Origin of the sequence: Pandoraea soli (assembly GCF_902459595.1) — a bacterium.
In the GTDB taxonomy this organism is placed as follows: domain Bacteria; phylum Pseudomonadota; class Gammaproteobacteria; order Burkholderiales; family Burkholderiaceae; genus Pandoraea; species Pandoraea cepalis.
Genome location: NZ_CABPSG010000004.1, coordinates 1 through 113,972 on the forward strand (window position 1 = coordinate 1; position 113,972 = coordinate 113,972).

Below are 113,972 nucleotides of genomic sequence, written 5' to 3' on the forward strand. Positions count from 1 at the left end.
TCAAGGCCATGAAGCCCGGCTCGGTGATCATCGATCTGGCGGCAGGGCGCGGCGCGAACGGCGGCGGCAACTGCCCGTTGTCGGTGGCCGACGAGGTCGTCAAGGTGCATGGCGTGACGATTGCAGGCTACACCAACCTCGCGGGGATGGTAGCTGCCGACGCCTCGGCGCTGTATGCCCGTAACGTGCTCGACTTCCTGAAGCTGGTGATCGACAAGGAAGGCAAGCTCGTCATCGATACCAACGACGACATCGTCAGTGCGTGCCTGATGTGCCGCGATGGTCAAGTGCTGCGTGCGGCATAAGGGGGAGACACGACCATGGAAATGATCAATCACACGGTGATCAATCTGATCATCTTCGTGCTGGCGGTGTACGTCGGCTATCACGTGGTGTGGAACGTCACGCCTGCGCTGCACACGCCGCTCATGGCGGTGACGAACGCGATCTCGGCCATCGTGATCGTGGGCGCAATGCTCGCGGCCGGGCTCACGGAAGGCGCGCTCGGCAAGACGATGGGTGTCGTGGCCGTGGCGCTCGCGGCGGTGAACGTGTTCGGGGGCTTCCTCGTCACGCAGCGCATGCTCGAGATGTTCAAGAAGAAAGACAAGGCCCCGGCAAAGACCGCGGCCAATGACGAAGCCGCAGCCAAGGGAGCGCACTGACATGAGCATGAATCTTGTGACGCTGTTGTATTTGGTCGCGTCGATCTGTTTCATTCAGGCGCTCAAGGGCCTGTCGAATCCGAAGATGGCGCGACGCGGCAATGCGTTCGGCATGATCGGGATGACGATTGCGGCGCTGACGACCGTGGCGCTGATCTTCGAGTTGCGCAAGCTCTCGAACGGCAACTTCTCCGGACTCGGATTGATCCTCGCGGGCCTCGTGGTCGGCGGCGGCATCGGCGCGTTCGTCGCGCGCAAGGTCGAGATGACCAAGATGCCGGAGCTGGTCGCGGCCATGCACTCCCTGATCGGTCTGGCGGCCGTGTGTATTGCGGTGGCGGCGGTCGCGGAACCGGCGGCGTTCGGCATCGTGCCTGCGGGGCAGACGTCGTTGCCGGCCGGCAATCGTATCGAGCTGTTCATCGGCACGTTCGTCGGCGCGATCACGTTCTCGGGGTCGGTCATCGCCTTCGGCAAGCTCTCGGGCAAGTACAAGTTCCGTTTGTTCCAGGGCGCACCGGTGGTCTTCACGGGTCAGCACATGGTGAATCTGGCGCTGGCGATTGCGATGCTCGGCTTTGGCGGTGCGTTCTTCGTCTCGCAGAGCTGGACGCCGTTCGCCATCATGACGGCCATCGCGTTCGTGCTCGGCGTGCTCATCATCATTCCGATTGGCGGCGCGGACATGCCGGTCGTCGTGTCGATGCTGAACTCGTACTCGGGCTGGGCGGCGGCCGGTATCGGCTTCTCGCTGAATAACCCGATGCTCATCATCGCGGGTTCGCTCGTGGGTTCGTCGGGCGCCATCCTGTCGTACATCATGTGCAAGGCCATGAATCGCTCGTTCTTCAACGTGATTCTCGGCGGCTTTGGTGCCCAGGCGGGGGCGGGTGGTGCAGCGGGCGATCAACCGCAGCGCCCGGTGAAGTCGGGTTCGCCTGACGACGCCGCATTCCTGATGAGCAACGCCGAATCGCTGGTGATCGTGCCGGGTTACGGTCTGGCCGTCGCCCGTGCGCAGCACGCCCTGAAGGAGTTGACCGACAAGCTCGTCGAGAAGGGCGTGAGTGTGCGTTACGCGATCCACCCGGTGGCGGGGCGCATGCCGGGGCATATGAACGTGCTGCTCGCGGAAGCCGAAGTGCCGTATGACCAGGTGCTGGAGATGGACGAGATCAACGGCGAATTTGGTCAGACGGACGTGGTGCTGGTGCTCGGCGCGAACGACGTGGTGAACCCGGCCGCGAAGACCGATCCGACGTCGCCGATCGCCGGCATGCCGATTCTCGAGGCGTACAAGGCCAAGACGATCATCGTCAACAAGCGTTCGATGGCGGCGGGTTATGCCGGGCTGGACAACGACCTGTTCTACCTCGACAAGACCATGATGGTCTTCGGCGACGCGAAGAAAGTGGTCGAAGAGATGGTCAAGGCAGCGGCCTGATCGCCGCGACCGTTTGACTTGCGTAATACGGGGCGCGCCGCCGAGTGCGGCGCGCCGGAGCCACTGCGGTGGTTCGTTCGCTTAATTCTCCGCAGGGCAATCGCACATGAACGTATCGCTGAGACAACTGAAGGTTTTCATGGTCGTGGCGCGCAGCAAGAACTTCAGCCGCGCCGGGGCCGAGATCGGCCTGACACAACCGGCCATCAGCCGGTGCATCAATGAACTGGAAGGACAGCTTGGCCTGCGTCTCGTTGACCGCACCACGCGCGAGGTCGCCCTGACCGACGCCGGCGTGACGCTCGCCGCCAGTCTCGACCGTGTGCTCGACGAACTCGAGATCGCCCTGTTGCAGACGCATGGCGCGGAAGCCCGCACGACCGGAAGGGTGCGCATCGGCGCCGCCCCGACCATCTCGGCGACGCTCATGCCGCGTGTGCTGTTGGCGTCGCAGGCGACGTATCCGGATGTTGCGCTCGCCCTCGTCGACCAGATGCAGCGCGCCGTTCTGGACAGCGTGCGCGCGGGCGACGTGGACTTTGGCATCGTGGTTGCGCCGCAGGGCGCGGACGACCTCACGACCGAGCACCTGATGAGCGAGCCGTTCTGTCTGGTGTGCCGCAGCGATCATCCGCTGGCCACGCAGGGGGCCGTGCACTGGTCGGAACTCTCAGGCGAAAACCTGGTGCTGCTCAATCAAAGTTCGGGCAGCCGCCCGCTCATCGATCGCGCGCTCACCACGCAAAAGGTGCAGGGAACGATCACGCAGGAGCTGGGGCATGTGAGCACCATCTTCCGCATGGTGCAGGAGGGGCTGGGGGTGAGCGTGCTGCCGCCGCTCGCGTTGCCGTTGCCGGAGAACTCCACGTTGGCCGTGCGTCCGCTGTTGCCCGCGTTCGAGCGCAACATCGTGCTCGTGCGGCGCAAGAACCGTTCGCTCTCGCCCGTTGCGCATACGGTGTGGGACCTGATTCACCGGGTCGTTCGTGAGCGCAACAAGAGCTTTGCGTTGGCGATGGACCGCCAGAGCGCTGCTTCCACGACGCCTGTCAACTGAATCCCTGATTCGAATCAAAGGCTTGTGTTCTCTCATCAAGGACTTGTCCACAGACTTGAACACAAAATCTGTGGATAAATCGGAGGCGTGTGCGGGCAGTTTGCCTGCGGGGAGCGCCTCCTGATCCCTTCGGTCGAAAACGCCATACCGATCAAGCGCTTGGCAACCGTACCTCATTCGTTGTCCACAACGTTGTGAACAAAAACTGTGGATAAGTCACGACAAGCCTGAAGGGCATACTCGCGGCGCCCCAGGGCGATCGCCCACCATTACTTCAGTGTGACGGCCGCCTCGCCGATCCCGTCGATCGTGCCGCGCAGTACGCCGGCACCGCTGGCGGGAATCATGCCGACGTATGAGCCGCAGGTGACGATGGCGCCCGCGTGCATCGTGATGCCGCGCTTGCCGTTGTGATTCACGAGCCACGTGAGCAAGGTGCGCGGATCGCCCCCCGTGTTGAACCCCGTGTCCGCTGGCGCGATGTTCACCCCATCGAGCGAGAACGTAAGCTTTGGCGTCAGGTAGTCGAGCGACGCATCGTAAGCGCGCCCGCTCCCGATCACGAGCGCACCGTTGTTCTGCAAGTCGGCCAACGTGAACCGACTGTCGAGACCGCTCGTCGCGAAACGGCTGTCGGTGATCTCGATCGTCACGAGCGTTTCGCCGACAAACATGAGCGCCTCACGCTCGTCGTAAATCCCCGGCTTGATATCGCGGGCCAGTCGGAACGCGATCTCCAACTCCAGTCCCGCCCGGAAGAAGTCACCCAACGCCAGCTTGCCGCCCGCGTCGCTCACGACGGAGGCGGGAATCGGCGCGCAATTCGGCAGATCCATCGGGGTTTTCGCCCCCACTTTCCACGCTGCGATCGTCTCGCCGAGCAAATCGAGGGTGCGCAATTGCACGGCGTAGGCGGCGTCGAAGTCCACCGGCAGCAGCGCCGGGGCGGGGGAAGCGATCGGCGTATCGCCGCGACGGGTGTCGGCCAGCAACTGGGCCAGCGATTCGACGGCGGGGGTCTCGAACATCTTGCAAGTCTCCTAGGAAAAAGGCGATGCCTCAGCGGTGCGCCGGAGGCAAGTGGCTCCACATCGTATACAAAATTCAGTCGTCGTTGCGCAGTGCGGTGAACATGACGCCTACTCGGTGAAAACACCACCTAACGTAGTCAAAGTCCTGGGGATCTGCGAGAATCAGACTTCGTAATATTTTGTAATATTTCGCGCGATCTGGCAGCGGTGACGCTTGCCATGGCTTGCGAAAGTGCAGTGCGTGCAGTCGATGACCTTCTTCTCCAAGCGAACGACCTGGCCAAGCCTATGCACTCTGTGACCCTGAACGTCCTGCGTGATCCTGTCATTCATCCGCCGGACGGCGAGACGGCGGCGCCCATCAGCCGGCAGGCGCTGCATCTTGCCGTGATGGACCGCCTGCGCAAGATGATGATCGAAGGCACCCTGCCGCCGGGCGCGCACCTGAACGAGCGCGCCCTGTGTGAGCAACTCGGTGTGTCGCGCACGCCGCTGCGCGAGGCGCTCAAGATGCTGGCCGTCGAGCGGCTGATCGAACTGCTGCCGAATCGCGGCGCGCGTGTCGTGACGTTGTCGGCCAGCGATATCGCCGATGCCTTCGAACTGCTCAGCGGCCTTGAAGCGCTGGCTGGCGAATTGGCTTGCGAGCGCATCACGTCCGCGGAAATCGACGACATCCAGGCGTTGCATAACGAAATGATGACGTGTCACGCGAACGGCGACCTCCCCGGCTATTTCGACTGCAATCAGCGGATTCACGATCGCATCAATGCGGCGGCGCGTAATCCCGCCCTCACGCAAATGTACCAATCGGTCAATCAACGGCTGCAGGCGCTGCGATTCCGCTCCAATCTGCATGCCGGCAAGTGGGAGCAAGCCGTCGACGAGCATGTTGCGATGCTGCGCGCCCTGCATGCGCGCGACGGTGCCGCGCTCGGCCGACTGTTGCGCGGGCATCTGATGGCCAAGTGTGCCACCGTGCTCGCCCATCGACTCGCCGCCGCGTGACGCGCCGGCGCGGCGCAGGCGTCGGAATGCGCTGACGTGCTCACACGTTCACACGTTCATGCGTTCACAGGCTCACGCCGCGCGCCCCAGGCTTACCAATCCTTCGTTGAGCATCGTGGCGACATAGGCGTCGGTCTTGCTGCGCAGGTGCGCTTCCATCAGCGTGCGCAGTCGCCTGCCATCGCGTCGGCGTAGCAGCGCGAGCATTTCCGCATGTTCATCGACGGCCTGACGCCAGCGCTCGGGCGTTGGCGTCAATCTCTCGCGCACATGCCGCAGGCGTGCGTTGAGATTGTGGAAATACTCGGCCAGCGGGCCGTTGTCCGCCATGCGCAGAATGCTAAGGTGAATCTGCTGATTCAGGGCGGAGTAGGCAGCGTGATCGGCGCGGGCGTAAGCCGATTCCATGTCGGCTTGCAGTTGCGTGAGGGCGTCAAGATCGGCCTCCGACGCTTTTTCGCACGCCTGCTCGCCCGAGAGACCTTCGAGGACTGCCATCACGGCGAGCAGATTCACGACTTCGTCGACACTCACACGCGCCACGCTTGCCCGGCGCGTTTCCGAGATTTCCACCAACCCTTCGTTCGCCAGTCGCTTGAGCGCTTCACGCAGCGGCGTGCGCGAGACAGCCAGCGCGTCGCATAGCGCGCGTTCCGAGAGGGGCGCGCCGGGACGAAGCTCGCCGCGCACGATGCGCGCCTTGAGGGCTTCGTAAGCGGCGGCGTTCAGCGAGGCGGACGTGCTCATGCGCAGTGATCGGGAAAATGGAATGCCAATTTTGATGGGGATGTCATCCGTCGTCAATCGATAATGCGCGATTTTCTCACGTTAACCCTGAATTTTACGATTGCTTCTTGCCAATCCCATCTCGAAGATCTTATCGTTTACAAAAAATTGGTATACCAAAAAGAGAGGCTGGCCGACATCGGGTGCGTGCTGGCATTGGAAGGAGGCTATGTGACATCCCCCGTTCTGACCGAGCGAGACGGCGCCATCGCGCGGGTCACGCTCAATCGTCCTGAGAAGCTCAACGCGTTGACCAAGCCGATGTGGCAGGCCTTGGGCGACACGATCCTCACGTTGTCCGAAACGCCCGACGTGCGCTGCATCGTGCTGCGAGGGGCGGGCGAGAAGTCCTTCGCGCCGGGCAACGACATTGCGGAGTTCGAGACCGATCGCGCCAACGTTGAGCAGGCAAGAACGTATGGTGCGCTCATGCACCGTACGCTCGACGCCTTGTCCCGATGCCCTGTGCCGCTCGTCGCGATGATTCACGGCATTTGCGTCGGCGGCGGCATGGAGATCGCGGCGGCCTGCGACGTGCGCATCTGCGGTGAATCGAGCCGTTTCGGTGCGCCGATCAACAAGCTGGGCCTGGTGATGGCACACGCGGAGCTATCGGGCCTGGTCCGTCTGCTCGGTCCCGCGCGGGCGCTCGAGATCTTGCTCGAAGGCCGGATCTTCGATGCGCAGGAGGCGTTGCGCATTGGGCTCGTGACCCGCGTGGTGGCCGACGGCGACGTCACGCGCGAAGCCCTGGCGAGTGCGTCGCGCATCGCGGCCGGCGCGCCGCTGGTGGCGCGCTGGCACAAGCGCTTCGTGCGCGAACTGGCCAGCGGCCAGCCGCTCAGCGCCGCGCAGATCGACGAAGGTTTCGCGTGCTTCGGCACGGCCGATTTTCAGACGGGCTATCGCGCCTTCCTCGCGAAGACGCCGCCCGTGTTCGAGGGGCGGTGACATGACCGATACCGTCAAACAGGCAGGCGGGCCGTTGCAGGGCGTCAGGGTGATCGAACTGTCGCACATCATGTCCGGCCCGGTGTGCGGCATGATGCTGGCCGACATGGGCGCCGACGTCATCAAGGTCGAGAAGATGGACGGCGACGACGCCCGTCGTTTTGCGCCGATCCTTCCGCACGGCGAATCGGCGTCGTTCATGATGCTCAATCGCAACAAGCGTGGCATCGCGCTCAATCTCAAGACGGAGGGCGGCTGCGCGGTGTTGCGCGAGATGCTGGCGAGCGCCGACGTCGTCACCGAAAACTATCGCAAAGGGACGATGGAGAAGCTCGGCCTTGGTTACGAGACCCTGCGCGCAGCCAATCCGGCCCTCATCTATTGCTCGATTTCCGGCTATGGACGCACCGGCCCATACGCCGACAAAGGCGGCTTCGATCTGATCGCGCAAGGGCTCTCAGGCTTGATGAGCGTGACGGGCGAGCCGGGTCAGGCGCCCATCAAGGCGGGCTCGCCGATTGCGGATATCAACGCGGGCATTCTGGCGGCGCTCGGCATCTCGGCGGCGTACGCACATCGACTGCGCACGGGGCAGGGGCAGATCGTCGACACGTCGCTGCTCGAAGCGGGATTCCAGCAGATGTACTGGGCGGCGGCGAACTTCTTCGCGAGCGGCGAGAATCCGCCGAAGCTGGGCTCGGCGAATCCGACGAGCACCCCCTATCAGGCGTTTCGAACGCAAGACGGGTGGATCAACATCGGCGCGGCCAATCAGGCGAACTACGAGCGGCTGCTGCAGGTGCTCGACGCCCCGGAGATCGCCGACGATCCGCGTTTCGCCACCAACGCCGGGCGCACGGCGCACCGTGCCGAACTCGTCGAGCGACTCACGGCGTACCTATTGCGCGATACCACCGAGCGCTGGGTCGAACGGCTCGACGCCGTGGGCTTGCCGGTCGGTCCGGTGTTGTCGATCTCCGAAGCGGTGACGCACCCGCAGATCGTAGCGCGCGAGATGGTGGTGGAAACTGTGCACCCGCTGGACGGCCCGACACGCAGCATCGGTCTGCCGATCCGCTTCTCCGAGACGCCCAAGCGTACGGGTGGCCCCGCGCCCCGGCTTGGCGAACACACGTGCGAGGTGTTGGCCGAGTACGGCTTCGATGCGACGCGGATTCGCGAACTGGTCGCACAGGGGGCGGTGCACGTGCTGGAGGAGCGGCACGCGTGAGCGCATGACGTACGCCGCACGTCGGCGATGCGGATTCTCCGCGTGTTGACGTGCAGCGCAGAACTTCCCTCCCGGTGGCCGGTCGGTTTTAGACTGGCGCATGACAGGCCACCGATCAATCCGACCCGACGCCCAACGTCGACAGGAGGGAGTGCATGACTTCTGGCAGTATCTCCGGCAATCACTACGGCCCGTCATGGGCCCCATGGCCGCGCCTCGACCACGCGCGTAACATAGGGCTTCACTCGCTTGCGTTCCATCGTCTGACGATGGGCGCGTCGTTCCTTCTCCCTTCGCGAGGTGAGCATGCCGGCACGAATTGAAGACTACGCAATGATTGGCGACTGCCGAAGCGCTGCACTCGTCGCGCGCGACGGCTCGATCGACTGGCTCTGCTGGCCGTATTTCGATTCACCCGCGTGTTTCGCGGCGCTGCTTGGCGGCGCGGAGCATGGCCGTTGGAAGCTCGCGCCAGAGGATCCCCACGTGACCTGTACGCGTCGTTATCACGACGACACGCTGATTCTCGAGACCCGCTTCGAGACGGTGGAGGGCTGCGTCGCCGTGATCGATTTCATGCCGTTGCGCGACGGCGCGGCCGATCTTGTGCGGCTGGTCAAGGGCATTCACGGAACGGTGACCATGTCGATGGAGTTGATCCTGCGCTTCGACTACGGGGCGTCGGTGCCGTGGTCGCGTCCGCTCGATGGCGACGATCCCACCGGGCCGGGAATGCGGCTCATCGCGGGACCCGACAAGGTCGTGGTGCGCACCCCCATCGAGATTCAGGATGTGCCGGGCAGTCTGCGCGCGCGCTTCGATGTGAAGGCCGGCGACACCGTGCCGTTCGTGCTCTCGCGCGTGCCATCGCATCACGCGGATCCGCGCGCGATCGACCCGCTTGCCGCACTCGCCGATACCGAGCGTTACTGGCGCACCTGGGCTCACCGCTGCCAGCTCGACGGCCGTTGGGCCGACGCGATTCGTCGCTCGCTCATCGTGCTCAAGGCGCTCACGTTCGTGCCGACGGGCGGTGTGGTGGCCGCGCCGACGACGTCGTTGCCCGAACAGCTCGGCGGCGAGCGCAACTGGGACTATCGCTATTGCTGGTTGCGCGATGCCACGCTCACATTACAGGCGCTCATGCTCGGGGGCTACTACACCGAAGCGAACGACTGGAGCGATTGGCTGGTGCGCGCCGTGGCCGGTGCGCCGTCGCAGGTGCAGATCATGTACGGACTCTCGGGCGAGCGGCGTTTGCCCGAGTGGGAGGTCGATTGGCTGCCCGGTTACGAAGGCGCGAAGCCCGTGCGCGTGGGCAACGGCGCCGTCGGGCAGTTGCAGCTCGACGTGTATGGCGAAGTGATGGACGCGTTGCATCAGGCGCGTCTGGGCGGACTGACACCGGACGAGGCCACCTGGGAGGTCCAGACGAAGCTCGTGGCGCATCTCGAGACGGTGTGGCGCAAGCCGGACGAGGGCATCTGGGAAGTGCGCGGCGGACGTCAGCACTTCACCTACTCGAAGGTCATGGCCTGGGTCGCATTCGATCGGGCGATCAAGTCGGCCGAGCGCTTCGGCTTGCCGGGGCCGATCGATCACTGGCGCGCCTTGTGCAAGGAGATTCATGCGGACGTTTGCGCGCATGGCTTCGACAAGACGCGCAATGCCTTCATGCAGGCCTATGGCTCGTCGGAGATGGACGCGAGCGTGCTGATGATTCCGCTCGTGGGCTTCCTGCCGGCGGACGATCCGCGCGTGATAGGCACCATCGAAGCGGTCGAGCGCGATCTCATGCACGACGGGCTGGTGCAACGCTATCGCACGAGCCGGGTCGACGACGGCCTGCCGGCGGGCGAGGGCGCGTTTCTCGCGTGCAGCTTCTGGATGGTCGATTGCCTGGTGACGATCGGCCGTCAGCGCGATGCCCGTGAACTGTTCGAGCGGTTGCTGTCGTTGCGCAACGACGTCGGCCTGCTGGCCGAGGAGTACGACACGCATCACGCGCGTCAGGTCGGCAACTTCCCGCAGGCGTTTTCGCACATCGCGCTCGTGCACGCGGCCATCCGACTCGAAGCGCTTGCCGACGACGACCGCGCAGATAATTCGGCAGACGAACGAAATACCGATGACGAGGATCGGTTCGAACACGTGGGGTATCGCGCGATCAGAGCTTGAGGTGGTGCGGGCGGGGCAACGTGGTCAGCCTGCCTGAAGCGGGCTAGAATTCTGCTTTCGCTTAATTCTTTTAGGGACGGGGTTGACCGCCGTGTCTCGTCACCACGCCGCATGACGCAAGATAAAACACTCACCGCGCTGCTGTGGATCGTAGCGGCGGGCTTTTTCATGCAGGCGCTCGACACGACCATCGTCAATACGGCGCTGCCGGCGATGGCGGCGAGCCTCGGCGAGAACCCGCTGCGCATGCAGCCTGTGGTGGTCGCTTACTCCCTGACGATGGCCATGTTGACCCCGGCATCGGGTTGGCTGGCCGACCGGTTCGGCACGCGCCGCGTCTACTTCGTCGCCATTCTGTTGTTCGTTCTGGGCTCGATCTGCTGCGCGATGGCGCACACGATGACGCAACTGGTGCTCGCGCGCGTGTTGCAGGGGGCGGGGGGCTCGATGCTCTTGCCGATCGGGCGTCTCGCGGTGCTGCGCACCTTCCCGGCGGGGCAATATCTGGCGGCGCTCGCGTTCGTGTCGATTGCCGGGCAGGTCGGGCCGATGATCGGCCCGGTGCTGGGCGGCTGGCTGGTGCAGGTTGCCTCATGGCATTGGATTTTCCTGATCAACGTGCCGATCGGCATCGTCGGCAGCTTGGCGGTGCGGCGTTACTTGCCGCGTCCCGCGCGCGACGAGGTCATCGATGCCGGCTTCGACTGGGCGGGTTTCGCGCTGCTCTCGATGGCGATGGTGTCGTTCACGCTGGCGCTGGATCACCCGTTCTCCGACAGGGGATGGGGGGTGTCCGTCGGGCTGGCGCTGCTTTGCGTCGTCACGACGCTGGGGTATTGGCCTTATGCCCGGCGTCGCGTCGCGCCGTTGTTCCCGCTCGAACTCTTCGCGACGCGGAGTTTCCGCCTCGGGCTGCTGGGCAATCTCGTCGCGCGGATTGGCAGTAGCGCCGTGCCGTTCCTGTTGCCGCTGCTGCTTCAGGTGGCCATGGGGTATAGCCCGCTCGGGTCGGGGCTGATGATGTTGCCGGTTGCACTGGCGGGCGTGGTGGTCAAGCGTAGGGTCACGCCGCTGGTGGAGCGCTTCGGCTACACGCGTTTTCTGATGGTCAACACGGCGGTGGTCGGCGGTGCGATCGCGAGCTTCGCGTTGTTCGGGCCGGGGTGGCCGATGTGGCTGGGGTTGGGGCAACTGGCGATCTTCGGCGGCGCGAACTCGATGCAGTTCGCCGCGATGAACAGTGTCACGCTGAAGGATCTTGGCACGCGCCGCGCGAGCGCGGGCAATGGCCTGTTCTCGATGGCGCAGATGCTTGCGTTGGGACTGGGCGTGACCATCGGCGGCCAGTTGCTGGCACTGTTCGGTCAATTGGCCGGGCAGGCAGGCGCGGGCGGTATGGGCGGTACGGTGGCGGGGTTTCGACTGACCTTCGTGTGCGTCGGGCTGATTACGCTCGCGTCGGCGATCATTTTCCGCAGCGTGGAAGACCCCGCGACGGGGGGCGCCCAAGACGGCAGCGAGACGCGACCCGCGTCTGCCACCGATCTCAGGCGCTGAGCGCGCGGGTTACCGGTTGACCAGCGCACACTTCGAATCGGCCAACGGGGCAAACGCCTTGTCGGCCGGAATCGTCTCCAGGAGACGGCTGCAACGGCCTTCAGCGCTCGCAGTGCGGCGTGGCGCCTTGCGCGCTGGCGGCAATGGCGTTGCCGATGCCCAATGCCAGCCGGTCGACGAGCCGGCGTTGCGCCGAGACCACTTCATCGATGGCACCCGTGCTACCCGACGCCGTCTCTGTGCCGGCGAAGCGGCAAGTGAGCACGACGTCACCCGGTACCCGGCGAACGCTCCACACGGCGGCGAGTGCTGCCTGCTCGCCCGGCACCGACTCGAAGCGCTGTACCGACGTCGAGACGCGGTACACGGTCAGGCCGTCGGCGCGGGGCAGACCATACACGTCCATCGCGCCGAGATGTTGCGTGAGCTTGCGCGAGATCGTCGACGTCAACTCGGTCTTGAGCGGCGCGGCCCAACGCGATTCCTCCAGAATGTCGACGCGACCGCCGCCGCGCGTGACGACGATCTGCGGCCGGTCGACCTGGTCAGGCACGGCGACCGGCGAGACTTCGACCGCATAGCGCGCCGCCGGTGCGTTGGCGCCACTCGTGGCGGCGCTGCCCGCGGGCGTTCCCGTGTCGTCGGTCAGGGTGTAGAAGCGCGACGGCGGCGATGCACAGCCGGCGAGCACCAGGGTAAGCGCGGCGAGCACGGCGCGGGCCATCGGCGTCGCGCGGCGGCGCGGGCTACGGGTCATGTCGGGCGGGCTCGTCATGGTTGCGGATCCTTGGGTTTGCCGCGCAGCAGCGCCTCGGGATGCTGCTGCAGATAATCGGCCAGCGTGCCCAGCGAGCGCAGGGTCTTCGTCAGTTCCTGCATGGCCTGACGAACATCCTGCTGTACCGGGGCGTCTTCGGAGAGGGTGCGCTCGGCGGCGCCGAAGCTCTTCTTCGCCTCGCTCAGCGTGGCCTTCGCCTCGGGTGCGATCTCGCCGTCGAGCTGGCGGAACAGGCCCTGCGCGCTGTCGAGCGTCTTGTCGAGCTTGCGCAATGACGAATCGAGATTCTGACCAATGCTGTCGAACGGAATCTTGTCGAGCTTGGTCGCGATGTCGGCAATCTGGAGCTGCAACTGGTCGAGCGTGTTGGGCACCGTCGGCATGACGACCACGTTGTCGACTTCCTCGGCGCGGGCGGGCTTGGCGTTCGGGAAGAAGTCGAGCGCCACGTACAACTGGCCCGTCAGCAGATTGCCGGTGCGCAACTGACCGCGCAGACCGCGCGCCACGAGCGAATTCAGAATCTGGCGGCTGGCAAGTTCGTCCGGCGGCAGGTTGTTCTTCGGATCGCGGCGGCGCAGACGGTCCGGATAGACTTCGACCGTCACCGGCATGTTGATCTGCTTGGTCGCCTGGTCGAATTCCACACCGATCGACGTGACTTCACCCAGCGTGATGCCGCGGAAATCCACCGGTGCGCCCACGGCAAGACCGCGCAGCGACTGCTGGAAGCGGAACACGACCGTCATCGGATGCGTGTCAGGCGCCTTCATGGCGGTGGTTTCATCAGGCGCCAGGCGGAATTCCTGCCCCGCCTTGGCCATCACGCCCGCGCCCGACTCGTTCGGTGCCTGGAAGGCGATGCCGCCGATGACCACCGACGCCAGTGATTGCGTATTGACCTGGAAGCCGCTTGAATCGAGCCGCAAGTCGATGCCGCTCGCATGCCAGAAGCGCGTGTTGGAGCCGACATACTGGTCATAGGGGGCCTGAACGAACACGCGCAGCGTGACGCCCTTGCCATCCGGATCGAGCGAGTAGGCTTCGACCTGGCCGACCTGAATGCGGCGGTAATAGATCGGCGAGCCGATGTCGAGCGAGCCGATGTCCGCCGCATGCAGCACGAAGGGCTTGCCCGGCTGGCCGGTGGAGACGACCGGCGGCACTTCCAGTCCCACGAAATGCTCCGACGAATCCTTCGACTTGCCGGCGTCGGCACCGATATAGGCGCCCGAGAGCAGCGTCGACAGACCCGAGACGCTGCCGCCGGCCACGCGCGGTCGGACCACCCACCAACGCGAATCCTTGACCGCGAACCGCTTGGCGTTCTGCGTGAGGTCGACGGTCACGCGCACGTGCGACAGGTCGTCGGACAGCTCGATGTTCTTGACGGTGCCGATATCGACTTCCTTGTACTTGACCTTCGTCTTCCCGGCTTCGAGGCCTTCGGCCGTCTTGAAGTCGATGACGACGCTGGGGCCCCGCTCGATGACCGCCTTGGCGACGAGCGACAGGCCGATCACGGCGGCCACCAGCGGTATCAGCCAGACGAGCGACGGCGCCCAGCGTTTGCGCGGCTCGATGACCGGCGTGGGCAGCTCGCCGGCGCCGGCCGGCGGCGCGGCGTTGGGGGCTTGCGGATCTTTCGGGTCAGTCATGATCGTCCTGTTCGGTATCGTCGTCGCGGATCTGATCCCAGATCAACCGGGGGTCGAACTGCATCGAGGCAAGCATCGTGAGCACGACCACCGCGCCGAACGCCACGATCCCGGGACCGGCCCGGATCACGGCCAGCGACTGAATGTTCACGAGCGCGACCATCAGCGCGACGACGAAGACATCGAGCATCGACCAGCGGCCGATGAACTCGATCATGTGGTAAAGCTTGGTGCGTTGATGCGGGTTCCAACGGGCGCCGCGCTGCGCGGTGAGGCATAGCAGCGACAGCGCAATGAGCTTGAGCATCGGCACGAGAATGCTCGCCGTAAAGACGACGATGGCCAGATCGTACTCGCCGCTGACCCAGAAATAGATCACCCCGCTCATGATCGTGTCGCTGGAATTCCCGAGCAGCGAGCGCGTCTGCATCATGGGCAGGACGTTGGCGGGAATGTACAGGATCGCGGCGGCGATCAGCAAGGCCCAGGTGCGCGTGAGGCTGTCGATCTTGCGTTGATGCAGGACCGCGCCGCAACGCGGGCAGCGCGCTTTCTCGTGTGTATTGACGAAGCGCGAGAGCCGTCCGCATGCGGTGCACGCCACCAGTCCGGCGTCTTTGGCGGTAAGGTATTTCATCGCGGCACCGTGCGCGATGGCGAGGCGTCGGGCGCGTCCGCACCCGGTGTGTGGTCGATCACGAGCCAGAGATTGCGCAGATCATACGACAGCACCATTGCCAGCAACACCGTGAGCGCCCCGAAGGCCCATAACGCGATGCCGGGCAGCACGCTGGCCATGGAGGACAGTTTGACCACCGATACCAGGACGCCGAGCATGAACACTTCGATCATGCCCCAGGGGCGGCAGAACTCGATGGCGCGCATCACGTGGAAGACGGCGTACGGCCGCCGCCCGACCGAAAGCGGGCCGATCAGATGGACCAACGCGAGCAATTGCGACAGGGGCGAGAGCACCGTGGTGGTGAACACCAACAAGGCGACGAGCCACATGCCTTCGCGATACAGCGCCCAGGCGGCGCCGATGAGCGTGGTGCGCGTGTAGATGCCCTGCACCTCGATCTCGACGATGGGAAACGCGTTCGCAATGGCGAACACGATCAGGCAAGTCAGCGTGAGCGCCAGCACGCGTGACAGGCGCAGATCGGGGGCGCGGTAAAGCACCGAGTGACAGCGCACGCAGCGGGCCGCCTCGCGCGGGGGCACGTCGGTGCGACGGTGCAGCGTGTCGCAGTTGGGACATGCCATCAGGTTTGTCACGTCATCTTCAGGGGGCAAGGGGTTCATTCCCGGGGACGGTGACCAAAGTGACGCTCAGAATACCAAATTGTTGAGGAAGTTCCTGCATTGTGCGCTGCGGCGCAACATTCGGCATGGTTTGTGCTAAGTCACGGAAATCCGTGATTCTTTGCTCTATACTCAACGGACTCCCGCAAAGTTTTCGAAAATTTGAGGAGATTTCCCCCATGCTGAATATGTCGAGGCGCCAGTTCCTGAAAGTGAGTGGCGCGACGTTGGCCGGGTCCAGCCTGGCAATGCTCGGGTTCGCGCCCGATGCGGCACTGGCGGAAGTCCGCCAGTTCAAGCTGGCGCGAGCGACGGAAACCCGCAACACCTGTCCCTACTGTTCCGTGGCCTGCGGCCTGCTGATGTACAGCTATGGCGACGGGGCGAAGAATGCGCGGAAGAGCATTTTCCACATTGAAGGCGACCCCGACCATCCGGTCAATCGCGGCACTTTGTGTCCGAAGGGGGCGAGCCTCATCGACTTCATCCACAGCCCGAACCGTCTCACGCACCCGGAGTACCGCAAGCCCGGCTCCGACACGTGGGAGCGGATTTCCTGGGACGATGCGCTCGATCGCATCGCCAAGCTGATGAAGGACGATCGCGACGCCAACTTCGTCGTGAAGACGGACGACGGCCTGACCGTCAACCGCTGGGTAACGACGGGCATGTTGGCGGCGTCGGCGTCGAGCAACGAAGTCGGCTATATCACGCACAAAGTCATCCGCAGTACCGGGATGCTGGGATTCGACAACCAGGCACGTGTCTGACACGGCCCGACGGTGGCAGGTCTTGCCCCGACGTTTGGCCGTGGTGCGATGACGAACCATTGGGTCGACATCAAGAACGCGGATCTAGTCCTTATCATGGGTGGCAATGCTGCCGAGGCGCACCCGTGTGGTTTCAAATGGGTGACCGAGGCGAAGGCGCACAACAATGCGCGCCTGATCGTGGTCGACCCGCGCTTCAACCGTTCGGCATCGGTCGCGGATGTCTACGCCCCGATCCGCTCCGGCACGGATATCGTCTTCCTCGGCGGGTTGATCAACTACCTGCTCGCGAACGACAAGATCCAGCATGAATACGTCAAGAACTACACCGATTTCACGTTCCTCGTGAAAGACGAATTCGCGTTCGAAGACGGCATCTACTCGGGCTACAACGCCGAGAAACGCACTTACGACCGCAGTACCTGGGACTACCAGAAGGGCGCGGACGGGTACGTCCTCACCGATGCGACGCTGCAACACCCACGCACTGTGTTCCAGTTGATGAAGCAGCATTACTCGCGCTACACCATGGACATGGTCGAGCGCGTGTGCGGCACACCGGCCGACAAGGTCGAGCAGGTCTACAAGCTGATTGCCGAGTGTTCCACCCCGACGCGCACGATGACCATCATGTACGCGCTGGGCTGGACACAGCACTCGATCGGCTCGCAGATGATCCGCACGGGCGCGATGGTGCAACTGCTGCTGGGCAATATCGGGGTGGCCGGTGGTGGCATGAACGCGCTGCGCGGTCACTCGAACATCCAGGGACTGACCGATCTCGGGCTGATGACGGACTTGCTGCCGGGCTACATGACGTTGCCCAAACAGGCCGAGCAGACCGCCGAGCAGTACCTGACGGCGCGCACGCAAAAGCCGCTGCGTCCGAACCAGCTCAGCTACTGGCAGAACTACCCGAAGTTCTACGCGAGCCTGATGAAAGCGTGGTGGGGTGACGCGGCCACGGCCGAAAACCACTGGGCCTACGATTACCTGCCCAAGCTCGACAAGCCCTACGACTTGCTGCAGGTGCTAGAGCTGATGAACCAGGGCAAGATGACCGGCTACCTCGCGCAAGGGTTCAACCCGCTCGCGGCGGCACCGGGCAAGTTCAAGTGGGACCAGGCGCTGGCGAAGCTCAAGTTCCTCGTCGTCATGGATCCGCTGGCGACGGAGACATCGGAGTTCTGGCGGAACTTTGGCGAGCACAACAACGTGGATTCGAGCAAGATCCAGACGGAAGTGTTCCGCCTGCCGACGACCTGCTTTGCCGAGGAAGATGGCACGCTGGTCAACTCGGGGCGCTGGCTGCAATGGCACTGGAAGGGGGCCGAGCCGCCGGGCGAAGCGCGCACGGACATCGAGATCATGACGGGGCTGTTCCTGCGTCTGCGGGAGATGTACAAGACGCAGGGGGGTAAATTCCCCGATCCGATCGTCAACTTGTCGTGGCCGTACGCCCAGCCGGAGAGCCCGTCTCCCGAAGAACTTGCCAAGGAGTACAACGGTCGGGCGCTCAAGGACCTCGTCGATCCGAAGGATCCGACCAAGGTCACCCGCAAGGCCGGCGAGCAACTGGCGGGTTTCGCCGAACTGAAGGACGACGGCAGTACGTCGTCGGGCTGCTGGATCTTCGCCGGCGCGTGGACGCAGGCGGGCAACCAGATGGCACGGCGCGACAACAGCGATCCGACCGGCATCGGGCAGACGCTGAACTGGGCGTGGTCGTGGCCGGCGAACCGTCGCATTCTTTACAACCGCGCGTCGTCCGACCTCGCGGGCAAGCCGTTCAATCCGAAGCACAAGCTGGTGTGGTGGAACGGCAAGGCCTGGACCGGGGCGGACGTGCCGGACTTCAAGATCGACGAGGATCCGGCGAGCGGCATGAGCCCGTTCATCATGAACCCCGAGGGTGTGGCGCGCTTCTTCGCGAAGGGGGCCATGGCCGAGGGGCCGTTCCCCGAGCATTACGAGCCGTTCGAGACGCCGCTGGGCTACAACCCGCTGCATCCGAAGCAACCGAAGGCCACGAGCAATCCGGGTGCCCGCGTGTTCCCGGACGATCTGGCCACGATGGGCACGGCCGACAAATTCCCCTATGTGGCGACGACGTATCGTCTGACCGAACACTTCCACTACTGGACCAAGCACGCGCTGCTCAATTCGATCATCCAGCCCGAGCAGTTCGTCGAGATCGGCGAAGCGCTCGCGAAGGAGATCGGCATTGCGTCGGGCGACATGGTCAAGGTCTCGTCCAATCGCGGCTTCATCAAGGCCCGGGCGGTCGTGACCAAGCGCATTCGCGCGCTCAAGGTGGACGGCAAGACGATTCACCATGTGGGCATTCCGATTCACTGGGGCTTCAAGGGACTGACCAAGCCCGGGTTCCTCGCGAATACGCTGACGCCCATCGTGGGCGACGCGAATTCGCAGACACCCGAGTTCAAGTCGTTCCTGGTGAAGGTCGAGAAGGCATAAGGGGGCGCCATGGCATTGCAATCACTGGATATCAAACGGCGCTCGGCCACCACGCTGCCCTCGCCCTCGGTGCGCGAGTCGCACACGGGCGACGTCGCCAAGCTCATTGATACGTCGAAATGCATCGGCTGCAAGGCCTGCCAGACGGCGTGCATGGAGTGGAACGACTTGCGCGACGAGGTCGGCACGAACGTCGGCGTGTACGACAACCCGGCGGACCTGACGGCCGATTCTTGGACGCTCATGCGCTTCACCGAGTACGAGAACCCGAAGGGCGACCTCGAGTGGCTGATCCGCAAGGACGGCTGCATGCATTGCGAAGACCCGGGTTGCCTGAAGGCATGCCCGTCGCCGGGGGCCATCGTGCAATACGCCAACGGCATCGTCGATTTCCATGAAGAGGCGTGCATCGGCTGCGGGTACTGCATCACGGGGTGCCCGTTCAACATCCCGCGCATCTCGCAGAAGGACCACAAGGCGTACAAATGCACTTTGTGTTCCGACCGCGTATCGGTGGGATTGGAGCCGGCGTGCGTGAAGACGTGCCCGACCGGCGCGATCCTGTTCGGCACCAAGGACGCCATGAAAGACCAGGCGGCCGAGCGCATCGAAGACCTGAAGTCGCGGGGTTTCGAGAACGCCGGGCTGTACGATCCGGCGGGGGTCGGCGGCACGCACGTGATGTATGTGCTTCATCACGCCGACAAGCCGTCGCTGTATCACGGTCTGCCGGACAATCCGCGCATCAGCCCGATGGTGACGCTCTGGAAGGGCATCGCCAAGCCGCTGGGCGTGGCCGCCATGGCGCTGACGGCGCTCGCCGGGTTCTTCCACTACATCAAGACCGGTCCGAACGAGACGGCCGAGGACGATGAGGCGGCGGCCCGCCGGTACGATGCGTCCCGCAAGGGTAACGGTCCCGATGGCCAGAAGGGCGTCGCCACGCACGAGGAGATCTGACCATGTCGAACGAACGCAGTGATCGTCAGGCGGGCAAGGACGATCTGATCGAGCGCTACAGCGCCGGGCAGCGCATCAACCACTGGATTGTCGCGGGCACGTTTATCCTGCTCGCGCTCTCGGGGCTGGCGCTGTTCCATCCGTCGATGTTCTGGCTGGCCACCCTGTTCGGTGGTGGATCGTGGACGCGGATTCTGCATCCGTTTGTCGGGCTGGTGATGTTCGTCACCTTCGTGTGCCTCGCCGTGCGGCTTGCGCGCTACAACTGGTTCGAATCGCGCGACACCGAGTGGATGAAGAAGATCGGCGACGTGCTGAACAATCGCGAAGAGAATCTGCCGGAAGTCGGGCGCTACAACGCCGGACAGAAGCTGCTTTTCTACGTGATGGTGTTGTGCATGATCGGGCTGTTGCTCTCCGGCATCGTGATCTGGCGTGCCTACTTCGCGTTCTACTTCCCGATCGGGGTGATTCGTCTGGCTTCTGACGTGCATGCGGTGTGTGCATTCGTATTGATTTGCGGCATCATTACGCACATCTATGCAGCGATCTGGATCAAGGGTTCCGTGCGCGCGATGACGCGCGGTACCGTCACCCGCGGCTGGGCGTGGAAACACCATCGCGCCTGGTACAAGCAACTCAACAAATGAGTCCGGCCCCGGTGGCCGGACGCTCTTACGAGGCCGGCTACCTTGCAACGCATCCTTGAACCCGGACAGATCGAGTCGCTCGATCGCACGGCCATTCCCCGTCTGCGCATGCCGCAACGCGCCGAAATCTTCTCGGCGCGAGCGGCGCGTCTGCGTCAGCTGGCCGACGGCCACCCGCTCGGCGACTATCTGCGTCTCATGGCCTCGCTCGTCGACGCGCAGCAGCGCGTGCTCGACACCTTCCAGGCCGAGCGTCCGACGGCGGAATCGATCGAGCAGGCGCAATTACACTGTATGCCGCTCGTCCCTGCGAGCGGGGGGTACGACGCGGGCCGGTGGCAGCCATTGCTCGCGCGGCTGCTCGATGCCATGTCGGCACTGCCGAACCTGCCGGCGCCGGTGCGCACGGTGCTCGAGCGTGTTCGCGCCGCCAGTCCGGCCGCGCTCGACTCGGCGGCGCAATCGTTGCTCGCCGGGCATGGCAAGGGCGTCGATGCCGCCAGCGCACCGTTCCTGACGGCGGCGCTGCAAGTGCTCTGGACGGGCGTGGCAAGCACGTTCGACGCGGGCGAAGTGCCGATGCTCGACGTCCCCAACGTCTGTCCCATGTGCGGCACGCTGCCGGTGGCGAGCGTAGTTCGCATTGGCGGGGCGCATGAGGGCTATCGTTATCTGGCGTGCGGGCTGTGCTCGACCGAGTGGCATATGGTTCGCGTGAAGTGTACGCATTGCGAAGCGAGCCAGCACGTCGCTTATCACGTGCTCGACAAGACAGGAAATGCGGCGGCATCGGGGGCAGACCTGCAGGCGGCAAATGCCGGAGGGGACGTTGTCAAGGGTGCCGATGGTCGTCCGGCGCTCGACGACGCGGCCAAACGCGTCGCGTCATCCCCGATCCGGGCAGAGTCGTGCGACGACTGTCATAGCTATCGCAAGATCTTCTACCAGGACAAGGATCCTTTCGTGGAGCCGGTTGCCGACGATCTCGCGAGCCTGGCCCTCGACGTTCTGATGGGCGAAGCGGGGTACGCGCGGGCCAACGGCAATCCGTTGCTCTGGCAGAACACCGAAATGGCTTAAGGGATTGCGGGGGTGCGGATGGCCGAGCACGATGTTGAGTTTGCAGGGGCGGCGGATCTCCCGTCGCTCGACCGGCTGCTGGGGATGCCCGACTTTCAGGCAGCGTTGGCCGACTTCGGTCGCACGCAGGTGACCGACGCGTTGCGCGGCGATCTCGACGCGTGCCGCGCGGCGGCGCTTGCGGGCACGCTTACACACGACACGCTGGCCCCGGCCGCCTTCGGGGCACGCGTGACCCGCGCGCTGACCGAGCGCAACCGGGGGACGCTGCGTCCCGTCTTCAATCTCACTGGCACGGTGCTGCATACGAACCTCGGGCGAGCGTTGCTGCCCGAGGTTGCCGTGGAAGCGGTCATGCAGGCGCTCACGGCGCCGGCCAACCTCGAATTCGATCTCGCGACGGGCGGACGCGGCGACCGCGACGACCTCGTCGCGCCTTTGCTGTGCGAGTTGACGGGCGGCGAGGCGGCAACGGTGGTGAACAACAACGCTGCGGCAGTGCTGCTGATGCTGGCGACGCTTGCCAAGCGTCGCGACGTCGTGGTGTCACGCGGTGAGTTGGTGGAAATCGGCGGCGCGTTTCGGATTCCCGACATCATGACGCACGCGGGCGCGAAGCTCGTGGAAGTGGGCACGACCAACCGCACGCATGCGGCCGACTATCGCAATGCCATCGGCGAGACGACGGCATTGCTGATGAAGGTGCATTGCAGCAATTACGCGGTGACGGGCTTCACGAAAAGTGTCGATGTTGCCGAGGTCGTGCAGATTGCCAAGCCGCATGGCGTGCCGGTGGCGGTCGATCTTGGCAGCGGCACGTTGACGCCGCTGGAGCGCTGGGGGTTGCCGCATGAGACCACCGTGCAGGAGACGATTGCCGCGGGGGCCGATCTCGTGACGTTCTCCGGCGACAAGCTGCTGGGCGGCCCGCAAGCGGGCATGATTGTCGGGCGCAAGGATCTCATTGCAAGGATCAAGAAGCATCCACTCAAGCGCGCGCTGCGCGTGGGCAAGCTCACGCTCGCGGCGCTCGAACCGGTGCTGCGACTGTATCGCGATCCCGATCATCTGCCAGAGCGGCTCACCACATTGCGGCTGCTCACGCGAACGCGCGCCGACATGATGGCGCAGGCGCAGCGTCTGGCGCCGGCGCTCGCGCAGTCGTTGGGCGATGCCTATACCGTGAGCGCCGCGCCGATGGTGAGCCAGATCGGCAGCGGCGCGCTACCGGTCGAGCAGCTCCCGAGTTATGGCCTGGCAATCGTGCCGGCCGGTGGCGGCAAACGCGGCAGCGGCCGCGCGCTGGCGGCGCTCGAGGCCGCGTTGCGCGCACTGCCGTACCCGGTAATCGGTCGGATTGCCGATCAGACGCTATGGCTCGATCTGCGATGTCTCGAAGCGGCTGACGAAGCGCGTCTGGCGCTGCAATTCTCGGAGCTGCGCACATGATCGTGGGCACCGCCGGTCACATCGACCACGGCAAAACGAGTCTCGTGCGCGCGTTGACCGGCGTCGACACCGATCGTCTGAAAGAGGAGAAGGCGCGCGGCATTTCCATCGAATTGGGCTACGCCTACACGCCGTTGCCCGACGGCGAGGTGCTCGGCTTCATCGATGTTCCCGGCCATGAAAAGCTGATTCACACGATGGCCGCCGGCGCGGTCGGCATCGATTTCGCGCTGCTCGTGATCGCCGCGGACGACGGCATCATGCCGCAGACGCGCGAGCATCTCGCCATTCTTTCGATGCTGGGGGTGCGGCGTGGCGTAGTCGCGTTGTCGAAGGCGGATCGCGTCGATCCGGCGCGGCTGGCCGCCGTGGCGCGGGAGATTTCGACATGCCTGGCGAACACACCGTTCGCGCAGGCCGATATCGTGCCGGTGTCCGCGACGACGCTGGGCGACGCGGGCGTGGCGGCGCTGCAGGAGCATCTGAGGCAGGCGGCGCAGGCCATGCACGCGTCCGGGAATGCGAAGCGCCGCGACGACGCGCTGTTTCGTCTCGCCGTCGATCGTGTCTTCACGCTGGCAGGCCATGGCACGGTCGTGACCGGCACGGCGTTTGCGGGCATGGTGCGCGTGGGTGACACCCTGAGGGTGATGCCGCAGGGCATGCCGGTGAGGGTGCGCAGCGTGCATGCGCAGAACCGGCCGGTGGACGTGGGCCGTGCCGGGGAGCGCTGTGCGTTGAATCTGGCGGGGGTTGAGCGCGACCAGCTTCGGCGGGGCAACTGGATCGTGGCGGCGGGATTGCCGGGGCCGTCGACACATGTCGATGTCGAACTGCATTGGCTTGAAGGCGGTGCGCCCCTCACGCAATGGTTTCCACTGCATGTGCATCTTGGCACGACGCATGGGCAGGCGCGCACGGTACTGTTGGAGGGGGATGCGCTGGCCCCTGGGAACACGATGCGCGTGCAGTTGGTCTTCGATGCGCCGGTGTGCACGATGCCGGGCGACCGCTTCATCGTGCGCAATCCGCAGGCGACGGCAACGGTCGGGGGCGGGCGGGTGCTCGACCCGGCGGCGCCGGAGCGAAAGCGTCGTTCCGCGTCTCGGTTGGCGTGGCTCGACGCCGTGGCGCGCTCGCTCGATGGTGAAGGATTGGATGCGCTACTCGCGCAGTCCGCGTTTGGACTGACGAGCGCGCAGGTCATTGCACTCACCGGGTTGCCGGCGGGGCAATGGCAGTGGCCGGCGAATGCGGTGGTGCTCGCGGGAGGGGAGGGGGAATCGCTCGCGTTCGCCCCTCAGGCGTGGAACACCGTGCGCACGCGCGTGCTCGATGTGCTGCGCGACTATCACGCGCGCCAGCCGGACGAGCCGGGACTCGATGCTGCACGGCTGGGCCGCATGACGTGGCCGTCGTTGGATGCGTGGCGTTGGCGCGCCTTCGTACAGGCCATGTTGCATGACGGGGGGCTGGCACGCACGGGGGCGTGGTGGCATCTGCCGACGCACCGCGTGGAGATGACGGACGACGAGACGGCGTTGGCCGAGGCGTTGGTGCCACTGGTGGCGAGGGGTCGCTTCGATCCGCCGTGGGTGCGGGATATGGGGCGTGCGCTGAACGTGCCTGAAGAGCGGGTGCGTGCGGTGTTGCGCAAGCTTGCCAGGCAGGGACGGGTGCATCAGATCGTCAAGGACCTGTTTTACGACGACGCGAGTGTCCAGGCGCTCGCCGACATGATCGCCGACGCGAACGGCAAGGTGGAAGCGGGTGTGTTTCGCGACACGACGGGCCTGGGGCGCAAGCGTGCGATCCAGATTCTGGAGTTCTTCGATCGTGCGGGATATACTCGCCGCGTTGGCGATTGGCATGTTCGGCGGCCCGGGGGGGAATGGGGCGCCGCGTAAGGCAGTCTGGACACCGAACTCAGGCCATTCACGCGATGGCCGAGCACGTGCGTGACAATCGATCCAGCAACATTGCGTTGTCCGAAGGAAGGCATCCGTATCCGGTGATGCGGCCGGGCTTCAAACCCGGTTGGGGGCGTCAGCCGCTCCCAGGTCGGTTCGACTCCGGCTGCTTTCCGCCATCAGGCGTTCAGCGATTTTGCCTTCTGGAAATCCACCGTATTTTTGTTCCGCAAAATACCCTCTGTTCCGCAAAACTCACTTCGTGGGCTTCACTTTGTCGCAGCGTCGATTGCGCACGTAGTGCCCGGCCATCACGCGCCAGTTTCAGTCAAGCCGGGCACGGCGCCAATGGCCGGGCCTTAGATGACCCCGGTGAGCGTCATAGGCCTCTCCGCCAGCCGGTCAGTAGGACTTGTACGGCAGAAATTTGCCGGAAAGCACCACGTTGACGCGGTCGCCCTTCGCGTCCGCCTGACGCTGAATGTCCATCGAGAAATCGATGGCACTCATGATGCCGTCGCCGAATTCTTCGTGGATCAGTTCCTTGATGGTCGTGCCGTAGACGTTCACCAGCTCGTACCAGCGGTAGATCAGCGGGTCCGTCGGAACCGCTGTCGGCAGTGAGCCCTTATACGGAACGATTTGCAGCCATGCGATGGCCTCGTCGGAAAGCTCGAAGATCTCACCGACGACGACAGCTTGCTCCTTGCTCAACTGCATTTGACCGAGGCATGCGGCAGTCGTCCACTCCTTGGCCATGCCGACTTTTTCCGCAACATCTGCCCACTTTAGGCCCTTGCGAACCTTCGCCGAGACGATCATCTCGGTAACCTGCGTGCGACTCGAAATCATGTGACTATCCTCAAAAAAACTACCACTGGAAAATTAAGCCGTATTGCCCATGCGGAGCGCACGGCCTTGATCAAGCTCCGTAACGTTGTCCTGAGACAAACCTGGACGAACAATTTGCGTCGTTTGATGCGTGTCACGACCGTGTTCGATATCCTGTTGAATCGTGGCGGAGCGTCTCACCAGAAAATCGATGAGATAGTTTCGAATCCGATAGAACTGCGGATCATGGACAAGCGTCTCTCGCGTTCGCTCCCGTGGCATCGTGTTCACCACAATTTCTGCAAGGCGCGCTCGCGGCCCGTTACTCATCAAGAAGATTCGATCGGCAAGCAATATCGCTTCGTCGACATCGTGCGTGATCATGAAAACGGTCTGATGAGTCGCCAGACAGATGCGCAGAAGTTCATCCTGGATAACCCCACGCGTCAGCGCATCGAGTGCCCCGAACGGCTCGTCCAGCAGAAGCATCTTTGGCGCGACGGAGAACGCACGAGCGATCCCCACTCGCTGGCGCATGCCGCCCGATAGCTCCGATGGCTTTTTGTCGATCGCGCGCGTGAGGCCGACCATATCGAGGAAGCGCATTGCGCACTCGTCGATTTGCTGACGCGTCCAATCCGGATACCGGGAGCGAACGGCGAATTCGACGTTCTGCTTCGCGGTGAGCCAGGGCAGCAACGCATGACCTTGGAACACGACCCCGCGATCGAGGCTTGGGCCTGCAATCTCTCTCCCGCCCATGACGGCACCGCCACCGCTCGCCTGCTCAAGCCCTCCGAGCACGTTCAGGATCGTGCTCTTTCCGCAGCCGGAGTGACCAATTACGCAAATGAACTCGCCACGATCAATCTTGAATGTCACGTCTTCGAAGACCGGCGGTAGATCTGCGCGATAGCGCTTCGAGAGGTTGTCGACCTCAATGAACGCACCGCCGCTCGTGGCGCGATTGTCATTACTCTGCATAGGTCACCTTCTTTTGCAGGCGGGCAAAAAGTTGATCGAGCAGCATCCCAACCACGCCGATAACGAGCACCGCAAACAGGACATTGGTCAGCGAAAGATTGTTCCACTGGTTCCATAGGAAATAGCCGACGCCCGTTCCGCCGACCAACATCTCGGCAGCCACGATGACAAGCCACGCAATCCCCATCGAGATGCGCATGCCGGTGATGATGGTAGGCGCAGCGGCGGGCAAGACAATCTGCACGGCCTTGCGTAACGGCGAGACTTCGAGGGTGCGGGCAACGTTTAGCCATTCACGTCTTACGTTCGCGACACCGAACGCGGTATTGATCAGCATCGGCCATAGCGAGCAGATGAAAATCACGAAGATTGCAGATATAGAGGCGTCCTTGATCGTGTATAGCGCGATTGGCATCCACGCGAGCGGCGAGATCGGCTTGAGCAACTGAATGAATGGATCAAAAGCGCGATAGAGCAGCGGAGACATGCCAATCAAGAAGCCCAAGGGGATCGACACGACGACGGCGAGTAGGTAGCCGCCGGCGACACGCAGAAGGGAATGGCCCAACTGAATGCCGATTCCCTTGTCGTTGGGACCATGATCGTAAAAGGGGTGTGCGAGGTTCTGCGCTGCGACGGAAAAGAACTGTGCGGGTGTGGGGAAGCCGTCGCTCTTCGGCGCCGACGATGGGTCGCCGGGCGTCTGCCCCATCAACTGTGCATACTCTTTTTGCGCCGCTGTCATTGGCGCGTGCTGAGCCTGCTTCCCTGCCGTTGTCGCGAATTGCCAGCAAACGAGAAAAATCGCAACCATGGCGAGTGACACCAGTGCAGCTTGCAATCGAATTGAAGACGTCATCTCATATCCTTTGAATCAGGTCCGCCTGATCGCGAAACTTGCAAGGTATTTGGCCGGGTTGGCAGGGTCGTATTCACGGCCCATCACTGAGAATTTCCGCATCCCGCCCGCCAACGCATCGTGGTCGACTTCTTGCCCCAGTGCCTTCATCTGCGCACTCGCATCCGTAAGCAAGAACACCTTCTTGGCAAGGTCGTCGTAGGAAATTTGCTTCTTGATGTAGCCCCACCGCTGCATTTGCGTGAGCATCCAGGTGGCCATCGAGTACCACGGAAGCGGTTGAAAATCCGTGCGATCTGGCTGATCACGCACATTTCCGAGCCCGTCGGCGTAGTGGCCATTGAGCGCTTGAAGAATGACCGATTCCGGCTGGTTCAGATAGTTTGGCGTCGAGATGGCGCGAGCGATCGCAGGACGGTTCTCTAACTTGTGAGCGCTCGCGGACGCCTTCAGCAACGCACGGTATAACGCCACGAATGTGTTCGGGTTCTGGTCAATGAAGTCCTGCGCTACACCGAACGCACAGCACGGGTGCCCGTCCCAAATGTCGCGCGACAAGATGTGAATGAAACCCACCTGGTCATACACAGCACGTTGATTGAAAGGATCCGGTCCGAGGAATCCATCAATGTTGCCGGCCCTCAGATTGGCGATCATTTCCGCAGGTGGAGTCACGCGGAGCTGAACATCACGGTCGGGGTCAAGTCCATGCTCTGCCAGGTAGTAGCGGAGCAGGAAGTTGTGCATGGAATACTCGAACGGAATGGCGAACTTGAAGCCCTTCCAGTGCTTCGGGTCTCGGTTGTCCTTGTGCTTCAAAGCCAATGTGATTGCCTGGCCGTTGACGTTTTGAATAGCCGCAACGCGCATGGGCTGGGCGGAAGACCCAAGCCCCATGGAAATGGCAAGCGGCATCGGTGCCAGGAAATGCGACGCGTCGAGCGCGTGATTAAGCATCTGATCTCGAACCAGCGCCCAACCGGCCGTCTTGCTAAGCGAGACGTTGAGACCCTGCTCCCGATAAAAGCCCATGGGGTCCGCCATGATCAGCGGTGTGGCGCAGTTGATCGGGATGAAACCTATCTTCAGGTCCTTCTTCTCCAGAGGACGCCTTTCTTCCGCCATGGCCTGAAGGTCGGCCAATGGGAGCACGCTGGCAATGGCGGCACGCGCGGCGTTGATGCCGACCGCACGAAGGAATCGCCGGCGCAGCGCGTCGTGGGGGAACAGCGCCCTGACAGCCGCCATTTCGAGGAAATGGCGCGACTGGACCTCCTCATCCTGCACCGGGCGGTGAGCTACAACGCCGCTGCGTGCATCGTGTTCGTCCTGGCTGGCGTGCATGCCGCATGAGCAGCGCTCCAGCGAGTGGTCTGGGCTATACGGGCGATACGGATTATCATCTTTCATGTTCGACGCACCTGGTTTGATCCGGACTCGGGTTAGCCGCCCTACGGGCAGCAAGGCATTCAAGCGACAAGCCGCTGCTGTGCGAAACCCGCTTCGATGCGGGCAATGACTCGACCATCGAGGCGCTGCTCAATCTGAATCTGACCCGCTCGATCATCGGGAGCACCCCACGTACCATGGGCGCTCGGGACGCCGTGGATAACGATGGGAAATGCCTTCGTTTTCAGGCGAATCAGCGGCGTGCTGTGGACATAACCGGCATGCTCGCGGTTGAGCACGTGATGCGAAAGCGCGCCGGCCTGACGCACGATCGGTTCGATAAATCGGCACGGCACGCCGGCAACGCTGATGCAATCGCCAATCGCGTAAATGTCTTCGATGTTTGTCTGCATCGTGTGCGGATCGATAACGATGCCTCGATCAAACGCAAGCCCGGCCATTTTTGCGAGGCGAGTCTCGGTGACGAGGCCTGTCGCAGCGACGACTTCGTCAACGCAAATTTGCTCGCCGCCTTGCATTTGAATGTTCTTTTGGCCGTTTTTCGCTTTCTCGATCCTCTCGATGCGACGACCCCCCAAGAATCTGACACCTGCATTCTGTAGGCTCGTCAAAAGTCTGTCAGAGACGACCGCTGGAACCAGACTGGCCAACGGGCCGGGGTTCACATCGATCAGCGACACGGCATGACCTGCACGCGCAAAATCCTCCGCGAGTTCGCACCCAATCATCCCGGCACCGACGATCGCAACGGTCTTTTTCGCGCCATCCAGGCGTGCCTGAATCCCCGACCATCCCGCCAAATCATTGACACGCCAACAAAGCGAGGCCGGCATCTGCTCCGGTAGTGCAGGGCGCGCGCCCTGCGCGATCACCAGCTTCGTATAGCGAATTGCGCCTCGCGTGGTACGGACCTGTTTGATGGACGGAGAAATGCCGACGACAAACGTTTCTGTCATCAGACGCACATTGAGGCGCCGCGCTGCATTGACGGCAGACTCCCGAATCAGATCGGCAGGCTTTAGGCTGCGCCCGAGCGCGACGGACAGTTCCGGCTTGAGGTATCGGTCGCCGTTGCATGCGGTCACGAGCGTAATCGGTACAGCGGGGTCGAGCGCACGCAACGCCTCTGCTGCACCCCACCCGGCAATGCCACCGCCCACGACCACGACGCCGAGCTCACGTGACGGCGCAACGACCGCAGCATCGTCCGAGCGTGCAGTGCACTCCAACGGTTGGTAAGGCTCGAAATCCGCCTTGACAACGCCACAGAGCGGACACGCCCAGTCCTCCGGAATGTCCTCAAATCTCGTCCCCGGTTCAAGCCCGCTATCGGGGTCGCCCAATGCCTCGTCGTAAATCAAGCCGCAGGCGCGACAGAGGAATTGCCGCCACGGCAAATTCGTCGGGGTGCTCATTCGGGGATCTCCTCTTTCGACAGGCGAGCCATCTCCCAACGCAGGTGCTTGATGGCAGGCGTTACGATCGCGACGAACTGAGCCTCGCGAATACGGCGTTGCGGCGCGGCGCTCATAAGGTAGCCGCGCGCGCCCTGATGCATAAGCGCAGAATTCGCAGCACGTAGTGCCAGTTGCGCGCCTTGTACGCGTGCGTCCAGTACATGAAGCAGATAGTCTTTGCTGCCGTCGTACGGCGTCTGCGCAAGCTTGGCGACGCGACTCCCCAGTTCGTCGTACTCCGCCTGAAGCTCGGCCGGACCGTCTTCCAGAAATTGGTTGACGTGACCAAGGACTGGCTCGACTTCGCGAATAGAGTCGATACTGCCCTGTGCGATGCCCATGGCCATCCCGGCTTGCAGCAACACAAATACCGCGCGTATCTTCGCAATGAGAGGACGAGCAGGATCTGCGATCATTGCGGCGTCGCCGACAAAGTAGTTGTCGAGGCGCACGCCCCAGGTGCTGGTTCCTTCCATGCCCGAAAATTCCGGGCATTGGCGCAATACGACCTCGGGCGTCAGCTTCAGCAGGAACATAATCTCGTGCGACACCGAGCCATCGTCGCGGAACACGCCTGCCATGGCACCGCAGTAATGTCCCGGCGCGATATGGCTCACCCACGGCAGTGCGCCGCTGACGTGATATCCGCCGGGCACCTTCACTGCGCGTAGCAGCATCTTTTCGATGCCGGCAATGGCTTTCATCGGGTTCGAAAGCGCCGTACCCCCGAAGGTACGCCCCATCGTGTGATCATCGAGCAGTTCGCCAGTCAGCGCAGGATTACCGGATTGCTCCATGTAAAGCCCACAGACGTCGTGTGCCCATGTGAGAAATCCCGTTGACCCACAACGGCGACTCACAGCGCGCATAGCGTCCAGCGCCAGGCCAACCCGACGACCGCCTCGCTCGAGGTGCGCGCCGAATGCGCCTGCGGTGCCGAGCGACCCCAGGATTTCGAGCGGGTAATGACCCTCGTCAATACGATGCGCGGCTTCCGCGAGCGGGCCGTCGGAGATGGCCGTCACGTTTGCCATGACGTGGGAATCGGTCCACGTCGAATCGATCCGGTCGCCAGGAAATTCAACCGCTTTCATGATGCGATACTCCCGTTATTCAGTGTGATGGAGCGTGCTGCGGCTTACTCCGCGAGCGCGATGCTGAACGGGACGGGATTGCGCATGGTGTTTGCAACGGGCGAGAAGTGATTGGCGTGCTTGACGATGTCGTCCAGCGCTTCGCGCGTGGCGTCGCCCTCGATGAGGACCTTCACACGAATTTCCTGGAAGCCCATTTGCGCGGGTTGACGTTCGGCGCCACCAGCACCCCACGCGGCGGTATTGCCGATATCGCCTTCCAGGAAGATTTCGAGACGCGAAAGCTTGACTTGGCGGTAGGTCGCCACCGCCGTAATGCCGACGCTCAGGCAACCGCCCAGCGCCGAGAGCGCGATCTCGCCAGGCGCAGGCACCGTGTTTTCACCAAAAAGATGGACCGGCTCGTCCACGACGACCGGGTTGTGGGTGCCCACATAGCTCCACGAGCGGAACTGCCCCTGCATGACCGTATGGACCTTGTTGCTGCCCTTGCGCTCGGGATTTTCACGGCCGGCGGCGGCAAACTTCAGAAGGCCTTCGCGGTCGATGGGGCGCAGGTAGGTGGTGACGGTTTCGGTACTCAAGGTAATTCTCCTGGTGACAGACGTGGCGTATGAGCCGGATGAAACGATCTGCGAGATCGCACATCCATCAATGCAAAGACCGTGCCAGGGGAAATAAAAATCTATAAGGTGCTGTATTTATTGCATTTTTTATGACAGACCGCGTTATAAGCCGAATCGGTACCCAATCGCAATTTGTTTACAATGTCGACAATTTGTCGAACATTGTCAGTCGCATCTAGCCGCAAATTTTCTGCCAGCGATACGAGAACTGACGAGTCGTCAACCCGAGGAGTTGCGCTGCTCGCGACTTGTTGCCGCCAGCCGAGCGCAACGCCTGACGCAGTTCATCTGCCGAATGTGAGTCGTTCGCCATGTACTGACGCACCCCTTCCGGAATTTGAACCCTCTGCGGCAGGGTCGAACCGGGAGTCTCAAGCAGTGGCGCCGGTTCCGCCGCGGGTAGAAACCGTTCAACATCTTCCGAATGGAGTATTGCCCTGTCGGCGAGCAGCACGACGCGTTCGATAAAATTTGAAAGTTCGCGGATATTGCCAGGCCATTGATGATCCTCGAGCCTTGCGAGCGCATCAGGCGCAAGATTGACGTTGCGCTGGTTCGCCTGGTTTGTACGGCTGAGAAAATGCAATGCCAAAGCGCGAATGTCACCTTTGCGCTCGGCTAAAGATGGCAGACGAATAGGAATAACGTTGAGTCTGTAGTAGAGATCCTGTCTGAACAGGCTGTTCGCAACATCTGTTTCCAGGCTTCTGTTCGTCGCCGCCACAAGCCTGACGTCGACCTTGATTTCACGCGTCCCACCCAGCCGGGTTATCGTTCCCTCCTGCAATGTACGAAGCAGCTTTCCCTGCAACGTGAGAGGCAGCTCACCAATTTCGTCAAGGAAGATCGTCCCCGACGAGGCCTGTTCGAAAAGCCCCTCTCGCACACCGGTCGCACCCGTAAACGCGCCCCGCTCGTAGCCAAACAATTCGGATTCGAAAAGCGTGTCGGGGATTGCTGCACAGTTCACCTTTATGAACGGCTTATCGCGGCGTTGACCCGACAAGTGCAGTGCTCTGGCGAACAGTTCCTTGCCGGTGCCTGAATCGCCGAGCAGCAAGACACTCGCCGATGCGTCCGAGACTCGCTCCAGCTCCGAAATCGCTTTAAGCAGCGCAGGCGAAGTCCCCACGATTCCGTACTTCGCGCTCTCATGCTCAAGCGCGTGCATCAACATCTCGTTCTGCTCTTCGAGTGCGCGAGTCTTTGCCTTCATCATCGAATCAAGATGAAGAAGGTGGCCGGCCAGCGTCGACAAGATCCGCAAAATAGACACGTCGCTTGATAATGCGCGATTGCGGACACGAATTCGATGGCACGCCAGGACGCCGACGCTTCGATCCTCGATTCGGATGGGGAGCGCGATAAACGACACGGGCCCCGGCGGAAGGCGGTCTCGTGTAACCGCCCGCGCAAGAAAGACATCGTCTCGATCGATGTCCTGCACGATCGTCAACTGGCCATGGCGCAGTACATGCCCCGTAATGCCTTCACCGACCTTGTAGCGCCCCCGTTCGATTTCGTCCGGCTTGAGGCCATACGCATATTGGATCCTGCAACTGTCTGTCGCAGCATCGTCCAGAAGCACAATGCGCCCACGGTTCAGCCCGAGGAGCTCGGACATCAGATGGAGCATTTCACGAAGAATGACGTCCGGCGATAGCCCTTTGCCTACGAGGCTCATTATTTGTTGGAGAAGGAGCATCTCCTGCTCTCTCCAGAATGCCGGCGAATCGCTTTCACTATGCTGGGAATTCATCTAGCCACCCGTGGGATAACAGATCCCATCATAAGATCAACCCGGGCATGAAACATATTCGTGGGGCGAATTCGCCAGCGATGTATGCGCACCCATTGTCTTCTTCCAATGCCTAGCTCATCGTCTGATCCTCGAAAATGATGTGAGCGGGTTCTCACTGGGTCAATACATGAACTACCTCCAGGTAGTTCATGTATTTGTCCGCACCCCCAATCGACCTATTGGGCAGCCTCCGCCAACCCAGCCATCAGCACATACTTCACATGAACATACTCTTCGATGCCGTAATAGCCTCCCTCCCGACCATAGCCCGACTGCTTGACCCCGCCAAACGGAACGGAAGCCGTACCCACCGAGCCTGAGTTCAGGATCACCATGCCTGCCTCGATGTCGCGCGAGAGGCGAAATGCCCGCCCGAGATCGCGGGTAAATGCGTAAGCGACCAGACCGTATTCGGTGGCGTTCGCACGCGCAATCACCTCCTTCTCGGAGGCGAATGTGTAAACCGGGAATACCGGGCCGAAGAGTTCCGTCGAGCAGATATCCATGTCGTCGGCGACGTTCGTGAGGATGGTCGGCGCATAAAAGAGACCACCGTTGTCGTGTCGCCGCCCGCCGAGCAACGTTTTCGCACCGCTCTTTTGCGCCTGCTCGACGAGCCGCGACACCTTGTCGAGTGCCGCCAGATTGATCAGCGGCCCCACTACGAAGTCGGGCTGTAATCCCTGGTCGACACGGATTCGCTCGACGGCTTCCTTCAGGCGCTGCACAAAGCGATCGTGAATGCCGGCCTGCACGTAGATGCGGTTCGGCGAGATGCAGACCTGTCCCGAGTTGCGCAGTTTTGCCGCAACGAGCCCTGAAATTGCCTGTTCGATGTCTGCATCATCGAACACGATGAACGGCGCGTTGCCACCGAGTTCCATCGTCAGCTTTTTCAGCGTATCTGCGCTTTTCCGTGCGAGCAGTTGGCCGATTTTCGTCGACCCAGTGAACGAAATCTTCCGGATGCGCGAGTCGCTGGTCATCATGCCGCCGATGGACGCAGGGTCGCCCGTCACCATTTCAAAAACACCCTCGGGAATGCCGGCGCGCCTTGCGTATTCAAGCAACTTATAGGCGGTCAGCGGCGTCTCCTCGGCAGGCTTGATGATGATCGTGCAACCGGCCGCGAGTGCGGTAGCGACCTTGCGTGCAATCATCATGAACGGAAAATTCCAAGGTGTGATCGACGCTACCGGGCCGATCGGCTCCTTGGTGACCAGCACTGCAGCGTCGGCGGCGTGCGATGGAATCGTATCGCCATACACGCGCCTGGCCTCTTCCGCATACCATTCGATAAAGCCCAGACCATAGTCGATTTCGCCGAGCGCTTCGGTCAGGCACTTTCCGTTCTCACGCGAGATCAGTTCGGCAAAGTCCTGCCTGTCTTGCCTGACCAGCTCGAACCATTTGCGCAGCAAGTCGCTGCGCTGCCTGGCCAGCGTCCGGGACCATTGAGGGAAAGCGGCGCAGGTGCGATCGATCGCCTCACGCACCTCCCGCTCAGTATGATGCTTGACGTGACCCACCACGCTGTCGTCCGCGGGATTCCTGACTTCGATCATGAAATATCCTTGAGTCCATGTTGGAAGGGTGATTGTCGTGAGCGGGAAATACGCCCGAAGCAGGCGAAGTGCGCGACGCGCGTCGACCGAAGACGCGCCCTCGGCACGACCGCACGCGACAACCTGGGGAAATGTTATGAGCGCGGGACAAGGCGGAAAACGCGCATTCGTCTGTGATTCTTGCCTGATCCTATGAGTGACTGGTGCTTTTGCCGACTGGATGCGAAACTGCGCTCGTCGACCGCTAAGGTTTGTTTTGTCTCCGCCATGGAATCCTCATCGAAACGTCAGGGGCGCGTGCGCCAACAGATGATCGAGTTGTTGCTCGAGCTCGCACCCAATGAGGGCTATAACCTTTCACCGCTGCCCGATATACGCTTCCTGCGTTCGAATCGGTCGTTGACCAGAACGCCAGTGCTCTATGAGCCGGGCATCGTGATCGTGTGCCAGGGGCGCAAGCGCGGCTTCTGGGGCGATCAGGTCTATCTTTACGATGCTCAGCGCTATCTGGTGGTCTCGGTGCCGTTGCCGTTTTCGATGGAGACCGACGCGAGCGAAGCCGAGCCGTTACTGGCGATCTATTTGCGGCTGGATTTCGGCATTGCCGCCGATTTGCTGCTACAGCTCGAGGAGCACGAAGCGCTGACGCCGACGCCACCTCGCGGCATGGCAACGACCACGCTCGATATACCGCTGGGGCAGAGCGTATTGCGCTTTTTGCAGGCCATGTTGAATCCTCTTGAGGCCCAGATCCTCGGGCCGGCGCTGGTGCGGGAAATCTATTTCCGGGTTTTCTTGGGCGAGCAGGGCGGCTCAATGCGCGCCGCTTTGAGTCGCCAAGGCAATTTCGGCCGCATTTCCCGCGCGATCCGCAAGATTCATACAAATTTTGCGCAACCGTTGACGGTGGAAGAACTCGCCGCCGAAGCGCGCATGAGCGTGCCGACTTTCCATGTGCACTTCAAGGCGGTGACCGACACCTCGCCCCTGCAGTACATCAAGTCCACGCGCTTGCATCAGGCGCGGCTCCTGATGGCGCGGCTCGGCACGACCGCGGCGGCGGCGAGTAGCCAGGTCGGTTATGAAAGTCCGTCTCAATTCAGTCGCGAGTTCAAGCGGCTGTTCGGCGGCAGCCCATTACAGGAAATCGCGCGCATGAAGCGCAATTTCGCGCTGCCCGACGAAGGTGCGCCATCGATTTTTGTATCGTCGCACTAACCCATACTCTCTGGACAACCTTCGAACATGGCCCGCCGCGACTCGCTTCCGCCACTCAATCCCACGCGCGCCTTCGAGGCGACCGGGCGTCTGCTCAGCATTTCGAAGGCGGCCGACGAGTTGGCCGTCACCCCAGCGGCGGTGAGCCGGCAGGTCAGGAGACTCGAGGATTTTCTGAAGGCGCCGCTGTTCGAACGGGTGCGCGGCGGTCTCGTGTTGACCGCGGTGGGCGCGCGTTATCTGTCGGAGTTGATGCCGCTTTTCGCCACGCTGCGCGAAGCGACGGAGGCGATCGTGTCAGGCAGCCAGAGCGACAATGTGCTGCGCATCCGCTCGCCGGCCACGTTCGCGGTGCGCTGGCTGATTCCGCGGCTGGCCAGCTTTCACCGGCTAAATCAAAACATCGATGTGCAATTGACCACGTCGTCGGCGCCACTGAACTTCGCGCTGGAAGACATTGACGCGGGCATTCAACTGGGCGATGGCGACTGGCCCGGCATGAACACGCAGCGCCTGATTCCCAACGAACTGGTGCCGGTGGCTGCGCCCATGCTCACCTTGAGAAAGCCGAGGCAGCTCGAAGGTCAAACACTGCTGCATTCGCTCGCTCGCGCCGACGACTGGGGGCTGTGGCTGGCCGCCGCGGGCGTGTCGAGAATCAACGCGCAGCGCGGCATGCGTTATGAGACATCGCTGCTGGCATACCAGGCGGCGATCGAGGGGCACGGCGTGGCGATCGCACAGAAGGCGCTGGTCGAGAAGGATTTGGCCGACGGCACGCTGGTCATCCCGTTTGGGCCGACACTCGATCGCGGCGCGTACACCTACTATTTCGCATGGCCCTCGGGCAAGCGGCAGACAGCGGCGTTGCGCGCGCTTCGCGAATGGCTTGCCACGGTGGTGCACAGCTAGCGCTGATGGCGGGGCGCATGACTTTACAAAAAGTCAAAAGGTACGGTCGATAAAGTCGTTTGTCCACGCGGATTGCGCTCTCTATCCTGTTCTCAATGGCTGCAAATCGGTGACACGAATGTCATTTGCAGCGCAGAACCGGATAGGAAAAAATGATAAGAGACAGTCTTCGAGGCGTACGCGTGCTGGATTTTTCGCACGTACTGGCCGGGCCGGTTTGTTCCATGATGCTGGCCGATCTCGGTGCGGACGTGGTCAAGATCGAGCCGCCGTTCGGTGAGCTGGGGCGCAAGATCGGGCCGCCATGGATCAACGGCGAGAGCGTCGCCAATCTCAGTGTCAATCGCAACAAGCGCAGTCTGGCGATTGATCTGAAAACCGAGGCTGGCCAGCGAACGATAAGGGAGATGGTTCGACAGGCCGATGTGATTGTCGAGAACTTCCGGCCCGGCGTCATGGCAACGTGGGGTCTGGATTATGCGTCGCTTGAAGCGACTCACGGCAAGCTCGTTTACTGCTCGATCTCCGCGTTTGGACAAACTGGCGCTGCGCGCAGTCGCCCCGCCGTGGACGGCATCATTCAGGCCGCCAGCGGGCTGATGAGCACGCTCGGTGAGCCGGGCTCAGCGCCGTTAAAGGTACCGGTTCCGGTGGCGGACATGGTGGGCGGCTATATGGCCACCATCGCCGTGCTCGCGGCGCTGCACGAGGTCCATGGCGGTGGCGCCGGCCAGTACCTGGACATCAGCTTGTTCACAGCCGCCATTGCGCTGCAACAGGTCGGCTTCACGTCGTTTCTCGCCTCCGATACCAACCCGGAAAAGGTCGGCAGTGCCGCGCCTTATGCGTCTCCCAACGAAGCCTTCCAAACCCGTGACGGCTGGCTGATGATTGCCGCTTATCACCCGCAAAGATGGGTGTCGCTTTGCGAGGCGGTTGACTTGCCGCATCTCGAGTCGGACCCACGTTTTGTCACCAACACGGATCGCGTGCGCAATCGGGCTGCCCTGCGCCGCGCGCTGGGGGAATGCTTTGCGACCCGCACCACATCCGAATGGCTCGAGCTGTTGGCCGCTCGCGACATTCTGTGCGCTCCGGTTTCGACGTACAGCGAGGTGGTGGATTCTCGCGAGTATCGCGAAAGCGGAATCGATTCGAGCGTCGATCATCCGATTGCCGGCAAGGTGCGGCTGCCTGGCTTTGTCTTCGGCAAAAGCGACGATACGCGTGCCGCGGACGTTGCCGCGCCATTAGTCGGGCAGCACTCAATTGAGGTTCTCGCGGAGTACGGTGTTACCCAGGAGGAGATCACCAGGCTGATCAGCCGGGGCGTGATCCAGACCGCCGCTGCGCAAGATGCGCCGGTCTCTCTGTAGGAGGTGGGTGTGACGTGCGCTCCCGTACTTATCGAGAAGCATCGACGGGTCACGTTGCTCAGGCTGGCATCTGACAATCCATGTAATCCGCTCACTGACGCGCTTGGTCGGATCGATGCCGACGACCCAGTGCATGCAACTTTCATCACTGGCTCAGACAAGACATTTGCAGCGGGCGCTGACATTGCGGCGATGTCGGCGCTGACATATGCCGATCCGTTGAGTCGTCGCCTGGGCGACGGTTTGTTATTCGAGCGACGGCTTTTTTCATGCTGGCTTCGCGTTGCACGATCAGAAGGAAGGCATGGCGGCGTTCTTGCAGAAGCGAGCGCCGGAATTTCTCAATAAGTGAGTATCTGTATGAATCGCTACGCAATGAACACCAGACAGGATGTCATGACGACCGACGACGCTCAAAGCGAAGGATTGGTTTTGACCCGCGTCGTCAACGGCGTGATGACAATCACGCTGAATGAGCCGAAAACCGGTAACGCGCTCGATGTGGCGATGACCGAAGCGCTGGCAGACGCCCTGGAGCGGGCGAGCGGGCTCTCGAATGTGCACTGCGTGTTGCTCCGGTCCTCGGGCAAGCATTTCTGCACAGGTGGCAACGTGAAAGATATGGAGGCTGGCGCCGATCTGATGCAAGGCTCTGTCGAGGCGGTCAGGGAGCGCCTCGCGGGTAGCCTGCATCGCATTCCCCGCGCGTTGCATGCGCTGCCGGTGCCATCCATCGCCGCCGTCAATGGTGCCGCAGTGGGCGCGGGATTCGATGTCGCATTGATGTGCGATTTGCGCATTGCCGCGGAAAATGCCCGTTTCTCGGAAAGCTTTCTGCGGCTCGGTTTGGTCTCTGGCATCGGCGGGGCCTGGTTCCTCACTCGGATTGTCGGGGTCGCCAAGACAATGGAGTTGACGCTGACCAGCGAATTCATCGATGCGTTCCAAGCGCTTGATGCCGGCATCGTCTCGCGAGTCGTGGCCGACGACGCATTGGACGCGGAGGCGGAGCGACTGGCTGAAACAATCGCCAGCAGCCCTCCACACGCTTTGCGAATGGCCAAGCAACTGGTTCGCCAATCGGCGGAAACATCGTTGCCGGCAGCCTTGGAGATGGCCGCATCGATGCAGGCCATTCTTCTTTGCGGTGAAGAGCACAAGGCCGCGGTTCGCCGGTTTCTCAAGTGAAGCGTCGGCAGACGACGTGCGCTATGTAATACAAATAAAAATCAATGGAAGGAGACAGTCATGAACACGCATCATCGCCAACCGGCGGCGCTACGGCAAATGTTGAAGATCATCACAACCTCGAGCTTGGGAACGATGCTCGAGTACTACGACTTCTTCGTGTATGTCGCGCTGACGGGCACACTGACGCAATTGTTTCTGCCGTCGCAGGACAGAACCGTCGCTGCGCTCGCGGGCGTCGCGACTTTTGGCATTGCTTACCTCGCGCGACCCATCGGCACGATTATCTTTAGCCCTATGGCGGATCGTATCGGGCGCAAAAAGACCTTTGTCATCACACTTGTGTTGATGGGTGTCGCGACTGTCGGCATCGGTTGTTTGCCGACTTATGGCGCAGTCGGGGTGGCCGCACCCGTCGCGTTGCTGGTGCTGCGCATTACGCAAGGCATTGCGCTCGGTGGGGAGTATGGCTCAGCTGTGGTCTATGTGGTCGAATACGCACCGCAGGACAAGCGCGGCATGTTCACGAGCGTCTTGCAGAGCACGGCCGGGGTCGGCCTGTTGCTCGCCCTGGCGATAGTGTCTGCATTGCGACTGACGCTTGACGCCCACGCATTCGCCACTTGGGGCTGGCGCGTGCCTTTCCTGGTCTCCGCACCGATCGTCGCGATTGCAACGATGATTCGATTGGGCATGAAGGAGACGCCGGTGTTCGTGGAAATGCAGGCAAGCGGGCGTTTGTCGAAAGCGCCCCTGTCCGACACGGTGACCAGCAAATCCTCATGGAAAGCCATTCTGGTTGCGATTTTCGGTGCCCAAGGGGGCACTTCGGTATCGTTGTACACGTCGATTGTCTACATGCTGTACTTTCTGCAGAACGTGCTCAAGGTGGAGCCGACTCACGCCAGTCTTTGCGTGGCGGTCGGCATCATCATCGCGACGCCGATGTTCCCGGTGTTTGGCCGCTTATCCGATCGAATCGGGCGGGCACGGGTGATGTTCATCGGCATACTGCTATGGATGGCCAGCGCATATCCGACCTTTGCTGGGATCCGCACGGGTGTGCTCAACGAGGCCTGGGGTGTGGTCGCGGCACTTATTACGGTACTCGCCGTGTTGACCGCCATGATCATGGCGCCGCTACCCGCATTTATCGCCGAGTGCTTTCCGCCTCAGAGTCGGACAACCGGATTCGGACTCGCGCAGCAACTGGGCAACATCCTGTTCGGTGGATTTTTACCGCTCATCAGCTTGTCGCTGGTAGCGCTGACCGGCAACCAACTGGCAGGAGTGGCCTATTCGATTGCGTCACTGGTGCCCTGTCTTGCGGTTACCTATTTCTGGGGATTCAAACGAGATCGCGCCAATCGCCGGCCGGAATTGATGAACGCGCCGGCACCGGCTGGCAAATAATACGTCCGGCAACACTTTGCCCTCACGTGCTGTCGGTGAACACAGCGATAATCCGCAAATTATCGCTGTGGAGCATGAGCGGTCCAGGCATGTCCGTCGGCATTCATGGAGCAACAAATCTGCTGCATGTGGCGACAGTCCATGACGGGCATGATCGGCAAGTGTGAACTTCACACATCGTCGACGCGTGTCCGATTCGGAGAAGGCGCGGCGCCGATGACGAATCGGTCAACTTTCGATCGCCGCCTTTGGCTTCGTGGTGGATGCGTAAGTCGCCTCACGCCGCCGGCGCAACGCTGACCCCCGTCACACCATGACGTTGCATGGCATCCGCCACGAAACCCTCGCGTTTCATGTCTTCCACGAACGTCGTCAGAAATGCCACAGCCGCCTCGCCGCGCGTGATCGGCATACCCATCGCTTGCTGAATGACCATGAAACGCTCGTCGAGCAGCCGATAGCCCGTCAGCGCGGCCACGTCGTGTTCGAGCTGTTGCTTTACGCCAGCGGCCACTTCACAGCCGGTCTCGATGAACGTCTTGACCACCGTCGGCGACGTGGGCGAGCGCACGATGTCCGCGCGCTTGAGTTCGCGCGTCAGGAACAGGTCATACGCGCTGCCTTTGCCGACGACAACGCGCATGCCCGCCTGATCGACATCGGCGTTGGTCTTCACCGGCGAGGCGTCGCGCACCAGGTAAAAGCCTTCGATGAGCAAGTACGGTGCCGTGAAACCGATCGTCGCGGCGCGGCGCGGATCGATGGCGAAAAAGCCCACGTCGGCCTGCTCGTTCGTCACCGTCTCCACCGATTTGCCGGCGGCATCGACCACGACAAGCGCGAGCTCGACGCCCAACCGCTTTGCCAATTCACCCGCCAAATCGACCGAAATGCCAATGGGCCGGGACTGCCCATCAAGCCCCGCCAGAATCGGATTGCCAAGGTTGATGCAGGCGCGCAGCACGCCAGTCGGCGCAAACGCAGCAAGGAGGGTCGAATCGAGCGTCATGGTCGGGATCGGGAGGTCTGGGGTTCGAGAATATCGGCAATCTTGCCGATGGCGTCGACGGTGTGGCGCAGAGGGGCGCTCGGTACAACGGTACCGGCCGTAAGATTGACTCACGCCAACGCTCAGGCCATCAAGACGCGCCTTCTCACCAGTGTCGCGGCTGCCGATGCGAGGGCATGACGCCTCAGCTTGCCCCGATCTCGCGCCCGCGACGGTGGGTCTCGCCGAGTCGAATGGCCTCGGCGACTACGCTCAGCACTTCGGTTCCGGTGTTCTCCGAGTGCGCCTTGAGCACCTCGCCCAAGTGCGGCCGCCCGGCTTCGCGCAGGGCCGCCATGATCCGGTCGTGCTCTTCGTGCGATTCCTGCCAACGCGAAAGATCCGCGTTCGCGGCGCCGCGTGCGCGATGCACCTTGCTCATCAACGTGGCATAGAGCGACGAGAGGACCGGGTTGCCCGCGCCATCCACGATCATCTGGTGGATCTGCTGATTGATGCGGAAGTACTCCGTCCGAAGCCCTTTGCCATGCGCGTCGAGCATCTGCTCGTGCTTCCGCTCGATCGCTGCCAGCGCGCTTTCGGTCAATCGCCGAGACGCCAGTTCGCCCGCCATGCGCTCCAGGCCGTGGAGGATCTCGAACGTCGCGCGAAGCTCGTCGAGATCGAGTGGCGCGACCCGGTAGCCGATGTATTGCCGATGCAGCACCAGTCCTTCTGACACCAGCGTCTTCAGCGCTTCGCGCAGCGGCGTCTTCGAGACGTCGAACATTTCGCAAAGCGCCTTCTCGTCAATGCGCTCGCCCGGTGGCAGCTCGCCTTCTTCGATCATGACGCGCAAGCGCGCCGTAATCTCGGCCGCCATGCCTAGCGTGCGGAGTTTGAGGGACTTCTGGAGGGGGAGGGTCACGGTCTCGAGCGTGTTTATCAGTGTCATAAACATCCTACCATATAGGGAAATCCCTAGAATAGATTTCAATAAAATCAATTATTTACCGATATTGTAATTACAGATTACAGATTCTATACTCACTCTCAAGTCGCGACGAAAGCTATGTAAGTCATCTACTCTGGAGATTCACCATGCAGTCGACAGGCAGGGTTGCCGCTATGGCAGGCACGAAGAGCGCTGTGCGCTGGAAGATTTTTTTCTTGATGCTGTGTCTGATCTCGATCAACTACATCGATCGGGCGTCTTTGTCGGTGGCCATGCCGCTGATCTCGAAGGAGTTCGACCTTACGCCCACGATGGAAGGGTTGATCCTGAGCGGATTCTTCTGGACCTATGCCGTCATGCAGATTCCGGGCGGCATGCTGGCCGACAAATACAAGCCGCGCATCGTGATCGCGCTGGCCACGGTCTTCTGGGGCATCTTCCAGGCGGCCGCCGCCGTGTGCACGAATGCCACGTCCCTGCTGTTCACGCGCTTCGGACTGGGCGCTGCGGAAGCGCCGATCTATCCGGCAGGCGGCAAGTTGAATGCCATCTGGATGACGCAGTATGAACGCGGCCGCGGCGCCACGTTGCTCGACGGCGGCGCGCCGCTGGGCGCCGCCCTCGGTGCCATCATCATCACCTGGCTCATCACGATGCTTGGCTCATGGCGTCTGGCGTTCGTCGTCGCGGGCGTTGGCACCGTGCTCGCCGGCTACGTCGCCTGGCGCTACATTCGCAACACCCCGCGCGAACACCCGGGCGTGAACGACGAAGAGGCGACCTACATCGAGGAAGCGCAAGCAAACGAGCACCGCGCCGAACCGGCCAACCTCTCCGGTCGTTCGCTCGATTTCTTCAAATACCGTTCCGTGTGGTGCATGGCGCTGGGCTGGATGTGCTTCAACACGGTCTTCTACGGGCTGCTGACCTGGATGCCGAACTACCTCCATAAGGTTCACGGGTTCGACATCAAGCAGATGGGCGGCGCCAGCTTCATCATCTTCTTCTGCGGCTTTATCGGCGAGCTGTTCGGCGGCTGGGTCGGCGACAAGTGGAAGGCGGCAGGCGGCGCACCCAACAAGGTCATGCGCACGCTCTTCGGCATTGCCGCCGTGATCGCGACCGCCTCGATCTTCTCCGTGGCGTATGTGAAGAGCGATGTCATCACCGTGGTGCTGCTGTCCTCGACGCTCTTCTTCCTGCGCTGGTGTGGCCTGTACTGGTGCATTCCGTCCATTCTCGGCACGCGCAACAAGGTCGGGTTCCTTGGTGGGGTCATGAATCTCGGCGGCAACATCGGGGGCATCAGTGTGCCGCTGATCGTCGGCGTGATCGTGCAGACCACCGGTTCGTATTTCCTCGCGCTGATGTTCTTCGCGGCCGCCGGTGTCGGGCTGTTCATCTGCTCGACGCTGATCGACTACGAACGCAAGCTTCCGGTTTGATTTTTCAGACACACGTTTTCCCCTTGATCGGCACGCCGCCCAGGCGGCCGGTCATCGCATTTTTGGTAAGACCATGACGACCCAAAAACGTAAACTGCTTGGCATGCTCACGCCGTCTTCCAACACCGCGCTGGAACCGATTACCAGCGCGATGGTGGCTGACCTCGATCATGTCTCTGTCCATTTCTCCCGCTTTCGCGTCACGCAGATTTCTCTCGGCGAGAACGCGCTCGGCCAATTCGACCTGGAAAAGATTCTCGACGCGGCGCAGCTCCTCGCCGACGCCGAAGTCGATGTCATCGCTTGGAACGGCACTTCCGCCGGGTGGCTGGGCTTCGAGACCGACGAAGCGCTGTGCCGACAGATCACCGAGACGACCGGGATTCCCGCCACCACGTCCGTGCTGGCGCTCAACGAGATCCTCGCGCGCACGGGCGTGACAGAGCTCGGTCTCGTGACCCCGTATCTGGAAGACGTGCAGCAACGCATCGTCGCGAACTATGCGCGTCGAGGCATTCGTTGCACGGCAGAGCGCCATCTGGGGCTGAGCAAGAACTTCGAGTTCTCCGAGGTCAGCGCGCAGACGCTGGAGGCACTCGTCAACGAGGTGGCCCAAGCGCGCCCGCAAGCCATCACCACGTTCTGCACCAACCTGCACGCCGCGCCGCTCGCCCGCGCGCTGGAAGCCAAGACCGGCATTCCCGTGTACGACACCATCTCGACGGTGCTCTGGAAGTCGCTGCGGCTCGCCGGCGTCGACACGCGCGCCCTGAGCGGCTGGGGTCAACTGTTCCAGCAAGGAGAGTAAGACGATGAGCGACACCTTCGATCTGGTCATTCGACATGCCGACGTGGTCACGGCCGCCGATCGTTTCACGTGCGACATCGGCGTGCGCGACGGCGTGATCGCCGCGCTGGGCCGGAACCTGGCCAGTGGTGCGCGTGAGCTCGACGCCTCGGGATTGCTCGCGCTGCCTGGCGGTGTCGACGGCCACTGCCATCTCGACCAGCCGATGCCGGACGGCCTGCGCATGGCCGATGACTTCTTCACCGGTACGCGCGCCGCCGTGTGCGGCGGCACGACGACGGTGATCCCGTTTGCCGCGCAAGAGAAGGGCGGTTCGTTGCGCGCGGCCGTCGACGACTATCACCGCCGCGCCGAAGGGCGCGCGGTGGTGGACTACGGATTCCATCTGATCGTTGCGGATCCGACCGAGAAGGTGCTCCGCGAAGAACTGCCGCAATTGATTCGCGAAGGGTACACGTCGTTCAAGATCTATATGACCTACGACGATCTGAAGCTCTCGGACCGCGAGATTCTGGAAGTGCTGTCGGTGGCGCGCGAACACGGCGCGCTGGTGATGGTGCATGCGGAGAATTCGGATTGCATCGCATGGCTGACGGACAAGCTCGTCGGGCAGGGTCGCATTGCGCCGAAGTTTCATGGCCTCGCGCGGCCCGCCGCCGTCGAGCGCGAAGCGACGCACCGGGCGATCACGTTCGCTGAACTGGTGGACGTGCCGATTCTCATCGTCCACGTCTCGGGCAAAGAGGCGATCGGTCAGATTCGTTGGGCACAGGGCCGGGGCATGCAGATTCTGGCCGAGACATGTCCGCAGTATCTGTATTTGAGCGCCGAGGATATGAATCATCCGGGCGATGACGGTTACGCGGGCGCCAAATGCGTTTGCAGCCCGCCGCCGCGCGATGCCGACAATCAGGAGGCCGTGTGGAAGGCGTTGAAGCAAGGCGTGTTCTCGGTGTTCTCGTCGGATCACGCGCCGTTCAACTATGAAGATCCGCAAGGCAAGAAGCCCGGCGGCAAACCGCAGTCGTTCGAGCATATCCCCAACGGCATTCCCGGCATTGAGACGCGCCTGCCCTTGCTGTTCGATGGCGTGCATCGCGGACGCCTGTCGATTCATCAGTTCGTGGAACTGACGTCGTACCGTCCGGCGCGGCTTTACGGTCTGTATCCGCGCAAGGGCACCATCGCGGTGGGGGCGGACGCCGACATCGTGCTGTGGGACCCGGAGATGCGCACGACGATTCGCAACACCCAACTGCATCATGCCGTCGACTACACGCCGTACGAGGGGCGCGAGGTCGTTGGTTGGCCGGTGCACTGCTTCTCGCGTGGCGAACAACTCGTCGCCAGTGGGCAATATCTGGCGCCGGCCGCCGGGCGAGGGCGCTTTCTGCCGGCAGACGCGCCGTCCCTGGTGTGACGCAAGACAACGACAGTGGCAGGAGATTTCATGCGATTACTTGTGGTAAATCCCAATATCTCGACGAGCGTGACGGCGCTGATCGAAGCTGAAGCCCGTCGCGCCGCATCGCCGCAAACGACGCTCGCCTTCGCGACGGCGTCGTTTGGCGTTGCCTACATCGAGACGCGTTTCGAAGCGCTCGTCGGCGGCTACGCCACGGCGTGTGCCGCTGCGGAACAGGCGGGCACGTTCGATGGTCTCGTGGTGGCGGCGTTCGGCGACCCGGGGTTGGGCGGGATCAAGGAGCTATTCGACGTGCCGGTGGTCGGCATGACCGAAGCGGCGTTGGCGAGCGCGTGCCTGCTCGGCGCACGCTTTTCGATCATTGCCATCTCGCACCGGATTCAAGCCTGGTATCGGGAGTGTGTCGAAGCGAACGGGCTGACGTCGCGGCTCGCCAGCATTCGCAGCCTGACGTCGCCATTGCGCGATATTGCGACCGTGCAGGAGGACCACGCGGAGCGCCTCATCGAACTGAGTCGGCAAGCCGTGGAGGAAGACGGCGCCGACGTGATCGTCGTGGCGGGCGCGCCGCTGGCAGGACTGGCGCGGACATTGCGCGATCGCATTCCGGTGCCGGTCGTCGATGGCGTTTCCAGCGCGGTGCGGCATTGTGAGTCGCTGGTGGCCTTGCAACCGGGCGTGGCGCGCCTGGGCAGTTTTCAGCGCCCGCCCGCGAAGCCGCACGCGGGGCTGCCGCTCGCCGTGAGTCGGATGCTTGAAGCGCCCGGGGCCCGGGACGTTTGACACCGGAGTTGGCCCGGCAAAAACACCGTCAACGTTGGGGCCACGACAGGCAGAACGTCGTTCGGCCGTTACGGCTCGCCACTGTGATGCTTCCGTCGTGAAGCCCCATGATCGTTCGCACAATGGCGAGCCCCAACCCGGCCGAAGCGCCACCGGTGCCGACGCCCGACGATTGCCGTCGTGATTTGTCACCTCGGTAAAAGCGGTCGAAAATTCGTTCGATATCTTCATTGTCGATCGCGACGCCGGGGTTGGACACGGATACGTCGACTCGGCCTGCCTTGACCTCGGTGGAAATTTCAATCGTGCCGACATGGGTATGCCGGATCGCATTGGCGAGCAGATTCCCCACGGCTCTGCGGAACAATTCCAAATCGGCTTTCAGCATCGTATCAGCGCGGCCTGATACGTGAATCGCCGACCCGTCCTCGTCTGCCAACCCTTCAAAATAGCCGGCTATGTTCCCGAGTTCGTCGGCAACATTGAACACTTGCATATGGGTAATGAATTGGGGGTGTTCCGCTCGCGCGAGAAACAGAACATTCTCGATCATCCGAGACAGGCGGTCGCACTCCTCGAGATTCGACGCCAGCAAACTTTCATATTCGTCTACGCTACGCGGTCGACGAAGGGCGACCTCTGTCGCCCCTTTGATATTGCCAATGGGCGTTCGCATGTCATGGGCGAGGTCCGCCGTGAACTGGAACAGTCGCTGAAACCCTTCCTCCAGGCGCGCCAGCATTCGATTGAGCGACATTGCCAACGCGCTGAGTTCCGTTGGCGATTGCACGACCTGCAGGCGGGCATCGAGACGGGTCGCAGTAATGTCGGTGGCGTCAGCGGTCATTTGACGTAGCGGCCGAAGGGCAAATTGAATCAACAGATAGGTGGCAAGCATCGTGACCAGGCTGCCGACGATGCCAGCCATGGTGAGCTGATCCCGGTATTTGTCCAGCAACCGGAGCGGGGCCCTGACATCGCGAACCACGATCCCGTTCAAACGGGTCCCGTCGCGAAGCCGAACGTCAAATGCAACGCTCCTGACAGGGATTTTCTGATCCGTTGTCCACGCGACGACATCCGACGAGGCGATCTTGGCGTTGTCGGACACCCGCGCCTGCTGCAACGGTATGGTGGCGGGGTCGAGCCGGAGGCCTTTGTCCGGTGCGGAATCCAGGTCGTCAATGACCTGATTCGGGCCATAGGAGAGGAGTCGATCGCCTTTCGGGTCGAACAGCACGAGGGACAACGCGCGATCGCCCAGCACGGCACTCACCAAGCGGGGCGTGTGCGACTTCACATCGTCCTTGGTGTCGAGTTCGGACGCCAGACGTCGCACGTGACGGCTGGCCAGTACGACATCCGAGTCGAGGTCTGTCTTGACCTGACGGTCCAGCGCTACATATAGGTAGCACCCCACGAGGACAAAGACGGCAAGTAGCGTGACGCCGAACGACAGCGCCAGCGTTGCGGCAAGGGAGCGACGAATCATGATTCGTCCCGGACCTCGAGCACATACCCTACGCCACGCACGGTATGTATCAGCTTTAGCGCTTGGTCATCGTCGATTTTCGACCGTAGCCGGCGGATGGCAACTTCGACGACGTTGGTATCGCTGTCGAAGTTCATGTCCCAGACATACGAGGCGATTTGCGTCCGCGTGAGCACTTCCCCTTGCCGTCCTGCCAGCAGTTGCAACAAGGCAAACTCCCGCGGCGTGAGTTCGATCCGATGGCCGGCCCGTTTGACACGCCGGCGCAGCAGGTCGATGTCCAGATCCCCGACGCGCAGCGTTTCCGAGTCGCGCGGAGGACCACGCCGGGCGAGTGTACGGACTCTGGCCAGCAGTTCAACGAAGGCGAAAGGTTTGACGAGGTAGTCGTCGCCGCCGGCCTCGAGGCCGCGAACCCGATCGTGAACGTCGTCCAGCGCCGTAAGAAACAACACTGGCGTCTCCTTGGTCGCGCGAAGGCGCTTGACCACTGCCCATCCGTCCATGACGGGAAGCATGACGTCCAGAATGATGACGTCGTACTCCTCTTCCTGTGCAAGCAGCAGCCCCTGCGCGCCGTCGGTTGCCAAATCCAACGAGATGCCGGATTCCTCGAATCCCTTTTTCAGGTAGGCGCCGGTCTTCGGTTCATCTTCAATCAACAGAACGCGCATGCTTTGTCGCCTCGGAATAGGCGCGTCGCGCCGCGTTGGCCGACGCTACGCTTGCCCATGATAGCCGAACGCGGAACGCGTCCTGAACGCCAAATCGGCGATAGTCCGCTCCGGGCATTGTGTCGGCGCGTTGTCACGTGCGAGCGGCTTCGCGGCGGCTGACCTGTTGACGAGCCTTGCGGCACGGCGGACGAGCCACGGTGCAAATTCCATTACCGCCGGTCACCGTTCGCCGTGCGCATCAACTCGCGACACGATCACGAGCCAACGTACATCGCCGCCGTGTCGCTCGTGCTTTGCTGGCTCAGGACTTGCGGTGCCGCGCCAAGGCTCGACGTGCTCGCGGTTTGGGGTTGCGATTGCAGCCTGGCTTCTGCCGCCTGAATGTTGTCCGGATAGTGAGCGTTGCTTGCGGAGGGAACATAGCCAGCCTTCTCCATCTGAACGAGCTCATGCTGAACGCTCGCACGCGTCGTTTCCGATGCCTGCGCAAAAGACAGGGCGGGGATGGCGAACGCGCAAGCGACGATGACGGACTTTACGATCGATTTCATGATGTTTTGCCTCAACGGTTTTGATGTGAGTGCCAACGCGAACCTTTCGCGCCGGCAGGTCCCGCCGTGACGTTGGCGTCTCAGCGTTGAAGGCATTTTGCGGGTCGAGGGCTGACCCGATCGTTACTGGGAGATTACAAAATTGAAATGTGTCTGCGGGCGCGGGCAGGAAGCAGGGCGGTGGGGCGGGTGAGGTCCCGGAACGCGTGGGAAGCGGCGTTACCGCGTTGAACCGTTCGACGTTGCCAGCGCCGCGACGCCAAGGCCGATGTACAGCAGACCGGTCACGTATTTCCCGGCCCCTGGCTTTGCGCGCCGGTGGGTGAGCGCCTTGCCGATGGTGCGGGCGAGTGCCGCGTAAGTGATGTCGCTCAACGCACCGACGCACACCAGCAATACGCCGAGCGTCGCGATTTGCAGCGGCACATGGCCAGACTCGGGGTTCACGAATTGCGGCAGGAAGGCGGCGATGAAGAGCCCCGTCTTCGGATTGAACAGATTGACGAGAAAGCCTTTCTTGATCGATGTGCCGAGCATGCGTGCTGGCGGCAGCGGCGCGGTGCCGAGCGCCGCGGGTCGGCTGCGCATCGCCTTGACGCCGAGAAAGATGAGATAGGCCGCGCCGAACGACTTGATCGCGCCGAACAGCAGTGGCGAGGCCAGTAGCAGGGCGGTCAGTCCGCCAGCCGCGAGGGCAACGTGGACAAGCGTGGCCAGCATTACGCCGAAGCACGACGCCAACCCGAAACGAAATCCCTGGCTGGCGCTCGCCGTCGCGATGTAGATCGTATTCGGTCCCGGAATCGCGACGAGTACGGCGACGGTGACCAGAAAGTAGGGAAGCACGGTGATATCGATCATGGGGCAGAGGAAGCGGCGCTATCGTTGACGCAACCGAAGGCGCAGAAGCATTGGCCGGTGTCGCAGACATGACGGTGCGCCCGGGCATCGTAACATCGTGACGGCTGGCGCAATGGGGGGCACGATGGTCTCGTTGGCGTCCTTGCCCGGTCGGCGCGGTGCGACACGGTGCCGTAGCTTACCCAGTGCGCGACGTGCCGCAGCGCTTAATACGTTAGATCGACGTTGACTGGACGCTGGCCGGGTGTCAGTCGATGATCGGGCGGCGTGAAACGGTGTGTTGCATGCCTCTGCCGGCCGAAATTCGGAAATGGCGTTACACTTCTAGCGCACGCCCCGCCATCCGGTGGCGGGCGACTCCCCAATTTCGGCCTGTTTGAACGTCAACATGAAGTCCCCTGGTACTGCCTCTGCCACGCCCGCATGCGACGCTGGCGAATGCGTCGAGCTTGTCGCAACGGCGACCCTGCCGACCCGATACGGCACCTTCACCTCTCACGCGTTTCGCGTCAAGGGCAGCGACAACGAGCACCTCGCGCTGGTCATGGGCAATGTCGGCGGCGATGCGCCTACGCTCGTGCGTCTGCACTCCGAATGCCTGACGGGGGACGTCTTCGGTTCCTATCGCTGCGATTGCGGAGAGCAACTCGATGCGGGGATGCGCAAGATTGCCGAGGAAGGGCGCGGCGTGATGCTGTACCTGCGGGGCCACGAAGGGCGGGGTATTGGCCTGAGCAACAAGATTCGCGCGTATTTGCTGCAGGAACAGGGCCGCGATACCGTCGAGGCCAATCTCGATTTGGGATTACCCGACGACGCCAGAGAATACGACTCGGCAGCCGCGATTCTGCGCATTCTGGGCGTGCGTTCGGTGCGCCTCATGAGCAACAATCCGAAGAAGTTCGACACGCTCGCGAAGCACGGCATCCCGGTGTGCGAGCGCGTGACGCTCGACATCCCGATGCGCGAAGAGAACGAACGCTATATCCGCACCAAGCAGGTCAAGTTCGGGCATTACTTCGAAGAGAACGAGTAAGGACGTGTCGCGCAGCGGCGCGACGGGCTTCTCGATTGACAGGAACATCCTGCCGGCGAGGAGGGCATTCGCCATACGGTTGGCCGAACCGTCCGACGTTTGGCGGACCCATCGCGCGGTTCGCTTCGACGGAAGCGCCGAGCGATATGGGCAAGTTCCTATCTGATGTGCGATGCAGCAATTTGTGCTTGACGCTGCAATTTGGCAGCAGTTACCATCCGCCCTGTCTTCCACTTAAGGGGTTTGTCCGTGAATTCCGATGCCAGTAGTAGTCGACCTTTGATCGACTGATTGCCTGAGGATCCACAGCCATTCCCTGTGCCGCGTCCTCATGCAGGATGCGGTGTCTAGCGCCACCGAACGCTCGCCTCGAGCGTGACCGCTCCGGCGCAATTCCCGCAAAAATTTCACTGTCGTGCCCGTGAGGGGCGTTGTCGTCTTGCGCATGCGTTTGACATCGCAACGGCGCGCCCGCACTGGCCGGCCGTCCGTGCCGTGCGCGGTAGGGACGATTCGCAGCCATGCGAGGAAATCATGCGCGCTATTCAAACGTTGCAAACTTTTCAGGCTTTCCAGAGCCCGCCGACGCTCCCCACCCCGGTGTCGCGTCTGACCATCGTCTGCCTGGCCGATGCCCTTGGGGCATTGCGCAAGCAGATGTTCATCGATCTCACGGCGCTTGGCCTGCGTGCCACGCGGGTCAGCATCACCCGCTGGAGCGATCGCGACGAGGCCTCGGCCACCGTCACGCTCGACTGTCCGGCCGCCTCGCGCGCGTCGCTCACGTCGCTCGTCATGCGCCTGTCCGGCGAGCGCAGCGTACGCCGCGTGTTCTGGTCCGACGATGCCACCCGACACGCGAGCGCTGGCGCAAGGTCTACACACGGTTGATTCCGTAGCCTCTATCGCAACCGTGTTTCCTGCCAGACAGCGCGCCGGTGCCTGCCGGTGTGCCGAATATGAAAATGTAAGGAGTCCAATATGGAAGATGGAAGTAGCCGAATGAGGCCCGTCGGAACCCTGTGCTTAGCGCGTAGGTTTCCGACGGGCGATCCCCAAATCTTTTCACCATCACCGACCGCGCGCCGCGCGGCGCGGCTGGGTACGTTCGCGCGTTTTTTTCGGAGACATGACCTCCGGTAGCGCCTGACGAGACCGGCCGGCCGCCATACCCGCGTAAGCCGCGCCAGGAATTCGTCATGAACAAGCACCTTCACTCGCGCCGCAAGCAGCGCGGTTTCGTCGAACGCTCGACAACCTCCGGCCTGCCGCCCGTGGGCCCCGACGTCGTCGCCCGGCTGGCCAATGAGCCGCTACAGGACGTTGTACACACCCTCGACACCGACCTGAAAGGGCTCACGCTCGCCGACGTCGGTCAGCGCCAGACTCGCTACGGCCCTAACGAAATCGCGCACGACAAGCCGCCGCACTGGACGGTGCAATTGTTCAGCGCCTTCAAGAACCCATTCGTGATGGTGCTGCTGGCGCTCGCCACCGTCAGCTATTTCACCGACGTCTACTTCGCCGATCCGGGCGACGAAGACTACATGGGCATCTCCATCCTGCTCACGATGGTGACCATCAGTGGCCTGTTGCGCTTCTTCTCCGAGTTCCGGTCGCTGCGCGCGGCGGAGAAGCTCAAGGCGATGGTGCGCACCACGGCCAGCGTTCGCCGACGCGTGACGGCGACGGGCGAGCCGGAGCGTCACGAGGTCGCCATGCGCGAGCTGGTGGTGGGCGACATCGTGACGCTCCAGGCGGGCGACATGATCCCGGCCGACCTGCGCTTGATCGAATCGCGCGACCTGTTCATCAGTCAGGCGGTCCTCACGGGCGAAGCGCTGCCCGTCGAGAAGTACGACACGCTGGGTGCCGTCGCGCAAAAGTCCGCCGCGACGACGGCCGGGCAGGGCAATGCGAACCTGCTCGATCTGTCCAATATCTGCTTCATGGGCACGAACGTGGTCAGCGGCACGGCCACCGGCGTAGTCGTCGCCACGGCGGGCGACACGTATTTCGGCGCGCTGGCGACAAACGTGGTGAGCCACAAGCGGGTCGAGACGAGCTTCGACCGCGGCGTGAACAGCGTGAGCTGGCTGCTCATTCGCTTCATGCTGGTGATGGTGCCGGTCGTCTTCATGATCAACGGTCTGACCAAGGGCGACTGGGTGAGCGCGCTGACGTTCGCGCTGGCCGTGGCCGTGGGGCTGACACCGGAAATGCTGCCGATGATCGTGAGCGCCAATCTGGCGCGCGGCGCCATGGCGATGTCGCGCCGCAAGGTGGTGGTCAAGCGCCTGAATTCGGTGCAGAACTTCGGCGCCATGGACGTGCTGTGTACCGACAAGACCGGCACGCTCACGCAGGACCGCATCATTCTCGAGCAGCATCTCGATGTGGCGGGCGATGAGCGCGAAGACGTATTGCGTCTGGGCTGGCTCAACAGCTATCACCAAAGCGGTCAGCGCAACCTGATCGACGTCGCGATCATCCGCCGTGCCAACGAGATCGGCGAGGCGGTGCAACCCCGCGAATTCTCCAAGATCGACGAGCTGCCGTTCGACTTTGTGCGCCGGCGCCTGTCGGTCGTGGTGGCGGACGCGCGTGGCGAGCACCTGATGATCACGAAGGGCGCTGTTGAAGAGATGCTGTCCGTCTCCACACACGTGCAGACGCCACAGGGTGTGCGCGCGCTCGACGATACGGCCCGTGCCATCCTGCTGGCGCGCGCCGAGGCGTACAACGCCGACGGGTTCCGCGTGCTCGTCGTGGCGACGCGCGACATCCCGGCAAGCGAGACGAAGACGCAGTACAAGACGTCCGACGAAGCGGGGCTGACGGTCTGCGGCTTCCTGACCTTCCTCGATCCGCCCAAGGATTCGGCCGCCCCGGCCATTGCCGCACTGCGCGAGCATGGCGTGACGGTGAAGGTGCTCACCGGCGACAACCCGATCGTCACGATCAACGTGTGCCGTCAGGTCGGCCTCGAACCCGGCACGCCGCTGCTCGGCACGGACATCGAGCCGATGGACGACGCCACGCTGCGCGAGGCGGTCGGTCGCACGACTGTGTTCGCCAAGCTCGCGCCGCTGCACAAGGCGCGCGTGGTCAAGGCCTTGCAGGCCAACGGTCACACGGTGGGCTTCCTGGGCGACGGCATTAACGACGCCCCCGCCCTGCGCGATGCCGACGTCGGCATCTCGGTGGATACCGGGGCGGATATCGCCAAGGAAACCGCCGACATCATCCTGCTCGAAAAGAGCCTGATGGTGCTGGAGGAGGGCGTGATCAAGGGCCGCGAGACCTTCGGCAACATCCTCAAGTACCTGAACATGACGGCCAGCTCGAACTTCGGCAACGTGTTCTCGGTGCTGGTGGCGAGCGCATTCCTGCCGTGGCAGCCGATGCTCGCGATGCAATTGCTCGTGCAGAACCTCGTGTACGACATCTCGCAGATGTTCCTGCCGTGGGATCGCATGGATCCGGAATTCCTCAAGAAGCCGCGCAAGTGGGACGCGGGCAACATCCGGCGCTTCATGCTGTGGCTTGGACCGACCTCGTCGGTGTTCGATATCACGACCTATGCGCTGATGTGGACGGTGTTCGGTGCGGGCGCGCTGTATCACGCGCATGGCGGCGATGCGGGGCAGGTCATCATGAACTCGGGCTGGTTCGTCGAAGGGTTGGTGTCGCAGACGCTGGTCGTTCACTTGCTGCGCACGCAGAAGATCCCGTTCCTGCAAAGCACGCCAGCGCTGCCGATCATGCTCTCGACGACGGTGGCGATCGCGCTGGCCTGCTGGCTGCCTTACTCGCCGTTTGCCGAAGCGCTTGGCTTCGTCGCGCTGCCGGGGACGTACTTCTACTGGCTCGCCGCGACCATGCTCGGCTACATCGCCCTCGCCCAAGTGGTGAAGACGATCTACATCCGCCGCTTTGGCCGCTGGTTCTGATCGGGCGTCGGGCGCGTCAGCCGAGACGGCCGAATCATTACCGCCATTGATTTGATACAACGCTGCCGCCCGGCCGGGCGGGAGCCGACACTCACACAAACTCGCCCCGCCGTTCGCCGCGCCGGGGCGGCACACGTAAGCAAGAGAACGACTCATGAAGAAGCAACTGATGTCTTTGGCGCTGCTCTGTCCGCTCAGCGCCTTCGCCGCCCATCCGCTGGTGTCCGACGATACCGGCACACAGGGCGACGGCAACTGGCAGTTCGAGACGAATGGCGAAGTCACGTCGAAGCAGCCGGAAATCGGCCGCCAGACGCTCTGGAACAGCACGCTCACCCGAGGGGTGGGAGAGGCGCTCGATCTGTATGTCGACGTTCCCTATACGCACCTTCAAAACCGCTCGGACGCGGCGGGCAATGGTGTCGGCGATGTGGAAACGGGCGCCAAGTGGCGGATGTACGACGACGGGGCGTTCAGCATCGGCCTCAAGCCATACCTGAGCTTCCCGACGGGCAACGACCAGCGCGGGCTCGGCAGCGGTCGAGTGAACGCCGGCGCGACGTTGCTCACGCAATACGAGATCGACAAATGGACGTTTCTGTTCAACGCCGGAGCCGCTTATCAGCCGAACCGCCAAGGCGATCGCCAGTCCTTGTGGAAGGTCTCAGGGGCGGTGCTGTATCGCGTGTTGCCGACAACGCAGCTCATTCTGGATGTGGGCGCTTCGCAGAACCCCGACTTTACGCAGCGGACACACCCGGCGTTCATGATTCTCGGGGCGATCTACAGCCCGAAGTCGTGGCTGGATCTGGACGTCGGCTATCGACGCGGCCTCAATCCGCAGACGTATGACTATTCCTGGATGGGCGGGATGACCGTTCGCTGGTAAGGCGATCCCTTGGCGAGTCGAGGCATACCGGCGGCGCATGGCTGCGGCGCAGCATAAGATGCCTATGAAAGCCATGTTAAACTGGTTCGCGATAGTTCCAGGCGGCACTTGGTGCCGCCTGACCCGTTCTTGCAGCGCTTCCCCCGTCGAATGCGACTTACCGACCACACCGATTACAGTTTGCGCACCCTGATCTACGTCGCGGTTCACCCCGACGAGTTGGTGCATGTCCAGGCGGTGGCGGACGCGTTCGACATTCCCAAGAACCACCTCGTGAAGATCGTGCAAAAGCTCGGCCAACTAGGCTACTTGCACACGGTGCGCGGGCGCTCGGGCGGGATTCGACTGGGCCGTGCACCGGAGCGCATCGGGCTCGGCGAAGTGGTGCGTGCCATGGAGCCCGACTTCGCGATGGTCGAGTGCTTCCACCAAGGCGATAACGCCTGTGTCATCACGTCGGCATGCAACCTGCGCGGCGTGCTGGGCGAGGCATTGCGCACCTACTTTGCGGTGCTAGACCGCTACACGTTGGCCGATCTGGTCAGCCAACCCGCCGAGTTGCGTCGCCTGCTCGGGGATGCGGTGGCCGCGGTCATTCCCGTGGCGGACATCAAGGTCAAACGGCGCGTCACCGAGTCGCCTTCCTGAATCGGTGGGGGCACGCCGGTTTCCTGTCGTGTCATCCCCACCGCGCGATCAAGCGCCGCGTCGCACCAATCGCAAGCCGCTCGCGAGACACCCTGCGGCCGAGAACGCGGCGCCCCACGCCAACGCCCACAACGAACCTTGGGCGCCAGCGATGCCCAACGCCAGGGCCACGAGTGCAGCGCCCGTCGCTTGCCCCAGCAGTCGTGACGTTCCCACCATGCCGCTTGCCCCGCCACTGCGCTCCGGCGGTGCGCTGTGCATGAACGCCTTCAGGTTCGGCGACTGAAAGAAACCAAATCCCAGACCGCACAACGCCATCCGCCAGCCGATATCCCACAGTTGCGCATGCTCGGGCATGATCGCCAGCAACCCCATGCCTGCGCTCAGCATCGCCAGGCCAATCGCGCCCAGCGCGCCGGGCGGATAGCGGTCGGACAGACGTCCCGCCAAGGGCGCAATCGCGGCCACGAAGAACGGCCAGGGCGTCATCAGAAAGCCTGTCTCGATAGGACTGCGATGCAGCACGTTCTCGAAATAGAACGGCAACGACACGAGTCCCAGCCCCTGCGTCGCAAACGCACAGATGGCCGTGAGCGTCGAGAGCGCAAATGCGGGCAGACGCAACAAGTCGACCGGCAGCATAGGCGCACGATGGTCGCGCTCGCGGCGAATCAGAGCCCAGCCAAACACAATCGCGCCCACGAAGCACGTCACCGTCAGACGCCAATCGGCCCGTTGTGCGCTCTGGCTCAGCGCGAAGATCAGCAGCGCAAACGTCGCCACATTGAGCAACGCGGCGATCATGTCCGGCTTGTGCGCGCTGCGCGGCGTGTCAGGTAGATTGCGGCGCGAGAACGCCAGCGCCAGCAACGCCGTCGGCACGTTGATCAGGAACAGCCACGGCCAGCTCCCGAATGCGAGGACGAGCGACGCCAACGTTGGCCCGATGGCGAACGAAATACCAACGATCAGCGCGTTCAGGCCCACACCGCGCCCAAGTTGATGCGCCGGATACAGGAACCGGATAAGCGCGATGTTCACGCTCATGACCGCAGCAGCCCCCACGCCCTGCAAGACGCGAGCGCCTGCGAGAAAGCCGAGTGTCGGCGACAGGGCGCACAGCAGCGACGCCACGAGAAACACCGCCACGCCCGACATGAAGACGCGTTTGTGGCCGACGCGCTCGCCCAGTGAAGCGAACGGAAGCAGGGTCGCCACCATCGCCAATTGGTACGCGTTCACGATCCAGACCGATGCCGACGGCGTCGTTTTCAGATCGAGTGCCATCTGCGGCAGGGCCGTGTTGGCGATCGCCGTGTCGAGACTGGCGAGCGAGACGGCGAGCAGAATCGCCGTCATGGCGAGTCCGCGCCCGGTGGCGGGCGGCTCGTGCGTGTGCGCCGCCGCTGGGGCGCTGGCCGCCGCGGTATCGGCGATCGGGGGCAGGGACGACATGACGGATCAGCCTTCGGCCAGAATCTGACGAATGGCCTGTTCGAACACTTCCGGCGGTTGTCCGCCGCTCACGAGATGCCGGTTGTTGAAGATGATCGCCGGCACCGACTGGATGCCGAGATTCTGGTAGTGGCGCTCAAGCGCGCGCACCTGCTCCGCATACTCGTCGGAGGCGAGGATCTCGCGCGCACGCGCCGTGTCGAGGCCGGCTTGCCGCGCGGCGTCGACGAGCACTTCCGGGTCGCTCGTGCGCTTGCCCTCGACGAAGTAGGCGCGCAACAGCGCTTCCTTCAGGGCGAGCTGCGTGTCGTTGCCGACGGTCTGTGCCCAGTGCAGCAGACGATGCGCGTCGAACGTGTTGTAGGCGTGCGTGCGCAGGTCCATGCGCATCGGGAACCCTTCGGCCGCCGCCCGCGCGCCGATGTTGGCCTGATTCTGTGCCAACTGTTCCGGCGACAGGCCGTACTTGCGCGACATGTAATCGGCGAGCGGAACGCCGTCGACCGGCATGTCGGGATTGAGTTCGAAGGGGCTGAAATGAAGGTCGGCTTCGACCTCGTCGCCCAGACGGCCGAGGGCCGTCTTCAATGAGGCAAGGCCGATGGCACACCAGGGACAGGCGACATCGGAGACAAAATCGATCTTGAGCGTGGCGGGCATGGTCTGTCGGCGCCGTGGTGGCGCGCGCAATGAAAAACGCGTCGCCTTGCGCGACGCAACGCGCAATCCTCGCATAAATCGATAATTCTCGCCGGAGACCCCCAGGTCGACGCCGTAAGCCTTTATCCATGCCGAGTTCGAGGTGCAGGTGGGCCGGTTGCCCATGTGATGTTGAGTTTCGTCTGTCGGAATCTATGTTTCGCCTGATGAATCGGCGATGGGCGAGTTGCCTGAGACCTGCGGCAATGCGATATCGTGTGGGGCATTCATTCACGTGGATCTTCACTGCCTCATGTCCAACGATGTTCACTTCTATGACCCGGCCAAGGGTCACGGTCTGTCTCACGATCCGTTCAAGGCGATTGTCGCGCCGCGCGTAATCGGCTGGATCTCCAGCTGCGACGCGCACGGCCGGGGCAACCTCGCGCCCTACAGCTTCTTCGGCGCTTTCGCGACGTTCCCGCCGATCGTCGGGTTTTGCAGCGAGGGCTACAAAGACTCGATTGCCAACATCGAAGCCACGCGCGAGTTCGTCTGGAATTTCACGAGCAAGTCGCTGGTCGCGCAGATGAACCGGACGTCGGCCCCCGTGCCGCACGACGTCGACGAGTTCGAACTGGCGGGGCTGACGAAGGCCGCCGGCGTCAATGTCGACGTACCGCATGTGGCCGAGTCGCCCGCCTCGCTCGAATGCAAGTTGCTGCAGATCGTGCGCCTGCACAATCTCGACGGCAAGCCGATGGACAACTGGCTCGCCCTGGGGCAGGTCGTCGGCGTGCACATCCGCCGCGAGTATCTGCGCGAAGACGGCATCTTCGATACGGCGAAGGCGCATCCGGTGATGCGCGCGGGCTATCTCGGCGACTATGCCGAGATCGGGCCGATGTTCGATTTGCGTCGCCCAAAGGCCTGAACGGCGTTGGCATCGTGTGCCGCCGCGTCCGCGGCGGCGCGGGAACCTGAAAAGGGCGCGGCGAAGCCATCGCTGTCGCCGCGTGGGCATGTCTAGGGGGAATTACCGATCCAGCGATTCGCAACATTGCATACAATGTTTACAAAATTCGCCTGAAGTTAATAGGCAATCTCGTAAATATTTAAACATTGCATACAATGTCGTCTACGCCGCTCACCCTGTCCTCTGCCGATGTCTACCTGGCCATCAAGACCTCGCTGGCCGAACATGAGTACGCCGCGGGGCAGTATCTGCGTGAGACCCAACTGGCGGAGCGCTTCGGCGTGAGCCGCACGCCGGTGCGCGAGGCCTTGCGCCGGCTTGATGCGGAGGGCTGGGTTGAATCGGTGCCCAACTATGGCGTACGCGTGCGGGCGTGGACCGAACAGGACGCGCGCGAGATTTTCGAGGCTCGGTTGCTGATCGAGCCGTATCTGGCGGGGCGCGCGGCGCAACGGGCGACCGACGACGATGTCGCGCGGCTGCGTGAACTGGCCGTGACGATGTTCGACATTGCGCGCGAGCCGCCGACGGCGGCGCTGACCGAACGCTGGTTTGCGCTGAACGACACCTTCCACGCGATCATCAGCGGCGGCGCTGGCAACGGCCGCCTCGACCGCTCGCTCAAATCGATGAAAGAGACGCCACTCGTCAAGTGGACGTTCGACACCTACAACCCCGAAGACCGCGAGCGCAGCGCACGGCAGCACCTCGAAATTGTCGACGCGTTCGCACAGCGCAACGGCGTCTGGTCCGAGGCGATCGTGCGCTGCCATATCGCGGCGGCGCAGAGCGTGGTGCTTGGCCGTGCGCAACGAACGCAGGGTGACGACGTCGTGGCCTCCGCGTCGGCAGGGGATTAGCCGGTTCCATCAGCAGTACCTGAAAACATCACGTCGATAACGACGGAGGAGACAGCGCATGTTGAGTTCGATAAACGCGGGGCCCCGGCTGGACCGGCTGCCCATTTCCGGGTTCCATCGCCGGATCCTGTGGCTGATCGGGGGCGGCATGTTCCTCGATTCGTTCGACATCTATCTGGCCGGCGGCGTGCTGGGGGCCCTGGCCAAGAGCGGATGGTCGACGATGCAGCTCAACGCCACGTTTCTGTCGGCGACCTTCGTCGGCATGCTGCTCGGTGCGTTGACGGCGGGTGTGCTGGGCGACCGCAAGGGGCGCAAGTTCACCTATCAGTTCAACCTGGCGATCTTTGGTTTGGCGTCGCTCGCCGGTGCGTTCGCGCCCAACATGACGTGGCTGATCGTATGCCGCTTCTTCATGGGGCTTGGGCTTGGCGCTGAGATCGTGGTCGGCTACGGCTCGCTCGGTGAATTCGTGCCGCCCGCGGTGCGCGGCAAGTGGTCGGCCTACCTCTCGCTGATCACGAATTCGGCGTTGTTCTTCTCGACGTTCCTCGGTTATCTGATCATTCCCTCGATTGGCTGGCGCGCGATGTTCGCGATCGTGGGCGTGGGGGCGTTGGTCATGTGGTTCGTGCGCGCCAAGATGCCCGAGTCGCCGCGCTGGCTGGAATCGAAGGGACGTTTCGACGAGGCCGACGCGATCCTGCGTGCGGCCGAAGCCGAGTCTGCGCGCGGCGGCGAATTGCCCCCGGTGCGCCAGATGCCACCGGTCGTCACGCGACCCACCACGCTGCTGGACCTGTTTACACCTTCGCAGATTCGTCGCACGGTGGTGGCGATCTGCGTGCAGATCGGTATCAACGTGGTGATCTACGGCTTCATCGTCTGGGTGCCGACGTTCCTGATGAAGCAGGGGATCGGCATGGCGTCGTCGCTCGGCTACACCACGTTGATGTCGCTCGGCGGTCCGGCAGGCGCGCTGGTGGGCGTGCTCGTGGCCGACCGGATCGGTCGCAAGAACGGCATGATCGCGGTGTCGGCACTCGCGGCGGTGGTGGGGTGGGCCTATGGTCACTCGAGCAGCGTGGAGATGGCGACCGCGCTCGGCTTCCTGCTGTTCACGCTGACCTATCTGATGGTGGCGCTGGGTATCGCGACCTATTGTCCCGAACTGTTCGCGACGGAGAACCGCATGCGCGGCAATGGCGTGGCGGGCTGTGCCGGCCGGATCGCCGGGATTCTCGCGCCGCAGATGGTCGTCGCACTCTACGCATCCGGCGGCATCCAGCAAGTCCTCACGACGATTGCGTGCGTGCTGGCGGCCATGTCGATCGTGCTCGCGCTGTTCGGCATCGAGACCAACCGCCGCTCGCTGGAGGACATCGCACCGAACGCGGGCGGGCTTGGAACGGCCGGTCTCGGCGAGTCGGAATTCTCCGGGAAATCGCAACGCTGACGTCTGGCGCAATACGGCGTCCGGATTCGAAACGACGCGCGGGTCGATCGCCCCGCGCGTCGGAAATCTTGCTTCACCGACTTATTGGAATTGTGATGAACGCCCAAGAAAAACGCAGTCAACTCAAAGCGAAACTGGCTCGGCACGACATTGTGGTCGCGCCGGGGATTTACGACATGATCTCGGTCGCGATGGCTGACGCGATGCAGTTCGACTGCCTGTACATGACCGGCTTCGGTACGGTGGCCTCGTATCTGGGCGTGCCCGATGCCGGCCTGGCGACCTATACCGACATGGTCAATCGTGTGACGGCGTTTTGCGGCAACAGCCGCACGCCGTTGATCTGCGATGGCGACACCGGTTACGGTGGATTGCTCAATGTCATGCACACAGTGCGTGGCTACGAGCGGGCGGGGGCCGCGGGTATTCAGCTTGAGGACCAGGAGTTTCCGAAGAAGTGCGGCCACACGCCGGGGCGCCGGGTGATTCCGGCCGGCGATATGGTCAAGAAGATCCAGGTCGCGGCGCAGACGCGCGACGACGCGAACTTCCAGATCGTGGCGCGTACCGATGCCCGCACATCGCTCGGATTGGACGAGGCATTGCGCCGAGGCGAGGCCTATGTGAAGGCGGGCGCAGATGTCCTGTTCATCGAGTCGCCCGAGAGCGTGGAGGAGCTGGAGACGATCGGCAAGTCCTTCGATGTGCCGTTGCTGTGCAATATCGTCGAGGGCGGACGCACACCGCAGTTGTCGCCGGCGCAATTGCAGTCGCTCGGGTTCTCCATCGCGATCTATCCGGCGACGGGCTTCCTGGCCGCCGCGCGCGCCCTTGAGCACGCCTACGCGCAGATCAAGGCCGGCAATGGCACGATGGGCATCGACAGCGCGCTGTATCCGTTCTCGCAGATGTGCGAGTTGATGGGCTTTCCGGAAGTGTGGGCGTTTGATCGCGCTCACGCGGACTGAGTGAGTGCTGGCGGCGAAAGGCACAATCAGTGACTTTCGCCGTACTCGTGGCGGCGCGGCGGTGCAGGTTCAGCGCGATGGTTCGCCGTTGAGTCGGTCCGTCGGCAATGCGCGTGGCGATGTCGATCGGCTGGCGGGCAGGGCAAAGCTCGCGAGCAACGCGATCGCGCAGGCGCCGATCACGAAGTACGCTGGCGCGGCCAGTGAGCCGGTTTCGCGGATCAGCATCGTCGCCAGCAAGGGGGCAAAACCGCTGAAGACCAGGACGGAGGCGTTATACGAGAGTGCGATGCCGCTGAACCTCACCTGCACCGGGAACTGATCGGCAAGCACGGACGCCCAGGTACCGCTAGCCAGCGAGAAGACCACGCCCGCGAGGATGAACAGGGTGGTCAGATTCACGCTGTGGTTGACCAGTGCGTGATAGAACGGATAGCTCAATACCACCAACAAGGCAGCCGACGCCCGCAGAAGATGCCGGCGCGGCACCTTGTCCCCAAGCCAACCCGCAGCAAGCAAGCCAAACGAACTGACGATCAGATAAGCGTTTTGGGCGATCGCCGCCGTCTGAGGCGCATAGTGAAGTTGTTGCACGAGGTAAGCCGGCATGTGTCCGTACAAGATGCCATTGACCCCGGCCATGACCGCGATCGTGAGCGCCGCAGCGGCGACCGATTTACCGTGGTGGCGAAGCGTCTCGCGAAACGGCTGCTTGACTACGGCGCCATGCATCTTCTTGAACTCCGGCGACTCGTCGAGGTTGCGTCGCATCCAGTACGACACGATGCCGCAGAGGCCGCCGAACAGAAATGCGGCTCGCCAGCCATACGCCGCGGCATCCGCGCTCGACAGGGAACTCTGGATGACGAGGTTGACGACCGTCGCGAGCAATACGCCCACGTTCACCGCGCAGATGATGACGCCGGCGGCCAGGCCGGCGCGATGCGGCGCCGCTTCCACCGCATATGTAATGGCGCCGGGCATTTCACCCCCGACACAGAACCCCTGAAGCATGCGCAGGACAATCAGCAGGATCGACGCGGTGATTCCCCAGTGCTCGTAGTTCGGCAGCAGGCCAAGGCAAATCGTCGCGGTGGTCACGACAACGATGGAGCCGAGAAAGACCGGTCTGCGTCCATAACGATCTCCCCAGCTACTCAGCACGATGCCGCCGAGCGGTCGAATCACATAGCCGATGGCCAGCACGGAGTAGGCGGCGAGCATGCTCAACAGTGCCGAAGCGTTCGGAAAGAACTGCGCGGCGATGTACTGCGCAAAAAAGCCGTACACAATGAAGTCGTAAAACTCCAGTGAGCCGCCAAGGCTCGCGATGAGAATCATCTTCCATTGCGACCGTGTCAGACCGGCGGATGGCGAACGGCTGAACTCGCCGAGGGGGTTGTGGGTTGTCTCCATGATTTCTCCAGTAAGGGTTGGCTTCTTTGTCCAACGTGGGGTATGCGCGATGGTGTCGGCCGACGGCGACCCGATGGCTGCCGATCAGGCGTTTGTGGCGCGCTGATGCGGCAGTGTCCGTTCAAGCAGGTGGTCCAGCGCACGCCGGTCAGGCGCGACACCGAATACGTAACGGTCGGGGCGCACCAATTGGGCGACGGCGCCGGTTGATCTGAACCACTCGCGGATCGAGGCATCGTCGCTCGCGATCAGTTCGACATCCGCGCGGGCCGCCTGGTCCGGCAGATCCGGGCACTCGCTGAGCAACTCCGGTAAGGCAACCAGTGCGAATCGGTAGCCGACGACGTCGTCAAGCCGCCGTCCGTCGTCCAGGCGGGGCTGCGGGGCAATCTGTCCCGCAGTGCCTGAGGGGTCGTCCACCCACTCCCCGGGTCCAAGCTTCGGTTGCGGCGTGACGAAATTGCGGATCGCTGCGGCCATCTCGTCGTCGCGAGCGTTCGCAAGGTCAGGGTGAGTGGTCTGTATGACCGCGCCGAGCTGGACGGCGGTTTCGATGAATTCGCGCACGTGCGGCGAGCGTTCCGATTCATAGGTGTCGAGAAGCGCATCGGAGGCTTCGTCACGAAGCACGGCACCCAGCTTCCATGCGAGATTCGACGCATCGCGAATGCCGGCGGCCATGCCTTGGCCCATGAAGGGCGGTGTCTGATGCGCGGCGTCTCCCGCCAGCAGCAACCGGCCACGGCGCCACCCGTTGGCGACCACGGAATGAAACGTGTAGACGGCCGATCGCTCGAGCCGTGCATCGGTCGGCGAGATCCAGCGCGCGAGCTTGTCCCACAGCCATTCCGACGTTGTGAGTTGCGTTGAATCGTCGTCGGGCATCACCATGATTTCCCAGCGACGACGGTTGCCCGGGCCTCTTGTATAAGTGGTCGGCCGCGCCGGATCGCAATACTGAATCGAGACGTCGCCCAGTTCAGGCCGTGGGGCATTGAGCATCACGTCCACGACGACCCAACGTTCGTGCGATTTCAGATCGGTTAGCTCGGTGCCCATGAAGCGCCGGGCAATGGAGCGCGCGCCGTCGCAGCCGACGACATATCGTGCGGTGGCGCGTCCCAGTTTGCCGCAACGCGTGTCCTCGAAGCGGACTTGAACGCCGTCGGCTGTCTCATCGAGGGAAAACACCTCATGACGCAGACGGACTTCAACGTTGGGTTGCTGCGCGAGGCGCTCGCGCAATGCATTCTCCAGATCGGGCTGGTGGAATTTGTAGCTGGCACACCAGCCGTGAGGTCCAATGTGGGTCGGACGCGGCCAGTCGATCAGCAATTGGCCTTGCGCGTTCACGAACTTCATTCCAGGGCCGACGAACAGGTTGGGGAGCAGCGTGTCTGCAATCCCGATCGTCTGGAACACGCGCATGCATTCGCCATCGAAATGCACCGCGCGGGGCAGCGCAAAGATGTCTTTGTCGCGCTCCAGCACCAGCACCCGCAACCCCTGGATCGCAAGCAGATTACCCAATGTGGCGCCGGTGGGGCCGAGGCCGATGATCGCGACATCGTAGTCGCATGTAGGCGTTGGAATAGTTTGATTTGACATGTTCGTTTCCCGCTGTTCAGACACCGGGCGCGGCGTGCCGCTGCCGCACCCGGCCACGACCCTTACGCTTCGTCGGCAATCGAATTGCGCAGCACGCCAATGCGATCCACTTCCACTTCGACCACGTCGCCCGGTTTCATGAACAGCGGCGGGTTACGTTTCGCACCCACGCCGCCCGGCGTGCCGGTCACGATCACGTCGCCGGCGAACAGCGGCGTAAACGTCGAGAGGTAGGCAATCTGCCTGGCGATGCCGTGAATGAGCATCTCCGTGGTTGCACGCTGGACCTCCTGCCCATTCAGGCGGGTGACGAGTGTCATCAGCGCGTTCGGCGCGATCTCGTCGCGCGTGACCATCCACGGCCCGAACGCGCCGGTGCGATAGAAGTTCTTGCCCGGCCCCCATTGCGTCGTGTGACGCTGCCAGTCACGCACGGAGCCGTCGTTGTAGCAGGCGTAGCCCGCGATGTGCTGCCAGGCGTCGGCTTCGGCGATGCGCCGTCCGCCGCGGCCGATGATGACCGCGATCTCGCCCTCGTAGTCGAACTGCTGGGACTCGGGCGGGCGCAGCATCGGCTGAGCGTGGCCGACCTGGGACGCGGGCAGCCGCATGAAAATCACGGGCTGTTCGGTCACTTCGCGCTGCGTTTCCTTGACGTGCTCGGCGTAATTCAGTCCAACGCAGAAGATCTGCTCCGGATTGGGAATGACCGGCAGCAGGGTCACGTCCGAGAGCGCGTAGTCGGCCTGCGCACCTTCGATGGCCTGGGCCGCTTCCCTGAAGGCGTCGGCGGCAATCAACGCCTTGAGGTCCGCGAAGCGCCCCTCAAGGCGCTTGCCCAGGTCGAAGATGACGTCGTCGCGAACCACGCCGAACGAAGGACCCTGAGAGGTGGAGAAGCTGACGAGTTTCATTGATGCTCCGATGATAAATAACGGTAGTTTTGATCGGCACACCGCCACAGAAAAGTGGTGTGTTTATCGTATTTTGAGAATAAACTATATTTAACGAATGACACAACGTGTTTTTCGTTAGGGTTTATCACTATCGGAGACAGACATGGAAGGGATGAAGCAGAAGCGGCAGGGTCTCTCGTTGAGCCACATGGGGTTCTATGTGAGCGACATGGCGCGGGTCGAGGATTTCTATTCGCGGGTGTTGGAGTTCACCGTGACGGATCGTGGCAAGCTGCAGACGTCGAATGGCGAAGTGCGGTTGGTGTTTCTGAGTCGCGATCCGGCGGTACACCATCAGATCGTGCTTGCGAGCGGGCGCCCGGCGCATCTGGCATTCAATCCGATCAACCAGATTTCGCTGGAGGCGGACAGTCTTGCCACGCTCAGGCAGTTCCACCAAAAGTTCGTGGCGGAGGGGCTCGACGAGATCCGCCCCGTGACCCACGGTAATGCGGTGTCGATCTATGCGCGAGATCCGGAGGGCAACCGGCTGGAACTGTTCATCGATACGCCGTGGTACGTTGATCAGCCGATGCGCGTGCCGGTCGACTTCGACCGGCCAGATGCTGAGTTGATGGCGGATGTCGAGCGCCACGCCCGTACGCTGTCGGGTTTCCGGCCTCGAAGCGTCTGGCAGGCGGAAATGGCTGAACGCATGGGGCTTGTGTGATGGGGTGAAGCGACGCAGGGGGAATGCGTCGCCGCTAGCGTCGGGGCCGGCCGTCGGTTGATGCTACCGGACGTTATCGCCCCCGCGCGCGCTTTGCTTGTGCGAGTGCGTCTGAGCAGGGGGCTTCGTGCGCTGGCTATAATTCACTCACGTCCATAGGGTTCACTGTCCAGATGTCGAGCATCACCAGAGTCTTATCCATCCTCGATCTTTTTTCCGAGGACAAGCTATTCCTGTCCGCCGAAGACGTTGGCGCCGAACTCGATTGCTCGATTCCGACGGCTTACCGCTATGTGCGAGAGCTGGTCGATGCGGGCTTGCTCGTGCGTTTTGCGGGAGGGGACTATGGGCTTGGGCCTCGCATCATCAAGCTCGACTATCACTTGCGCGTGTCCGATCCGCTGCTTGCCGTCGGCCGGCCGATCATGCGCGAGCTGAGCGAGCATTCGGGCTTCGACACCGTGATGTCTCGGTGGTACGGGAACGAGCTTGTCGACACCCATCGAGAGACGCACGACGCATCGCTTGACCTCCGATACGGCCGCGGGCGTCCACGTCCGCTTTTTCTCGGTGCCGCGTCGAAGGCGATCCTGTCGACCTTCCCCAAGGCCAAGCTCGCGGGCTTGTTCGATCAATACGCCGAGGAGATTGCGCAGAGCGGACTCGGTACGACGCTCGAGGACTTCCGCGGATCGCTGCTCAGGATTCGGCGCGCAGGCTTCTATCTCTCGAAAGACGAACTCGAAGTCGGGATTTCGGCGCTGGCGTCGCCGCTGTTTACCGACGACTCGGGGGAGGCGGTCGGCGCTCTCGCGGTGATCGTGCCGACGCCGCGTCTGCAGTTCGCCAATCTCGACCGGCTCGTTGAATCGATCAAGGAGGCCGCGTCGCGGATTTCACAGCGCACGCGCGCTGTCATCGAGAGCCGTCAGACCGGTGCCGATGGCTCATCGCAGCGTGGGTCGCGTCCGAGACGATCCGCATAGTCGGTCTTCGCCGCTCATGGCCGAGCGATGCCTGAGAAAATCATCCCCACGCCAGGGGCGCGATCTCGTCGGCGCCGCGCTTCACACCATCGACCTGCAGAACGGCTTTGTCGCCCCAGGCTTTCCCGGCGAATTGCCGATGGCGCGCAAGATCGTGCCGAATGTGAATCGGCTCGCGAGCGCGCTGCGTCAGGCGGGTGGTCATGTGTACTGGATTCGTCACACGCAGGTCGTGCCAGGCGAAGCGCCGTGGCAGCGCTTCGACGAATTCGGCGCGGGATGGGGGCGAGTCTGGGCGAGACGTTGGTCGACGGACATCCCGGACGCGCGTTGTATCCGCCGCTCGACGTTCGCGATGCGGATGAGATCGTCGACAAGACGCGGTTCAGCGCGTTTATCCAGGGCTCGTCCGATCTGCATCAACGCCTTGCCGCGCCCGGCATCGACACCGTGATCGTGACTGGCACGGTGACGAACGTCTGCTGCGAATCGACTGCCCGCGATGCGATGATGCTCGACTACAAGGTCCACTTCGTCGCCGACGCGAACGCAGCCCGCACCGACGACGAGCACAACGCGACGCTGTGCAACATGGTGTTGTGGTTTGCTGACGTGCGCACGTCCGACGAATTGCTGGCACTGGTCGACGTGGGCGCCGCGGATGCCGGCGGGGCTTCGGTGGGGGCGGAGTCACGGTAGGCTCGCCGCCAGCGTTGCCCGGCGGCGGGGCACCACGCCGAGCGTGGCACTCGAAACGTGCGAGCGCTCCAAGGTCTCGATATTCTCCGCATGTTGTCGCTCCCCGAGCTTTCAACAGGGAGAACTCTCGTGGGGCGTTTAGCGCAGCAATGCGGGAGTGGATACGACTAGGGAGACCTGAAGTTGTCAGCGTTCCGGCGGGTGGCGGTTGTAGATTCGGCGTTTGCTGAGATTTCGAATTCGGTGTTGCTGAGATGATGGGTGCGGCTCGTCAACGGGTGTCTTGTCGTGGATTTCCGTCCATACAAAAAATCGTTGACGTATGTAAATTTATGCCCATACAATAAATAGATGCAAATCGAGTTCGATCCAGCGAAAGACGAGGCAAATTGTAGAAAACATGGACTGTCGCTGGCGCTCGCCGAGTTTTTCGACTTGGAGGCTGCGTTGCTTGAGGTCGACGCGCGCGCCAACTACAACGAAACGCGGTTTGTTGCGCTTGGCCCGCTCGGGGACAGGCTCCAAGTGATGGTGTTGACAGTGCTAGACGAATCGATTCGAGTGATCAGTCGTCGCAAAGCCAACCGACGCGAGGTACGAAAGTATGACGAAACGTAGACCCCCCCCATTGACCGACGCCGAGGATGCGACCATCACGCGTGCCGCCGAGACGGATCCCGATAACCCACCGTTGACCGACCAGCAGTTGGGGCAGATGCGTCCGGCGCGCGAAGTGCTGACCGAGGTGTTGGGGAAAGGGCGTGCGGATGCTGTGTTGAGGCGTCGCGGACGCCCGGCGTTGCCGGAAGGGCAACGTAAAGTGACGCTGAACATGCGCGCTGATCGTGATGTGGTGGAGGCGTTCAAGGCGTCGGGCGACGGGTGGCAGACGCGAATGAATGACGCTTTGCGGGAGTATGCCAAGTCACATCACATGTTGCCGGCTTGCCGTCCTTGATGGCGTTTGCCCCGAAATTCCGGGCACAGCGTCACACTAAAATTGCTAAATCCATCGCATGGCGAACCTGCGTGTCTCGTTGGCCGTATCGCCTGAACCGTTGTCGCTCAACCGCTTGATTTCGGATAGCGTACGCAACGCAAACGCGACGCGATTTTCCATCCCAGCAAGCTTCACGTCGCGGCTCACCATTTTCTGCGCGGCTACATTCGACTGCCTCCTGGAGAATCTCGTTCGTCAACGTTCTATGTCGACCCGTTGGTTTAAGTGGGAGACTGTATCGGGCGTTTCAGGCGGGTCTTCATGGGTATTCAACACGCTGGTGGGTGGAACGGGTATGGTTCGACGTTCGAGGATTCAATTGAAGCACGGGCGGCAGTCGCACGTGATAACGAGGTGAAAGATGATTGATGGTCTGATTGGTGGGAAGATCTACGGAACGCCCGCTGAGCGTAAAGGGCAAGGTGGCACGGCATATGCCACTGCGAAGGTTCTCGCGGCCGGGGGCGACGGCGAGTCCCTGTTCGTGAACGTAATTGCCTTTGCCGATGATGCGCGGGCAGCACTGTTGGCGCTGGATGACGGAGATTCCGTTGCTCTGTCTGGCGCGCTCACGCCGAAGGTATGGACTGACAAGAACGGCGAGACGCGCCCTGCGCTGGACATGGTGGCGCATGCAGTGCTGACGGCGTACCACGTCAAGTGCAAGCGGCAAGCCGTCCAACGAGAGGCCGCGCCGACGAGCGGCGACCCGTTCGAGGACGAAGATCGCTGAAGGAAATGCAGGGGGGCGTTGTGAGGTGGTATGCCAGCGCGTAGCGCCGGTTGCCCCCGCGCCTCATTGACGCAATCCGCCTGCAAGGCGGTTCCATGACGCCAGAAACGAGAAAGGGGTTACAAGCGAAACGCTTGTAACCCCTTGAATTCGTTTGGTAGGCCGTGCGGGGATTCGAACGTGTGGCCAACGGATTAAAAGGCTCGGTGGGTTTTGTTGGCCTATCCAGGGGCTGCAGTACGGGGATGCATCGAATTTTCGGCTTCTCGCTAAAGGTCGGCGTTCCTGCGTGAAGGTTCGGGAAACACCTGTGAGGCGGTTTGCTTTTCCTCGCTCACGTCGACTGCGACGACGCAGCACCCGCCATGACGTATGCGGGGTACGTGTCTCTGACAGTACTTGCCAAAATCCGTCTACTGTACGATCGTTACGTATATCCATTGTAGATACACTGGTGCTTGCATTTTGCGCGCAATGTTTCTACAATGGATCAACATTTGGGGGCAAATATGGAACTCAAGATTCAAAAATGGGGCAACAGTGCTGCGGTGCGACTGCCGAGCGTGTTGCTCGAACAGATTCACGTGGTAGTGGGCAGTTCGTTGACTGCCGTCGTTCGCTCGGATGGTGTCTTTCTGTCTCCCGCCCGTCACAAGTATTCGTTGGACGACCTGGTTGCGCAGTGCGACCCGAAAGCGCCACAACCCGCAGATCTCGCAGGGTGGGGTGAGATCAAACCTGTGGGGCGCGAGGCATGGTGAGACGCGCGCGCTTCGACCGTGGCGACATTGTGCGCGTGAGCTTGAACCCGACAATTGGGCACGAACAGCAGGGCGATTTCCGCCCTGTTCTTGTTTTGTCGCCGGCGTCTTTTAATGCGCTGGGCGTGGTCTTGGTCGCACCGATCACCCAAGGTGGAGAATTCGCTCGTTTTGCGGGTTTTGCGGTGCCGTTGTCTGGCGCGGGCACGCAGACGCAGGGCGTTGCATTGGTGAACATGGTACGCACGCTCGACCTTGAGGCGCGTGGGGCGAAGAAGATTGAGCGCGCACCCGTCGAGGTTGTAGAGGACGCACTCGCGCGCCTTCAGACCATTCTGGATTGAAGGGTTGGTGAGCTGAAATTCGTTTGTGATGCGGATGAATTGGGGGAACGTACGACGTTGCTTGCTCATCAGACACCGCTTCACGGCGAACATCCTCGCCTAAATTGGTGTCCGGGAGGATTTGGCCACTACACTAGGTGCGGGAGAGAAGGGGTGATCGTGTTGCCTCGACAAAATGAGTTTTGCGGAGCAAGAGGGAATTTGCGGAGTAAATGAGAAGGGGCCTGCATCTCTGCAAGCCCCTTGAATTCGTTTGGTAGGCCGTGCGGGATTCGAACCTGCGACCAACGGATTAAAAGTCCGCTGCTCTACCAGCTGAGCTAACGACCCAACGAAGACCAAAATTATAGCGGCGCTGTCACCATAGTGTCAATACCTGGGTGGCGTGAAGGTGGCTATTTCAGGGGCGATTCGAGCGGTAGTGCGCGAATTACGCTTAAACGCTGCGCTCAATGCGCCACATCTGGTACTTGAACGCGCAGACGCCGCCCACGAGAATCGCCGCCGTCGCGAGGAACGACCCCAGCGCCAGCGTCGACACGCCCGACAACCCCTGGCCGACCGTGCAGCCCAAGGCCGTCACGCCGCCGAAGCCCATCAGCACGCCACCCACCATGTGATTCGCCGTGTCTTCCGTGCCCTGGAAGCCTTCCCAACGGAAATTGCGCGACACCAGTGCATAGACGAACGAGCCGGCAATCACGCCCAACACACTCGAAATGCCCAGCGTGATGACGTTGCTCGTGTCGCTCCACATCATCAGCCAATACATCGTGTACGCCAGCGGCGAGACGAACGACAACGCTTCCATCTTCCCGGAATTCGTGGCAACGAAACTCTCCTCCAACGTATTCGGATTCTCCGCCACGTACCCTAACTTGCCCGAGACGTACCACAGCGCCACGATGATCGCGCCCACGACAAGACCACCCAGCAGGTTGTCGAACGTCCAGAACTCGCGTCGTGCGAGCGCCGCAATCACGAACGCTCCGCCAATGGCCAACCCGAGAATGAGCTGTGCGCGGTGTACGTCGCCACCGAACCAGCCGCCCAGCAATGTCGGCAGATCCTGCGATGTCGCAAACGTGGTTTGCACGCTGTCGATGGCCGTCACGCGCAATACCGCGAACAAGCCCTTGAGCGTCATGTAGCCCGACAGACCGATCATCACGAAAACCAGCAGCGACTTCAGATTCCCACCGCCGATGCGCACGAGTGTCTTGCTGCCGCAACCGGACGCCAGCACCATGCCGAATCCGAACAGCCAGCCGCCAACGAGATATGACAGCCAGGTAAAGCGCGGCGTCGTGTAGATCGCCTTGACCGGATCGATGACACCCTGCGACGCCAGTACCCCCGTGCCGATGGTCGCGACACCGATGGCGAGCGACCACATCCGCATGCGGTTCCAATCGCCGATGTTCACGATGTCGGATAGCGCGCCCATCGTGCAGAAATGCGTGCGCTGCAGCACAGCGCCAAACACGAAGGCCAGCGCAAAGGTGAACCACACGACGGTGTGGGAGAGGGCGGTGAGATCGACGTCGGTCATTAGGCGAGAAGGCGATGGCGGCCGTGCCCGGCCGTTCGATTCATTGTCGCGAGCCACGGGGCGTAGCCGGCATTGTGTTTATCAGACGTGCCGCGCGCAGTCTGCGCGCGATCACATCGCGGGTGCGGTCGTCATGCCATGCAGACCCGGTTGGACCCGCACACATCCCCTGTGACGCCGCACTTCGAACGCTTGCAAAGCCCGTATTCTACTTGAGGTCGCGTTCGGCATCCGCAAAGCCCGGAAGGATGGGAACGCCCGGCGGTCGCGGCAGCGTTGATGATGACGGCAACGACGGTCATCCGGCATGCCCCGGAAACGACAACGCCGCCCAAAGGCGGCGTTATGCGTTTGACGATTGACCTCACACGGTAGGCTGGTTCGCACAGTCTCCCGCGAGACGTCTTACTTCAGCTTGGCCACACGCTTCTTGGCCTCGGCCGCCGATTCGCTGTCCGGGTACTTGGCCACCAAATCGTGCAACGTTTTCTTCGCTGTCGCAATCTGCCCGGATTCCGCCTGGTTGCTGGCGATTGCCAGCATTGCCTCGGCAGCCTTCGGGCTCGTCGGGTACTTCGTCACGATCCCCTGCAGCGTCGCGGTCGACCCCTTCAGATCCTTGTTGGCGTACTGCGCATTGCCAAGCCAGAACTGAGCTTCGGGTTGATACGGGCTGTCGGGATACTTGGCCGAGAAGGTTCGGAATGCCGTTTGCGCACCCTTGTAGTCACCATTGCGGAATTTCGTCAGCGCGGCGTCAAAGACATCTTTCTCGCCCGGTTGGACGGTGCCTGTCACGCCGCCGACGGTCATCTGCTGCGGTTCGAATTTCTTCAGCCGACCGTCGAGGTCGTTGTAGAAATCCTTTTGACTCTGTTGCAGGTTCGCAAGCTGGTTTTTCAGATCTTCGTTCTGACCGCGCTGGTCGGCCAGATCACGTTGCAACTGCTGAATCTGATTGTTCAAATCCAGCACGTTGCGCGTGAGCCCCTCGATCCGCTGCTTGTCCGAATCCAGACGGCTGCGGATATCGAGGATCGCTTTGCGCGCCTCGTCGTCATCGAACAATCCGGCATGCGCCAGCGGACTCAGCACCGCAGTGCCGAGCGTCACCGCGCAGATCATGTTTTTAAGCAAACGAGACGTCATGACGATTCAATCAATAAGCCAGATCGGCGCGACGGTCCTGAGCCCAGCTGGCCTCGTCCGTACCCGTTGCCTTTTCCTTGCCCAGCGAAACGGCTTCCATCTGGTTGGTGTTGGCGCCCAGTGCCGACATGGCCTTCACCACGGATTCAGCACGCTTCTGGCCCAGTGCCAGGTTGTACTCGCTCGTGCCACGCGGGTCGGTATTGCCCTGCACCAGCACGTGGCGCTGCGAGTACTTGTTCAGGAACGCAGCGTGCGCCTGGAGCAGCGGGGTGTACTGAGCATCGACGCTGTACTGGTCGAAGCCGAAGTACACGCTGCGCTTGGCGAGCGGGCCGTTCGGGTTGTTCAGTTCGTCAGCCGAGGCGTCGACGGGGGCGACAGCGCGGGCGTCCGTGGCTTGACCCTTGTTGGCGTTAGCCTGGTCGTCGAGCTTCACACCCGATGAGCAAGCGGCCAGAGCGGCCAGCGAAGAGATGGCGAGGATATTACGAAGCAGGGAACTCATTTGAGCCTCCGATTGATGTTGCTGTTGATGTTATTGCATGAAAGGGCCCCAGGAGGGTTCGCGAACTTCCCCTCCCCGAACCTGAAGAATCTGCCGGGTTTGCCCGTCCACCGAGACTGCCGCGAGAACCTTGCGGCCCCCCGACTGCGTTGCATAAAGAATGTACTTGCCGTTTGCGGCAAAACTCGGTGACTCGTCGTGGCTGGTGTCGGTCAGAGCCGTAACATCGCCAGTACTCATATCCTGCACGCACAGTTTGAATCCGCCGCCTTGTCGCGCAATGAACGCGAGCAACTTGCCGTCGGGACTGATTCGCGGGCTGACGTTGTAACTCCCCTTGAAGGTCACGCGCTGCGCAGCGCCTGCCCCTTCGCCACCGGCCGGCATTTTGTAGATTTGCGGACCACCGCCACGATCGCTCGTGAAGTAGATCCATTTGCCGTCCGGGGAATACTGCGGTTCGGTGTCGATCGCGCCGCTGCGCGACAGCCGCTTGAGGCCGCCGCCATTGGCGTTGACCTGATAGATCTGGGTGTTGCCGTCGCGCGAGAGCGCTACGGCAAGCTTGCTGCCGTCCGGCGACCACGCGGGCGCCGAGTTGTTGCCCTTCTCGTTCGCCAACACGGCACGACGGCCGGTCGGCAGATCGTGGATGTACACGACCGGCTTGCGCTTCTCGAACGAGACGTAGGCGACCTTCGTGCCATCCGGCGACCAGGCCGGCGAGATGATCGGCTCGCGGCTGTTGAGCGCGACGCGCGCATCCTGGCCGTCCGAATCCGAAATCTGCAACTGGTAGTGATTCCCGCTATGCAACACGTAAGACAGACGCGTGGCGAATACGCCGCGGTCGCCCAGCAGCTTCTGGTAGATGTAGTCGGCGATCTTGTGCGCCGTCAGACGCAAGTTCGCGGCCGACGAGGTGAGGGCCAGGCCGCCGAGCGGTTGTCCGTTCACGGCATCGTACAAACGGAAGCTGACCTGGAAGTTGCCGTTGCCCGCGGGGACGATCGTGCCCGAGACAAAGGCATTCGCCCCCTTGGCGCGCCACGTGCCGAGATCGACCGAATCGTCCACGCCGATGGCGGCGCCGCCCGTATCGATCTGATTGAAGCGTCCGCTGTTGCTCAGGTCGGCCTTGACGACGGACACGATGTCCGTCGGCGCGGCGCCCTTGAAATTGGACACGGCGATCGGGTAACGGTTGGTGCCCACGCCATTGATCTCGACGGTGAGCGGGGTCTGCGCATGGGCGATCGTGCACGCCGCAGTAAGCCAGGTGGCTACCAGCGCACGCCATGCATATTGACTGGAAATTCGCATGCGTTCGATTAGTCAGTTACGCGGTGCAGTCGCCATTTTTACCACATCCTGATGAAAATGGACTTGCATCGCTCGGTTTTCGTTCCCGTTTGACAACATTCCTCAGCCCTTTGGCCGGAGGTGGATGTCGAGCGTCGGGGGCGGGGCTTTGCCGCCGACACCGCGCGGCAAGGGGTCTGATTTTTTGATGGCGGCCATGGCTGCGGCGTCCCACGCCGGATTGCCGCTCGACTTCGTCAACTGCATCGACAGGATGCTGCCGTCCGGCGCAATGCGCACGGCGACGATGGCCTGCGGATTGCCCGTCGTATCGCCGGCATAGGCAATATTTGGCATGACCTTGGCACGCACGCGTTCTGCATAGCCAGCTTCACCGGTACCACCGCTCCCCGAGCCCGTGCCGCCGGCCTGCGAGCCCAGACCGTTGCCGGTCGCGCCGGCCGTGCCCCCGGCCATCCCGCGCAACGCCGCCAGACGCTGGGCGCGTGCCGCGTCGGCTGCTTTTTGCGCCGCCGCTTCCTGCGCGGCCTTGGCCTTGGCCGCCTTGTCTTGTTGGGCCTTCTTCTCGGCGTCTGCCTTCTTCTGTGCATCGACGAGTTGCTGCTGCTTGAGCGCTTCGGCCTTCTTCGCCGCTTCATCCTTCTGATGCTTCAACTCGTCAGCCTTCTTCTGGTCGGCCAGCTTCTGCTGACGGGCGGCTTCCTCCGCCGCCTTCTTGCGAGCGATGTCGGCTGCTGCCTGCTGCTCGGCAAGTTGCCTCTGCTTGAGCGCTTCCTGACGTGCCTTCTCCTGCTGCGCTTCGAGCAGGCGTGCCTGCTCGGCGGCCTGCTGCTCCTGCTTGCGCTTCTTTTGCTGGAGGGCGATGTCGGCGTCTTCGACCGGCGGCGTCGGCGCGGCCACGGCGGGCGGCGCGGGCGTCGGCGGTGGCGTCACCACGGGCGGCGTCGGCTCCGCGACTTCGGACGGTGTCCACAACTCGGCCTCGGACCCGGCCGGCGAACTGTTCTGCCAGCGCATGCCATAGAAGAGCAGCGCGAACAGCAGCGCGTGCATGAACAGCGCGAGGAGAAATGCCCGACCCGTGCCCCGCTCATCGTTGCGTGGGCCGATAGGGGGATTGGGACGGTCGGTGCGGGCTGCGGTGCGGCTCATTTCTGCTTGACGAGCAGGCCCACGCGCTTGACGCCCTGGGCCTTGAGATCGGACATCACGTTCATGACGATTTCATAGCGCACCGACTTGTCGGCGGCGATGACGACCGGTTGATCCGGATTTGCGGCCTGGCGTCCTTGCAGGAACCCCGTCAGATCGGCGGCGCCCATGCGCTGCTCGATGGTGTTCTCACCGTCCTTGTAGCGCACCAGCATCCGATTGTCGGCTTCGATGTTCACGACCACGGGGGGCGTCTGCTGTTGCGGGCTCGCGTTGGCGACGCTCGGCAGATTGACGATCGACGGCGCGACCAATGGCGCGGCCACCATGAAAATGACGAGCAGCACCAACATCACGTCGATGTACGGTACGACGTTGATATCCGCCATGGCGCGACGGCCGCGGCGAGCATTGCGCATAGAACCTGCCATGTCTCGGCGCTCCCGGAGTGCTTAGTGAATCTGCCGTTGCAGGATGTTGGAGAATTCTTCGACGAAACTTTCGAAGCGGATCGACAGTCGGTCGATGTCGTTGGCGAAGCGGTTGTAGGCAACCACGGCAGGGATTGCGGCGAACAGACCGATGGCGGTCGCCACCAGCGCTTCCGCGATGCCCGGCGCCACATTGGCGAGCGTGGCTTGTTGCACGTTCGACAGGCCGCGGAAAGCGTTCATGATACCCCACACCGTGCCGAACAGACCAATGTACGGGCTCACCGAACCGACCGATGCGAGGAACGGCAGATTGGCTTCGAGCGAGTCCATTTCACGTTGATAGCAAGCGCGCATCGCACGACGCGCGCCGTCCAGAATGGCGCTCGGATCGTGCAGACCCTTCTCGCTCGCCTTGATGTACTCGCGCATGCCCGATTCAAAGATGCGTTCGAGTGCCCCCGTCTGATGACGGTTGTTCAGCGCGCTTTGATAGAGCGCCTGAAGATCGCCACCCGACCAGAAATCGCGTTCGAAGCGCTCGGTCTGGGTGCGGGCGCGGCGAATCGCGAAGATCTTGCGGAAGATGTGGGTCCACGAAAGCAGCGAGAGCAGCAGCAGCAGGCCCATGACGGCCTGAGCGAGCACGCTGGCATGCAGGACCAGCGAAATAATGGAAAGGTCTTGATCGGGCATGGTGTGGTTATTGACTGACCGGAATTCTTGTTGTTGGCTTCAGGCGGCTGCCGAACGGGGCGGCTCACCCGCTGCGGCGGCCGATTGCATGGCGAGGCGCACGTTCACGGGAATCTTGCCTGGGCGCAGGGTGTTGGCCGCCACACAGCCGATTTTGATGCTGCCACGCACCAACAGTTCGCTGCTGCCGTCCGGCGCGTCTCGCCAGGCTTCCTGGTGAAAATCGACAGAGGCGCCGCCAACGCGCTCGATGCGGCTTTTGACAGTGAGGAGATCGTCCAGCCGGGCGGGGGCCAGATAGTCGAGTGCGGTTGCGCGCACGATGAAAATCATGCCGGTTTCGCGGGCCAGCGCGAGTTGCTCGATGCCGAGCGAACGGAGCCACTCGGTACGGGCCCGTTCAAAGAATTTCAGATAGTTGGCATAGAAGACTACGCCTCCGGCGTCCGTGTCCTCGTAGTAAACGCGAATTGACCAACAGGTATCAAAATCAGCCATGCCGCGCATTGTAGCGGAACCTTGGACCAACGCCAGTCACGGAAACACAATTTTTCAAACGGTAACGACGGCCTCATGTTTACGAGGAATTACTGAAAGCCCAGCGATGCACCAAGTTGGGGCCGGTTTGCGCAGATCCCCCGTGTGACGGGGGATTGCGCTGGCGCCCGAGCGCAGGCCATCTTTATAATGGTGGCTCGCAAGCCCCCTGAATTTCAGACAGGACCCCGTGGGTGCCCCCTGCATCTTGCGCCCCTGGGTTCCCTCATAGCGAATCAACCTGCGAGGCCCTCGAATTGACTTCCCCTTCATCGCAAGCAACGTCCGTCCGCGTCGCGTTTCTCGGCCTGGGCGTGATGGGTTATCCCATGGCCGGCCATCTGCAACGTGCCGGTCATCAGGTCACGGTCTATAACCGTACGGTCGCCAAGGCGCAGCAATGGGCCAAGGAATATGGCGGTGCGGCCGCCGCCACCCCGGCCGAGGCGGCGCGCGACGCCGAGATCGTGGCCGCCTGCGTGGGCAATGACGACGACCTGCGCAGTATCGTGCTCGGCGAGCATGGCGCCTTCGCCGGCATGAAGGCGAACGCCGTCTTCGTCGACCACACGACGGCCTCGGCCGACGTGGCACGCGAACTCTACGCCGCCGCGCGCGCGAAGGGGCTGCACTTTGTCGACGCCCCCGTCTCGGGCGGCGAAGCCGGTGCCAAGAACGGCGTGCTGACCATCATGTGCGGCGGTGATGCACCGGCGTTCGACCGGGTTGCCCCAACGCTGGGCGCCTACGGCCGAGCCGTCACGCGCGTGGGCGAGGCCGGCGCAGGGCAGGTTGCCAAGATGGTCAACCAGATCTGCATCGCCGGTCTCGTGCAGGGACTGTCGGAAGCGATCCACTTCGGCCAGGGTGCCGGTCTGGACATGCCGCTTGTGCTCGACGTCATCAGTAAAGGGGCGGCAGCGAGCTGGCAAATGGACAATCGCGGCAAGACGATGATCGACGGCAAGTTCGATTTCGGCTTCGCGGTGGACTGGATGCGCAAGGATCTGGGCCTTTGCCTGGCCGAAGCACAGCGCAACGGCGTATCGCTGCCGGTCACGGCGCTCGTCGACCAGTTCTATGGGGATGTGCAGTCGCTCGGCGGTTCGCGCTGGGACACCTCAAGCCTGATTCATCGTCTGCGCATGCTGTCGGGCAAGGCCTGAGCGGCCACGGCGCCTCGGTCACGGCATCGTAGCGCCTTGGTCGAGACGTTGGCGGCGGCGGAAGACCCGAGAGCCGGCCGGGTCTTCGCGGACCGTCACGGGGGCGCAGATATCAGGTATTTGGCATATCTCCGGGTTTGTCTCCAATCGTCAGCGAAGGCCGATTGGCACTAGAATGCGGAAAACGGGACGTCGCGGTGCGACGGCATGGCGGCGTGGCAGCTCGGGAGCGGGTTGGGGCGGTGGCGTGTCGACGTCGGGCAGCAGGGAGACCACCGCGAGCGATAACGATCCAGAACACAACTCGACCCCGAGACCCCAGTACTGACATGAGCAATCAGTCGAACGCCGCGGCCGTCCGCGCATTTCGCATTCTCGAAATTCTCAGTGCGTCAGGCACGCCAATGACATTGGCGGAGATCGTCGTCGCCATCGGTCTGCCCAAGCAGACGGTGCATCGCATTCTCAAGCAACTAGAAGCGGCGTTTCTCGTGTCGCGCGAAGCGGGCAGCCGGCATTACGAGCCGTCGTCGCGGGTGCGCGCGATGGCCGTCAATGCGTTGATGCACGTCGGCCCTGCGGCCGCGCGTCATGCGATTCTTCAGCAACTGGTCGACAAGCTGGGTGAGACGTGCAATCTGTCGATGCTCTCGGGCGACGACCTGGTCTACCTCGACCGTGTCGAGACGGATTGGTCGCGTCAGCTCAAGCTCGCGCCGGGCTCGCGTGTGCCGTTGCACTGCACGGCGAGCGGCAAGCTGTTATTGGCGTTCCTGCCGCGCGCGCGCCGCGAGAAGTTGATCGCGCATCTGCCGCTGCGACCGCGTGCGGAGAACACCATCACCGATCTCGAAGACCTGCGCGAGGAGTTGACCGAGACGCGCAAGCGCCGGGTCGGCACCAATAACGAAGAGCATGTGCCGGGCATGATCGCCGTGGCCGTGCCCGTGATGCTCGACCGCAATCGCGCTTGCGCGGCCATCGCGGTGCAGGCGAGCGCGCAGCGTCGCACGCTTGACGCGCTCATGACGTTTCTGCCGGAGCTTCAGGCGGCGGCCGAGGCGATGGCGGCCACGTTCAACGAGTAAGGCCAGCGCTGCGCGGCGACACCGCGGCATTGCCACACGCATCTTTATTGCGCGCGCGCAGGACTCATGGCGGCTGACGACATCGACGCAGGCGCTGGGATGGGCGTTGCCGCCGTCTCGAAGACTTGTTCGAGTTGCTTCGCGCCCTGCGCCGACTCAGCGCGCATGCGCGGGCCGATGAAGATCGGATCGAGCATCAGGAACAGCAAATTCGGGGTTCGATAGACGACGTCGCGCTCGAAGCGGGTGCCCGTGCCGTCAGGCGTGAGCGTGTAGCGGACTTCGCCCGACGGACGCCGGTTCATCTCGCCCTCGAGACGCCATTCGAGCGGCGGCTTCGCCTCGACGACCTTCCAGTGAATGATGCCGTGACGTCCGGCGAGGCGAAATTCCTCGGCGACTTTTTCTCCCACGGCGAGCGAGTGATCGGTCGCACCTTGCACGGCGAGCGATGCCGGATGCCATTTCGGCCAGTTGGCCGGCGTGGTCACGTAGTCGTAGACGGCCTGCGGCGGCGCCTGCACCGTGACCGTGTTCACGACGTGGGTCTGGCGCTCGACGGGCAGGGGCAGCAGCGAGAGCAGGGCGACGACGGCGGCCGCTCCGAGGAGGAACAGGAAGACCCGCTTCATCGGCGCGCGCTCACGCACCGGAAGGCGAATCGAGTTCGACATCGACCATCAGGTCGTCGGCCAGGCTTTCGAGCGTTTGACGCAGCGATTCCGTGCTGACGCTCGCGGGAACGTGTAGCCGAGCCGTCGCGCGAAACAGCGTGCCGCCCGACATCGATCCTTCGACGCATTCCGTGGCGAGTTCGTCGATGCTGATGCCGCGCGAGAAGAGCACGTGCGAGATTTCCCTGACGATTCCCGGATGATCCTGCCCGACGAGATCGAGCTGAAGCGCGCGTGCGGCCGGGTCGGCGGCGGCGCTCTGGGCGCGCGTGACGGCGATGCGCAGGCCTTGGGTTTCCATCGCCTGCAGGGCTTGCGTGAGCGCGTCGGCGTGTTCGTCGGAGACTTGCAGGTGGATGATGCCGGCGAACTGGCCGGCAAGATTGGCCAGACGGCTCTCCAGCCAGTTGGCACCGGCGGCGCTCGCGCGATCGGCGATCGCGTTGACCAGACCCGGACGATCCGGGCCAATCACATTGAGAATCAGGGACGTCGTCATCACAGGCTCCGTCGAAACTGAGGGGCAAGAGGCGGCGCAGACAGCGCGCTCGTTCTCCGATGGGGAGCGATGCGCGCAGCAGGTTCAAGTGTAGTGCAATCGTGCGGTGCGCCGCTACGGCATGCCCGCCAATCCATCTACACCGCAACCATGCGCCGAGTGGCCCAGCGTTGCCAAGCCCAGACAAACATCGTGCCCACCGCGATGCCTAGGGACGCCCCTGCGAGCACATCGCTGGTCCAGTGATACGCGGCGGCGAGCTGGCCGAAGGCCGTCAGCGTAACGGCAACGGCGCACGGCCAGCGCAGCGCAGGGTGTCGCAGCGCGAGCACGGTGGCGAACGCCAGCATGACGGTGAGATGCCCCGAGGGGAACGACGCATGAGCGGCACCATCGCCGCCGAACCACCGGAACTGGAACACGCCGTCGCGCAGATACGACGGATTGTCATGAATCCACGTGGCCGGCCACGTCCGCCCGAAAACGAGCTTCAGTCCTTGCTTGAGCACGCTGCCGACGCCGACCGCACCCGCCGCGAGCCACAGCGTTGCCGCCCACGCCGGGAGGCGGCGTCGCCAGACAAGCGCGGCACCGAGGATCCCGAAGGTCGGCAAGGCCAGCACAAACAGCGGTGAAGGCAACTCCGCAATGTGCTGAATCCACCGCGTACCCTGCGTATGCACATGCGCGAAGTCCACCACCGGCCGGTCGATCCACGGGATGGCGACCAGTGCCAGCAACAGGCACGCGAACGCGCTCAGCCATGCGGTGCGCAGGCATTGGGAGGCGGCGGCAGGGGCGGTGGAGGCAGGCGCTAGCTCGTTCATGACGCGATGTCGGTAGAGAAGATAAGCCGGATCCGAGCGGGTGCTGACGGAATCGACCGTCGGGGAAACCGCGACATGGTAGCCGTCATTGATGACAACGGGGCAACGTTTTCCCCGGACGGGAGGCGTCGATGACGCCATGGCGATTTGATGACGATCAGGGCGTACCTGTTGCGCGCATGACATGCTCGCCCGGCAAGGAAGCGAAAGATTTTTTGCTGAGCAAGGGGGCATCGTCCTACAATCGTCCCCTACGTAAAAGTCGTGTGTCATAAGGCGCAGCGGGCGCTTTCCGGGGGAGGGCGCGTTCCATATCGGGACGTCGCACGACGTGCGGTGGCTCGATTATCGCGATGTGCCGCGTTTCGGGGGTGGCCACCGGGCCGCTGAGCCCGGCGGTGAGTAGCCGGCCGTCAATACTGAAGTCGAACGAAGGAACAGTCGTCTTGGATGGGGTAGTTCGCTTGACAAAACAAAACCAATATCGCTTGCGGGGGCAGTAGTGAACCGGGGATTCGAGAGCATCATTGATCGTCTGGCGCGCGAGTTTTGGCGCGCCGCGCATGTGCGCGAGCAGCAGCACGCCCAAATGCAGGCGCGCTCGCTGGCGGAAGTCCGCGCCGTGGATCAGGCATTGCGCGCCGTGGAGGCGGCGCCGGTCGCCGACGCCGCCGCGACTGAGCGTACGCATGTGGCGTGGCGACAAGCCGAAGCTGCAGCGCAGGGCGCCCAGGCCAAATTGGAGGTCGCGCGGCTGGAGCGTTTGCTCGCCGACGGTCTCGCGCGCGATCTGCGCATTGCGCCAGCCGACCTGCGCGCGAGCACCACGCCGCCGGTGCTCGATACCCGGCATCTCCCGAAGATCCTGCCCAAGCCCGAATGGGAAAGCTTTGCGCCCGAAAAGCCGGGCCGGCTCGCGCTGGCCATGCCGGGTGCGTCGGGACGCTACGAGCAAGCGGTCGCCAAGGCGCGCAGCGAATTCGTGCATGCGGAACGCGAGTACGAGGCGTCGAAGATCCGGCGCGCGCAAGGCTCGATGATTCTCCAGATCGCGCAGCAGAAAGCCACGGAAGCGGCGCGTGCCGATAGTGCGCGTCACAACGCAGCGGTGGCTGACTTCGAAGGCGCGCTGCTGCGTGGCGAAGCGGCGGCCATCACGGGCTATGCGCGCATCGTGCTCAGCCGCAGCCCGTATCCCGAAGCGTTCACGCAGACGCTCGCCGCGCACTACGTCGAGAATCACAAGCTGCTCGCCATTGGCTATGACGTGCCGACGCTCGACGCTGCCGTACCCGTCGCGTTCGACTATCACTATCACGCGGCGCAGGGGCACGTGGAGGGCGTGCCGGCAAGCGATGCGGTCCGCGCGAAGGTGTATGCCAACGCGTTGCGCCAGCTCGTGCTCCGCTCGCTGTACGAGCTGTTCTCGGCCGATCCGCTGCGTCAAGTGAACGCCATCGTCTTCAATGCGTACGCCAGCGATGGCGATACGCGCGTGTGTCTGGCGAGCGCCCATGTGGCGCGCGCCGACTTCGCGGCGCTCACCTTGGCCGAGGGCGATCCGGCGGAACATTTGGCGGCGCTGGGGGCGCGCATATCAGCGTGCCCCGAGGCGCTGGAGGCGGTCGCACCGGTGGCCGGCGTCGACATGACGAAGGTCGTCACGGACGCCGACGTCGCCGTCGACCGCCGCTTCAATCTGATGACACTCACCGACAAGGACTTCATGCAGGTGATGTTCCACCTGCTGCGCTCGCACGGTTTCGAAGGGCCGCCGCTCCTGCCCGGCGAGCAGGCGGGCATGCTGACCTGCCGCGCGTGGGATCCGCATCCGATTTTCGGGGGCGACGTTGTCGTGCACGTCTATCGCGAAATGCACCACGGCGCACGTCTGGAGATCGCCGCCGCGCGCACCATGCTCGCCGAGATGCAGAAGATTGGCGCCGCCCGTGGCATGTTGATTACCACGGGGGCGTTCGACGATGGGGTGGAAGAGTTCGCACGCGATCGTCGCATCGAGCTGCTCGCCGGACATCATCTGGTCTTCCTGCTCAAGGAGAACGCGGGCGTCGATGCCAGCGTCGTGGTGCCCGAGGTACTCGCCCCCGCCGCCGCGCCGCTCTGACCGTATCGTGGCACCAAAAAACTGATCGGTTTTGGGTCTTTGCCAAGGGCCATGGAGGGGCGTAGGCTCGGCGTCATTCCCTTCCCGCTGCTTTTGTCCGGAGTCGTCGATGTACCAGCCCGTCGCCTTTGCCGAGGATCGCCCTGAAATCCTGCACGACCTCATTCGCACCCATCCGCTTGGCCTGCTCGTTAGCGCCGGATCGCAGGGGCTGATCGCCGATTCGATCCCGTTTCTGATGTATCCGGACGAAGGCGAGTTCGGCCTCTTGCGTGGGCATCTGGCGCGGGCCAATCCGCATGGTGCGGCGCTGCGCGATGTCGACGATTGCCTCGTGGCGTTTACCGGCCCGCAAGGGTACATCACTCCCTCGTGGTATGCCGCCAAGGCGGAGCACGGCAAAGTCGTGCCGACCTGGAACTACGCGGCGGTGCATGTGTGGGGCAAACCTCGCGTGATCGACGATGCCTCGTGGTTGCGCCGTCTCGTTGGCGATCTCACACAGTCGCAGGAGCGTGCACGCGCGGCGCCGTGGGCGGTGGAAGACGCGCCGGCCGATTACATCGATGGCATGCTGCGGGCGATCGTCGGCGTGGAAATTCCGATTCGCCGCATCGAAGGCAAATTCAAGATGTCGCAAAATCGCGCGATGCCCGATCGCGTTGGCGTGGTCGATGGCCTGCGTGCCGAGGGCGCATGGAGCGAGCCGTTGGCCGCGCTCGTTGCGCTGCGAGGCGAGGTGCCCGAGGGCTGATGGCGGCGAACGTCCAGCCCTTGGCGCGGTAACGATACGAAACAATTTTCTGGCGCGCCGGACAGGTTGTGCGGGGGCGTCCCCGCATACAATGCCGCATCCCAACTCGGATGCCGCAATGAAGACGCTGCTGCTCGTGCTCGCGCTGGTGCTCTGCGTGCTGTTCCTGGCGCGGGACTGGCTGCCGAGTGCTCACGCCGACGAGTGCGACAACCTCGGCCCCACCCAGACCCTGCAATGCGCCGCTTACGGTGTGGGCAGTGCCGTCCCCGAATAGCGGTTCATCCGCTACAATCGCACCCCCTCACGTCTTACCGTAAGCAGTGCGATGAAGCAGTTTCGATGGACGGTCACCGCGGTGCGCGCAAGCCGCTTGCGCGCGATGGCCGGGCAGTTGGCCGCCTCTCTGGCCACCCTTACCCGAGTCGGGGTCGTGACGTCCGTCATGACCTTGTCGGGCCATGCAATCGCCGCCGCTTCGGCCTGCGGCGATCATTACTGGGCCGCTACCGCGCCCGACATTACCCAGTCCGCCATGAATCGCGACGCGCGCGAAGTGTGCTTCAGCGCGTTCGGTGTCATGCACTCGGGCGTGACACGCACCCCGCTCTGGTCGGCCGAGCACCTGACCTCAGTGGGTTTGCGTGACGCGCGCCAGATCTCGCGCGTCAACAATTTCCACGCCGAATCGCGCCTTCCCGCCGATGAGCGGGCCGAGCTTCGCGATTACGTGCGTTCGGGATACGACCGGGGGCACATGGCGCCGTCGGCCGACATGCCGGATGCGCAAGCGCAGTCGGAAAGCTTTTCGCTGTCGAACATGGTGCCGCAGAACAGCGAGAACAATCGGTATCTGTGGGCGGGCATCGAGTCGAGCGTGCGCAAGCTTGCGCAGGATCGCGGCGAGTTGTTCGTCATTACCGGACCGCTGTTCAAGGGCAAGTCGATCACGCAGGTCGGCGATCGGGTGATGGTGCCCACGCAACTCTACAAGATCGTCTACGACCCGAAGCGCAAGCAGGCCGGTGCCTACCTGGTGGCGAACGAGGCCACGAGCGACTATTCGGTGGTGAGCGTGGCGGAGCTCGAGACGCTCGCCGGCATCGACTTCTTCCCCGGCATGCCGTTGGACGTCAAGCGCACGGCCATGCGCCTGCCCGCGCCCAAGGCGGCCGGCGGCAAGCGCAAGCGCGATCCGAGTGTGCCGTCGTATCGGGAGGTGCAGACGGTGCTCGATTTCTTGCGTACGATCATTCGCTAAGCACGACGCTGATCGCCACAGGCGTTGTCCTTGCCCCGCCACGGATGATGGGCAACCCATCGGCCGATGTCAACTGACTGATATTCCCTCGATTAAGGAGTCCCGGATGCCCACTTCGTCTTCTGCCGATGCCGCGTTCGTCCCGTTCGCCAATGATGCCGACGCGCTCACGCTGGGTGAGCTGAACGTCGAGAACCATACGGACCACGTCGCGCTCTTCGGCAATCTGGAGATTCGCCGTGATGCCGAAGGGCTGCGTCAGGCGCAGACGCTCAAGGCGGTGCTCGACGCCGTGGTCGCGACGCTCTCCAGCGCCGATCTGCCGGCCCAGGCGGGCGCGTCGGGCAGCACGACGGCACGACAGGTGAAAAATCCGTTCGAATCGTGACGCTGGCGGGGAGGGTTCGCATTCCCTTCCCCGGATTTACCCCAGCTTTGTCGCTTATTCGAACAATCGATGTTGCGCTGCACGATGTCGCGCGCCGGACACACCTACGCCGCTTCGAACACCCGGGTCGTCCGGCCGGCCACCGCGGTCACACCTGCGACATGACTGGCCCCGTCGCACCGCCTGAAATCCTTAATACCAAGAACCATGCGGGTTGCGCGACAAGTTGTCGCACCTGCGACATTGTGTCGCATTGACACCCTCTGTCATAAATCACGCGTTGCGTCTCAGGGGCGCGAATCATCCTCACTCGCTCTCGTCTCGGAATCCATCGAAATCAAGCATTTGGCTTGCGGCGACGCAGCACGGATGGGGGGTTTACGGCGGCTCGGCGAAGCGCATACTAGCCCTGCGTCTCGTCGATTCCAACAGTGTGAATTGATGACGGGCAAGGCTAAGAACACTAAACAACGCGAGGTAACTTATGCACATCCGTTGGAAAAAAGTGTATTCGAGTGGTTGGGGAACGATTCATCACGATGCACCCCGTTCCCATCGCAGCGCGAGCGAGCGCGAGCAGCTCTTTCAACGCCTTTTGACAATCGCGATCGCCTGTAGCGTCGGCGGATTCGTGCTCTTGTCGGTAGGTGCGGCCTTCCTGGGACGCTAAAGTAACCCATCTTCCTTTTCGTGCGCGGCACCGCCTCCGGCGGGCAGCCGCGCCGCGTTGCTTCGGCTAACGCTTTTCCACGACTTCCAAGCCAATGCCGCCTCCCGAGCTTATGCTACGGAGGTTTCGGCACGTTCGCCGCGCCGCTTCAATCACCCGATGCAACGGCACACCCGCGATGTTTTGAAACGTTTTGTTACATGATCACGGCGTTTCGGAAAGGCTGGCACGTCTGAATTGCGACAAATCGCTGCCATTTCCCTTAAAGATTCGAAGCCACCTGCGATAAACCGCGTTAAGCACGTTGATATCCATCGTCGATAACGTGGTCTCTCGTGGCGCTGGCGCAGCATTCTGCGGGTTCACGCTATTGCGTTATCGAAAGAATAGTGCGATCTTGAAGCGACGGCGCTGTGTCGGAATTTTGGGTAGTCCTGGGTTCCGGATTTGCCCGGATTTATCCGAATTGTCTTGCGTCTCAGAATTTTCGATAAAGAAGAAAAAAGATTATCACGCGGGCCGGTTTGATTGATTTGTGAGGTGCGCCATGGAAATTCGCTGGGAAAAGTTGTACTCGGGCGGATTGGGTCGTTTTTACGACACTTCGGAATCGAGCCGCCGTCGGGCGCGGCGTGCGCAACTGGCATGGTTTGGCGTCGTCATCTCCGTTGGCATTGCCATCGGCGCCGTCGCCATTGCTTGGCGCTGGCTCTGATGGTCGTCACGGCTGCGCGCCGCTTGAGGATGACGGCAACGGCGGTGTGGCTCGCGTTCGCGGCGAGCGCGCCGGTGCACGCCCAAGCGTCATCCGTGCCGCCGGCGCCGTCCGAACCGCTCGATGCTGCCGGGAACCCCTGCGGGTCGCTACGTGCGCTGCCTGCCGACGTCACGCAATACCGGTACGAGGCATCGAATGGGTGCAACCGTCCGGTCTCGTTCTTTTGGCGGTGCAACGCTGCGGATGCCGAGCATTCGCTGGACATCCCCGGCAAGGGGGCGCAATCGACCTCGTGTTTGAAGGCGGCAGGGGCCGCCGGTGAGATCGTGTTTCGTTTCGGCCCACCAGGCACCGGCAACTGAGGGCCTTACCGGCCCGTTTCCCCTTTCGCATGGTCCCGACTATCGTCAGCCTTCTGGCGCCGCGCCGAGGGTAGACGCGCGCTGTCCTGACGGGCAGTCGCCACTGCCGCCGGGAATGGCTATGATGTCGTCATACGGCCCGCCGGCGTCCCCGACGCGTGCCCTGGCGGAATCCCCGAGCCACGCCTGATCCGCTCGGTCCGATCCGCCACGTCCATCAAGCCCTCCCCAAGGACTCCCCCATGAACGACATCGTCACCCCGACTCAGCCGTCGCTCGACACCGCTGCTTTGCGCGAATTCGTCGAACGTAAATGGAATGAAGACATCCTGCATGCGCTGACCGACTACATCGCGGTGCCCGCCAAAAGCCCCGGCTTCGACGCCGATTGGGCGCGCAACGGCTACATCGATCGCGTGGTGCGCGATGCCGCGCAGTGGGCTGAGCGTCAGCCGGTGAAGGGGCTGAAGGTCGAAGTGATTCGTCTTGAGGCACGCACGCCGGTCATCTTCTTCGAGGCCCCCGCCACGCGCTCGGGCAGCGACGAAACCATCGTGCTTTATGGCCACCTCGACAAGCAACCGGAGTTTGACGGATGGCGTCGCGACCTGGGCCCGTGGACGCCCAAGTTCGAAGACGGCAAGCTCTATGGCCGCGGTGGCGCGGACGATGGCTACGCCATCTATTCGAGTCTCACGGCGCTCGCGGCCCTCGATGCCCAGGGCGTGGCGCGCCCGCGCTGCGTCGGTCTCATCGAGACGTGCGAGGAGTCGGGCAGTTACGACCTGCTGCCTTACGTCGACGCGCTGCGTGAGCGACTGGGCCGTGTCGGACTGGTCGTCTGCCTGGATTCGGGCGCGGGCAACTACGATCAGTTGTGGCTCACGACATCGCTGCGCGGTCTGATCTCCGGCAGTCTCGAAGTGCAAGTGCTCGACGAGGGCATCCATTCCGGCGGCTACGGCGGGATTGCGCCGTCGAGTTTTCGCATCATGCGTCAATTGTTCGAACGTCTGGAAGACGCGGGCAGCGGCAACGTGCTGCCGCAGGGCTTTCACACGCCGATTCCATTGCAGCGCCTGAAGGAGGCGGAAGCCACGGCTTACATTCTTGGCGACGATGTCTGGAAGAAGATGCCGTGGGCCTGCGGTCAGGACGGCATGTCGGTGTTGCCGACCACGACCGATCCGAAGGAGGCGCTGCTCAATTCGACGTGGCGTCCGTCGCTGTCGGTCACCGGGGCGGCGGGACTGCCGGCGCTGTCGGATGCGGGCAACGTGCTGCGTCCGCGCACGGCCTTCAAGCTGTCGCTGCGTCTGCCGCCGCTCGTCGACGCCGCGCAGGCGGTGGCCGAACTCAAATCGCTGCTGGAACTCGATCCGCCCTACAACGCCAGGGTGACGTTCAAGCCGGACGCCGGTGCGGCCTCCGGTTGGAATGCGCCCGACGTTGCGCCGTGGCTCACGTCGGCACTGAACACGGCGTCACAACGGCACTACGGGGAGGACGTGGCGTACATCGGGCAGGGCGGCACCATTCCGTTGATGAATACCTTGCAGGCGGGTTTCCCGTCGGCACAGTTCATGGTGTGCGGCGTGCTCGGACCGAAGTCGAATGCGCATGGCCCTAACGAATTCCTGCACGTGCCCTACGCGAAGAAGTTGACTGCCGCGGTCGCCGAGGTCATTGCGTTGGCGCCGTAGGCGAAATCGAGGCGGCGAGCGCCGTCGCGGCACCAACAAGCCGGTGGGGCAGCCGTTGCCTCACCGGCGACTAACCCTGCTCAGAGCTGCTGCGTGGCGGCATCTATGACCTGCACGCCCCGCATGAAATCGTCGAGATCCATGCTCTCCCGCGGATTGTGCGAACCGTTGGCGTTGCGCACGAACACCATGCCACTTGGAATCCCCGCGTTGGCGAAAATAGCGGCGTCGTGACCAGCGCCACTTGGCACGCGCTCCTGAGGAAGGCCGAGCGTGCGGCACACGTCGACCAACAACGACGACAGATGCGTGTTCATGACCGCCGGCGGCGACGCCAGACGCCGGTCGAACGCGAAGCTCACGCCGCGATCGCGCGCAATGGCGCGGCACTCGGTGCGCATCAGCTCGTAAAAAACGTCGAGCGTATCGGCGCTCTGACTGCGCACTTCCAGACTGAAATCCACCTTGCCCGGAATGCGCGAAATGGCGTGCTCCGAGGGATCGGTGCCGACAATGCCAGTCGTCACCACCAGATCGATGCCTCGTTCGAGCAGGGCACGCCAATGTTCGTCGAGACGCGTGATGAGATCGGCTACTGCGAACATGGCGTCGTGGCGTAGCCATCGCGGCACGGCGCCCGAGTGGCCGGCTTCGCCCACGCACGACACCCGGTTGTGCCGCACGTTGCCGCGAATGCCGGGCACGATGGCCACGGGCATGTCGCGGGCGATCATCACCGGCCCCTGTTCGATGTGCAGTTCCAGCCATGCCTTGGCCTGAGCGATGTCGAACAGCATTGCACCGTCGCGAATCGCGTCGACGTCGGCGCCGGCTTGCGCCATGCAATCCGCGAGGGTGCGGCCGTGTGTGCGATGGGGCATGGCGAGATCGGCTTCATTGAGCTTGCCGAACAGCGCGCTCGATCCCATGTAGGCACGGCCGAACCAAGCGCTTTCCTCGCCGCGTAATGCCAGTACACGCACGGGTGTCGTCGTGCGGCGCTCGCTGAGCCTTTGTTTGACGAGGCACAGCAGGCCGGCCACGATACCCGCGAGGCCGTCGTAATTGCCGCCCTGCGGCACGGAGTCGAGGTGCGAGCCGATCCATGTGGCGGGGGCGTCTCCCGCGTCGTCTGGCAGCGTGAAAATCAAATTGGCGGCGCGGTCGCGGATGACGGTCAGACCCTGGTGACTCGCCCATTGCGTCAGATACGCGGCGGCGGTATTTTCCCCGTCGCCGTAGCTGTCGCGGGTAATGCCAACGCCGTCGTCTCCGAGATGGCGCAGGTCGGTGAAGAGTTGCTCGGCCAGTGGGGCCAACGCGTTCAGTTCCATGAGTGAGGCTTCTTTTCGCGTGAGGCTGCGCGAGGTTTGCATGTAACGTAGTGCGAATCAGCCGGATTGCTGCGCGAAGCGCAGCCAACGGTCGGTCAGCCGGGCATCGAGCGCGACCGCGCCGGTGAGCGCTGCGATGCTGTCGACGGCCTGTGCGTTGCAGTACGCGGCAAGGCCATCGACGATGCGGCCCATGACGGCGGGGTCGCGGAACGACGCCGTGCCGACTTGCACCGCCGAGGCGCCCGCAAGCAGGAATTCGACGGCGTCGTCTGCCGTCTCGATGCCGCCACAGCCGATGATCGGAATGCGCACCGCCCGATGGCATTGATGCACGAGCCGCACTGCCAGCGGTTTGATCGCCGGCCCCGAGAGTCCACCCATCACGTTGCCGAGTTTGGGCTTGCGTGTGCGCACGTCGATGGCCATGCCGAGCACGGTATTGCCCATGACAATCGCGTCGGCCCCCGCGTCCTCCGCAGCGCGGGCAATCAGTGCGATCTGGCCCGCGTTGGGGGTCAACTTCACCCACAGCGGATGCGACGTGCGGCGGCGAATGGCGCTCACGGCCTGATAGGTGGTATCGGGTCGCATGGCGAAAGCCATGCCATCGGCCTCGAGGTTCGGGCATGAGATGTTCGCTTCGATGGCCGCAACTTCCGGCAACGACAGCGTCTCGCAGGCTTGCGCGAAAGACACTGCCGTATCAGCCGATACGGACACCACCACAGGCGTGTCAAAGCGCGTGTAGGCGGGGAGGATATCGCGCCGGTACACGTCGAGCCCCTTGCTTGGAATGCCGATGGAATTGAGCATGCCACTGGCCGTCTCTGCCACGCGCGGCGTCGGATTGCCCGCACGCGTGGCCGGCGAGACGCTTTTGACGACGAGCGCGCCGAGCCGGCGCAGATCGAGCGCTTCGGCATATTCAATCGCGAAGCAACCGGAAGCCGGCATCACAGGGTTGCGCAGGATGAGCGATCCTATACGCACGGAAAGATCAGCCAAAATCCACCTCCCCGACGACATCGCGAATCGGAAATACCGGGCCTTCGCGGCATACGCGCAGGAATTGCCTGTCGCCATCGCAATCGAACAGACGCACGCACGACAGGCAAACGCCCATGCCGCACGCCATGCGTTGCTCCATTGCCACTTCGGCCGTGATGTGCGAATGCGCGTGCAGCACCTGCTGGAGCAGCATCAACAGGCGATGAGAGCCGCAGGTGTAGACGGCGTCGTGCGGTGCGGCGTCGAGCAGCGCGCGCACGCGTGGCGTGAGCGCTTCGACGGCCGACGAGTCGTCGCTGTCGAACACGCAATGCACATCTGCCAGCGCGCGGGATTCGGGCGTGCGCAGGAATTCGTCGAGCATCAGGTCTGCGACGCTGCGGGCAGACATGATGACCGTCATTTTCAGTCCAACCTTAGCGGCGCGCTGCACGAGTGGGGCCATCGTGGCCAGCCCCACGCCTCGCGCCACGAACATCACACGTTGCCAACGGGGATCGAGCGTAAAGGTATTGCCGAGAGGGCCGACGATGTCGAGTAACGCCCCTGGGGCAAGCGTGGCAAGCGCACGTGTGCCGACGCCCGTCACGTTGTAAAGAAATTCGATGGTGTCCGGCTCAGGGCCAGTGCCGTACACGCTCATCGGACGCAACAGAAAGGGCGCGTCGTCATGTGTCACCGGACACTTCAGTTGGTAGAACTGTCCGGGCTGTGTCGTGAGGGCGATCGGGGCGTCGGCCTGCAAACGCAAATAACGATAACGGGCATTGACGGCGTCATGGCTGAGCACGCGGCAGCGATGCACCGCGACCGAAGGCGTGCTGCGCACCGTATTTTGCGAATCATGCGTGTCCGAATACATCCTCGCCGTTGGGCGGGCGAGGTCGGTACACGTCAGCGTGGCAACTGACATGGGGGCTCCAGAGGGTGGGGCGGGCGGTGAGGGTGAGGGGAGGCGTTGCGGCATCGGGACCTAATGCGCGCGGTTACTCCAGTTCAACGCCCTTGAGTTCGGGGATCAGAAAGCGCGTCGCGACCATGTCGAGCACGTACAGACTTGCGAGCAGCGCGATGGCGGTCTGGAACGAGTAGCGGGTGGCGAGCGCACCAACAACGATAGGGCCGAGTCCGCCGATGGCGCGTCCGATGTTCCAAAGCACGTTTTGCGCCGTGGCTCGCGCGGCGGTCGGATAGGCTTCGGACATGAGCGTGCCGTAGCCGCCAACCATGCCATTGACGAACATACCCATCAGCGCGCCGGCGAAGAGCATGACCGTCGGATCGGTCAACCGGGCGTAGACCAGCACCATGACCACGGCACCGGCCTGATATAGCAGAAACGTGGGACGGCGGCCGATGCGGTCGGCCAGTTGCCCGAACGCCCAGACACCGATCATCATGCCGATCACGGTGGCAGCAGTCCACAGGCCGGATTTCGTGAGCGAGAAGCCGAGTTTTTGCGAAAGGAATGTCGGCAGCCAGATCATGATGCCGTAGTAGCCGAAGTTTTGAACCGAGCACAGGATCACAATGCCCAGACTCACGCGGGTGGTGCGTGCGTCTTTCACGAGCAAACGGAACGCGTTGGCGCTGTCCGGTCTTGCTCTGCTGTCCGAGCGGCGCGTGAAAACTTCGGGTTCGTGCAACTTGTTGCGCAGCACCCAGGCGACCAGTGCCGGCAGGACGCCCACGAGGAACATGCCGCGCCAGCCGACGTGCATGAGCAGTAGCGGTGTGAGCAGGGCGGCAGCGAGAACGCCTGTCTGCCAGCCGAGCGCGACATACGACGAGACGCGGGCCCGCTTGGCCGCGGGCCACGCTTCGGCGGCCAGTGCCATGCCGATGCCGAACTCGCCGCCGAGTCCGATGCCCGCAATCGTGCGATACACCAGCAAGTCCCAGAAGCCCTGCGCGAATGCACATAGGCCGGTGAAGACGGCGAACAACAGGATCGTCCATGTGAGCATGCGCACCCGACCGTAGCGGTCCGCGAGCGCGCCGAACAGAATGCCGCCGGCAACGGCACCGACAAGTGTCCACGTCACAAGCGCACCGGCCTGTCCGGGCGAGAGCTGCAGCCCGGCCGTAATCGCTGGCAACATGAAGCCGAGAATCAATAGATCAAATCCGTCCATCGCGTAGCCGATGGCCGACCCCGCGAGCGCTTTCCATGCGTAAGGGGTGACACTATCGTTGGGCGCGCCGGCCGCGTGTTGCGAACTCGGCGTGTTCAGGTTGGCTTCCATGATCGGTTCCTATGGGCAGCGAGTCGGCGCGGCGCCGATAGCGTTGCGGTGTTCGTCGAATGTCTAAATTTGTAGACGATTAATTGAAAAATGAGCGGCCAGTGACAACGTTCTCTGGTGGTCAGCAGTGACCCGACGGCGGTACGCGGTTCGGAGGCCCGTCGGCTCACTCATGCACCTACGCATAGACCTCGGTCGTGAGGTGTGCGGCGAAGTCATTAAGCGTGGAAAGGAAGTTGGCATCGGATGTTTCGGCCGCATCGCGCAGCATCGTTGCATAAGCCTTGCTGCGGGTAAGGAACGCGTGAAACGTCTCGCCGTTAGCGGCCATGCCGGACTGACGTTCCGCGAACGTCTGCGCCGCCTGCGCAAGCAACAGCAGGGCGGCAGACTCCCGCGTCGCCGTGCGCGACGCGTCGAGGCAGCGCGCAGCAAAATCCTCGATGTCAGTCAGGCCCACGGTGTCGCGCTGTAACCAGGCACATGCGAGATGCAGATTCATCATGCTCTCCATTTGTCTAAATATTTAGACTAAACGAACCCAATAAGGCGGGCAAGGCGAAAATAATCAGTGAAAACCCTGGCATCTGCACGGCGCGACGGCGACGACCACGCAGCGAGGTCGTGAAGTGTCGCCGCGCTGCGCGAGCGAATCGACGGTGTCGGCAGCGGGCGCTCAGAACTTCATACGCAAGCCGGCGCCATACGTCTGTCCGGTCGACATATCGCTCATGTGATCGTATTTATAGGCGGCGTAGACGTCGGTGCGCTTGGACAATGGGTAGTCATAGCCGAGCGCCCACGTGGTGCGGCGCTGGTTGTCGCCGGAACCGTTAGAGCCGGTGTAGGCGAGCGACGCCATCACGCTGCCGCCGCCAAGTGGCACCGCGGCCCCCAGTTGCCCCGTATTCGCGTGGAAGTTGCCACTCGCTGCCTGACTCGCGACGAGCATGTATTGAGCAAAAACCTTCACCACCGCGAAGTCGTATGAGAGTCCCACCTGTGCGGTGTTTTGGTTCGTCAAGCCCGTGACACCCGCCAGCAGGGAGCCGAAGTCGCCCGGCGTCGCGCTGAAGTTCACGTATTGGTAATTCACCGCAGCCGCGAATGGCCCGTTGGCATAGGTGAGCGCCGCGCCCCATTTCTTCGCACTATGGTCGAGTGCACTGTTACCGGTGGCATAGAGGAGGGTGCCCGCGAGCCCGGCGTAGGTCGGCGACGTGTACGCTACCGCGTTGTTCCATGCCGAGTCGCCCACGACGCCTTGCGTTCCCAGACCTTTGTAGGTGTGGAAGATCATCGGCGAGAACGTGTACGAGTTGTTGAACGGATTGAACTGAATCGTCGCCAGGTAAAGCGGGGTGGTGATGCGACCCAGGCGCAAGGTGCCGATGGCATTCGACAGGCCGACGTAGGCATTGCGCGAGAAGAAGCTGTCGCCGGCAAAGCGGCCGTACGTCCCGTTGTTCGGCTGCAAGTAGCTTTCAATTACGAACAATGCACGGTTGCCGCCGCCCAGATCCTCGGTGCCCGCCATTCCCCAGTACGACGTGGTCATGCCGCCGCCTTGCTGAACGACGGCGGCATTGCCGCCGGGGTTCTTCATCGCACCGACGTAAGCATCCACCAGACCGTAGAAACTCACGCTCGATTGTGCGTGCGCCGTGGTGGTGAGCGTTGCTGCGCCCAATGCGGCGGCGCCAGCCACCTTGTGCCAGGTTTTCATGCTTGCCTCTCTGGTTATATAAATTTCTGGACGACGCGCGGCGGGGCGTTGCCGGCGCGCGAAGGTCATCCCCCAACCGCTATCAGGCTTGCCCGCTGGGCAGCACATTCCCGCGGAATGGGTTCTGTGCTCCAAATCGTGCCAATGTCTAAAAAAATAGACAATTGAAAAAAAATTCTTCTGGTGATGTGTGGCGTTTGTCACGGTTCGGCGGACAGGCGGGTGTGTCGGCGTGCATTCGTTGGTGGCATCGGGCCATTCCCGCGACCGGTATAATCCCGGCACCGCAATGCGGGCACGGCGCGATATGCCGGGCTCGGCATTGGTATCCGACAGGGGGCGATTTGACTCGAGCTGCAACGACATCCCGGGCGCCGAGAGGCGCGCGTTTCAACTTCCGAGCCATCGGCGAGCGCTTGCGTGCCTATCGGTTGGCGGCGGAGTTGCGTAGCGAGGATGTGGCGGAGCAGCTCGATATCTCGCGCGCGGCGATCTACAAGCTCGAGCGCGGCGAGATCGTCAAGATCGACACCCTCGAGCGTCTCGCGGCGTTGCTGGGCGTGTCGCTCGCGAATCTACTGGGCGTGGAAGTCGAATATCACGACTCGGCAGTCAGCTACTTCGAGCGTATGCGCCAGTTGGAGAGTCGTTCCGAGCGCATCGTCGCGCACTTCGATCCGATTTCGTTCCTGCTGACGTCCGAAGCGTACGACGTCTGGCTGCGCCGTATGCTCGACGAGAGCATACCGGCCACGCTTGCCGACCGAAAATGGACGAACACGATCGATCGCGTGCTGGGGATATTGCAGGAGCGCAAGTCGAGCTTTTCGCGCCAGCGGCTGGCGGTGACGAGCCTCATCGGGCTGCGTCAGATCGAGCAGTTTCTGCATCACGGACTCGTCGGACGGCTGGGACTCCCTCCTGGCGTGCAGCTCGAACGGAAGATGGCGGCGCGGCGTGAAGTGGCGCGCATCGTCGAGTTTCTCGAGGCCGACACGGCGGGCGTGCAGATCGGCATCGTGAGCGACAATATGCCGAATGAGTCGTTCCAGATCTTCGAGGCGCAGGGCGAAGCCTACGTGGCGGTCTCGCCGTTCCGGCTCGGCGAGCTACCGAACCTGCGTACCGGTATCGCCACCATCACCACGTCACCCGACGGCGTCGGCATGTATCGCGCGATGATCGATCGACTCTGGGCCGATGCGGCCAAGGGCAGAGACGGCGCGGCGTTGCTCGAGGAACTGCTGGCCCGGTTCTGAGGGGGCGCACGACGCGGGTCCACGCCTTGACCGCCGTCTTTGAGCACGCACTTTGCGTGCGGGAAAACGACGAGCGTGTGCCACAAAACGAAGTCTTCCCACACAATCGACATCACATCGCGGCAAACCGCTCTAGTCTCCTTGCGCTTGACGACCATTCGGTCTGTTTACCTTGGAGACGATCATGGGAACCATTTCCGCCGCATCGCGCGGCTCGCCGGTGCAACTCATTTCCATCACCCGGTCGAAGCCGCCCGACGATGGGAACAGCTTCGGCTCGGACTTTCAGCGGCTGGGATCGGTCGCCACGTCCGCGCTCAGTCCGACTGGCAAGCCCTGGCAGTCCTATCCCGTGCGGCCGCGAAGCACGCAAGCCAACAGCGGCATTCCGCTGGGGAGCTGGTGCGGGGAGCGCGATCGCGAGGTGCTTCACGCCAAACGCCTGCGCGCCGACCCGCTGATGCCCAAATTCGTCGGCGAGGGACTTGGGCGCTGGCGCACCCAGTTTACCGACGCCGTCGCCGCCGACGTGACCTTCGAGCGTGCCCGTGCGTCGTCCATGCAGCGGGTCCGTCACGGGATTCCCGCCGAGCCGACCCCTTTCATTCGAACGTTTGCCACTGGCTCGGTGCGTGCGCAACTTGGCGAGATTGCGCGTCTGAGCGATGAGGTCGGCAAGCTGACTGCGACCATTCCGTCGTTGCCGGACGGGAGCGCCAGAAAAATTGCGCTAAGAAATCGCGATGACCTTGCCGCGCTCAGAGACGCGATGGCGCGATTGACCATGAATTCGCACGGCAGGAAGGACGACCTGCTGCGCTCGGAACTGAACGCCCTGATTGCGCTGAACGACATGGCGCGCGAGGCGGAGCGAGAGCTGACCAACGGCGGCGCCGACGTACCGCTGCGCCTGGCTGTGCGCGATGGCAACTGGGTTCTCAAACCTGCTGCGTCGACCTCCTGGTTCGCCAGGAACAAGACGCGGGCGGCCAATGATTCGGCCCGACTGGCACTCCTCCTTGGCTATCCGGCCGACCAGCCTGTCACGCTCAAGATGATTCGCAGCCGGGGGTTCGGCGCGCACGAGTACACGACCGTGCTCAATGATGCCAGATCCAGCGGCCGCGACGCCGCGCGTTCCTGGCTCGCCGTCAGGGCGCTGGACATCGACACTTGGAAGGCCGCCACCCGCGCTGTGTACGACGGCCTGTCGCCGTCCGACACGCCTCGCGCGCCGGCGGACACACCGGCGCCCGCGCACGACGATAGCCTGCTTGGCGACGAACTCGACTCAGGCGCGGATCCACGGAGTCCGAGCCGTGAGCGGTCGCGTCGGACCACGCCCAATCCGATCGATGCCACCCGGCTTTCCGATGTCGTTCGCCCCTCGCTGGCCGAGTCTGCCGCCGAGCCGGCGCTCGAAGATTCTGAGGACTCCGACGATTCCGAGGCGCCGGAGATGGACGCGCACGGTTACGCCAGCCTCGTGAGGTCAGGCACCCCATCGGACGTGCCCCACTTTGTCGCACCGGACGGCAGCGAATACGCGCGTGTCACGCGAGCCGAACGGTCGCCGGCGTCGGCCAGCGCGACGTCGCAACCCTCCCGGCGCGAACTTTTTGCGGAGGCGTTCTGCAACGCGCATCCGGGCAGGCAGCATAGCCTGCGGGCAATGTTTGCTCGATCGATGTTGTCCTCGCCGTCGCCGTCGCCGCTGCCACCGCCGCCGCCATTGTCGCCACCGCCGCCGCTCTCGGCACTGCCGCCCATTCCTGAGTAATCCACCGCTGCATTAGATAGGGCAGGCCGCTACCGGAACACGGAGCGGCCTTTTTCATGGCAAAGCCGCGCGAAAGATTTTATGTGACAAAACGCCTCGTGCGCGCGTAATAGTAAATACTTTAATTATTCGCAAGCCTTTTTAATCAACGGCTTGCGAGCCTTACGCAACACTCTGGTTTTGCCATGCGGGGGGCTTGTCAGTAGAATGGTCGCGTTAAAAAACGCTACGCGAAGCGAATAGCCTGTCAGGTTTTCTTCACGCATGGCGACCCATTGCTTGACTGTCATGCGTGATTCGTCCCCCACAAAACGGAGAACCCCATGTCACAGGACAAGGAACCGCGCCGGCGCTTTTTGCGTCAGGTGCTGGCGATCGTGCCCGCCACGACCCTCGCCACCGGTGCGACGCTGAGTCAGTCCGCCTGCAGCAGCGACAAGCCCGTCGCCCCCGCTGCGTCCACCACGCCCTATGAGCCCAAGTACTTCACGGCCGACGAATGGCGTTTTGTGAATGCCGCCGTCGACCGCCTGATTCCCGCCGACGACCTCGGCCCGGGAGCGCTTCACGCCGACGTGCCACAGTTCATCGACCGTCAGATGGAAACGCCCTTCGGGCACGGCAAGCTCTGGTACATGCAGGGGCCGTTCCATACCGATCAGCCCCCCGAGATGGGCTACCAGTTGAGCCTTGTGCCTCGCGATATCTATCGTCACGGCATTGCGGCCTGCGACGCTTACTGCAAGAAGCAGTACAACAAGGCGTTTGCCGATCTCGATCACGCTACGCAGGAGACCGTGCTCGGCAATCTGGAGCACGCGAAGGTCGAGTTCGATAGCGTGCCGGCGCGCACGTTCTTCTCCTATCTACTAGCCAATACGAAGGAAGGTTTCTTCTCGGATCCGATCCACGGCGGCAACAAGGACATGGTTGGCTGGAAGATGGTGGGTTTCCCCGGCGCGCGCGCCGACTTCCTCGACTGGGCGGATCAGCCCAACGTCAAGTACCCGTATGGGCCCGTGTCGATTTCCGGAAAGCGGGGCTAATTCATGGCCATCAAGAAAGACAAGGTCGACGCCGTCATCGTGGGCTTCGGCTGGACCGGGGCCATCCTCGGCCAGGAACTCACCGATGCCGGGCTCAACGTCGTGGCGCTCGAGCGCGGTGCGATGCGCGACACGCCCACCGACGCGCAGTACCCCAAAGTCATCGACGAGCTCGAATACTCGGTGCGGGGCAAGCTCTTCCAGGAGCTGGCCCGCGAGACCGTTACGATTCGTCATACGCCGGACGATCTCGCCGTGCCTTACCGTCAGAACGGCTCGTTCCTGCTCGGCAACGGCGTGGGCGGCGCGGGCTTCCACTGGAACGGCATGCACTACCGCATCCTGCCCGAAGAGCTGAAGCTGCGCAGCCATTACGAGGAACGCTACGGCAAGAAGTTCATTCCCGACGGCATGACGATTCAGGACTTCGGCGTGAGCTATGAGGAACTGGAGCCGCACTTCGATTTCGCCGAGAAAGTGTTTGGAACGTCGGGCAAGGCCGGCAATCTGAACGGCACGATCGTGCCTGGCGGCAATCCGCGCGAGGGCGCGCGGTCGAGCGAATTCCCCACGCCGCCACTGCAGACCACCTATGGCGCGACGCTCTTCGAGAAGGCGGCCCGCGAAGTCGGTTTCAATCCGTATCCCGCCCCCGCCGCGAATACCTCCCAGCCCTATACGAATCCGTACGGTGTGCGTCTCGGGCCGTGCAACTTCTGTGGCTTCTGCGAAAACTATGGCTGTTACATGTACTCGAAGGCGTCGCCGCAGACGACCATCCTGCCGGTGCTGCTCAAGAAACCCAATTTCGAACTGCGCACGCATTCGTACGTCATCAAGGTCAATCTCGACAGCGACGGCAAGAAGGCCACCGGTGTGACGTACATCGACGCGCAAGGCCGCGAAGTCGAGCAACCGGCCGATCTCGTCATCATGGCCGCATATCAGATGCACAACGTGCGCCTGCTGCTGCTCTCCGGCATCGGCAAGCCCTACGATCCGAAGACGGGCGAGGGCGTTGTCGGCAAGAACTATGCGTACCAGATGAACGGCGCCGTGAACGTGCTGCTGCCCAAGGGCACGCAGTTGAATCCATTCATCGGCACGGGCGCGGGCGGCGTGTCGATGGACGATCTGAACGGCGACCAGTTCGACCACGGGCCGCTGGGCTTTATCGGCGGCGCGAGCATCCGTCACGTGCGCACGGGCGGGCGTCCGATCAAGATGACGCCGAGCGTGCCGGGCACGCCGTCGTGGGGCAGCAAGTGGAAAGCGGGCGTGACGGACGCGTATCAGCGGTTCATGACGATCGGCATTTCCGGCTCGGTCATGTCGTATCGCGACGCGTGTCTCGATCTCGATCCGACCTACAAGGACGCCTACGGTGTGCCGTTGCTGCGCATGACGTTCGACTGGCATGACAACGAGTACGCCATGCTGGGCTATATGGGCGACCGCATGGAAGCGGTCGGCCGCGCGATGAATCCGGAGAAGGTGTTCCGCGCGATCCGCAAGAAGGGCACGCACTACGACACCCGGATCTACCAGAGCACGCATACGACCGGCGGCGCGATCATGGGCACGAACCCGTCGAACAGTGTGGTCAACAAGTACCTGCAAAGCTGGGACGTGTCCAACGTGTTCGTGATGGGCGCGTCGGCGTTCCCGCAGAACATGGGTTACAACCCCACGGGCGTGGTGGCGGCGCTGGCGTACTGGTCTGCGAAGGCAATTCGCGAACAGTACCTCAAGAACGCCGGCCCGCTGGTCCAGGCGTGAGGAGCGCAACCATGATCCGCAAAACGATGATGAAACGCTCCGCGATCGCACTTGCCGCCGGGACGCTCGCGTTCGCGGCCGTTGCCGTGTGGGCGCAGAATGCTGCGGCGCCGGCCTCGGCACCGGCCGCACCAGCCGTGTCGCCTACGCCGATGGCACCCGCCACGACGGCCGCCGGCAGCCAGGCGCCCGCCGCCAACGACCCGCAGGCGCAACTCGTGAAGCAGGGCGAATACCTCGCGCGCGCGGCCGATTGTGCCGCGTGCCACACGGCGCCCAAGGGGCTACCGTTCGCCGGCGGCCTGCCGATCGCCTCGCCGATCGGCACGATCTACTCGACGAACATCACGCCGGACAAGGACACCGGCATCGGCAGCTACAGCCTCGATGACTTCGACAAGGCCGTGCGCCACGGGGTCGCGAAGAATGGCGCGACGTTGTATCCGGCCATGCCGTACACGTCGTACGCGAAGGTGCGTCCGGCCGATGTCAAGGCGCTGTACGCCTACTTCATGAACGGCGTGAAGCCCGTCGCGCAGACCAACAAGTCGACCGATATCCCGTGGCCGATGTCGATGCGCTGGCCGCTGTCGATCTGGCGCAACATGTTCGCGCCCGCAGTCGTTGGCGACACCGCCTCGACCGATAACGATCCGATCTCGCGCGGACGCTATCTTGTCGAAGGCCTGGCCCATTGCAGCGCCTGCCACACACCGCGCGGCTTTGCGCTCCAGGAGAAGGCGCTCACCGACGACAGCACCGCATTCCTGTCGGGCGGTGTGGTCGACAACTTCCTCGCAAAGAATCTGCGGGGCGATGTCACCGACGGTCTGGGCAACTGGAGCGAAGGCGATATCACGGCGTTCCTGAAGGGCGGACGTAACGACCACTCCGCGGCGTTCGGCGGGATGACGGACGTGGTGCAGCACAGCACCCAGCACATGAACGACGACGACCTCACGGCGATTGCCAAGTACCTGAAGACGCTCAAGCCGGTCGATCCGAACGCCAAGGCGCTCGCCTATGACGACACCGTGGCCAAGGCATTGCGTACCGGCGCAGGCAAGGGCAACGGTGCGCTCACGTTCCTCGACAACTGCGCGGCGTGCCATCGCAGCACCGGCAAGGGCTACACGCAGACGTTCCCGACGCTCGCCCTCAGCTCGACGGTGAACTCGGCCGATCCGACCTCGCTCATCCACATCGTGTTGCGCGGCGCGGAAATGCCGTGGACGAAGTCGGCGCCCACGCATTACGCGATGCCGGGCTTCGACGACCGGCTGACCGATCAGGATGTGGCCGACGTGCTGACGTTCGTGCGCTCGAGCTGGGGCAACAAGGCGCCGGCGGTGACAGCCACCCAGGTGGCCAAGGTGCGCAAGGAGGTTGGCGCAGCGGTGCAGCCGCAGCGCTGAGCCGGCAAATCGTAGGGCCGGTGACCGGCCCCAGGGGGAAGTCGAAGCCTCGCCAGGCAGCATCGCTGGCGGGGCTTCGTTGTTTGCGATCGGGCGGGGGAGGGGGCGGATTCCATCGTTATACTGACGGTTCTTGCGCAACCGTCTCTCCAACGTGAGGTATCGCCATGCCCCGAATGTTCGTCAAGACCTTGCCGTGTCTCGTCGCCGCCGCATCGCTTGCCCTGTCCCCGCTGTCGGCACTGGCCTGTACCCGTGTGGTGTATCTCGGCGCGAACGACGATGTGATTACCGCGCGCTCGATGGACTGGAGGGTCGACGTCGCCACCAATCTCTATGTGTTGCCGCGCGGCATGACGCGCTCGGGCGAGGCGGGGCCCAACTCGCTTCGCTGGACGGCGAAGTACGGCAGCGTGGTGGCCACGGGCTACGACGTGTCGACGACCGACGGCGTCAACGAGAAGGGGCTGTCGGCGCAGTTGCTCTGGTTGGTGGAGTCGCAGTATCCGACGTTCGACAAGGGGGCGAAGCCGGGGCTGACGATCGCGGCCTGGGCGCAGTACGTGCTGGATAACTTCGCGACGGTCGCACAAGCCGTGGCGGCGCTGGAGAAGACGCCGTTCACGATCGTGACGGACAACGTGCCCGGCGAGGATCGGATCGCGACGCTGCACCTGTCGATGTCCGACAAGTCGGGCGACAGTGCCATCGTCGAGTACATCAACGGTCGGCAGGTGATTCACCACGGCCGCCAGTATCAGGTGATGACCAATTCGCCGACGTTCGACGAGCAGCTGGCGTTGAACAGTTACTGGAAGCAGATTGGCGGAACGACGTTCCTTCCGGGGACGAATCGCTCGTCGGATCGCTTTGCGCGAGCGTCGTTCTACATCAATGCGATTCCAAAGACCGAATCGCCGGTCGAGGCGTTGGCGAGCGTGTTCAGTGTCATTCGCAATGCGTCGGTGCCGTTCGGCATCACGACGCCGGGCGAGCCGAATATTTCGTCGACGCGTTGGCGCACGGTCGTCGATCACAAGCGCATGCTTTATTTCTTTGAATCGGCGCTTACGCCCAACACGTTCTGGGTGGATCTGAACAAGGTTGATTTCGCGGCCGGGGCGCCCGTGAAGCGGCTCGATCTCGGCAAGGATCAGCGCAATACCTTCAGCGGTGAGGTCTCGGCCGATTTCAAGGTGGCGCCGCCATTTCCGTTTCTGGGGGGGCGCGACGTTCCCGCCCCTGGGTCGAAAGACCGGTCAGGAAGCACCGGCCTGTGAACGGCGCGTGGCAGCCCTGACGTCGTCGACCGTCCCCGATAGCGAACGTGCCCGGCGGGTGCCGGGCATGTAAGGCGGGGGGGCATCCGTCATCGCGCTGGCCTGTCGCGCCTCACTCCGCCCACGTCACCCTAACCAATGCTTGATCGATGCGATGATCGCTTTGCGCGATATGCCATAGCGATCCTGCAGCACCGGTAGGGAGCCCGCGTCCAGGAACTGGTCGGGCAGACCGATGTGGCGAAAGCGCGTCGATACCTCGGCACGCATGAGCGCACCTGCTACCGCTTCGCCCAGACCACCGACCACCGTGTGGTTCTCCGCAACGACCACCAGACGCCCGCCACGCGCTGCCTCGCGCACGATGGTCGCCTCGTCGAGCGGCTTGATCGTCGGCACGTGCAGCACCGCCACGTCGACGCGATCCGTCGCCAGTGCCTTGGCGGCGTCGAGGGCGCGCATGGTCATGAAGCCGGTCGAGATGATCAGGACATCGTTGCCATCGCGTATCGGCTTGGCTTTGCCAAGTTCGAATTTGTAGTCGTACTCGTCGAGCACCAGCGGAACGTTGCCGCGCAGCACACGCATGTAGACGGGACCGGGGTGGTCGGCGATGGCCGGCACGATCTGCTCGATGTCCAGGGCGTCGCACGGATCGATCACGGTCAGGTTGGGCATCGCGCGAAAGATCGCGATGTCATCCGTGGCCTGATGGCTGGGACCGTAGCCCGTGGTCAGGCCCGGTAGTCCGCCGATGATCTTGACGTTGGCATCCTGCTCGGCGACGCCCTGCGAGATGAAGTCGTAGCATCGGCGCGCGGCGAAGGTCGCGTAGGTCGACGCGAACGGAATGAAGCCCTCCTTGGCCAGTCCGCCCGCGGCGGTCGCCATCAACTGCTCGGCCATGCCCATCTGGTAGAAGCGCTCCGGATAGGCCTGCGCAAAGATGTGCATGTCCGTATATTTCGCGAGATCGGCACTCATGCCGACGATCTCTGGACGCGCATCGGCCAGTGCCACGAGCGCCTTGCCGAATGGTGTGGCGCGTGTGCGGTGTCCCTCGTCGACCGACGACGCGATGATGGCGGGCGTGGCGGGTATGGCGCTCTGACGGGTTTGGGTTGTCGTCGGATTATCGGCTACGGACGTGTTCATGCTGCGCTCCCTTGCGCGTTGAGCGCGCTGAATGCTCGTTGCCACTCGGGCGGGTCGAGGCGGATGAAGTGATTCTTTTCGCGGGCTTCGAGGAAATCGACGCCTTTGCCCATCTTGGTGTCGCAGATGATGATGCGCGGCACGGGCTGGTCGTGCGACCGGGCATTGTCGAAGGCTTGAAGCACGGCGGCCAGGTCATTGCCATTCACGCGTTGTGTGTAGAAGCCGAACGCCTCGAACTTCTGCACCAGCGGCTCGGTCGGCATGATGAGCGTCGACGGGCCGTCCGCTTGCACGCCGTTGACGTCGACGACGGCAATGATGTTGTCGAGCTTGAACGCCGAGGCCGATGTGGCCGCTTCCCAGGTCGGTCCTTCGGCAAGCTCGCCGTCACCCATCAGCGTGTAGACGAACGACGTCGACTGTTTGCGTTTGAGGCCAAGTCCCATACCCACGGCCATCGGCAGGCCCAGCCCGATCGAGCCGCCCGACATTTCCGCGCCCGGCGTGTATGACATCATGCCCGACATCGGCAGGCGGCTGTCGTCGCAACCATAGGTGACGAGTTCCTCCCTCGGGAAGTAGCCGGCCTCGGCGAGCACGGCGTAATGCGCGATGGCGTAGTGGCCGACTGACAGCAGGAAGCGATCGCGCGCCTCCCATTCCGGCTCGTGCGGCCGCACGTTCATCGCGTGCAGATAGGCGACGGCCAGCACATCGGCGATACCCAGCGCTTGCGCGACGTAGCCCTGGCCCTGGACCTCGGCCATGGTGATGGCGTTGTGGCGAATGCGATGCGCGCGCTGCGCAAGCGCAGTCAAGGTATCGGCGGGTGGGGATGCAACGGTGCTCATAAAGTCTCCTGTGCAAAGTGGACGTGTCCCGGCGCGAGTCGGGCCACGCGCTGCATGGCAGCGCGCGCCGCGTTGGCAGAACCGGATTTCAGGCGTGAAACGGGGAAGATCAGGTCAGGAAGCCCGTCGAGAGCCAAGGCACGGCGGCGACCAGCACCAGGCCGACGGCCAGCGCGACGATGTAGCCGACGATGGGCCGCATGCCCTCGTCGGGATGAACCTTGCTGATGACGCAGGCGGAGTAGTAGCCGACGCCGAACGGCGGCGCGAACAGGCCGATGCCCATGGAGAGCACGACCACCATCGCATAGTGCACTTCGTTGATGCCCACGCTCTGCGCGACCGGGAACAGCAGCGGGCCGAACAACACGATGGCGGGAATGCCCTCCAGCACGCTGCCCAGGACGATGAACGCCAGGATGGAGATCGCCATGAAGCCGACCGGCCCGCCCGGAACGTCGCGCATCGCTGCAGCGAGCATCGTCGAGAAGCCAGACTGCGTGAGCGACCACGCCATGCCGGTCGCCGCACCGATAATCAAGAGGATCGCTCCCGTCAGCGAGGCGGTCTCGACCAGCATCGGATAGACCCGCTTGGGGTCGAAGCGCCGATAGATCAGTATCCCAATCGCGGCCGAATAGACGATGCCGATGGTCGACACTTCCGTCGCCGTGGCAATGCCCTCGATCACCGCGACACGGATCACGAAAGGCAGCGCGAGTGCGGGCAGCGCGATGGCGAAGCTCTTCGCGATCTCCCGACCTGAGGCGCGCGCGCCACTGTCCACCTTCTCGTTGCGATAGCGCCACCACACCAGGGTGCAAAGGGTGACGCCGAGGATCGCGCCGGGCAGCAGGCCGCCGGTGAACAGGGCCGCAATCGATACGCCGGTCACTGAGCCGATGGTAATCAGCACAAGGCTCGGCGGAATCGTCTCGGTTTGCGCGCCGGTGGCGGCGAGCAGCGCGACGAGGTCGCCGGGTTTGGCGCCTCGGCGTTGCATCTCCGGGAACAACACCGGCGCGACCGCGGCCATGTCGGCTGCCTTCGAACCGGAGATGCCGGAGACGAGGTACATCGCGCCGATCAGCACATACTGCAGGCCGCCGCGCACGTGGCCGAGCAGACTGCCGAGGAACGCCACCATCGAGCGCGCCATGCCCGTCATCTCCATGAGCAGGCCGAGGAACACGAACAGCGGCACCGCGAGCAGGATCAAGTGGCTCATGCCTTCGTCCATCCGACCCGCCAGAATCACGACCGGCGTGGTCGTGCCGAGCGACAAGTAGCCGAAGGTGGCGAGCGCGAACGAGAAGGCGATCGGCACGCCGGTAAGCACCATCAGCGCCACGAAGCCGACGAAGAAGATCAGCAGGTTCACGTTACCAAGCCCGCGTAGCACGGGTTGCGCGAGCAGCAGCGCGCCGACGATCGCGCCGATCGTTACCGCGGCAGTGACGACCATGCGCAAGTTGCCGTGACGGACCAGCCGCAGCAGCGCGGTCAGCACCATCAGCGCGCAGCCCACCGGAATCGCGGCGGCCCGCCACGAATCGGCAATTTCGAGCGCCGGTGTCGTGATGAAGGCCTGATCCGCCGCGAAGTCGTAAGCGCTCGGCATGAACAGCAGCAGGAACGCGAGCGGTGTGGCGATCGCCAGCACGTCGAGGAACGCGCGCCGGCCGGCGTTCATGCGGCCGACCAGAGCGGTCATGCGCATGTGTTCGCCGCGCTGCAAGGCAATTACCGAGCCGAGCATCGCCAGCCAGATGAACAGGATCGAGGCCAGCTCATCTGACCATACCAGCGGGCTGTGGAATACGGCGCGACTGACGACCCCGGCGAACAGCGTGACGATCTCGGCCAGCACGAGCAGTGCGGCCGGCAACTCGACACACTTCGCCAAGGTGGATTGCAGCGCGGCGATCAGCCCCCCCTGGGCAGGGGCTGCCGGCAGTATGCCTTTGTTCATGCGAGTCTCCAGCCTGGCGCGGTTCATACGCTGTCTCCTTCGAAAGGCCTGTGGGGGCTCAGAGCGTGCGGCCCGCACTCTTTTGCAGCAGTGCCCAGGCCTGCTCGCCGAACTTGCCCTGCCATTCCTTGTAGAAGCCGGCGGTCTGCAGCTTGTTCTGGAAGGCGGCGGCGTCGACCGAGTTGAAGGCGATGCCTTTCGCGGCGAGGTCCTTTTCGAGGGAGTCGTTGAGCGCGGCGACATCGGTGCGCTGCTTGAGCGCGGCGGCCGTGATCTGGTCTTCGATTACCTTGCGGACTTCCGCCGGCAGCTTGGCCCACGACGCGCGGTTCGACAGGAACCAGAAGCCGTCCCACATGTGGTTGGTCTTTGCCACATACTTCTGCACTTCGTAGAGCTTGGCCGAATTGATCGTGACCAGCGGGTTTTCCTGTCCGTCGGCGATCTTCGTCTGCAGCGCCGAATAGACTTCCGCGAAGTTGATGGTGAGCGGTGCCGCGCCGAAGCCCTGGAACATGGAGGTCCACATCGGCGACGGGGGGACGCGAATCTTGAAACTCTTCAGGTCGTCAGGCGTCTTGATCGTTCGCGTCGACGAGCTGATCTGGCGGAAGCCGTTGTCGAAGATCTTGGGGAAAGGGTGCAGGCCGCCGCGCTCGATCTGCGCGCGCACGTAGTCGCCCAGCTCGCCATCCATCGCGCTCCACACGTGGTCGTACCCCTTGAACGCGAAGCCCACGCCACTGATCGCGGCCTTGGGCACGAGCGTCGAGAGGATCATCGGCGACAGCGTGAAGAAGTCGAGCGCGCCGGCGCGCAACTGCGACAGCATGTCGGTGTCGCCGCCGAGCTGGTTGTTCGGGAACACGCGCAGGTCGACCTTGCCGCCCGTCTCCTTGCGGATGGCCTCGGCGGCCTCAGTGATGCGTACCGTCAGCGGGTGGGTGATCGGCGCGTTGTTGGCGTACTTCAGCGTGAAGTCGGCCGCGTAGACGCGCGTGTGCTTGAGGATCGCCGGGGCCGCGATCGCCGTACCCAGGGAAAGCTTCAGCATCGAACGGCGGGAAAGGCTCTGCATGATGTGTCTCCTGAAGATTGCTTTTTTGGATTTGGGTGCCTGATGCGACCGGGCGCTAGTGGCGCTCGGTCGGTGCGGCGGTTGCGGCAGTGATTTCGGTCGTGATTTCAGTCGTGAAGCGGGGTAAATCGAAGGCACTCACCGGCGGCGGGTGGGTGACCGGCGCACTGACCTCGACCAGGCATGACTGCGCGGCGCAGCCCTGCGACAGGCCCGAGGCCGGCACGTCGGCTGTCAAGACGTTGGGATTGCCGTGCTTGTCGCGCCCGGTGTCCGGTTCCGGGTCGTACCAGGCGCCGGTGGACATCCGCACCACGCCGGGCAGAATGCGATCGGTGATGCGCACGCCCGCGAGGCAGCGGCCGCGCGCGTTGAACACCTCGACGATGTCGCCGTCGTGGATGCCGCGTGCGGCGGCGTCGCGCGGGTGAAGGTAGAGGGGCTCGCGGCCCCGAACTTTGTTGGCGGCGCTGTAAGGGCTGCCGTCGAGCTGGCTGTGCAGTTTGTTGCGCGGTTGGTCCGAGAGCAGGTGCAGCGGATAGGTCGTCGCGAGCGGTGCGCCGAGCCATTCGGCGGGCGGCAGCCAACACGCGTGGCCCGGGCAGTCAGGAATATCGAACGAGGCGATCTCGCGCGAATACAGCTCGATGCGTCCTGATGGCGTATTCAGCGGCGCGGCGGCGGGATCGGCGCGAAACGCCTCGAGCATCACCACCGGTCGCGCGCGTGAATGAA

Annotated in this window: 105 protein-coding genes, 2 tRNA genes and 3 pseudogenes (1 of these 110 running past the window's edge); 60 read left to right on the plus strand and 50 right to left on the minus strand. The window is 63.0% G+C overall.

All coding sequences use genetic code 11. The features are described from left to right. The 4 genes and pseudogenes from PSO31014_RS08570 to PSO31014_RS08585 form a co-directional block, all read left to right on the plus strand. Positions 1-305: pseudogene (locus PSO31014_RS08570) on the plus strand (NAD(P)(+) transhydrogenase (Re/Si-specific) subunit alpha); the annotation flags it as partial. A 15-nt stretch (positions 306-320) separates the two neighbouring features. Then, entirely contained in the window at positions 321-665 is a 345-nt protein-coding gene (locus PSO31014_RS08575) for an NAD(P) transhydrogenase subunit alpha part 2 (protein ID WP_023596913.1), read from the plus strand. Position 666: 1 nt separating this feature from the next. Further along, a complete protein-coding gene (locus PSO31014_RS08580) occupies positions 667-2,109 on the plus strand; it encodes an NAD(P)(+) transhydrogenase (Re/Si-specific) subunit beta (protein ID WP_150551247.1) in 1,443 nt (480 codons plus the stop codon). A gap of 106 nt (positions 2,110-2,215) precedes the next feature. Beyond that, complete coding sequence (locus PSO31014_RS08585) at positions 2,216-3,166, plus strand: LysR family transcriptional regulator (protein WP_150551248.1); 951 nt, start codon at positions 2,216-2,218, stop codon at positions 3,164-3,166. A gap of 269 nt (positions 3,167-3,435) precedes the next feature. On the opposite strand, the gene PSO31014_RS08590 is transcribed toward PSO31014_RS08585, so the two are convergent. Further along, on the minus strand, positions 3,436-4,194 hold the full coding sequence (locus tag PSO31014_RS08590; RefSeq protein ID WP_150551249.1) for a 2-keto-4-pentenoate hydratase: 759 nt from the start codon (positions 4,192-4,194) through the stop codon (positions 3,436-3,438). A 291-nt stretch (positions 4,195-4,485) separates the two neighbouring features. Here PSO31014_RS08590 and PSO31014_RS08595 point away from each other — a divergent pair, with 291 nt between their 5' ends. Then, complete coding sequence (locus PSO31014_RS08595; protein WP_150551250.1) at positions 4,486-5,205, plus strand: GntR family transcriptional regulator; 720 nt, start codon at positions 4,486-4,488, stop codon at positions 5,203-5,205. Positions 5,206-5,277: 72 nt separating this feature from the next. Here the strand turns inward: PSO31014_RS08595 and PSO31014_RS08600 are convergent, their stop codons facing one another. Beyond that, positions 5,278-5,952: a GntR family transcriptional regulator gene (locus tag PSO31014_RS08600; protein ID WP_150551251.1), complete on the minus strand. Its 675-nt coding sequence runs from the start codon at positions 5,950-5,952 to the stop codon at positions 5,278-5,280. A 210-nt stretch (positions 5,953-6,162) separates the two neighbouring features. On the opposite strand from PSO31014_RS08600, the gene PSO31014_RS08605 reads away from it, so the two are divergent. The 4 genes from PSO31014_RS08605 (at position 6,163) to mdtD (ending at position 11,908) form a co-directional block, all read left to right on the plus strand. Beyond that, a complete protein-coding gene (locus PSO31014_RS08605) occupies positions 6,163-6,942 on the plus strand; it encodes an enoyl-CoA hydratase-related protein (protein WP_150551252.1) in 780 nt (259 codons plus the stop codon). Position 6,943: 1 nt separating this feature from the next. Next, positions 6,944-8,173, plus strand: coding sequence for a CaiB/BaiF CoA transferase family protein (locus tag PSO31014_RS08610; protein WP_150551253.1), 1,230 nt, complete (start codon positions 6,944-6,946; stop codon positions 8,171-8,173). Between the two features lie 306 nt (positions 8,174-8,479). Then, positions 8,480-10,351 (plus strand): glycoside hydrolase family 15 protein, encoded by a 1,872-nt coding sequence (locus PSO31014_RS08615; RefSeq protein WP_150551254.1) that lies wholly within the window; start codon positions 8,480-8,482, stop codon positions 10,349-10,351. A gap of 111 nt (positions 10,352-10,462) precedes the next feature. Then, positions 10,463-11,908, plus strand: a complete 1,446-nt coding sequence (mdtD, locus tag PSO31014_RS08620) for a multidrug transporter subunit MdtD (protein ID WP_150551255.1) — start codon at positions 10,463-10,465, stop codon at positions 11,906-11,908. Between the two features lie 100 nt (positions 11,909-12,008). Here the strand turns inward: mdtD and PSO31014_RS08625 are convergent, their stop codons facing one another. Genes PSO31014_RS08625 through PSO31014_RS08640 form a run of 4 tightly spaced genes read right to left on the minus strand, consistent with a single transcriptional unit; the run spans position 12,009 to position 15,610 of the window. Next, on the minus strand, positions 12,009-12,683 hold the full coding sequence (locus PSO31014_RS08625; RefSeq protein ID WP_150551256.1) for a PqiC family protein: 675 nt from the start codon (positions 12,681-12,683) through the stop codon (positions 12,009-12,011). After that, the gene (locus tag PSO31014_RS08630; protein WP_150551257.1) at positions 12,680-14,344 is read right to left on the minus strand and encodes a PqiB family protein; all 1,665 of its coding nucleotides are present in this window, start codon (positions 14,342-14,344) and stop codon (positions 12,680-12,682) included. Before PSO31014_RS08630 ends, PSO31014_RS08625 begins: the two co-directional genes overlap by 4 nt. Beyond that, a complete protein-coding gene (locus tag PSO31014_RS08635; protein WP_150551258.1) occupies positions 14,337-14,981 on the minus strand; it encodes a paraquat-inducible protein A in 645 nt (214 codons plus the stop codon). Before PSO31014_RS08635 ends, PSO31014_RS08630 begins: the two co-directional genes overlap by 8 nt. After that, positions 14,978-15,610, minus strand: a complete 633-nt coding sequence (locus PSO31014_RS08640; RefSeq protein WP_150551259.1) for a paraquat-inducible protein A — start codon at positions 15,608-15,610, stop codon at positions 14,978-14,980. The genes PSO31014_RS08635 and PSO31014_RS08640 overlap by 4 nt, the downstream gene beginning before the upstream one ends. Positions 15,611-15,828: 218 nt before the next feature. Here PSO31014_RS08640 and fdnG point away from each other — a divergent pair, with 218 nt between their 5' ends. The 7 genes from fdnG to PSO31014_RS08675 all read left to right on the plus strand — a co-directional run bounded on the left by fdnG (position 15,829) and on the right by PSO31014_RS08675 (position 25,125). Beyond that, positions 15,829-18,897, plus strand: a complete 3,069-nt coding sequence (fdnG, locus tag PSO31014_RS08645) for a formate dehydrogenase-N subunit alpha (RefSeq protein WP_150551260.1) — start codon at positions 15,829-15,831, stop codon at positions 18,895-18,897. 9 nt (positions 18,898-18,906) lie between these two features. Continuing rightward, positions 18,907-19,857 carry a formate dehydrogenase subunit beta gene (fdxH, locus tag PSO31014_RS08650; protein ID WP_150551261.1) on the plus strand — a complete coding sequence of 317 codons (951 nt, stop codon included), beginning with the start codon at positions 18,907-18,909 and terminating at the stop codon, positions 19,855-19,857. A gap of 2 nt (positions 19,858-19,859) precedes the next feature. Beyond that, positions 19,860-20,507: a formate dehydrogenase subunit gamma gene (locus tag PSO31014_RS08655; protein ID WP_150551262.1), complete on the plus strand. Its 648-nt coding sequence runs from the start codon at positions 19,860-19,862 to the stop codon at positions 20,505-20,507. A 51-nt stretch (positions 20,508-20,558) separates the two neighbouring features. After that, a complete protein-coding gene (gene fdhE / locus PSO31014_RS08660; protein WP_150551519.1) occupies positions 20,559-21,587 on the plus strand; it encodes a formate dehydrogenase accessory protein FdhE in 1,029 nt (342 codons plus the stop codon). A gap of 18 nt (positions 21,588-21,605) precedes the next feature. Beyond that, positions 21,606-23,036, plus strand: coding sequence for an L-seryl-tRNA(Sec) selenium transferase (gene selA / locus PSO31014_RS08665; RefSeq protein WP_150551263.1), 1,431 nt, complete (start codon positions 21,606-21,608; stop codon positions 23,034-23,036). Next, positions 23,033-24,943: a selenocysteine-specific translation elongation factor gene (gene selB, locus PSO31014_RS08670; protein WP_150551264.1), complete on the plus strand. Its 1,911-nt coding sequence runs from the start codon at positions 23,033-23,035 to the stop codon at positions 24,941-24,943. Before selA ends, selB begins: the two co-directional genes overlap by 4 nt. Before the next feature lie 86 nt (positions 24,944-25,029). Beyond that, positions 25,030-25,125 (plus strand) — tRNA-Sec (locus tag PSO31014_RS08675). A gap of 223 nt (positions 25,126-25,348) precedes the next feature. Here PSO31014_RS08675 and cynS read toward each other — a convergent pair. The 9 genes from cynS to PSO31014_RS08720 all read right to left on the minus strand — a co-directional run bounded on the left by cynS (position 25,349) and on the right by PSO31014_RS08720 (position 35,573). Then, positions 25,349-25,798, minus strand: coding sequence for a cyanase (cynS, locus tag PSO31014_RS08680; protein WP_150551265.1), 450 nt, complete (start codon positions 25,796-25,798; stop codon positions 25,349-25,351). Between the two features lie 33 nt (positions 25,799-25,831). Further along, entirely contained in the window at positions 25,832-26,761 is a 930-nt protein-coding gene (locus tag PSO31014_RS08685) for an ABC transporter ATP-binding protein (RefSeq protein WP_150551266.1), read from the minus strand. Then, complete coding sequence (ntrB, locus tag PSO31014_RS08690; RefSeq protein WP_150551267.1) at positions 26,751-27,620, minus strand: nitrate ABC transporter permease; 870 nt, start codon at positions 27,618-27,620, stop codon at positions 26,751-26,753. Before ntrB ends, PSO31014_RS08685 begins: the two co-directional genes overlap by 11 nt. Positions 27,621-27,635: 15 nt before the next feature. Continuing rightward, the gene (locus PSO31014_RS08695) at positions 27,636-29,030 is read right to left on the minus strand and encodes a CmpA/NrtA family ABC transporter substrate-binding protein (protein ID WP_150551268.1); all 1,395 of its coding nucleotides are present in this window, start codon (positions 29,028-29,030) and stop codon (positions 27,636-27,638) included. Between the two features lie 59 nt (positions 29,031-29,089). Next, positions 29,090-30,445, minus strand: a complete 1,356-nt coding sequence (locus PSO31014_RS08700) for an FAD-dependent oxidoreductase (RefSeq protein WP_150551269.1) — start codon at positions 30,443-30,445, stop codon at positions 29,090-29,092. Continuing rightward, complete coding sequence (locus tag PSO31014_RS08705) at positions 30,442-31,521, minus strand: acyl-CoA dehydrogenase family protein (RefSeq protein WP_246176555.1); 1,080 nt, start codon at positions 31,519-31,521, stop codon at positions 30,442-30,444. Before PSO31014_RS08705 ends, PSO31014_RS08700 begins: the two co-directional genes overlap by 4 nt. 104 nt (positions 31,522-31,625) lie before the next feature. After that, on the minus strand, positions 31,626-32,165 hold the full coding sequence (locus PSO31014_RS08710) for an OsmC family protein (protein ID WP_150551271.1): 540 nt from the start codon (positions 32,163-32,165) through the stop codon (positions 31,626-31,628). 217 nt (positions 32,166-32,382) lie between these two features. Further along, positions 32,383-33,966 (minus strand): sigma-54 interaction domain-containing protein, encoded by a 1,584-nt coding sequence (locus PSO31014_RS08715; RefSeq protein ID WP_150551272.1) that lies wholly within the window; start codon positions 33,964-33,966, stop codon positions 32,383-32,385. Positions 33,967-34,184: 218 nt separating this feature from the next. Further along, positions 34,185-35,573, minus strand: a complete 1,389-nt coding sequence (locus PSO31014_RS08720) for an NAD-dependent succinate-semialdehyde dehydrogenase (protein WP_150551273.1) — start codon at positions 35,571-35,573, stop codon at positions 34,185-34,187. 267 nt (positions 35,574-35,840) lie between these two features. Here PSO31014_RS08720 and PSO31014_RS08725 point away from each other — a divergent pair, with 267 nt between their 5' ends. The 6 genes and pseudogenes from PSO31014_RS08725 to PSO31014_RS08750 all read left to right on the plus strand — a co-directional run bounded on the left by PSO31014_RS08725 (position 35,841) and on the right by PSO31014_RS08750 (position 41,680). After that, a complete protein-coding gene (locus PSO31014_RS08725) occupies positions 35,841-36,791 on the plus strand; it encodes an AraC family transcriptional regulator (protein ID WP_150551520.1) in 951 nt (316 codons plus the stop codon). 27 nt (positions 36,792-36,818) lie between these two features. Next, positions 36,819-37,703, plus strand: a complete 885-nt coding sequence (locus tag PSO31014_RS08730) for a LysR substrate-binding domain-containing protein (RefSeq protein WP_150551274.1) — start codon at positions 36,819-36,821, stop codon at positions 37,701-37,703. A gap of 152 nt (positions 37,704-37,855) precedes the next feature. Next, a complete protein-coding gene (locus tag PSO31014_RS08735) occupies positions 37,856-39,079 on the plus strand; it encodes a CaiB/BaiF CoA transferase family protein (RefSeq protein ID WP_150551275.1) in 1,224 nt (407 codons plus the stop codon). Positions 39,080-39,310: 231 nt separating this feature from the next. Next, a pseudogene (locus PSO31014_RS22920) lies at positions 39,311-39,431 on the plus strand (enoyl-CoA hydratase); the annotation flags it as partial. Positions 39,432-39,475: 44 nt separating this feature from the next. Then, the gene (locus tag PSO31014_RS08745) at positions 39,476-40,267 is read left to right on the plus strand and encodes an enoyl-CoA hydratase-related protein (protein WP_150551276.1); all 792 of its coding nucleotides are present in this window, start codon (positions 39,476-39,478) and stop codon (positions 40,265-40,267) included. Positions 40,268-40,327: 60 nt separating this feature from the next. Continuing rightward, a complete protein-coding gene (locus tag PSO31014_RS08750; protein ID WP_150551277.1) occupies positions 40,328-41,680 on the plus strand; it encodes an MFS transporter in 1,353 nt (450 codons plus the stop codon). Between the two features lie 277 nt (positions 41,681-41,957). On the opposite strand, the gene PSO31014_RS08755 is transcribed toward PSO31014_RS08750, so the two are convergent. Continuing rightward, on the minus strand, positions 41,958-42,689 hold the full coding sequence (locus PSO31014_RS08755) for an ABC transporter substrate-binding protein (RefSeq protein WP_150551278.1): 732 nt from the start codon (positions 42,687-42,689) through the stop codon (positions 41,958-41,960). A gap of 184 nt (positions 42,690-42,873) precedes the next feature. Further along, positions 42,874-43,623, minus strand: coding sequence for a GntR family transcriptional regulator (locus PSO31014_RS08760; RefSeq protein ID WP_246176556.1), 750 nt, complete (start codon positions 43,621-43,623; stop codon positions 42,874-42,876). A gap of 146 nt (positions 43,624-43,769) precedes the next feature. Here PSO31014_RS08760 and PSO31014_RS08765 point away from each other — a divergent pair, with 146 nt between their 5' ends. From PSO31014_RS08765 to PSO31014_RS08780, 4 genes are all read left to right on the plus strand, one after another. Next, the gene (locus PSO31014_RS08765; protein WP_150551280.1) at positions 43,770-45,068 is read left to right on the plus strand and encodes an MFS transporter; all 1,299 of its coding nucleotides are present in this window, start codon (positions 43,770-43,772) and stop codon (positions 45,066-45,068) included. Between the two features lie 73 nt (positions 45,069-45,141). Beyond that, the gene (locus PSO31014_RS08770) at positions 45,142-45,876 is read left to right on the plus strand and encodes a maleate cis-trans isomerase family protein (RefSeq protein WP_150551281.1); all 735 of its coding nucleotides are present in this window, start codon (positions 45,142-45,144) and stop codon (positions 45,874-45,876) included. Positions 45,877-45,880: 4 nt separating this feature from the next. Further along, entirely contained in the window at positions 45,881-47,296 is a 1,416-nt protein-coding gene (hydA, locus tag PSO31014_RS08775) for a dihydropyrimidinase (protein ID WP_150551282.1), read from the plus strand. Between the two features lie 30 nt (positions 47,297-47,326). Then, positions 47,327-48,085, plus strand: a complete 759-nt coding sequence (locus PSO31014_RS08780) for an aspartate/glutamate racemase family protein (protein WP_150551283.1) — start codon at positions 47,327-47,329, stop codon at positions 48,083-48,085. A gap of 28 nt (positions 48,086-48,113) precedes the next feature. Here PSO31014_RS08780 and PSO31014_RS08785 read toward each other — a convergent pair whose 3' ends face one another. From PSO31014_RS08785 to PSO31014_RS08800, 4 genes are all read right to left on the minus strand, one after another. Beyond that, entirely contained in the window at positions 48,114-49,577 is a 1,464-nt protein-coding gene (locus tag PSO31014_RS08785; RefSeq protein WP_150551284.1) for a heavy metal sensor histidine kinase, read from the minus strand. Further along, entirely contained in the window at positions 49,574-50,251 is a 678-nt protein-coding gene (locus PSO31014_RS08790) for a heavy metal response regulator transcription factor (RefSeq protein ID WP_150551285.1), read from the minus strand. The genes PSO31014_RS08785 and PSO31014_RS08790 overlap by 4 nt, the downstream gene beginning before the upstream one ends. A 257-nt stretch (positions 50,252-50,508) precedes the next feature. Further along, a complete protein-coding gene (locus PSO31014_RS08795) occupies positions 50,509-50,805 on the minus strand; it encodes a DUF4148 domain-containing protein (protein ID WP_150551286.1) in 297 nt (98 codons plus the stop codon). Between the two features lie 219 nt (positions 50,806-51,024). After that, on the minus strand, positions 51,025-51,666 hold the full coding sequence (locus PSO31014_RS08800; RefSeq protein ID WP_150551287.1) for a LysE family translocator: 642 nt from the start codon (positions 51,664-51,666) through the stop codon (positions 51,025-51,027). 388 nt (positions 51,667-52,054) lie between these two features. Between PSO31014_RS08800 and ribA the strand changes: the two genes are divergently transcribed. From ribA to PSO31014_RS08825, 5 genes are all read left to right on the plus strand, one after another. Next, complete coding sequence (ribA, locus tag PSO31014_RS08805) at positions 52,055-52,702, plus strand: GTP cyclohydrolase II (protein WP_150551288.1); 648 nt, start codon at positions 52,055-52,057, stop codon at positions 52,700-52,702. Between the two features lie 534 nt (positions 52,703-53,236). Next, positions 53,237-53,593, plus strand: coding sequence for a hypothetical protein (locus PSO31014_RS08810; RefSeq protein ID WP_150551289.1), 357 nt, complete (start codon positions 53,237-53,239; stop codon positions 53,591-53,593). Positions 53,594-53,901: 308 nt separating this feature from the next. Next, entirely contained in the window at positions 53,902-56,655 is a 2,754-nt protein-coding gene (gene mgtA / locus PSO31014_RS08815) for a magnesium-translocating P-type ATPase (RefSeq protein WP_150551290.1), read from the plus strand. Positions 56,656-56,809: 154 nt separating this feature from the next. After that, positions 56,810-57,544 carry a transporter gene (locus PSO31014_RS08820; protein WP_150551291.1) on the plus strand — a complete coding sequence of 245 codons (735 nt, stop codon included), beginning with the start codon at positions 56,810-56,812 and terminating at the stop codon, positions 57,542-57,544. 150 nt (positions 57,545-57,694) lie between these two features. Continuing rightward, positions 57,695-58,192 (plus strand): Rrf2 family transcriptional regulator, encoded by a 498-nt coding sequence (locus tag PSO31014_RS08825; protein ID WP_150551292.1) that lies wholly within the window; start codon positions 57,695-57,697, stop codon positions 58,190-58,192. Between the two features lie 48 nt (positions 58,193-58,240). On the opposite strand, the gene PSO31014_RS08830 is transcribed toward PSO31014_RS08825, so the two are convergent. Both PSO31014_RS08830 and PSO31014_RS08835 read right to left on the minus strand, forming a co-directional pair. Next, positions 58,241-59,647: an MFS transporter gene (locus PSO31014_RS08830; RefSeq protein WP_150551293.1), complete on the minus strand. Its 1,407-nt coding sequence runs from the start codon at positions 59,645-59,647 to the stop codon at positions 58,241-58,243. A 6-nt stretch (positions 59,648-59,653) separates the two neighbouring features. Next, the gene (locus PSO31014_RS08835; RefSeq protein WP_150551294.1) at positions 59,654-60,307 is read right to left on the minus strand and encodes a DsbA family oxidoreductase; all 654 of its coding nucleotides are present in this window, start codon (positions 60,305-60,307) and stop codon (positions 59,654-59,656) included. A 292-nt stretch (positions 60,308-60,599) separates the two neighbouring features. On the opposite strand from PSO31014_RS08835, the gene PSO31014_RS08840 reads away from it, so the two are divergent. From PSO31014_RS08840 to PSO31014_RS08855, 4 genes are all read left to right on the plus strand, one after another. Further along, positions 60,600-61,220, plus strand: coding sequence for a flavin reductase family protein (locus PSO31014_RS08840; protein WP_150551295.1), 621 nt, complete (start codon positions 60,600-60,602; stop codon positions 61,218-61,220). Between the two features lie 197 nt (positions 61,221-61,417). Then, positions 61,418-62,122 (plus strand): GntR family transcriptional regulator, encoded by a 705-nt coding sequence (locus PSO31014_RS08845; RefSeq protein ID WP_150551296.1) that lies wholly within the window; start codon positions 61,418-61,420, stop codon positions 62,120-62,122. Positions 62,123-62,180: 58 nt separating this feature from the next. Further along, positions 62,181-63,578 carry an MFS transporter gene (locus tag PSO31014_RS08850; protein WP_150551297.1) on the plus strand — a complete coding sequence of 466 codons (1,398 nt, stop codon included), beginning with the start codon at positions 62,181-62,183 and terminating at the stop codon, positions 63,576-63,578. A 95-nt stretch (positions 63,579-63,673) separates the two neighbouring features. Then, positions 63,674-64,546 carry an isocitrate lyase/PEP mutase family protein gene (locus tag PSO31014_RS08855; protein ID WP_150551298.1) on the plus strand — a complete coding sequence of 291 codons (873 nt, stop codon included), beginning with the start codon at positions 63,674-63,676 and terminating at the stop codon, positions 64,544-64,546. Positions 64,547-64,615: 69 nt separating this feature from the next. Here the strand turns inward: PSO31014_RS08855 and PSO31014_RS08860 are convergent, their stop codons facing one another. The 3 genes from PSO31014_RS08860 to PSO31014_RS08870 all read right to left on the minus strand — a co-directional run bounded on the left by PSO31014_RS08860 (position 64,616) and on the right by PSO31014_RS08870 (position 68,484). Then, the gene (locus PSO31014_RS08860; RefSeq protein ID WP_150551299.1) at positions 64,616-65,962 is read right to left on the minus strand and encodes an MFS transporter; all 1,347 of its coding nucleotides are present in this window, start codon (positions 65,960-65,962) and stop codon (positions 64,616-64,618) included. An 84-nt stretch (positions 65,963-66,046) separates the two neighbouring features. Beyond that, on the minus strand, positions 66,047-67,570 hold the full coding sequence (gene mhpA, locus PSO31014_RS08865; protein WP_150551300.1) for a bifunctional 3-(3-hydroxy-phenyl)propionate/3-hydroxycinnamic acid hydroxylase MhpA: 1,524 nt from the start codon (positions 67,568-67,570) through the stop codon (positions 66,047-66,049). A 62-nt stretch (positions 67,571-67,632) separates the two neighbouring features. Beyond that, positions 67,633-68,484 carry a fumarylacetoacetate hydrolase family protein gene (locus PSO31014_RS08870; RefSeq protein WP_150551301.1) on the minus strand — a complete coding sequence of 284 codons (852 nt, stop codon included), beginning with the start codon at positions 68,482-68,484 and terminating at the stop codon, positions 67,633-67,635. A 145-nt stretch (positions 68,485-68,629) separates the two neighbouring features. Between PSO31014_RS08870 and PSO31014_RS08875 the strand changes: the two genes are divergently transcribed. The 9 genes and pseudogenes from PSO31014_RS08875 (at position 68,630) to PSO31014_RS08915 (ending at position 73,719) form a co-directional block, all read left to right on the plus strand. After that, a complete protein-coding gene (locus PSO31014_RS08875) occupies positions 68,630-69,196 on the plus strand; it encodes a VOC family protein (protein WP_150551302.1) in 567 nt (188 codons plus the stop codon). A 173-nt stretch (positions 69,197-69,369) separates the two neighbouring features. Next, positions 69,370-70,182 carry an IclR family transcriptional regulator gene (locus PSO31014_RS08880; protein ID WP_150551303.1) on the plus strand — a complete coding sequence of 271 codons (813 nt, stop codon included), beginning with the start codon at positions 69,370-69,372 and terminating at the stop codon, positions 70,180-70,182. Between the two features lie 16 nt (positions 70,183-70,198). Then, positions 70,199-70,393 (plus strand): annotated as a pseudogene (locus PSO31014_RS22925) (hypothetical protein); the annotation flags it as partial. 38 nt (positions 70,394-70,431) lie between these two features. Next, positions 70,432-70,881: a cysteine hydrolase family protein gene (locus PSO31014_RS08890; protein ID WP_150551304.1), complete on the plus strand. Its 450-nt coding sequence runs from the start codon at positions 70,432-70,434 to the stop codon at positions 70,879-70,881. Positions 70,882-71,232: 351 nt separating this feature from the next. Continuing rightward, positions 71,233-71,499 (plus strand): BrnT family toxin, encoded by a 267-nt coding sequence (locus tag PSO31014_RS08895; RefSeq protein WP_150551305.1) that lies wholly within the window; start codon positions 71,233-71,235, stop codon positions 71,497-71,499. Between the two features lie 10 nt (positions 71,500-71,509). Then, a complete protein-coding gene (locus PSO31014_RS08900) occupies positions 71,510-71,839 on the plus strand; it encodes a BrnA antitoxin family protein (RefSeq protein WP_150551306.1) in 330 nt (109 codons plus the stop codon). A gap of 403 nt (positions 71,840-72,242) precedes the next feature. Further along, entirely contained in the window at positions 72,243-72,614 is a 372-nt protein-coding gene (locus PSO31014_RS08905; protein ID WP_150551307.1) for a single-stranded DNA-binding protein, read from the plus strand. Between the two features lie 509 nt (positions 72,615-73,123). Further along, complete coding sequence (locus PSO31014_RS08910; RefSeq protein ID WP_150551308.1) at positions 73,124-73,375, plus strand: AbrB/MazE/SpoVT family DNA-binding domain-containing protein; 252 nt, start codon at positions 73,124-73,126, stop codon at positions 73,373-73,375. After that, on the plus strand, positions 73,369-73,719 hold the full coding sequence (locus PSO31014_RS08915; RefSeq protein ID WP_150551309.1) for a type II toxin-antitoxin system ChpB family toxin: 351 nt from the start codon (positions 73,369-73,371) through the stop codon (positions 73,717-73,719). Before PSO31014_RS08910 ends, PSO31014_RS08915 begins: the two co-directional genes overlap by 7 nt. A 254-nt stretch (positions 73,720-73,973) precedes the next feature. Here PSO31014_RS08915 and PSO31014_RS08920 read toward each other — a convergent pair. The 9 genes from PSO31014_RS08920 to ybgC all read right to left on the minus strand — a co-directional run bounded on the left by PSO31014_RS08920 (position 73,974) and on the right by ybgC (position 81,037). After that, a tRNA-Lys gene (locus PSO31014_RS08920) sits at positions 73,974-74,049 on the minus strand. 106 nt (positions 74,050-74,155) lie between these two features. Then, positions 74,156-75,271, minus strand: a complete 1,116-nt coding sequence (locus tag PSO31014_RS08925) for a YeeE/YedE family protein (protein ID WP_150551310.1) — start codon at positions 75,269-75,271, stop codon at positions 74,156-74,158. Between the two features lie 405 nt (positions 75,272-75,676). After that, positions 75,677-76,420, minus strand: coding sequence for a tol-pal system protein YbgF (gene ybgF, locus PSO31014_RS08930; RefSeq protein ID WP_246176557.1), 744 nt, complete (start codon positions 76,418-76,420; stop codon positions 75,677-75,679). A 10-nt stretch (positions 76,421-76,430) separates the two neighbouring features. Further along, positions 76,431-76,928 (minus strand): OmpA family protein, encoded by a 498-nt coding sequence (locus tag PSO31014_RS08935; RefSeq protein ID WP_150551311.1) that lies wholly within the window; start codon positions 76,926-76,928, stop codon positions 76,431-76,433. A 30-nt stretch (positions 76,929-76,958) separates the two neighbouring features. Continuing rightward, complete coding sequence (gene tolB / locus PSO31014_RS08940) at positions 76,959-78,251, minus strand: Tol-Pal system beta propeller repeat protein TolB (protein WP_150551312.1); 1,293 nt, start codon at positions 78,249-78,251, stop codon at positions 76,959-76,961. Between the two features lie 102 nt (positions 78,252-78,353). Then, positions 78,354-79,403, minus strand: coding sequence for a cell envelope integrity protein TolA (gene tolA, locus PSO31014_RS08945; protein WP_150551313.1), 1,050 nt, complete (start codon positions 79,401-79,403; stop codon positions 78,354-78,356). Then, positions 79,400-79,834: a protein TolR gene (gene tolR, locus PSO31014_RS08950; protein WP_026132193.1), complete on the minus strand. Its 435-nt coding sequence runs from the start codon at positions 79,832-79,834 to the stop codon at positions 79,400-79,402. The genes tolA and tolR overlap by 4 nt, the downstream gene beginning before the upstream one ends. Before the next feature lie 21 nt (positions 79,835-79,855). Beyond that, a complete protein-coding gene (tolQ, locus tag PSO31014_RS08955; RefSeq protein ID WP_150551314.1) occupies positions 79,856-80,530 on the minus strand; it encodes a protein TolQ in 675 nt (224 codons plus the stop codon). 39 nt (positions 80,531-80,569) lie between these two features. Next, the gene (gene ybgC / locus PSO31014_RS08960; RefSeq protein ID WP_150551315.1) at positions 80,570-81,037 is read right to left on the minus strand and encodes a tol-pal system-associated acyl-CoA thioesterase; all 468 of its coding nucleotides are present in this window, start codon (positions 81,035-81,037) and stop codon (positions 80,570-80,572) included. Between the two features lie 287 nt (positions 81,038-81,324). Between ybgC and PSO31014_RS08965 the strand changes: the two genes are divergently transcribed. Both PSO31014_RS08965 and PSO31014_RS08970 read left to right on the plus strand, forming a co-directional pair. Then, a complete protein-coding gene (locus tag PSO31014_RS08965; protein ID WP_150551316.1) occupies positions 81,325-82,233 on the plus strand; it encodes an NAD(P)-dependent oxidoreductase in 909 nt (302 codons plus the stop codon). 329 nt (positions 82,234-82,562) lie between these two features. Further along, positions 82,563-83,321 (plus strand): IclR family transcriptional regulator, encoded by a 759-nt coding sequence (locus PSO31014_RS08970; RefSeq protein ID WP_150551317.1) that lies wholly within the window; start codon positions 82,563-82,565, stop codon positions 83,319-83,321. A gap of 44 nt (positions 83,322-83,365) precedes the next feature. Here PSO31014_RS08970 and PSO31014_RS08975 read toward each other — a convergent pair whose 3' ends face one another. From PSO31014_RS08975 to PSO31014_RS08985, 3 genes are all read right to left on the minus strand, one after another. Further along, positions 83,366-83,995, minus strand: coding sequence for an SRPBCC family protein (locus PSO31014_RS08975; RefSeq protein WP_150551318.1), 630 nt, complete (start codon positions 83,993-83,995; stop codon positions 83,366-83,368). After that, positions 83,964-84,494 carry a glycine cleavage system transcriptional repressor gene (locus PSO31014_RS08980; protein WP_150551319.1) on the minus strand — a complete coding sequence of 177 codons (531 nt, stop codon included), beginning with the start codon at positions 84,492-84,494 and terminating at the stop codon, positions 83,964-83,966. The genes PSO31014_RS08975 and PSO31014_RS08980 overlap by 32 nt, the downstream gene beginning before the upstream one ends. A gap of 137 nt (positions 84,495-84,631) precedes the next feature. After that, complete coding sequence (locus PSO31014_RS08985) at positions 84,632-85,321, minus strand: phosphatase PAP2 family protein (protein ID WP_174976454.1); 690 nt, start codon at positions 85,319-85,321, stop codon at positions 84,632-84,634. Positions 85,322-85,823: 502 nt separating this feature from the next. Here PSO31014_RS08985 and PSO31014_RS08990 point away from each other — a divergent pair. From PSO31014_RS08990 to PSO31014_RS09020, 8 genes are all read left to right on the plus strand, one after another. Next, on the plus strand, positions 85,824-87,446 hold the full coding sequence (locus PSO31014_RS08990; RefSeq protein WP_150551321.1) for a restriction endonuclease: 1,623 nt from the start codon (positions 85,824-85,826) through the stop codon (positions 87,444-87,446). A gap of 109 nt (positions 87,447-87,555) precedes the next feature. Then, positions 87,556-88,200: an FMN-binding negative transcriptional regulator gene (locus tag PSO31014_RS08995; RefSeq protein WP_150551322.1), complete on the plus strand. Its 645-nt coding sequence runs from the start codon at positions 87,556-87,558 to the stop codon at positions 88,198-88,200. A 91-nt stretch (positions 88,201-88,291) separates the two neighbouring features. Beyond that, positions 88,292-88,477 carry a hypothetical protein gene (locus tag PSO31014_RS09000; RefSeq protein WP_150551323.1) on the plus strand — a complete coding sequence of 62 codons (186 nt, stop codon included), beginning with the start codon at positions 88,292-88,294 and terminating at the stop codon, positions 88,475-88,477. 51 nt (positions 88,478-88,528) lie between these two features. Further along, positions 88,529-89,461 (plus strand): DNA/RNA non-specific endonuclease, encoded by a 933-nt coding sequence (locus PSO31014_RS09005; protein ID WP_246176558.1) that lies wholly within the window; start codon positions 88,529-88,531, stop codon positions 89,459-89,461. A gap of 106 nt (positions 89,462-89,567) precedes the next feature. Beyond that, a complete protein-coding gene (locus tag PSO31014_RS09010; protein WP_150551324.1) occupies positions 89,568-89,849 on the plus strand; it encodes a hypothetical protein in 282 nt (93 codons plus the stop codon). 1,217 nt (positions 89,850-91,066) lie between these two features. Further along, entirely contained in the window at positions 91,067-91,234 is a 168-nt protein-coding gene (locus PSO31014_RS22375) for a hypothetical protein (RefSeq protein WP_017235157.1), read from the plus strand. Beyond that, a complete protein-coding gene (locus PSO31014_RS09015) occupies positions 91,219-91,599 on the plus strand; it encodes a hypothetical protein (protein WP_150551325.1) in 381 nt (126 codons plus the stop codon). Before PSO31014_RS22375 ends, PSO31014_RS09015 begins: the two co-directional genes overlap by 16 nt. A gap of 242 nt (positions 91,600-91,841) precedes the next feature. Further along, positions 91,842-93,302, plus strand: a complete 1,461-nt coding sequence (locus PSO31014_RS09020; protein ID WP_150551326.1) for a M20 family metallopeptidase — start codon at positions 91,842-91,844, stop codon at positions 93,300-93,302. A gap of 80 nt (positions 93,303-93,382) precedes the next feature. On the opposite strand, the gene PSO31014_RS09025 is transcribed toward PSO31014_RS09020, so the two are convergent. The 6 genes from PSO31014_RS09025 to PSO31014_RS09050 all read right to left on the minus strand — a co-directional run bounded on the left by PSO31014_RS09025 (position 93,383) and on the right by PSO31014_RS09050 (position 99,619). Then, positions 93,383-94,636: a hydantoinase/carbamoylase family amidase gene (locus PSO31014_RS09025; protein WP_150551327.1), complete on the minus strand. Its 1,254-nt coding sequence runs from the start codon at positions 94,634-94,636 to the stop codon at positions 93,383-93,385. 57 nt (positions 94,637-94,693) lie between these two features. Then, positions 94,694-95,644: a dihydroorotate dehydrogenase gene (locus PSO31014_RS09030; protein WP_150551328.1), complete on the minus strand. Its 951-nt coding sequence runs from the start codon at positions 95,642-95,644 to the stop codon at positions 94,694-94,696. Next, entirely contained in the window at positions 95,637-96,509 is an 873-nt protein-coding gene (locus PSO31014_RS09035; protein WP_246176578.1) for a dihydroorotate dehydrogenase electron transfer subunit, read from the minus strand. Before PSO31014_RS09035 ends, PSO31014_RS09030 begins: the two co-directional genes overlap by 8 nt. 124 nt (positions 96,510-96,633) lie before the next feature. Next, positions 96,634-97,893 (minus strand): MFS transporter, encoded by a 1,260-nt coding sequence (locus PSO31014_RS09040; protein ID WP_150551330.1) that lies wholly within the window; start codon positions 97,891-97,893, stop codon positions 96,634-96,636. 178 nt (positions 97,894-98,071) lie between these two features. Continuing rightward, positions 98,072-98,398, minus strand: a complete 327-nt coding sequence (locus PSO31014_RS09045; RefSeq protein ID WP_246176559.1) for a hypothetical protein — start codon at positions 98,396-98,398, stop codon at positions 98,072-98,074. Positions 98,399-98,569: 171 nt separating this feature from the next. Then, positions 98,570-99,619, minus strand: a complete 1,050-nt coding sequence (locus tag PSO31014_RS09050) for a porin (protein ID WP_150551331.1) — start codon at positions 99,617-99,619, stop codon at positions 98,570-98,572. Positions 99,620-100,035: 416 nt separating this feature from the next. Between PSO31014_RS09050 and PSO31014_RS09055 the strand changes: the two genes are divergently transcribed. Continuing rightward, complete coding sequence (locus tag PSO31014_RS09055) at positions 100,036-100,878, plus strand: helix-turn-helix domain-containing protein (protein WP_246176560.1); 843 nt, start codon at positions 100,036-100,038, stop codon at positions 100,876-100,878. Positions 100,879-101,062: 184 nt separating this feature from the next. Then, positions 101,063-102,658 carry a hypothetical protein gene (locus tag PSO31014_RS09060; RefSeq protein ID WP_150551333.1) on the plus strand — a complete coding sequence of 532 codons (1,596 nt, stop codon included), beginning with the start codon at positions 101,063-101,065 and terminating at the stop codon, positions 102,656-102,658. A gap of 125 nt (positions 102,659-102,783) precedes the next feature. Here the strand turns inward: PSO31014_RS09060 and PSO31014_RS22380 are convergent, their stop codons facing one another. Next, positions 102,784-102,948 (minus strand): hypothetical protein, encoded by a 165-nt coding sequence (locus PSO31014_RS22380; RefSeq protein WP_174976455.1) that lies wholly within the window; start codon positions 102,946-102,948, stop codon positions 102,784-102,786. A gap of 33 nt (positions 102,949-102,981) precedes the next feature. On the opposite strand from PSO31014_RS22380, the gene PSO31014_RS09065 reads away from it, so the two are divergent. The 4 genes from PSO31014_RS09065 (at position 102,982) to PSO31014_RS09080 (ending at position 108,178) form a co-directional block, all read left to right on the plus strand. Continuing rightward, positions 102,982-103,704 carry a gluconate 2-dehydrogenase subunit 3 family protein gene (locus tag PSO31014_RS09065; protein ID WP_150551334.1) on the plus strand — a complete coding sequence of 241 codons (723 nt, stop codon included), beginning with the start codon at positions 102,982-102,984 and terminating at the stop codon, positions 103,702-103,704. Between the two features lie 3 nt (positions 103,705-103,707). After that, positions 103,708-105,483, plus strand: coding sequence for a GMC family oxidoreductase (locus PSO31014_RS09070; RefSeq protein ID WP_150551335.1), 1,776 nt, complete (start codon positions 103,708-103,710; stop codon positions 105,481-105,483). Between the two features lie 11 nt (positions 105,484-105,494). Beyond that, positions 105,495-106,898, plus strand: coding sequence for a c-type cytochrome (locus PSO31014_RS09075; RefSeq protein ID WP_425494864.1), 1,404 nt, complete (start codon positions 105,495-105,497; stop codon positions 106,896-106,898). 167 nt (positions 106,899-107,065) lie between these two features. Next, entirely contained in the window at positions 107,066-108,178 is a 1,113-nt protein-coding gene (locus PSO31014_RS09080) for a linear amide C-N hydrolase (RefSeq protein ID WP_217424911.1), read from the plus strand. 126 nt (positions 108,179-108,304) lie between these two features. On the opposite strand, the gene PSO31014_RS09085 is transcribed toward PSO31014_RS09080, so the two are convergent. From PSO31014_RS09085 to PSO31014_RS09105, 5 genes are all read right to left on the minus strand, one after another. Continuing rightward, positions 108,305-109,333 (minus strand): transketolase family protein, encoded by a 1,029-nt coding sequence (locus tag PSO31014_RS09085; RefSeq protein WP_246176561.1) that lies wholly within the window; start codon positions 109,331-109,333, stop codon positions 108,305-108,307. Beyond that, positions 109,330-110,187, minus strand: a complete 858-nt coding sequence (locus tag PSO31014_RS09090) for a transketolase (protein WP_150551336.1) — start codon at positions 110,185-110,187, stop codon at positions 109,330-109,332. The genes PSO31014_RS09085 and PSO31014_RS09090 overlap by 4 nt, the downstream gene beginning before the upstream one ends. 109 nt (positions 110,188-110,296) lie before the next feature. Continuing rightward, a complete protein-coding gene (locus tag PSO31014_RS09095; protein ID WP_150551337.1) occupies positions 110,297-112,159 on the minus strand; it encodes a TRAP transporter large permease in 1,863 nt (620 codons plus the stop codon). 58 nt (positions 112,160-112,217) lie between these two features. Beyond that, entirely contained in the window at positions 112,218-113,237 is a 1,020-nt protein-coding gene (locus PSO31014_RS09100; protein WP_150551338.1) for a TRAP transporter substrate-binding protein, read from the minus strand. A 55-nt stretch (positions 113,238-113,292) separates the two neighbouring features. Then, positions 113,293-113,972: the 3' portion of a molybdopterin-dependent oxidoreductase gene (locus tag PSO31014_RS09105; protein WP_150551339.1), read on the minus strand. The gene runs 1,663 nt beyond the window's last position; only the last 680 of its 2,343 coding nucleotides appear in the window; the start codon falls outside the window, past its right edge; the stop codon is at positions 113,293-113,295.

Coding starts and splice junctions, on each gene's coding strand:
- PSO31014_RS08575 (WP_023596913.1), top strand. CDS start 321: ATGGAAATGATCAATCACACGGTGATCAATCTGATCATCTTCGTGCTG.
- PSO31014_RS08580 (WP_150551247.1), top strand. CDS start 667: ATGAGCATGAATCTTGTGACGCTGTTGTATTTGGTCGCGTCGATCTGT.
- PSO31014_RS08585 (WP_150551248.1), top strand. CDS start 2,216: ATGAACGTATCGCTGAGACAACTGAAGGTTTTCATGGTCGTGGCGCGC.
- PSO31014_RS08590 (WP_150551249.1), bottom strand. CDS start 4,194: ATGTTCGAGACCCCCGCCGTCGAATCGCTGGCCCAGTTGCTGGCCGAC.
- PSO31014_RS08595 (WP_150551250.1), top strand. CDS start 4,486: ATGCACTCTGTGACCCTGAACGTCCTGCGTGATCCTGTCATTCATCCG.
- PSO31014_RS08600 (WP_150551251.1), bottom strand. CDS start 5,952: ATGAGCACGTCCGCCTCGCTGAACGCCGCCGCTTACGAAGCCCTCAAG.
- PSO31014_RS08610 (WP_150551253.1), top strand. CDS start 6,944: ATGACCGATACCGTCAAACAGGCAGGCGGGCCGTTGCAGGGCGTCAGG.
- PSO31014_RS08615 (WP_150551254.1), top strand. CDS start 8,480: ATGCCGGCACGAATTGAAGACTACGCAATGATTGGCGACTGCCGAAGC.
- mdtD (WP_150551255.1), top strand. CDS start 10,463: ATGACGCAAGATAAAACACTCACCGCGCTGCTGTGGATCGTAGCGGCG.
- PSO31014_RS08625 (WP_150551256.1), bottom strand. CDS start 12,683: ATGACGAGCCCGCCCGACATGACCCGTAGCCCGCGCCGCCGCGCGACG.
- PSO31014_RS08630 (WP_150551257.1), bottom strand. CDS start 14,344: ATGACTGACCCGAAAGATCCGCAAGCCCCCAACGCCGCGCCGCCGGCC.
- PSO31014_RS08635 (WP_150551258.1), bottom strand. CDS start 14,981: ATGAAATACCTTACCGCCAAAGACGCCGGACTGGTGGCGTGCACCGCA.
- PSO31014_RS08640 (WP_150551259.1), bottom strand. CDS start 15,610: ATGGCATGTCCCAACTGCGACACGCTGCACCGTCGCACCGACGTGCCC.
- fdxH (WP_150551261.1), top strand. CDS start 18,907: ATGGCATTGCAATCACTGGATATCAAACGGCGCTCGGCCACCACGCTG.
- PSO31014_RS08655 (WP_150551262.1), top strand. CDS start 19,860: ATGTCGAACGAACGCAGTGATCGTCAGGCGGGCAAGGACGATCTGATC.
- selA (WP_150551263.1), top strand. CDS start 21,606: ATGGCCGAGCACGATGTTGAGTTTGCAGGGGCGGCGGATCTCCCGTCG.
- selB (WP_150551264.1), top strand. CDS start 23,033: ATGATCGTGGGCACCGCCGGTCACATCGACCACGGCAAAACGAGTCTC.
- cynS (WP_150551265.1), bottom strand. CDS start 25,798: ATGATTTCGAGTCGCACGCAGGTTACCGAGATGATCGTCTCGGCGAAG.
- PSO31014_RS08685 (WP_150551266.1), bottom strand. CDS start 26,761: ATGCAGAGTAATGACAATCGCGCCACGAGCGGCGGTGCGTTCATTGAG.
- ntrB (WP_150551267.1), bottom strand. CDS start 27,620: ATGACGTCTTCAATTCGATTGCAAGCTGCACTGGTGTCACTCGCCATG.
- PSO31014_RS08695 (WP_150551268.1), bottom strand. CDS start 29,030: ATGAAAGATGATAATCCGTATCGCCCGTATAGCCCAGACCACTCGCTG.
- PSO31014_RS08700 (WP_150551269.1), bottom strand. CDS start 30,445: ATGAGCACCCCGACGAATTTGCCGTGGCGGCAATTCCTCTGTCGCGCC.
- PSO31014_RS08705 (WP_246176555.1), bottom strand. CDS start 31,521: ATGGCAAACGTGACGGCCATCTCCGACGGCCCGCTCGCGGAAGCCGCG.
- PSO31014_RS08715 (WP_150551272.1), bottom strand. CDS start 33,966: ATGAATTCCCAGCATAGTGAAAGCGATTCGCCGGCATTCTGGAGAGAG.
- PSO31014_RS08720 (WP_150551273.1), bottom strand. CDS start 35,573: ATGATCGAAGTCAGGAATCCCGCGGACGACAGCGTGGTGGGTCACGTC.
- PSO31014_RS08725 (WP_150551520.1), top strand. CDS start 35,841: ATGGAATCCTCATCGAAACGTCAGGGGCGCGTGCGCCAACAGATGATC.
- PSO31014_RS08730 (WP_150551274.1), top strand. CDS start 36,819: ATGGCCCGCCGCGACTCGCTTCCGCCACTCAATCCCACGCGCGCCTTC.
- PSO31014_RS08735 (WP_150551275.1), top strand. CDS start 37,856: ATGATAAGAGACAGTCTTCGAGGCGTACGCGTGCTGGATTTTTCGCAC.
- PSO31014_RS08745 (WP_150551276.1), top strand. CDS start 39,476: ATGACGACCGACGACGCTCAAAGCGAAGGATTGGTTTTGACCCGCGTC.
- PSO31014_RS08750 (WP_150551277.1), top strand. CDS start 40,328: ATGAACACGCATCATCGCCAACCGGCGGCGCTACGGCAAATGTTGAAG.
- PSO31014_RS08755 (WP_150551278.1), bottom strand. CDS start 42,689: ATGACGCTCGATTCGACCCTCCTTGCTGCGTTTGCGCCGACTGGCGTG.
- PSO31014_RS08760 (WP_246176556.1), bottom strand. CDS start 43,623: ATGACACTGATAAACACGCTCGAGACCGTGACCCTCCCCCTCCAGAAG.
- PSO31014_RS08765 (WP_150551280.1), top strand. CDS start 43,770: ATGCAGTCGACAGGCAGGGTTGCCGCTATGGCAGGCACGAAGAGCGCT.
- PSO31014_RS08770 (WP_150551281.1), top strand. CDS start 45,142: ATGACGACCCAAAAACGTAAACTGCTTGGCATGCTCACGCCGTCTTCC.
- hydA (WP_150551282.1), top strand. CDS start 45,881: ATGAGCGACACCTTCGATCTGGTCATTCGACATGCCGACGTGGTCACG.
- PSO31014_RS08780 (WP_150551283.1), top strand. CDS start 47,327: ATGCGATTACTTGTGGTAAATCCCAATATCTCGACGAGCGTGACGGCG.
- PSO31014_RS08785 (WP_150551284.1), bottom strand. CDS start 49,577: ATGATTCGTCGCTCCCTTGCCGCAACGCTGGCGCTGTCGTTCGGCGTC.
- PSO31014_RS08790 (WP_150551285.1), bottom strand. CDS start 50,251: ATGCGCGTTCTGTTGATTGAAGATGAACCGAAGACCGGCGCCTACCTG.
- PSO31014_RS08795 (WP_150551286.1), bottom strand. CDS start 50,805: ATGAAATCGATCGTAAAGTCCGTCATCGTCGCTTGCGCGTTCGCCATC.
- PSO31014_RS08800 (WP_150551287.1), bottom strand. CDS start 51,666: ATGATCGATATCACCGTGCTTCCCTACTTTCTGGTCACCGTCGCCGTA.
- ribA (WP_150551288.1), top strand. CDS start 52,055: ATGAAGTCCCCTGGTACTGCCTCTGCCACGCCCGCATGCGACGCTGGC.
- PSO31014_RS08810 (WP_150551289.1), top strand. CDS start 53,237: ATGCGCGCTATTCAAACGTTGCAAACTTTTCAGGCTTTCCAGAGCCCG.
- mgtA (WP_150551290.1), top strand. CDS start 53,902: ATGAACAAGCACCTTCACTCGCGCCGCAAGCAGCGCGGTTTCGTCGAA.
- PSO31014_RS08820 (WP_150551291.1), top strand. CDS start 56,810: ATGAAGAAGCAACTGATGTCTTTGGCGCTGCTCTGTCCGCTCAGCGCC.
- PSO31014_RS08825 (WP_150551292.1), top strand. CDS start 57,695: ATGCGACTTACCGACCACACCGATTACAGTTTGCGCACCCTGATCTAC.
- PSO31014_RS08830 (WP_150551293.1), bottom strand. CDS start 59,647: ATGTCGTCCCTGCCCCCGATCGCCGATACCGCGGCGGCCAGCGCCCCA.
- PSO31014_RS08835 (WP_150551294.1), bottom strand. CDS start 60,307: ATGCCCGCCACGCTCAAGATCGATTTTGTCTCCGATGTCGCCTGTCCC.
- PSO31014_RS08840 (WP_150551295.1), top strand. CDS start 60,600: ATGTCCAACGATGTTCACTTCTATGACCCGGCCAAGGGTCACGGTCTG.
- PSO31014_RS08845 (WP_150551296.1), top strand. CDS start 61,418: ATGTCGTCTACGCCGCTCACCCTGTCCTCTGCCGATGTCTACCTGGCC.
- PSO31014_RS08850 (WP_150551297.1), top strand. CDS start 62,181: ATGTTGAGTTCGATAAACGCGGGGCCCCGGCTGGACCGGCTGCCCATT.
- PSO31014_RS08855 (WP_150551298.1), top strand. CDS start 63,674: ATGAACGCCCAAGAAAAACGCAGTCAACTCAAAGCGAAACTGGCTCGG.
- PSO31014_RS08860 (WP_150551299.1), bottom strand. CDS start 65,962: ATGGAGACAACCCACAACCCCCTCGGCGAGTTCAGCCGTTCGCCATCC.
- mhpA (WP_150551300.1), bottom strand. CDS start 67,570: ATGTCAAATCAAACTATTCCAACGCCTACATGCGACTACGATGTCGCG.
- PSO31014_RS08870 (WP_150551301.1), bottom strand. CDS start 68,484: ATGAAACTCGTCAGCTTCTCCACCTCTCAGGGTCCTTCGTTCGGCGTG.
- PSO31014_RS08875 (WP_150551302.1), top strand. CDS start 68,630: ATGGAAGGGATGAAGCAGAAGCGGCAGGGTCTCTCGTTGAGCCACATG.
- PSO31014_RS08880 (WP_150551303.1), top strand. CDS start 69,370: ATGTCGAGCATCACCAGAGTCTTATCCATCCTCGATCTTTTTTCCGAG.
- PSO31014_RS08895 (WP_150551305.1), top strand. CDS start 71,233: ATGCAAATCGAGTTCGATCCAGCGAAAGACGAGGCAAATTGTAGAAAA.
- PSO31014_RS08905 (WP_150551307.1), top strand. CDS start 72,243: ATGATTGATGGTCTGATTGGTGGGAAGATCTACGGAACGCCCGCTGAG.
- PSO31014_RS08910 (WP_150551308.1), top strand. CDS start 73,124: ATGGAACTCAAGATTCAAAAATGGGGCAACAGTGCTGCGGTGCGACTG.
- PSO31014_RS08915 (WP_150551309.1), top strand. CDS start 73,369: ATGGTGAGACGCGCGCGCTTCGACCGTGGCGACATTGTGCGCGTGAGC.
- PSO31014_RS08925 (WP_150551310.1), bottom strand. CDS start 75,271: ATGACCGACGTCGATCTCACCGCCCTCTCCCACACCGTCGTGTGGTTC.
- ybgF (WP_246176557.1), bottom strand. CDS start 76,420: ATGACGTCTCGTTTGCTTAAAAACATGATCTGCGCGGTGACGCTCGGC.
- PSO31014_RS08935 (WP_150551311.1), bottom strand. CDS start 76,928: ATGAGTTCCCTGCTTCGTAATATCCTCGCCATCTCTTCGCTGGCCGCT.
- tolB (WP_150551312.1), bottom strand. CDS start 78,251: ATGCGAATTTCCAGTCAATATGCATGGCGTGCGCTGGTAGCCACCTGG.
- tolA (WP_150551313.1), bottom strand. CDS start 79,403: ATGAGCCGCACCGCAGCCCGCACCGACCGTCCCAATCCCCCTATCGGC.
- tolR (WP_026132193.1), bottom strand. CDS start 79,834: ATGGCAGGTTCTATGCGCAATGCTCGCCGCGGCCGTCGCGCCATGGCG.
- tolQ (WP_150551314.1), bottom strand. CDS start 80,530: ATGCCCGATCAAGACCTTTCCATTATTTCGCTGGTCCTGCATGCCAGC.
- ybgC (WP_150551315.1), bottom strand. CDS start 81,037: ATGCGCGGCATGGCTGATTTTGATACCTGTTGGTCAATTCGCGTTTAC.
- PSO31014_RS08970 (WP_150551317.1), top strand. CDS start 82,563: ATGAGCAATCAGTCGAACGCCGCGGCCGTCCGCGCATTTCGCATTCTC.
- PSO31014_RS08975 (WP_150551318.1), bottom strand. CDS start 83,995: ATGTCGAACTCGATTCGCCTTCCGGTGCGTGAGCGCGCGCCGATGAAG.
- PSO31014_RS08980 (WP_150551319.1), bottom strand. CDS start 84,494: ATGACGACGTCCCTGATTCTCAATGTGATTGGCCCGGATCGTCCGGGT.
- PSO31014_RS08985 (WP_174976454.1), bottom strand. CDS start 85,321: ATGAACGAGCTAGCGCCTGCCTCCACCGCCCCTGCCGCCGCCTCCCAA.
- PSO31014_RS08995 (WP_150551322.1), top strand. CDS start 87,556: ATGTACCAGCCCGTCGCCTTTGCCGAGGATCGCCCTGAAATCCTGCAC.
- PSO31014_RS09000 (WP_150551323.1), top strand. CDS start 88,292: ATGCCGCATCCCAACTCGGATGCCGCAATGAAGACGCTGCTGCTCGTG.
- PSO31014_RS09005 (WP_246176558.1), top strand. CDS start 88,529: ATGAAGCAGTTTCGATGGACGGTCACCGCGGTGCGCGCAAGCCGCTTG.
- PSO31014_RS09010 (WP_150551324.1), top strand. CDS start 89,568: ATGCCCACTTCGTCTTCTGCCGATGCCGCGTTCGTCCCGTTCGCCAAT.
- PSO31014_RS22375 (WP_017235157.1), top strand. CDS start 91,067: ATGGAAATTCGCTGGGAAAAGTTGTACTCGGGCGGATTGGGTCGTTTT.
- PSO31014_RS09020 (WP_150551326.1), top strand. CDS start 91,842: ATGAACGACATCGTCACCCCGACTCAGCCGTCGCTCGACACCGCTGCT.
- PSO31014_RS09025 (WP_150551327.1), bottom strand. CDS start 94,636: ATGGAACTGAACGCGTTGGCCCCACTGGCCGAGCAACTCTTCACCGAC.
- PSO31014_RS09035 (WP_246176578.1), bottom strand. CDS start 96,509: ATGTATTCGGACACGCATGATTCGCAAAATACGGTGCGCAGCACGCCT.
- PSO31014_RS09040 (WP_150551330.1), bottom strand. CDS start 97,893: ATGGAAGCCAACCTGAACACGCCGAGTTCGCAACACGCGGCCGGCGCG.
- PSO31014_RS09045 (WP_246176559.1), bottom strand. CDS start 98,398: ATGATGAATCTGCATCTCGCATGTGCCTGGTTACAGCGCGACACCGTG.
- PSO31014_RS09050 (WP_150551331.1), bottom strand. CDS start 99,619: ATGAAAACCTGGCACAAGGTGGCTGGCGCCGCCGCATTGGGCGCAGCA.
- PSO31014_RS09060 (WP_150551333.1), top strand. CDS start 101,063: ATGGGAACCATTTCCGCCGCATCGCGCGGCTCGCCGGTGCAACTCATT.
- PSO31014_RS22380 (WP_174976455.1), bottom strand. CDS start 102,948: ATGACAGTCAAGCAATGGGTCGCCATGCGTGAAGAAAACCTGACAGGC.
- PSO31014_RS09065 (WP_150551334.1), top strand. CDS start 102,982: ATGTCACAGGACAAGGAACCGCGCCGGCGCTTTTTGCGTCAGGTGCTG.
- PSO31014_RS09070 (WP_150551335.1), top strand. CDS start 103,708: ATGGCCATCAAGAAAGACAAGGTCGACGCCGTCATCGTGGGCTTCGGC.
- PSO31014_RS09075 (WP_425494864.1), top strand. CDS start 105,495: ATGATCCGCAAAACGATGATGAAACGCTCCGCGATCGCACTTGCCGCC.
- PSO31014_RS09080 (WP_217424911.1), top strand. CDS start 107,066: ATGCCCCGAATGTTCGTCAAGACCTTGCCGTGTCTCGTCGCCGCCGCA.
- PSO31014_RS09085 (WP_246176561.1), bottom strand. CDS start 109,333: ATGAACACGTCCGTAGCCGATAATCCGACGACAACCCAAACCCGTCAG.
- PSO31014_RS09090 (WP_150551336.1), bottom strand. CDS start 110,187: ATGAGCACCGTTGCATCCCCACCCGCCGATACCTTGACTGCGCTTGCG.
- PSO31014_RS09095 (WP_150551337.1), bottom strand. CDS start 112,159: ATGAACAAAGGCATACTGCCGGCAGCCCCTGCCCAGGGGGGGCTGATC.
- PSO31014_RS09100 (WP_150551338.1), bottom strand. CDS start 113,237: ATGCAGAGCCTTTCCCGCCGTTCGATGCTGAAGCTTTCCCTGGGTACG.